Origin of the sequence: Streptomyces sp. NPDC053560, from assembly GCF_044544605.1 — a bacterium.
In the GTDB taxonomy this organism is placed as follows: domain Bacteria; phylum Actinomycetota; class Actinomycetes; order Streptomycetales; family Streptomycetaceae; genus Streptomyces.
Genome location: NZ_JBITXI010000002.1, coordinates 281,573 through 395,216, shown reverse-complemented (window position 1 = coordinate 395,216; position 113,644 = coordinate 281,573). Strand labels below are relative to the sequence as shown.

Annotated in this window: 103 protein-coding genes and 1 riboswitch (1 of these 104 only partly in view); of the genes, 77 read left to right on the top strand and 26 right to left on the bottom strand. The window is 72.4% G+C overall.

The window, feature by feature from the left end:
* The first annotated feature begins 22 nt into the window (after positions 1 to 22).
* From ACIGQF_RS05020 to ACIGQF_RS04955, 14 genes are all read left to right on the top strand, one after another.
* Positions 23 to 457, top strand: coding sequence for a DUF948 domain-containing protein (locus ACIGQF_RS05020; protein ID WP_399705647.1), 435 nt, complete (start codon positions 23 to 25; stop codon positions 455 to 457).
* A gap of 8 nt (positions 458 to 465) precedes the next feature.
* The gene (locus ACIGQF_RS05015; protein WP_399705645.1) at positions 466 to 804 is read left to right on the top strand and encodes a DUF6167 family protein; all 339 of its coding nucleotides are present in this window, start codon (positions 466 to 468) and stop codon (positions 802 to 804) included.
* The gene (gene alaS, locus ACIGQF_RS05010; protein WP_399705642.1) at positions 804 to 3,473 is read left to right on the top strand and encodes an alanine--tRNA ligase; all 2,670 of its coding nucleotides are present in this window, start codon (positions 804 to 806) and stop codon (positions 3,471 to 3,473) included. Before ACIGQF_RS05015 ends, alaS begins: the two co-directional genes overlap by 1 nt.
* 14 nt (positions 3,474 to 3,487) lie before the next feature.
* A complete protein-coding gene (gene ruvX / locus ACIGQF_RS05005) occupies positions 3,488 to 3,952 on the top strand; it encodes a Holliday junction resolvase RuvX (protein ID WP_362213712.1) in 465 nt (154 codons plus the stop codon).
* A 125-nt stretch (positions 3,953 to 4,077) separates the two neighbouring features.
* Complete coding sequence (gene mltG / locus ACIGQF_RS05000) at positions 4,078 to 5,769, top strand: endolytic transglycosylase MltG (protein WP_399705639.1); 1,692 nt, start codon at positions 4,078 to 4,080, stop codon at positions 5,767 to 5,769.
* A 56-nt stretch (positions 5,770 to 5,825) separates the two neighbouring features.
* Positions 5,826 to 6,659: a shikimate dehydrogenase gene (locus tag ACIGQF_RS04995; RefSeq protein WP_399705637.1), complete on the top strand. Its 834-nt coding sequence runs from the start codon at positions 5,826 to 5,828 to the stop codon at positions 6,657 to 6,659.
* Between the two features lie 133 nt (positions 6,660 to 6,792).
* Positions 6,793 to 7,977: a chorismate synthase gene (aroC, locus tag ACIGQF_RS04990; RefSeq protein ID WP_399705636.1), complete on the top strand. Its 1,185-nt coding sequence runs from the start codon at positions 6,793 to 6,795 to the stop codon at positions 7,975 to 7,977.
* An 8-nt stretch (positions 7,978 to 7,985) separates the two neighbouring features.
* A complete protein-coding gene (locus ACIGQF_RS04985; RefSeq protein WP_361562517.1) occupies positions 7,986 to 8,501 on the top strand; it encodes a shikimate kinase in 516 nt (171 codons plus the stop codon).
* The gene (gene aroB / locus ACIGQF_RS04980; RefSeq protein ID WP_399705634.1) at positions 8,498 to 9,589 is read left to right on the top strand and encodes a 3-dehydroquinate synthase; all 1,092 of its coding nucleotides are present in this window, start codon (positions 8,498 to 8,500) and stop codon (positions 9,587 to 9,589) included. The genes ACIGQF_RS04985 and aroB overlap by 4 nt, the downstream gene beginning before the upstream one ends.
* A gap of 109 nt (positions 9,590 to 9,698) precedes the next feature.
* A complete protein-coding gene (locus ACIGQF_RS04975; RefSeq protein WP_399705631.1) occupies positions 9,699 to 10,574 on the top strand; it encodes an AAA family ATPase in 876 nt (291 codons plus the stop codon).
* A gap of 97 nt (positions 10,575 to 10,671) precedes the next feature.
* Positions 10,672 to 11,790, top strand: coding sequence for an aminopeptidase P family protein (locus ACIGQF_RS04970; protein ID WP_399706368.1), 1,119 nt, complete (start codon positions 10,672 to 10,674; stop codon positions 11,788 to 11,790).
* A gap of 73 nt (positions 11,791 to 11,863) precedes the next feature.
* Entirely contained in the window at positions 11,864 to 12,430 is a 567-nt protein-coding gene (gene efp / locus ACIGQF_RS04965; RefSeq protein ID WP_361562219.1) for an elongation factor P, read from the top strand.
* A 2-nt stretch (positions 12,431 to 12,432) separates the two neighbouring features.
* Entirely contained in the window at positions 12,433 to 12,861 is a 429-nt protein-coding gene (nusB, locus tag ACIGQF_RS04960; RefSeq protein WP_361562220.1) for a transcription antitermination factor NusB, read from the top strand.
* 105 nt (positions 12,862 to 12,966) lie between these two features.
* The gene (locus ACIGQF_RS04955) at positions 12,967 to 14,082 is read left to right on the top strand and encodes a pyridoxal phosphate-dependent decarboxylase family protein (RefSeq protein ID WP_399705629.1); all 1,116 of its coding nucleotides are present in this window, start codon (positions 12,967 to 12,969) and stop codon (positions 14,080 to 14,082) included.
* A 284-nt stretch (positions 14,083 to 14,366) separates the two neighbouring features.
* Here ACIGQF_RS04955 and bldD read toward each other — a convergent pair whose 3' ends face one another.
* Positions 14,367 to 14,867, bottom strand: coding sequence for a transcriptional regulator BldD (gene bldD, locus ACIGQF_RS04950; protein WP_030610427.1), 501 nt, complete (start codon positions 14,865 to 14,867; stop codon positions 14,367 to 14,369).
* A gap of 222 nt (positions 14,868 to 15,089) precedes the next feature.
* On the opposite strand from bldD, the gene pyrR reads away from it, so the two are divergent.
* The 14 genes from pyrR (at position 15,090) to ACIGQF_RS04880 (ending at position 31,752) form a co-directional block, all read left to right on the top strand.
* Positions 15,090 to 15,680 carry a bifunctional pyr operon transcriptional regulator/uracil phosphoribosyltransferase PyrR gene (gene pyrR / locus ACIGQF_RS04945; RefSeq protein ID WP_399705626.1) on the top strand — a complete coding sequence of 197 codons (591 nt, stop codon included), beginning with the start codon at positions 15,090 to 15,092 and terminating at the stop codon, positions 15,678 to 15,680.
* Between the two features lie 93 nt (positions 15,681 to 15,773).
* Positions 15,774 to 16,757 (top strand): aspartate carbamoyltransferase catalytic subunit, encoded by a 984-nt coding sequence (locus tag ACIGQF_RS04940; protein WP_399705623.1) that lies wholly within the window; start codon positions 15,774 to 15,776, stop codon positions 16,755 to 16,757.
* A 2-nt stretch (positions 16,758 to 16,759) separates the two neighbouring features.
* A complete protein-coding gene (locus tag ACIGQF_RS04935) occupies positions 16,760 to 18,046 on the top strand; it encodes a dihydroorotase (RefSeq protein ID WP_361562224.1) in 1,287 nt (428 codons plus the stop codon).
* On the top strand, positions 18,043 to 18,642 hold the full coding sequence (locus ACIGQF_RS04930) for a hypothetical protein (RefSeq protein WP_399705620.1): 600 nt from the start codon (positions 18,043 to 18,045) through the stop codon (positions 18,640 to 18,642). Before ACIGQF_RS04935 ends, ACIGQF_RS04930 begins: the two co-directional genes overlap by 4 nt.
* Positions 18,639 to 19,781, top strand: a complete 1,143-nt coding sequence (gene carA, locus ACIGQF_RS04925) for a glutamine-hydrolyzing carbamoyl-phosphate synthase small subunit (protein WP_399705618.1) — start codon at positions 18,639 to 18,641, stop codon at positions 19,779 to 19,781. The genes ACIGQF_RS04930 and carA overlap by 4 nt, the downstream gene beginning before the upstream one ends.
* A complete protein-coding gene (gene carB / locus ACIGQF_RS04920) occupies positions 19,774 to 23,082 on the top strand; it encodes a carbamoyl-phosphate synthase large subunit (RefSeq protein WP_399705616.1) in 3,309 nt (1,102 codons plus the stop codon). Before carA ends, carB begins: the two co-directional genes overlap by 8 nt.
* 89 nt (positions 23,083 to 23,171) lie before the next feature.
* Positions 23,172 to 24,281 carry a quinone-dependent dihydroorotate dehydrogenase gene (locus tag ACIGQF_RS04915; protein WP_399705613.1) on the top strand — a complete coding sequence of 370 codons (1,110 nt, stop codon included), beginning with the start codon at positions 23,172 to 23,174 and terminating at the stop codon, positions 24,279 to 24,281.
* Positions 24,278 to 25,135: an orotidine-5'-phosphate decarboxylase gene (gene pyrF, locus ACIGQF_RS04910; protein ID WP_399705611.1), complete on the top strand. Its 858-nt coding sequence runs from the start codon at positions 24,278 to 24,280 to the stop codon at positions 25,133 to 25,135. The genes ACIGQF_RS04915 and pyrF overlap by 4 nt, the downstream gene beginning before the upstream one ends.
* Positions 25,136 to 25,360: 225 nt before the next feature.
* The gene (locus ACIGQF_RS04905; RefSeq protein ID WP_052868108.1) at positions 25,361 to 25,687 is read left to right on the top strand and encodes an integration host factor; all 327 of its coding nucleotides are present in this window, start codon (positions 25,361 to 25,363) and stop codon (positions 25,685 to 25,687) included.
* Positions 25,688 to 25,724: 37 nt separating this feature from the next.
* Positions 25,725 to 26,330 carry a guanylate kinase gene (gmk, locus tag ACIGQF_RS04900; protein WP_361562230.1) on the top strand — a complete coding sequence of 202 codons (606 nt, stop codon included), beginning with the start codon at positions 25,725 to 25,727 and terminating at the stop codon, positions 26,328 to 26,330.
* 69 nt (positions 26,331 to 26,399) lie between these two features.
* Complete coding sequence (gene rpoZ, locus ACIGQF_RS04895) at positions 26,400 to 26,672, top strand: DNA-directed RNA polymerase subunit omega (protein WP_030610454.1); 273 nt, start codon at positions 26,400 to 26,402, stop codon at positions 26,670 to 26,672.
* 144 nt (positions 26,673 to 26,816) lie between these two features.
* Positions 26,817 to 28,025: a bifunctional phosphopantothenoylcysteine decarboxylase/phosphopantothenate--cysteine ligase CoaBC gene (gene coaBC / locus ACIGQF_RS04890; RefSeq protein ID WP_399705607.1), complete on the top strand. Its 1,209-nt coding sequence runs from the start codon at positions 26,817 to 26,819 to the stop codon at positions 28,023 to 28,025.
* 240 nt (positions 28,026 to 28,265) lie between these two features.
* On the top strand, positions 28,266 to 29,474 hold the full coding sequence (metK, locus tag ACIGQF_RS04885) for a methionine adenosyltransferase (RefSeq protein WP_399705605.1): 1,209 nt from the start codon (positions 28,266 to 28,268) through the stop codon (positions 29,472 to 29,474).
* Positions 29,475 to 29,607: 133 nt separating this feature from the next.
* Positions 29,608 to 31,752, top strand: coding sequence for a primosomal protein N' (locus ACIGQF_RS04880; protein ID WP_399705602.1), 2,145 nt, complete (start codon positions 29,608 to 29,610; stop codon positions 31,750 to 31,752).
* A gap of 285 nt (positions 31,753 to 32,037) precedes the next feature.
* Here ACIGQF_RS04880 and ACIGQF_RS04875 read toward each other — a convergent pair whose 3' ends face one another.
* Positions 32,038 to 32,562 (bottom strand): hypothetical protein, encoded by a 525-nt coding sequence (locus ACIGQF_RS04875; RefSeq protein WP_399705600.1) that lies wholly within the window; start codon positions 32,560 to 32,562, stop codon positions 32,038 to 32,040.
* A gap of 225 nt (positions 32,563 to 32,787) precedes the next feature.
* On the opposite strand from ACIGQF_RS04875, the gene fmt reads away from it, so the two are divergent.
* From fmt to ACIGQF_RS04830, 9 genes are all read left to right on the top strand, one after another.
* Positions 32,788 to 33,720: a methionyl-tRNA formyltransferase gene (gene fmt / locus ACIGQF_RS04870; protein WP_399705598.1), complete on the top strand. Its 933-nt coding sequence runs from the start codon at positions 32,788 to 32,790 to the stop codon at positions 33,718 to 33,720.
* Positions 33,721 to 33,809: 89 nt separating this feature from the next.
* Complete coding sequence (locus tag ACIGQF_RS04865) at positions 33,810 to 34,250, top strand: nuclear transport factor 2 family protein (RefSeq protein ID WP_399705595.1); 441 nt, start codon at positions 33,810 to 33,812, stop codon at positions 34,248 to 34,250.
* Between the two features lie 43 nt (positions 34,251 to 34,293).
* A complete protein-coding gene (locus tag ACIGQF_RS04860) occupies positions 34,294 to 35,724 on the top strand; it encodes an RsmB/NOP family class I SAM-dependent RNA methyltransferase (RefSeq protein ID WP_399705592.1) in 1,431 nt (476 codons plus the stop codon).
* Positions 35,725 to 35,914: 190 nt separating this feature from the next.
* Complete coding sequence (locus tag ACIGQF_RS04855) at positions 35,915 to 36,568, top strand: TetR/AcrR family transcriptional regulator (protein WP_399705589.1); 654 nt, start codon at positions 35,915 to 35,917, stop codon at positions 36,566 to 36,568.
* A gap of 87 nt (positions 36,569 to 36,655) precedes the next feature.
* A complete protein-coding gene (locus ACIGQF_RS04850; protein ID WP_399705587.1) occupies positions 36,656 to 38,086 on the top strand; it encodes an MFS transporter in 1,431 nt (476 codons plus the stop codon).
* Positions 38,086 to 39,297 carry a M20 family metallopeptidase gene (locus ACIGQF_RS04845; RefSeq protein WP_399705585.1) on the top strand — a complete coding sequence of 404 codons (1,212 nt, stop codon included), beginning with the start codon at positions 38,086 to 38,088 and terminating at the stop codon, positions 39,295 to 39,297. The genes ACIGQF_RS04850 and ACIGQF_RS04845 overlap by 1 nt, the downstream gene beginning before the upstream one ends.
* Positions 39,298 to 39,339: 42 nt before the next feature.
* Positions 39,340 to 40,023, top strand: a complete 684-nt coding sequence (rpe, locus tag ACIGQF_RS04840; RefSeq protein ID WP_399705582.1) for a ribulose-phosphate 3-epimerase — start codon at positions 39,340 to 39,342, stop codon at positions 40,021 to 40,023.
* Positions 40,024 to 40,230: 207 nt separating this feature from the next.
* Positions 40,231 to 41,217, top strand: a complete 987-nt coding sequence (locus tag ACIGQF_RS04835; protein ID WP_361562519.1) for a sugar-binding domain-containing protein — start codon at positions 40,231 to 40,233, stop codon at positions 41,215 to 41,217.
* A gap of 92 nt (positions 41,218 to 41,309) precedes the next feature.
* Positions 41,310 to 41,825 carry a barstar family protein gene (locus ACIGQF_RS04830; RefSeq protein WP_399705578.1) on the top strand — a complete coding sequence of 172 codons (516 nt, stop codon included), beginning with the start codon at positions 41,310 to 41,312 and terminating at the stop codon, positions 41,823 to 41,825.
* Positions 41,826 to 42,041: 216 nt separating this feature from the next.
* On the opposite strand, the gene ACIGQF_RS04825 is transcribed toward ACIGQF_RS04830, so the two are convergent.
* Positions 42,042 to 43,031, bottom strand: a complete 990-nt coding sequence (locus ACIGQF_RS04825; RefSeq protein WP_399705577.1) for a hypothetical protein — start codon at positions 43,029 to 43,031, stop codon at positions 42,042 to 42,044.
* Between the two features lie 286 nt (positions 43,032 to 43,317).
* On the opposite strand from ACIGQF_RS04825, the gene ACIGQF_RS04820 reads away from it, so the two are divergent.
* The 5 genes from ACIGQF_RS04820 to ACIGQF_RS04800 all read left to right on the top strand — a co-directional run bounded on the left by ACIGQF_RS04820 (position 43,318) and on the right by ACIGQF_RS04800 (position 49,918).
* Positions 43,318 to 44,754 carry a GuaB1 family IMP dehydrogenase-related protein gene (locus tag ACIGQF_RS04820; RefSeq protein ID WP_399705574.1) on the top strand — a complete coding sequence of 479 codons (1,437 nt, stop codon included), beginning with the start codon at positions 43,318 to 43,320 and terminating at the stop codon, positions 44,752 to 44,754.
* A gap of 403 nt (positions 44,755 to 45,157) precedes the next feature.
* Entirely contained in the window at positions 45,158 to 46,639 is a 1,482-nt protein-coding gene (locus ACIGQF_RS04815) for an amino acid permease (protein ID WP_399705572.1), read from the top strand.
* Positions 46,640 to 46,649: 10 nt separating this feature from the next.
* Positions 46,650 to 47,105 carry an Lrp/AsnC family transcriptional regulator gene (locus tag ACIGQF_RS04810; RefSeq protein ID WP_399705569.1) on the top strand — a complete coding sequence of 152 codons (456 nt, stop codon included), beginning with the start codon at positions 46,650 to 46,652 and terminating at the stop codon, positions 47,103 to 47,105.
* A 207-nt stretch (positions 47,106 to 47,312) separates the two neighbouring features.
* Positions 47,313 to 48,110: a carbon-nitrogen hydrolase family protein gene (locus tag ACIGQF_RS04805; RefSeq protein ID WP_399705567.1), complete on the top strand. Its 798-nt coding sequence runs from the start codon at positions 47,313 to 47,315 to the stop codon at positions 48,108 to 48,110.
* 116 nt (positions 48,111 to 48,226) lie between these two features.
* A complete protein-coding gene (locus ACIGQF_RS04800) occupies positions 48,227 to 49,918 on the top strand; it encodes a flavin monoamine oxidase family protein (protein ID WP_399705564.1) in 1,692 nt (563 codons plus the stop codon).
* Between the two features lie 100 nt (positions 49,919 to 50,018).
* Here ACIGQF_RS04800 and ACIGQF_RS04795 read toward each other — a convergent pair whose 3' ends face one another.
* Positions 50,019 to 50,948 (bottom strand): LLM class F420-dependent oxidoreductase, encoded by a 930-nt coding sequence (locus ACIGQF_RS04795; RefSeq protein ID WP_399705562.1) that lies wholly within the window; start codon positions 50,946 to 50,948, stop codon positions 50,019 to 50,021.
* A gap of 206 nt (positions 50,949 to 51,154) precedes the next feature.
* On the opposite strand from ACIGQF_RS04795, the gene ACIGQF_RS04790 reads away from it, so the two are divergent.
* On the top strand, positions 51,155 to 51,847 hold the full coding sequence (locus tag ACIGQF_RS04790; protein WP_399705559.1) for a DUF5995 family protein: 693 nt from the start codon (positions 51,155 to 51,157) through the stop codon (positions 51,845 to 51,847).
* A gap of 332 nt (positions 51,848 to 52,179) precedes the next feature.
* Here the strand turns inward: ACIGQF_RS04790 and ACIGQF_RS04785 are convergent, their stop codons facing one another.
* The gene (locus tag ACIGQF_RS04785; RefSeq protein WP_399705557.1) at positions 52,180 to 53,589 is read right to left on the bottom strand and encodes a uracil-xanthine permease family protein; all 1,410 of its coding nucleotides are present in this window, start codon (positions 53,587 to 53,589) and stop codon (positions 52,180 to 52,182) included.
* Positions 53,590 to 53,885: 296 nt separating this feature from the next.
* Between ACIGQF_RS04785 and ACIGQF_RS04780 the strand changes: the two genes are divergently transcribed.
* The gene (locus ACIGQF_RS04780) at positions 53,886 to 54,362 is read left to right on the top strand and encodes an acyl-CoA thioesterase (RefSeq protein WP_399705556.1); all 477 of its coding nucleotides are present in this window, start codon (positions 53,886 to 53,888) and stop codon (positions 54,360 to 54,362) included.
* A gap of 104 nt (positions 54,363 to 54,466) precedes the next feature.
* Here the strand turns inward: ACIGQF_RS04780 and ACIGQF_RS04775 are convergent, their stop codons facing one another.
* Complete coding sequence (locus ACIGQF_RS04775; protein WP_399705553.1) at positions 54,467 to 55,684, bottom strand: MFS transporter; 1,218 nt, start codon at positions 55,682 to 55,684, stop codon at positions 54,467 to 54,469.
* A 74-nt stretch (positions 55,685 to 55,758) separates the two neighbouring features.
* Here ACIGQF_RS04775 and ACIGQF_RS04770 point away from each other — a divergent pair, with 74 nt between their 5' ends.
* Positions 55,759 to 57,042 (top strand): ROK family transcriptional regulator, encoded by a 1,284-nt coding sequence (locus ACIGQF_RS04770; protein WP_399705551.1) that lies wholly within the window; start codon positions 55,759 to 55,761, stop codon positions 57,040 to 57,042.
* Positions 57,043 to 57,087: 45 nt separating this feature from the next.
* On the opposite strand, the gene ACIGQF_RS04765 is transcribed toward ACIGQF_RS04770, so the two are convergent.
* Both ACIGQF_RS04765 and ACIGQF_RS04760 read right to left on the bottom strand, forming a co-directional pair.
* Positions 57,088 to 58,863 (bottom strand): ATP-binding protein, encoded by a 1,776-nt coding sequence (locus ACIGQF_RS04765; protein ID WP_399705548.1) that lies wholly within the window; start codon positions 58,861 to 58,863, stop codon positions 57,088 to 57,090.
* Positions 58,864 to 58,894: 31 nt separating this feature from the next.
* Entirely contained in the window at positions 58,895 to 59,620 is a 726-nt protein-coding gene (locus ACIGQF_RS04760) for a response regulator transcription factor (protein WP_399705546.1), read from the bottom strand.
* Between the two features lie 287 nt (positions 59,621 to 59,907).
* Between ACIGQF_RS04760 and ACIGQF_RS04755 the strand changes: the two genes are divergently transcribed.
* Entirely contained in the window at positions 59,908 to 60,720 is an 813-nt protein-coding gene (locus ACIGQF_RS04755) for a GAF and ANTAR domain-containing protein (protein ID WP_399705543.1), read from the top strand.
* A gap of 12 nt (positions 60,721 to 60,732) precedes the next feature.
* Here the strand turns inward: ACIGQF_RS04755 and ACIGQF_RS04750 are convergent, their stop codons facing one another.
* Complete coding sequence (locus ACIGQF_RS04750) at positions 60,733 to 61,545, bottom strand: SDR family oxidoreductase (RefSeq protein WP_399705540.1); 813 nt, start codon at positions 61,543 to 61,545, stop codon at positions 60,733 to 60,735.
* A gap of 199 nt (positions 61,546 to 61,744) precedes the next feature.
* A riboswitch (FMN riboswitch) is annotated at positions 61,745 to 61,875 on the top strand.
* Positions 61,876 to 62,057: 182 nt separating this feature from the next.
* On the opposite strand from ACIGQF_RS04750, the gene ribD reads away from it, so the two are divergent.
* From ribD to ACIGQF_RS04700, 10 genes are all read left to right on the top strand, one after another.
* Positions 62,058 to 63,134, top strand: coding sequence for a bifunctional diaminohydroxyphosphoribosylaminopyrimidine deaminase/5-amino-6-(5-phosphoribosylamino)uracil reductase RibD (gene ribD / locus ACIGQF_RS04745; protein ID WP_399706366.1), 1,077 nt, complete (start codon positions 62,058 to 62,060; stop codon positions 63,132 to 63,134).
* A gap of 1 nt (position 63,135) precedes the next feature.
* On the top strand, positions 63,136 to 63,780 hold the full coding sequence (locus ACIGQF_RS04740; RefSeq protein WP_399705538.1) for a riboflavin synthase: 645 nt from the start codon (positions 63,136 to 63,138) through the stop codon (positions 63,778 to 63,780).
* Complete coding sequence (locus ACIGQF_RS04735; RefSeq protein WP_399705535.1) at positions 63,777 to 64,430, top strand: nicotinamide riboside transporter PnuC; 654 nt, start codon at positions 63,777 to 63,779, stop codon at positions 64,428 to 64,430. Before ACIGQF_RS04740 ends, ACIGQF_RS04735 begins: the two co-directional genes overlap by 4 nt.
* A complete protein-coding gene (locus ACIGQF_RS04730) occupies positions 64,427 to 65,719 on the top strand; it encodes a bifunctional 3,4-dihydroxy-2-butanone-4-phosphate synthase/GTP cyclohydrolase II (RefSeq protein ID WP_399705532.1) in 1,293 nt (430 codons plus the stop codon). Before ACIGQF_RS04735 ends, ACIGQF_RS04730 begins: the two co-directional genes overlap by 4 nt.
* Before the next feature lie 70 nt (positions 65,720 to 65,789).
* The gene (ribH, locus tag ACIGQF_RS04725; RefSeq protein ID WP_361562262.1) at positions 65,790 to 66,275 is read left to right on the top strand and encodes a 6,7-dimethyl-8-ribityllumazine synthase; all 486 of its coding nucleotides are present in this window, start codon (positions 65,790 to 65,792) and stop codon (positions 66,273 to 66,275) included.
* An 84-nt stretch (positions 66,276 to 66,359) separates the two neighbouring features.
* Positions 66,360 to 66,632: a phosphoribosyl-ATP diphosphatase gene (locus ACIGQF_RS04720; protein WP_030251465.1), complete on the top strand. Its 273-nt coding sequence runs from the start codon at positions 66,360 to 66,362 to the stop codon at positions 66,630 to 66,632.
* A gap of 54 nt (positions 66,633 to 66,686) precedes the next feature.
* Positions 66,687 to 67,535, top strand: a complete 849-nt coding sequence (hisG, locus tag ACIGQF_RS04715; protein ID WP_030610537.1) for an ATP phosphoribosyltransferase — start codon at positions 66,687 to 66,689, stop codon at positions 67,533 to 67,535.
* Between the two features lie 107 nt (positions 67,536 to 67,642).
* On the top strand, positions 67,643 to 68,092 hold the full coding sequence (locus ACIGQF_RS04710) for a PH domain-containing protein (RefSeq protein WP_399705528.1): 450 nt from the start codon (positions 67,643 to 67,645) through the stop codon (positions 68,090 to 68,092).
* A 258-nt stretch (positions 68,093 to 68,350) separates the two neighbouring features.
* Positions 68,351 to 69,706, top strand: coding sequence for a hemolysin family protein (locus ACIGQF_RS04705; protein WP_399705526.1), 1,356 nt, complete (start codon positions 68,351 to 68,353; stop codon positions 69,704 to 69,706).
* Positions 69,703 to 70,824, top strand: a complete 1,122-nt coding sequence (locus ACIGQF_RS04700; RefSeq protein ID WP_399705523.1) for a hemolysin family protein — start codon at positions 69,703 to 69,705, stop codon at positions 70,822 to 70,824. Before ACIGQF_RS04705 ends, ACIGQF_RS04700 begins: the two co-directional genes overlap by 4 nt.
* Before the next feature lie 67 nt (positions 70,825 to 70,891).
* Here the strand turns inward: ACIGQF_RS04700 and ACIGQF_RS04695 are convergent, their stop codons facing one another.
* On the bottom strand, positions 70,892 to 72,778 hold the full coding sequence (locus tag ACIGQF_RS04695) for an AAA family ATPase (protein ID WP_399705520.1): 1,887 nt from the start codon (positions 72,776 to 72,778) through the stop codon (positions 70,892 to 70,894).
* Positions 72,779 to 73,239: 461 nt separating this feature from the next.
* Positions 73,240 to 73,917, bottom strand: a complete 678-nt coding sequence (locus ACIGQF_RS04690; protein WP_399705516.1) for a uridine kinase — start codon at positions 73,915 to 73,917, stop codon at positions 73,240 to 73,242.
* A 145-nt stretch (positions 73,918 to 74,062) separates the two neighbouring features.
* Between ACIGQF_RS04690 and ACIGQF_RS04685 the strand changes: the two genes are divergently transcribed.
* The 5 genes from ACIGQF_RS04685 to ACIGQF_RS04665 all read left to right on the top strand — a co-directional run bounded on the left by ACIGQF_RS04685 (position 74,063) and on the right by ACIGQF_RS04665 (position 79,795).
* Positions 74,063 to 75,442, top strand: coding sequence for a C39 family peptidase (locus ACIGQF_RS04685; protein ID WP_399705513.1), 1,380 nt, complete (start codon positions 74,063 to 74,065; stop codon positions 75,440 to 75,442).
* Between the two features lie 621 nt (positions 75,443 to 76,063).
* A complete protein-coding gene (locus tag ACIGQF_RS04680; RefSeq protein ID WP_399705510.1) occupies positions 76,064 to 76,192 on the top strand; it encodes a hypothetical protein in 129 nt (42 codons plus the stop codon).
* A gap of 461 nt (positions 76,193 to 76,653) precedes the next feature.
* Positions 76,654 to 77,748, top strand: a complete 1,095-nt coding sequence (locus tag ACIGQF_RS04675; protein ID WP_399705508.1) for a non-reducing end alpha-L-arabinofuranosidase family hydrolase — start codon at positions 76,654 to 76,656, stop codon at positions 77,746 to 77,748.
* Positions 77,749 to 77,777: 29 nt separating this feature from the next.
* Positions 77,778 to 78,686: an alpha/beta hydrolase family protein gene (locus tag ACIGQF_RS04670; protein ID WP_399705505.1), complete on the top strand. Its 909-nt coding sequence runs from the start codon at positions 77,778 to 77,780 to the stop codon at positions 78,684 to 78,686.
* 65 nt (positions 78,687 to 78,751) lie between these two features.
* Positions 78,752 to 79,795, top strand: a complete 1,044-nt coding sequence (locus tag ACIGQF_RS04665; RefSeq protein ID WP_399705502.1) for an endo-1,4-beta-xylanase — start codon at positions 78,752 to 78,754, stop codon at positions 79,793 to 79,795.
* A 530-nt stretch (positions 79,796 to 80,325) separates the two neighbouring features.
* Here the strand turns inward: ACIGQF_RS04665 and ACIGQF_RS04660 are convergent.
* Positions 80,326 to 80,541, bottom strand: a complete 216-nt coding sequence (locus ACIGQF_RS04660) for a hypothetical protein (protein WP_234426847.1) — start codon at positions 80,539 to 80,541, stop codon at positions 80,326 to 80,328.
* A gap of 271 nt (positions 80,542 to 80,812) precedes the next feature.
* Here ACIGQF_RS04660 and ACIGQF_RS04655 point away from each other — a divergent pair, with 271 nt between their 5' ends.
* On the top strand, positions 80,813 to 81,706 hold the full coding sequence (locus tag ACIGQF_RS04655) for a D-alanyl-D-alanine carboxypeptidase family protein (RefSeq protein ID WP_399705500.1): 894 nt from the start codon (positions 80,813 to 80,815) through the stop codon (positions 81,704 to 81,706).
* Positions 81,707 to 81,791: 85 nt separating this feature from the next.
* On the opposite strand, the gene ACIGQF_RS04650 is transcribed toward ACIGQF_RS04655, so the two are convergent.
* On the bottom strand, positions 81,792 to 82,961 hold the full coding sequence (locus ACIGQF_RS04650) for an adenosine deaminase (RefSeq protein ID WP_399705497.1): 1,170 nt from the start codon (positions 82,959 to 82,961) through the stop codon (positions 81,792 to 81,794).
* A gap of 144 nt (positions 82,962 to 83,105) precedes the next feature.
* Entirely contained in the window at positions 83,106 to 83,861 is a 756-nt protein-coding gene (locus ACIGQF_RS04645) for a GntR family transcriptional regulator (RefSeq protein WP_399705495.1), read from the bottom strand.
* 383 nt (positions 83,862 to 84,244) lie between these two features.
* On the opposite strand from ACIGQF_RS04645, the gene ACIGQF_RS04640 reads away from it, so the two are divergent.
* Together ACIGQF_RS04640 and ACIGQF_RS04635 are read left to right on the top strand one after the other, a co-directional pair.
* The gene (locus ACIGQF_RS04640) at positions 84,245 to 85,762 is read left to right on the top strand and encodes an MFS transporter (RefSeq protein ID WP_399705493.1); all 1,518 of its coding nucleotides are present in this window, start codon (positions 84,245 to 84,247) and stop codon (positions 85,760 to 85,762) included.
* Between the two features lie 47 nt (positions 85,763 to 85,809).
* Positions 85,810 to 87,288 carry an FGGY-family carbohydrate kinase gene (locus ACIGQF_RS04635; RefSeq protein WP_399705491.1) on the top strand — a complete coding sequence of 493 codons (1,479 nt, stop codon included), beginning with the start codon at positions 85,810 to 85,812 and terminating at the stop codon, positions 87,286 to 87,288.
* A gap of 34 nt (positions 87,289 to 87,322) precedes the next feature.
* Here ACIGQF_RS04635 and ACIGQF_RS04630 read toward each other — a convergent pair whose 3' ends face one another.
* Entirely contained in the window at positions 87,323 to 88,945 is a 1,623-nt protein-coding gene (locus ACIGQF_RS04630; protein WP_399705489.1) for a tannase/feruloyl esterase family alpha/beta hydrolase, read from the bottom strand.
* A gap of 225 nt (positions 88,946 to 89,170) precedes the next feature.
* On the opposite strand from ACIGQF_RS04630, the gene ACIGQF_RS04625 reads away from it, so the two are divergent.
* On the top strand, positions 89,171 to 89,398 hold the full coding sequence (locus ACIGQF_RS04625) for a DUF6480 family protein (protein ID WP_361562274.1): 228 nt from the start codon (positions 89,171 to 89,173) through the stop codon (positions 89,396 to 89,398).
* A gap of 36 nt (positions 89,399 to 89,434) precedes the next feature.
* On the opposite strand, the gene ACIGQF_RS04620 is transcribed toward ACIGQF_RS04625, so the two are convergent.
* A complete protein-coding gene (locus ACIGQF_RS04620) occupies positions 89,435 to 91,198 on the bottom strand; it encodes a coagulation factor 5/8 type domain-containing protein (protein WP_399705486.1) in 1,764 nt (587 codons plus the stop codon).
* A gap of 143 nt (positions 91,199 to 91,341) precedes the next feature.
* Entirely contained in the window at positions 91,342 to 91,845 is a 504-nt protein-coding gene (locus ACIGQF_RS04615; protein WP_399705483.1) for a metallophosphoesterase family protein, read from the bottom strand.
* Between the two features lie 80 nt (positions 91,846 to 91,925).
* On the opposite strand from ACIGQF_RS04615, the gene ACIGQF_RS04610 reads away from it, so the two are divergent.
* Positions 91,926 to 93,167 carry an ROK family protein gene (locus ACIGQF_RS04610; protein WP_399705481.1) on the top strand — a complete coding sequence of 414 codons (1,242 nt, stop codon included), beginning with the start codon at positions 91,926 to 91,928 and terminating at the stop codon, positions 93,165 to 93,167.
* A gap of 19 nt (positions 93,168 to 93,186) precedes the next feature.
* On the opposite strand, the gene xylA is transcribed toward ACIGQF_RS04610, so the two are convergent.
* Positions 93,187 to 94,350 carry a xylose isomerase gene (gene xylA, locus ACIGQF_RS04605; RefSeq protein WP_399705478.1) on the bottom strand — a complete coding sequence of 388 codons (1,164 nt, stop codon included), beginning with the start codon at positions 94,348 to 94,350 and terminating at the stop codon, positions 93,187 to 93,189.
* 115 nt (positions 94,351 to 94,465) lie between these two features.
* Between xylA and xylB the strand changes: the two genes are divergently transcribed.
* Positions 94,466 to 95,944: a xylulokinase gene (gene xylB / locus ACIGQF_RS04600; protein WP_399705476.1), complete on the top strand. Its 1,479-nt coding sequence runs from the start codon at positions 94,466 to 94,468 to the stop codon at positions 95,942 to 95,944.
* Between the two features lie 86 nt (positions 95,945 to 96,030).
* Here xylB and ACIGQF_RS04595 read toward each other — a convergent pair whose 3' ends face one another.
* A complete protein-coding gene (locus tag ACIGQF_RS04595; RefSeq protein WP_399705474.1) occupies positions 96,031 to 96,765 on the bottom strand; it encodes a Mut7-C RNAse domain-containing protein in 735 nt (244 codons plus the stop codon).
* A gap of 15 nt (positions 96,766 to 96,780) precedes the next feature.
* Positions 96,781 to 97,443: a TetR/AcrR family transcriptional regulator gene (locus tag ACIGQF_RS04590; RefSeq protein WP_399705472.1), complete on the bottom strand. Its 663-nt coding sequence runs from the start codon at positions 97,441 to 97,443 to the stop codon at positions 96,781 to 96,783.
* A gap of 196 nt (positions 97,444 to 97,639) precedes the next feature.
* On the opposite strand from ACIGQF_RS04590, the gene ACIGQF_RS04585 reads away from it, so the two are divergent.
* Complete coding sequence (locus tag ACIGQF_RS04585) at positions 97,640 to 99,190, top strand: long-chain fatty acid--CoA ligase (RefSeq protein ID WP_399705471.1); 1,551 nt, start codon at positions 97,640 to 97,642, stop codon at positions 99,188 to 99,190.
* Between the two features lie 6 nt (positions 99,191 to 99,196).
* Here the strand turns inward: ACIGQF_RS04585 and ACIGQF_RS04580 are convergent, their stop codons facing one another.
* A complete protein-coding gene (locus tag ACIGQF_RS04580; RefSeq protein ID WP_399705468.1) occupies positions 99,197 to 100,006 on the bottom strand; it encodes an enoyl-CoA hydratase/isomerase family protein in 810 nt (269 codons plus the stop codon).
* Positions 100,007 to 100,214: 208 nt separating this feature from the next.
* On the opposite strand from ACIGQF_RS04580, the gene ACIGQF_RS04575 reads away from it, so the two are divergent.
* From ACIGQF_RS04575 to ACIGQF_RS04560, 4 genes are all read left to right on the top strand, one after another.
* On the top strand, positions 100,215 to 100,589 hold the full coding sequence (locus ACIGQF_RS04575; RefSeq protein WP_399705466.1) for a hypothetical protein: 375 nt from the start codon (positions 100,215 to 100,217) through the stop codon (positions 100,587 to 100,589).
* Between the two features lie 89 nt (positions 100,590 to 100,678).
* Positions 100,679 to 101,176 (top strand): winged helix-turn-helix transcriptional regulator, encoded by a 498-nt coding sequence (locus ACIGQF_RS04570; RefSeq protein WP_399705463.1) that lies wholly within the window; start codon positions 100,679 to 100,681, stop codon positions 101,174 to 101,176.
* Between the two features lie 127 nt (positions 101,177 to 101,303).
* Positions 101,304 to 101,840: an SRPBCC family protein gene (locus tag ACIGQF_RS04565; protein ID WP_399705461.1), complete on the top strand. Its 537-nt coding sequence runs from the start codon at positions 101,304 to 101,306 to the stop codon at positions 101,838 to 101,840.
* The gene (locus ACIGQF_RS04560) at positions 101,840 to 102,904 is read left to right on the top strand and encodes an LLM class flavin-dependent oxidoreductase (RefSeq protein ID WP_399705460.1); all 1,065 of its coding nucleotides are present in this window, start codon (positions 101,840 to 101,842) and stop codon (positions 102,902 to 102,904) included. The genes ACIGQF_RS04565 and ACIGQF_RS04560 overlap by 1 nt, the downstream gene beginning before the upstream one ends.
* 7 nt (positions 102,905 to 102,911) lie before the next feature.
* On the opposite strand, the gene ACIGQF_RS04555 is transcribed toward ACIGQF_RS04560, so the two are convergent.
* Positions 102,912 to 103,436, bottom strand: a complete 525-nt coding sequence (locus tag ACIGQF_RS04555; RefSeq protein WP_399705458.1) for a DinB family protein — start codon at positions 103,434 to 103,436, stop codon at positions 102,912 to 102,914.
* A 148-nt stretch (positions 103,437 to 103,584) separates the two neighbouring features.
* On the opposite strand from ACIGQF_RS04555, the gene ACIGQF_RS04550 reads away from it, so the two are divergent.
* Complete coding sequence (locus ACIGQF_RS04550) at positions 103,585 to 105,042, top strand: FG-GAP and VCBS repeat-containing protein (RefSeq protein WP_399705455.1); 1,458 nt, start codon at positions 103,585 to 103,587, stop codon at positions 105,040 to 105,042.
* 129 nt (positions 105,043 to 105,171) lie between these two features.
* On the opposite strand, the gene ACIGQF_RS04545 is transcribed toward ACIGQF_RS04550, so the two are convergent.
* Together ACIGQF_RS04545 and ACIGQF_RS04540 are read right to left on the bottom strand one after the other, a co-directional pair.
* On the bottom strand, positions 105,172 to 106,629 hold the full coding sequence (locus ACIGQF_RS04545) for an amino acid permease (protein ID WP_399706365.1): 1,458 nt from the start codon (positions 106,627 to 106,629) through the stop codon (positions 105,172 to 105,174).
* Between the two features lie 184 nt (positions 106,630 to 106,813).
* On the bottom strand, positions 106,814 to 108,355 hold the full coding sequence (locus ACIGQF_RS04540; protein WP_399705454.1) for a UxaA family hydrolase: 1,542 nt from the start codon (positions 108,353 to 108,355) through the stop codon (positions 106,814 to 106,816).
* Positions 108,356 to 108,622: 267 nt separating this feature from the next.
* Here ACIGQF_RS04540 and ACIGQF_RS04535 point away from each other — a divergent pair, with 267 nt between their 5' ends.
* Entirely contained in the window at positions 108,623 to 109,543 is a 921-nt protein-coding gene (locus ACIGQF_RS04535; RefSeq protein ID WP_399705452.1) for a dihydrodipicolinate synthase family protein, read from the top strand.
* Between the two features lie 50 nt (positions 109,544 to 109,593).
* On the opposite strand, the gene ACIGQF_RS04530 is transcribed toward ACIGQF_RS04535, so the two are convergent.
* Positions 109,594 to 110,469, bottom strand: coding sequence for an MEDS domain-containing protein (locus ACIGQF_RS04530; protein ID WP_399705451.1), 876 nt, complete (start codon positions 110,467 to 110,469; stop codon positions 109,594 to 109,596).
* 335 nt (positions 110,470 to 110,804) lie between these two features.
* On the opposite strand from ACIGQF_RS04530, the gene ACIGQF_RS04525 reads away from it, so the two are divergent.
* The 3 genes from ACIGQF_RS04525 (at position 110,805) to ACIGQF_RS04515 (ending at position 112,913) form a co-directional block, all read left to right on the top strand.
* Positions 110,805 to 111,344, top strand: coding sequence for a hypothetical protein (locus ACIGQF_RS04525; RefSeq protein ID WP_399705448.1), 540 nt, complete (start codon positions 110,805 to 110,807; stop codon positions 111,342 to 111,344).
* 115 nt (positions 111,345 to 111,459) lie between these two features.
* On the top strand, positions 111,460 to 111,984 hold the full coding sequence (locus tag ACIGQF_RS04520; RefSeq protein WP_399705445.1) for a hypothetical protein: 525 nt from the start codon (positions 111,460 to 111,462) through the stop codon (positions 111,982 to 111,984).
* Between the two features lie 239 nt (positions 111,985 to 112,223).
* Positions 112,224 to 112,913: a TetR/AcrR family transcriptional regulator gene (locus tag ACIGQF_RS04515; RefSeq protein WP_399705442.1), complete on the top strand. Its 690-nt coding sequence runs from the start codon at positions 112,224 to 112,226 to the stop codon at positions 112,911 to 112,913.
* Between the two features lie 100 nt (positions 112,914 to 113,013).
* Here the strand turns inward: ACIGQF_RS04515 and ACIGQF_RS04510 are convergent, their stop codons facing one another.
* Positions 113,014 to 113,644, bottom strand: the 3' portion of a protein-coding gene (locus ACIGQF_RS04510) for an FAD-dependent oxidoreductase (protein ID WP_399705441.1). Its footprint extends 977 nt past the window's final position; the window shows 631 of its 1,608 coding nt (coding positions 978–1,608); its start codon lies off the right edge, out of view — the gene reads right to left on this strand; its stop codon occupies positions 113,014 to 113,016.

Genomic DNA, 113,644 nt, shown 5'->3' with positions numbered 1-113,644 from the left:
CCAGTCGGAAAGTGGTGTGAGCGTGTCCGGTGGAGAGGTGGCCGGGATCCTCGTGGCCGTCTTCTGGGCGATCCTCGTGTCGTTCCTCGCCCTCGTGCTGGTGAGGCTCGCGCAGACGCTGAAGGCGACGACGAAGATGGTCGACGAGGTGTCCGAGAAGGCCGTGCCGCTGCTCGCCGACGCGTCCGAGACCGTCCGCTCCGCGCACACCCAGCTCGCCCGCGTCGACGCGATCACCTCCGACGTGCAAGAGGTCACGGCCAACGCCTCCGCGCTCTCCTCGACCGTCTCCTCCGCCTTCGGCGGGCCGCTGGTCAAGGTCGCGGCGTTCGGCTACGGCGTCCGCCGTGCGATCGGCCGGAAGGGCGCGCCCGCGCCCGAGTCCCCCGTCGTCGTCAGCCGCACCCTGCCAGCCGCCCGCCGCAGCGGGCGCCGCAACCGCCGTTCCAAGGACTGATCACCGCGATGTTCCGCCGCGCATTCTGGTTCACCACCGGCGCAGCCGCCGGGGTGTGGGCCACCAACAAGGTCCACAGCAAGCTGCGCAAGCTCCAGCCCGACAGCCTCGCGGCGCAGGCAGCGGACAAGGCGGTGGAGACCGGACACCGGCTGCGCCGATTTGCATTGGACGTACGCGACGGAATGGCGGACCGTGAAGAGCAGTTGCACGAAGCGCTCGGTCTGACGGAGACCGGAGCGGCGCGCGAACTGCCGCCCGCCCGCCGGACCGACGCCCTCGCACCGCACCACCCCCCGACACGTATCACCCGGACAACCGGACCGAACCGAAACGAGGACCACTGATGGAGTCGGCTGAAATCCGCCGCCGCTGGCTGAGCTTCTTCGAGGAGCGCGGGCACACCGTCGTGCCCTCGGCGTCGCTCATCGCGGACGACCCGACGCTGCTGCTGGTCCCCGCGGGCATGGTCCCCTTCAAGCCGTACTTCCTCGGCGAGGTCAAGCCGCCGGCCCCACGCGCCACCAGCGTCCAGAAGTGCGTGCGCACGCCGGACATCGAAGAGGTCGGCAAGACCACCCGGCACGGCACGTTCTTCCAGATGTGCGGCAACTTCTCCTTCGGCGATTACTTCAAGGAAGGCGCCATCAAGTACGCCTGGGAGCTGCTGACGACTCCCGTGGCGGAGGGCGGCTACGGCCTGGAGCCCGAGAAGCTCTGGGTGACCGTGTACCTGGACGACGACGAGGCCGAGCGCATCTGGCACGAGGTCGTCGGCGTGCCCAAGGAGCGCATCCAGCGCCTGGGCAAGTCGGAGAACTACTGGTCCATGGGTGTCCCGGGTCCGTGCGGCCCGTGCTCCGAGATCAACTACGACCGCGGCCCGGAGTTCGGCATCGAGGGCGGCCCGGCCGTCAACGACGAGCGGTACGTGGAGATCTGGAACCTGGTCTTCATGCAGTACGAGCGCGGCGAGGGCACCGGCAAGGAGGACTTCGAGATCCTCGGCGAGCTGCCCAGCAAGAACATCGACACCGGCCTCGGCCTCGAACGCCTCGCGATGATCCTGCAGGGCGTGCAGAACATGTACGAGACCGACACCCTGCGCGTCGTGATCGACAAGGCCACGGACCTCACCGGCGTCGCCTACGGTGCCGGCCAGGACACCGACGTCTCGCTGCGCGTCGTCGCCGACCACATGCGCACCTCCGTCATGCTCATCGGTGACGGCGTCACGCCCGGCAACGAGGGCCGCGGCTACGTGCTGCGCCGCATCATGCGCCGCGCCATCCGCAACATGCGCATCCTCGGTGCCACCGACCCGGTCGTCGCCGACCTCGTCGACGTGGTCATCAAGACGATGGGCCAGCAGTACCCGGAGCTGCTCCAGGACCGCAAGCGCATCGAGACCGTGGCCCTCGCCGAGGAGGCCGCCTTCCTCAAGACGCTGAAGGCCGGCACGAACATCCTCGACACCGCCGTGACCGAGACCAAGGCCGCCGGCGGCAAGGTCCTCGCCGGCGACAAGGCGTTCCTGCTCCACGACACCTGGGGCTTCCCGATCGACCTCACCCTCGAAATGGCCGCCGAGCAGGGCCTTTCGGTGGACGAGGACGGGTTCCGCCGCCTGATGAAGGAGCAGCGGGAGCGCGCCAAGGCCGACGCCCAGGCCAAGAAGCACGGCCACGCCGACATGTCCGCCTACCGCGAGGTCGCCGACAAGTCCGGCTCCACCGTCTTCACCGGCTACACCGACACCGACGGCGAGTCCACGGTCGTCGGCCTGGTCGTCAACGGCGCCTCGGCTCCCGCCGCCCACGAGGGCGACGAGGTCGAGGTCGTCCTGGACCGCACCCCGTTCTACGCCGAGGGCGGCGGCCAGCTCGCCGACATGGGCCGCATCAAGACCGACACCGGCGCCGTGATCGAGGTCCGCGACGTCCAGCAGCCGGTCCCGGGCGTCACCGTCCACAAGGGCTCGGTCCAGGTCGGCGAGATCACCGTGGGCTCGCCCGCGTACGCCACCATCGACATCAAGCGCCGCCGGGCCATCGCCCGCGCCCACAGCGCCACGCACCTCACGCACCAGGCGCTGCGGGACGCTCTTGGCCCCACCGCCGCCCAGGCCGGTTCGGAGAACTCCCCGGGCCGCTTCCGGTTCGACTTCGGCTCGCCGACCGCCGTGCCCGGCACGGTCCTCACGGACGTCGAGCAGAAGATCAACGAGGTGCTCTCGCGCGAACTGGACGTCACCGCCGAGGTGATGAGCATGGACGACGCGAAGAAGCAGGGTGCCATCGCCGAGTTCGGCGAGAAGTACGGCGACCGGGTGCGCGTGGTCACCATCGGCGACTTCTCCAAGGAGCTGTGCGGCGGTACGCACGTCCACAACACCGCCCAGCTGGGCCTGGTGAAGCTGCTCGGCGAGTCCTCCATCGGTTCCGGTGTGCGCCGCGTGGAGGCCCTGGTGGGCGTGGACGCGTACAACTTCCTGGCCCGTGAGCACACGGTCGTCTCGCAGCTCACCGAGCTGGTCAAGGGCCGGCCCGAGGAGCTGCCGGAGAAGGTCTCCGGCGTGCTCGCCAAGCTCAAGGAGGCCGAGAAGCAGATCGAGCAGTTCCGCGCGGAGAAGGTCCTGCAGGCCGCCGCCGGGCTCGCCGAGGGCGCCAAGAACGTGGGCGGCGTCGCGCTTGCCTCCGGCCAGGTGCCCGACGGCACCTCCGCCGACGACCTGCGCAAGCTCGTCCTGGACGTGCGCGGCCGCATCCCGTCCGACCGTCCGGCCGTCGTGGCCCTCTTCTCGGTGGCCAACGGCCGCCCGGTGACCGTGATCGCCACCAACGAGGCGGCCCGCGAGCGCGGCATCAAGGCCGGCGAGCTGGTCCGCACGGCCGCCAAGACGCTCGGCGGCGGTGGCGGCGGCAAGCCGGACGTCGCCCAGGGCGGTGGCCAGAACGCCGCCGCCGTGCCCGAGGCCATCGAGGCCGTCGAGCGCCTCGTCGCGCAGGCCGGCTGAGGCACGTGAGCGGTATGCGACGCGGCAGGCGGATCGCCGTCGACGTCGGGGACGCCCGCATCGGGGTCGCCTCGTGCGACCCCGACGGGGTCCTCGCGACGCCGGTGGAGACCGTGCCGGGACGTGACGTCCCGGCCGCCCACCGGCGGCTGAAGGCGATCATCGAGGAGTACGAACCGCTGGAGGTCGTCGTCGGCCTGCCCCGCTCCCTGAACGGGGGAGAGGGGCCGGCCGCGGCCAAGGTGCGGGCCTTCGCCAAGGAGATGGCGAAGAACATCGCGCCGGTGCCGGTGCGGCTGGTCGACGAGCGGATGTCGACGGTCACCGCGGCCCAGGGCATGCGCGCCTCCGGTGTGAAGGCCAAGAAGGGACGTTCCGCCATCGATCAGGCGGCGGCCGTGGTCATCCTGCAGAGCGCCCTGGAAACCGAACGCACGTCCGGTCAGGTCCCTGGTGAGAGCGTCGAGGCGGACGTCTGATCGCGGTACGGTAACGTTCCGCGCGACCGGCCGCGTTCGAACAGTGGCGGGCGCAAGAAGAGGCGGTCAGTACACAAGCCGCGCTGCGACCACGGAGCGCACCGCCTCGCGGCTCTAGGGGATCGATGACTGAGTACGGCCGGGGCTACGGCTCCGAACCCTGGCATCCCGAGGACCCTCTGTACGGAGAGTCCTACGGTGACCAGGGCGCCTACGGCGGCCGGGCTTCCTACGGGAGCCAGGACCCCTACGCGGGTCAGGACGCCTACGCGGGACAGGGGCAGCAGGGCTGGGACGGCGCTCCCGGCCACCAGCAGCACCAGTACGGCCAGCAGCAGTACGACCCGTACGGCCAGGCCGGGCAGACCGGCGGCGTGCCGTACGACCCGTACGGCCACCAGTCCGACCCCTACGGCCAGTCCGCCCCCTACGGTCAGCAGCCCGATCCGTACGGCCAGGGCGACCCCTACGGTCAGCAGCCCGACCCGTACGGCGGCGCGGCGCCGGACCACTACGGCACGCCCGACGGCTACCCGGCACCGCACCCGGCCCAGTCGATGGGGCACGACCGGACGGCGGCCATGCCCGTCGTCCCCGGCGACCCGCCGGGGCAGGATGCGCCCTGGCAGGACGAGCAGGCCGGGCCCGAACCGGAGCCGGACCACGCCTTCTTCTCCGGCGGCGACGCGGACGACGGCCCCGATGAGGACCCGGCGCCACGCGAGAAGCGCCGGTCGGCACGGGACCGCCGCGACCGGGACCAGCGCCCGAAGCGCCGCGGCCGCGCGGTCGCCGCGGTCGTCGCCCTCGCGGTGATCGGCGGCGGCGGTTACCTGGCGTACGACCGCTTCGCCCCGCCGCCGGACTTCGACGGCGAGGGCAGCGGGAGCGTCCAGGTGGAGATCCCGGACGGCTCGCCCGTGCTCCAGATGGGGCTGCTCCTCAAGAAGGAGGGCGTGGTCAAGAGCGCCGACGCGTTCACCGCGGCGGTCACCGAGAACCCCAAGGCCGAGAGCGGCCTCCAGCCCGGCGCGTACACGCTGCGCAAGGGGATGTCGGCGGCGTCGGCCGTGGAGCTGATGCTCAGCCCGCAGAGCCGCAACGGCATGACGATCCCGGAGGGCATGCGGGCGGTCTCGGTCTACGAGCGGATCGACAAGAAGCTCGATCTGAAGGCCGGCACGACCAAGGGCGTCGCCGCGAGCGAGGCGAAGAACCTCGGCCTGCCGTCCTGGGCGGACGACGACCCCGACATCAAGGACCCGCTGGAGGGCTTCCTCTACCCCTCGACATACGCGGTGAGCCCGAAGGCGAAACCGGCGGACGTCCTCAAGCAGATGGTCGCGCGGGCGAAGCAGAATTACGCCCGCTACGACCTGGTGGCGAACGCGAAGAAATACGGGCTGAAATCGCCGCTGCAGCTCGTCACGGTGGCCAGCCTCACCCAGGCCGAGGGCACCAGCCACGACGACTTCCGCAAGATGGCCGAGGTCGTCTACAACCGCCTGGACCGGAGCAATCCCGAGACCTGGGGCCGGCTCGAATTCGACTCGACGTACAACTACATCAAGAACCAGAGCGAACTCGACATTCCGATCAGCGCCATCAAGAACTACGACAACCCCTACAACACGTATTACTACAAGGGGCTGCCGCCGGGGCCGATCGGCAATCCGGGCGATGACGCGCTGAAGGCGGCGGTCAACCCGACCGACGACGGCTGGTACTACTTCGTCGCCATCAACGGGAAGTCGAAGTTCGCCAAGACCTACGCCGAGCACGAGAAGCTCGTCGCGGAATTCAACAAGACGCGTTAGGCCCCTGGCGACCCGCCAGGACAGGGCCCGTGAGAGAACGGCTGAGGGCAGTACCCGTGTCAGGAACCCACCACAAGGCGGCGGTCCTCGGATCGCCCATCGCCCATTCGCTGTCCCCGGTGCTGCACCGCGCCGCGTACGACGAACTGGGGCTGGCCGGCCGGGAGTACGGCCGCTTCGAGATCGACGAGGCGGCCCTGCCCGGCTTCCTGGCGGGCCTGGACGACGCCGAGTGGGCGGGCCTGTCACTGACCATGCCGCTGAAGCGCGCGGTCATCCCGCTGCTCGACGGGATCAGCGAGACCGCCGCCTCCGTCGAGGCCGTCAACACCGTGATCTTCACCGAGGACGGCCGGCGGACCGGCGACAACACCGACATCCCCGGCATCCAGGAGGCGCTGCGCGAGCGCGGCGTGACGAGCGTCGAGAGCGCCGCGATCCTCGGCGCCGGCGCCACCGCCTCCTCGGCGCTCGCCGCGCTCGCCCGCCTCTGCACCGGCGAGGTGACCGTGTACGTCCGCAGCCGGGCGCGCGCCGACGAGATGCGCGGCTGGGGCGAGCGGCTCGGTGTCGCCGTCCGCACCGCCCCCTGGGACGACGCCGCGGCCGCCTTCGAGGCGCCCCTGGTGATCGCCACGACCCCGGCCGGCACCACGGACGCGCTGGCCGCCGCCGTGCCCCCACGGCCCGGCACCCTCTTCGACGTGCTGTACGAGCCGTGGCCCACCGCGCTGGCCGCCGCCTGGTCCGAGCGCGGCGGCGCGGTCGTCGGCGGCCTGGACCTCCTGGTCCACCAGGCCGTCCTGCAGGTCGAGCGGATGACCGGCTGCGAGCGGGCCCCGCTGGCCGCGATGCGCAAGGCCGGCGAGGCGGCGCTGGCCGCTCGCTGACCCGACCCCGGCCGGGACCGTATCCGGCCGGACCGCGGACGCGGCGGTCCGCTCCCTGGACTGGGCGCCGGCCGCCGGGCGGGTCGTGGGAGGATCAGGGGAAGAACGTACGCGCAGTACACGAGGAGCACCGTTGAGCAGGTTGCGCTGGCTGACGGCGGGGGAGTCGCACGGCCCCGCACTGGTGGCGACGCTGGAGGGCCTTCCGGCCGGCGTCCCCGTTACCACGGACATGGTGGCGGACGCCCTGGCCCGTCGCCGGCTCGGCTATGGCCGCGGTGCCCGTATGAAGTTCGAGCGCGACGAGGTGACCTTCCTCGGTGGCGTCCGGCACGGCCTCTCCCTGGGCTCGCCGGTCGCGGTCATGGTGGGCAACACCGAGTGGCCCAAGTGGGAAAAGGTCATGGCGGCCGACCCGGTCGACGAGGCGGAGCTGGCCGAGCTGGCCCGTAATGCGCCGCTGACCCGGCCCCGCCCCGGCCACGCCGACCTGGCCGGCATGCAGAAGTACGGCTTCGACGAGGCCCGCCCGATCCTGGAGCGCGCCTCGGCGCGCGAGACCGCTGCCCGCGTCGCGCTGGGCGCCGTGGCCCGCTCCTACCTCAAGGAGACGGCCGGCATCGAGATCGTCAGCCATGTCGTCGAGCTGGCCGCCGCCAAGGCCCCGTACGGCGTGTACCCCAAGCCCTCCGACGTCGAGAAGCTGGACGCCGACCCGGTGCGCTGCCTGGACCAGGACGCGTCGAAGGCGATGGTCGCGGAGATCGACCAGGCCCACAAGGACGGCGACACCCTCGGCGGCGTCGTCGAGGTCCTGGCGTACGGCGTGCCGGTCGGCCTCGGCAGCCACGTGCACTGGGACCGGCGCCTGGACGCCCGCCTGGCCGGTGCCCTGATGGGCATCCAGGCGATCAAGGGCGTCGAGGTCGGCGACGGCTTCGACCTGGCCCGCGTGCCGGGTTCCAAGGCGCACGACGAGATCCTGGCCACCGACGACGGGATCAAGCGCGCGTCGGGCCGCTCCGGCGGCACCGAGGGCGGCCTGACCACCGGCGAGCTGCTGCGCGTCCGCGCCGCGATGAAGCCGATCGCGACCGTGCCGCGCGCCCTGGCCACCGTCGACGTGACCACCGGCGAGGCGGCGCAGGCCCACCACCAGCGCTCCGACGTGTGCGCCGTGCCGGCCGCCGGCATCGTCGCCGAGGCCATGGTGGCGCTGGTCCTCGCGGACGCCGTGGCGGAGAAGTTCGGCGGCGACAGCGTCGCCGAGACCCGCCGCAACGTCCGGTCGTTCCTCGACAACCTGGCCATCCGGTGAGCGAGCCGGTGACCGGCCCGGCCGTCGTGCTCGTCGGTCCCATGGGGGTGGGCAAGACCACCACCGGGCTGGCGCTCGCCGAGCGGCTGGGCACCACCTTCCGGGACACCGACGCGGACATCGTCGCCGGGGCCGGCAAGGAGATCTCGGAGATCTTCATCGACGAGGGCGAGCCGCACTTCCGGGAGCTGGAGCGGCAGGCCGTGAGCGCCGCGGTGCGCGACCACGCCGGGGTACTGGCGCTCGGCGGCGGCGCGATCCTGGACGCGTCCACCCGCGAGCTGCTCTCCGGGCTGCCCGTGGTCTTCCTGGAGATGGGCGTCGCCGAGGCCGTGAAGCGGGTGGGCCTGGACGCGCCGCGCCCGCTGCTGGCGGTCAACCCCCGGCAGCGCTGGCGCGAGCTGATGGCCGAGCGCCGGCCGCTGTACATGGAGGTGTCCCGCGCGGTGGTGTCCACGGAGGGGCGCACCCCCGAGGACGTCGCCGAGGCCGTCCTTGACGCATTGGAGCTGAGGAAAGCATGACCGACGCACCCACTCGTATCCACATCGGCGGCTCCGCCGGTTCGGACCCGTACGACGTGCTGGTCGGCCGGCAGCTGCTGGGCGAGCTGCCCTCGCTGATCGGGAACCTGGCCAAGCGGGTCGCGGTCCTGCACCCCGAGGCGCTGGCCGCCACCGGTGAGGCGCTGCGCGAGGACCTCGCGGGCCAGGGGTACGAGGCCATCGCGATCCAGCTGCCGAACGCCGAGGAGGCCAAGACCGCCGAGGTCGCGGCGTACTGCTGGAAGGCGCTCGGGCAGACCGGCTTCACGCGCACCGACGTCGTGGTGGGCGTCGGCGGCGGTGCCACCACCGATGTCGCGGGCTTCGTCGCGGCCACCTGGCTGCGCGGGGTGCGCTGGATCGCCGTGCCGACCACCGTGCTGGGCATGGTGGACGCGGCCGTGGGCGGCAAGACGGGCATCAACACCGCTGAGGGCAAGAACCTCGTAGGCGCCTTCCACCCGCCGGCCGGCGTGCTGTGCGATCTCGCGGCGCTGGACTCGCTGCCGGTGCACGACTACGTCTCGGGCCTGGCCGAGGTCATCAAGGCGGGCTTCATCTCCGACCCGGTCATCCTGGACCTGATCGAGAGCGACCCGGAGGCCGCGAAGCGCCCCGACGGGCCGCACACCGCCGAGCTTCTCGAACGTGCCATCCGCGTCAAGGCCGACGTGGTCTCCTCCGACCTCAAGGAGTCGGGCCTGCGGGAGATCCTCAACTACGGCCACACGCTCGCGCACGCCATCGAGAAGAACGAGCGGTACAACTGGCGGCACGGCGCGGCCGTTTCGGTGGGCATGGTCTTCGCCGCCGAGCTGGGCCGGATCGCCGGGCGCCTGGACGACGCGACCGCCGACCGGCACCGTACCGTCCTCGGCGCCGTCGGCCTGCCGCTGACCTACCGCGGTGACCAGTGGCCCAAGCTGCTGGAGACGATGAAGGTGGACAAGAAGTCCCGGGGCGACCTGCTGCGCTTCATCGTGCTGGACGGGCTGGCGAAGCCGACCGTGCTGGAGGGCCCGGACCCGGCGATGCTCCTCGCGGCGCACGCCGAGATCGCCGCCTGACGCCCGCCGGGCACTTACCGCCGCCCCCGGCCGTTCTCTCCACTACGGCCGGGGGCGGTACCGTTCGATACCGTTCCACACCTCATCCCACGAGACGGAGAGCCACCGGATGCAGCACCCAGGGGGGGCTCCGCTGCCACCGCCGCATCTGCCGGGCAGTGCCGGCGCCTGGGCCGAGCACCAGGCCCGTTCCATACCCTCCGGGCCGCAGCGGCCCCCGGCGCCGACCGGTCCGCCGCCTCCGCCGCAGGGGGCTCCCACGGGTCCGCCGCCCCCGCAGCAGGGAGCGCCGGCCGGCTGGGGCGGGAACCGGCAGGCGGCGCGGCCGGAGACCACGGGCCAGGCCACGGGTCACATCCAGCTGCCCACCGGCAACCCCGTCGCGCTGCCCACGCCGCCACCCGGCACGGCCGCGCCCGACGTCGCGCACACCGCCGTCGCGGTGCTGCTCATCGGCCCCGCGGGCGCCGGCAAGACCAGCGTCGCCCGGCACTGGGCCGACATCCGCCGCGTCCCCACCGCGCACATCAGCCTGGACGACGTGCGCGAATGGGTCCGCGCGGGGTTCGCCGACCCGCAGCAGGGCTGGAACGACCACTCCGAGGCGCAGTACCGTCTCGCCCGCCGGACCTGCGGCTTCGCCGCGCGCAACTTCCTCGCCAACGGCATCTCCTGCATCCTCGACGACGCCGTCTTCCCCGACCGCCCGGTGGTCGGGCTGGGCGGCTGGAAGCGCCATGTGGGCCCGGGGCTGCTGCCCGTCGTCCTCCTGCCGGGCCTGGAGATCGTGCTCGAACGCAACGCCCAGCGCAGCGGCAACCGCCGGCTGACCGACGAAGAGGTCGCCCGCATCCACGGCCGGATGGCCGGCTGGTACAGCTCCGGTCTGCCGATCATCGACAATTCGCAGCACGACGTCGCCACCACCGCCCGGATGCTCGACGAGGTCGTGGCCCGCAGCCTGGCCAGCCCGCCGGCCTGGTGACGGGGGCCGGCCCGGTTCCCACCGGGCCGGAAACCCCTACAGACGCGCTCAAAGCGCGCGACTCCCGGCGTACTCGTACGCTCGGTACATGCCAGACATGTACGCAACCCGACGCGCCCGGTTGCGTGACCGCTATGCCGCGGCCGGCACCGGCGCGGGCGCGATCGACACCGCGGCGGCGCTCGTTTCGAGCCCCGCCAACATCCGCTACCTCACCGGCTGCGCGCCCCGCGGAGCCGCGCTGCTGCTGCACGAGGGCGACGACACGCTGCTCTGCCCCACCGCACCCACCGGCGAGCCGTCGGAGGGGCGGCCGGCCGAAAACCTCCGGGTCAGCCTGCTGCCCGCGCACACCGGCGACCCGACCGTCGCCGCCGCCGACCTCGCCGCGAAGGCCGGGGCGGAGACGCTCGCCGTGGAGGAGCACCACCTCACCGTGGCCCGGCACCGCGCACTGCGCTCCGTGGCACCCGGGCTGCGCCTGGCGGACCTGGGCTGTGCCGTGGAGGCGCAGCGGCTGGTGAAGGACCAGGAGGAGATCGCCTGCCTGCGCATCGCCGCCGAGATCACCGACCAGGCGCTCGGCGAGCTGCTGGAGTCGATCCTCGTGGGCCGCACCGAACGCCATCTCGCGCTGGAGCTGGAGCGCCGGCTCGTCGACCACGGCGCGGACGGCCCGGCCTTCGCCACTTCCGTGGCCACCGGGCCGAACTCCGGCCGCCCGGGTCATCTGCCCACCGACCGACGGGTCGAGGAGGGTGACTTTCTCACGGTGAGTCTGGGCGCCGACTACCGCGGCTACCGCTGCGAGATCGGCCGTACGTTCGTCATCGGCACCACGCCGGCGGACTGGCAGATCGAGCTGTACGACCTAGTCTTCGCAGCCCAGAGGGCAGGCAGAGAGGCGCTCGCGCCCGGCGTGGAGTGCCGCGAAGTGGACCGTGCGGCAAGGCAGGTGCTGGCCTCAGGGGGGTACGAAGAGGGGCTCGGACCATGGACCGGACACGGCGTGGGGCTCGAAATCGCCGAGGACCCTCAGCTGTCACCTGCGGCCATGGGTAAACTGGACGCTTGCGTGCCGGTCACTGTCGATCCCGGGGTTCACCTCCCGGGCCGCGGCGGTGTCCGGATCGACGACACACTCGTCGTCCGCCCCGAGGCGGACGGCGGGCCAGAGCTACTCACGATCACGACCAAGGAGCTGCTCGCCCTCTGAGCCTTGACGGGCCCGGAGCGTGCGCTGCGTCTTCCGGGTCCCCACCACCTGCAGTCCAGGAGATACCGCAACCGTGGCATCCACGAACGACCTCAAGAACGGCATGGTGCTCAAGCTCGAAGGGGGCCAGCTGTGGTCCGTTGTCGAGTTCCAGCACGTCAAGCCCGGCAAGGGCCCGGCCTTCGTCCGTACCAAGCTGAAGAACGTGCTCTCCGGCAAGGTGGTGGACAAGACCTTCAACGCCGGCGTGAAGGTCGAGACGGCCAACGTCGACAAGCGCGGGATGCAGTTCTCGTACATGGACGGCGAGTACTTCGTCTTCATGGACATGGACACCTACGACCAGCTGATGGTCGACCGCAAGGCTGTCGGTGACGCCGCGAACTACCTCATCGAGGGCTTCGAGGCCGTCGTCGCGCAGCACGACGGCGAGGTGCTCTACGTCGAGCTGCCCGCCGCGGTCGAGCTGTCCATCAAGGAGACCGAGCCGGGCGTCCAGGGCGACCGCTCCACCGGCGGCACCAAGCCCGCCACGCTGGAGACCGACCACGTCATCCAGGTCCCGCTCTTCATCACCACCGGTGAGAAGATCAAGGTCGACACCCGCTCCGGCGAGTACCTCGGTCGGGTGAACAGCTAACCGTGGCTGCCCGTAACAAGGCCCGCAAGCGCGCCTTCCAGATCCTCTTCGAGGCCGACCAGCGCGGCGCCGATGTGCAGACCGTGCTCGCGGACTGGATGCGGCACGCCCGGACCGACCCCCGGCAGCCCCCGGTCAACGAGTACACCCTTGAGCTGGTCGAGGGGTACGCGGACCACGTCGAGCGGATCGACGAGCTGATCGCGCAGTACGCGGTCGGCTGGACGCTCGACCGGATGCCGGTCGTCGACCGCAACATCCTGCGGCTCGGCGCCTACGAGCTGATCTGGGTGGACGAGACTCCGGACGCGGTCGTGATCGACGAGGCCGTGCAGCTGGCCAAGGAGTTCTCCACCGACGACTCGCCGTCCTTCGTGAACGGCATGCTCGGCCGTCTGAAGGACATGAAGCCGAGCCTGCGCCGGGGCTGACGCCCGGCATCCAGGCTCCGCACACGTCCACCGGGCCCGGCGACGGAAGAGGTTTCTTCCGCCCGGGCCTGGTGCCGTTGCGGGGCCTGCTCTACGTTCGGCCGGATGTCCGAATCCCTCGCACACCGCGCCGCCGGGGACGCTCCCGGCACCCTCCTCGCCCGCCTGGACGCGCTGCGCGCCGCCGACCTGCCCGTGCACGGCGGCCGCACCATGGCGTACGTCTACGACTCCGGGCTGCCCGGCACCGAGGAGCTGGCGGCTGCCGCGTACGCCCGTTTCGCAGGGGTCAACGACCTGGACATGACGGCCTTTCCGAGCGTCGTGGCGCTGGAGAACGACCTCGTGGGCACCGCCTCCCGGCTGCTGGGCGGGACCGCGGCCACCGCCGGCACCTTCACCAGCGGCGGTACGGAGAGCTGCCTCCTGGCCGTGCTCACGGCGCGTGAGCACGCGCGCCGGACGCGCGGGGTCGACGCGCCCGAAATGCTCCTCCCCGAGACGGCGCACGCCGCCTTCCACAAGGCGGCGGCCCTCTTCGGACTGCGCGCAGTAACCGTCCCCGCCGACCCCGCCACCCACCGGGTGCGCGCCGCGGACGTCGCCGCGGCCCTCACCGACCGCACGGCGCTCGTGGTGGTCTCCGCGCCCTCGTACGCACACGGGGTGATCGACCCGGTGGCCGAGGTCGCGGCGGCCGCTGCCGCACGCGGGGTCCTCTGCCACGTCGACGCCTGCATCGGCGGCTGGTACCTGGGCCACCTGCGGCGGGTCGGCGACGCGCCGGAGCTGCCGCCCTTCGACCTGTCCGTACCGGGCGTCAGCTCGCTCTCGGTGGACCTGCACAAGTACGGCTACACGCCCAAGGGCGCGTCGGTCCTGCTGCTGCGCGACGCGGAGCTCCGCCGGCACGGCTGGTTCGCGCACGCCTCCTGGCCGGGCTGTCCCGTCGTCAACGCCACGCTCCAGGGCACCAAGTCAGCGGGGCTGCCGGCCGCCGCCTGGGACGTGGTGCGGCACATCGGCACCGGCGGCTACACGGAGCTGGCGCGGCGGGTGCACCGGGCGACCGGCGACCTGGTGCGCGGCATCGGCGCCCTGGACGTCCTGCGGGTGCTCGGGCCGCCGGACGCCTCGCTGGTCGCGGTGGCGGCGGACGAGCCGGCGCTGGACGTCTTCGTGGTGGCCGACGAGATCCGGGAGGCGGGCTGGTACCTGTAGCCGCAGCCGGCGTACGGGGCCTCGCCCGCGACCCTCCATCTGACGGTCACGGCGGCGGTGGCGGGGGAGGAGAGCGTCGCGCAGCTGCTGGACGCGCTCGCGGCGGCGGTGGCACGGGCACGGCAGCGCGGCCCGGCGGTGGTCGGCCCGGAGCTGCTGCCCGAGGTCATCGGCCGGCTGTACCGGATGGCGGAGCGAGCGGCGGACGCGCACGAAGACGCCTCGGGGCGGGAGCATGCGGCTCCCGCCCCGAGGCGTGTCGTTTCTGCTGTGGTGCCGAAGGCTCAGATGTCCTCGTGCTGGACCGCGCGGCGCGCGTCGGCGTCCAGGACGCCCCAGCTGATCAGCTGCTCGGTGAGCACCGAGGGGGACTGGTCGTAGATGACCGCCAGCGTGCGCAGGTCGTCCTGGCGGATCGAGAGCACCTTGCCGTTGTAGTCGCCGCGCTGGCTCTGGATCGTCGCGGCGTAGCGCTGCAGCGGTCCGGCCTTCTCCTGCGGGACGTGGGCGAGGCGCTCCAGGTCCAGCACCAGCTTCGGCGGCGGCTCGGCGGCACCGCCCGGCGTCGTGCCCGGAAGCAGCTCCTGGACCGGCACGCCGTAGAAGTCCGCCAGCTCGGCCAGGCGCTGCACGGTCACGGCACGGTCGCCGCGCTCGTACGAACCCACCACCACGGCCTTCCAGCGGCCCTGGGACTTCTCCTCGACACCGTGAAGGGAGAGGCCCTGCTGGGTGCGGATGGCGCGGAGCTTGGCCCCGAGCTGTTTAGCGTATTCGCTGGACATAAAGCTCCCCAGACAGCTGTCTCGATATGCGGCTCGGCCGCGCGGCTGGTAACTCACTGTGAGGTTACGCAGCGTAATTTGGCTTCGTCAAGCCGAATGAGGCATACCGCTGACCGTCGGGGGTGCTTACGGTCGATGTTCGGGTCCCTGGTACCGTGAATGCGGTAAATCCGACGTCCTTTAAGGTCCGTCCCGTGAGGCGGAGAAGGAGGTCCGTTTCGTATGGACGCAACACCTGCGACTCCGGCGCGCCCCGTTCTGGAAGGCCCGGACATCGCGCGCATGCTGACCCGCATCGCCCACGAGATCGTGGAGCGCGCCAAGGGCGCCGAGGATGTGGTCCTGCTCGGCATTCCCACCCGCGGCGTCTTCCTCGCCCGCCGGCTCGCCGTCAAGCTCGAAGAGATCACCGGCCGCGCGGTCCCCGTCGGCTCGCTCGACATCACGATGTACCGCGACGACCTGCGCCTGGGCCCTGCCCGCACGCTCGCGCGCACCGACATCCCCGGTGACGGCATCGAGGGCCGTGTGGTCCTCCTCGTCGACGACGTGCTCTTCTCGGGCCGCACGATCCGCGCGGCCCTGGACGCCCTGAACGACATCGGGCGGCCGCGCGCCGTGCAGCTCGCCGTCCTGGTCGACCGCGGCCACCGCGAGCTGCCGATCCGCGCCGACTACGTCGGCAAGAACCTCCCCACGTCGCTGCGCGAGACGGTCAAGGTCCAGCTCGCCGAGGAGGACGGCCGGGACGCCGTGCTGCTCGGCGTCAAGCAGGACAAGCAGGCTCCGACCGCACAGGCCGCCGAGCGCTAGGCCTCCCGTACGCCCCGGGTGTGCCCGGGCGTGCGTAGCCATGCCCGCTCGACGGACATTCCCGCCTACCTGCCTCACTCACGGAGAAACCGGATGAAGCGTCACCTCATCTCGGCCGCCGATCTCTCGCGCGACGACGCCGTCCTGATCCTCGACACCGCCGAGGAGATGGCCCGGGTCGCCGACCGGCCGATCAAGAAGCTGCCCACCCTGCGCGGGCGCACCGTCGTCAACCTCTTCTTCGAGGACTCCACCCGTACACGGATCTCCTTCGAGGCCGCCGCCAAGCGCCTCTCGGCGGACGTCATCAACTTCTCCGCCAAGGGCTCGTCCGTCTCCAAGGGCGAGTCGCTGAAGGACACCGCGCTGACCCTGGAGGCGATGGGCGCCGACGCCGTCGTCATACGGCACCACGACTCCGGCGCGCCGCACCGCCTGGCCACCTCCGGCTGGATCGGCGGCTCGGTGATCAACGCCGGCGACGGCACCCATGAGCACCCCACCCAGGCCCTCCTGGACGCCTTCACCATGCGCCGCCGGCTGGCCGGCGGCGAGGGCGACCTGGCCGGCCGCCGCATCACGATCGTCGGCGACATCCTGCACAGCCGCGTCGCCCGCTCCAACGTCCACCTGCTGACGACGCTGGGCGCCGAGGTCACGCTCGTCGCGCCGCCCACCCTCGTCCCGGTGGGCGTGGAGACCTGGCCCTGCGAGGTCTCGTACGACCTGGACGCGGTGGTCGCCAAGTCCGACGCGGTCATGATGCTGCGCGTCCAGCGCGAGCGGATGAACGCCGCGTTCTTCCCGACCGAGCGGGAGTACGCCCGCCGGTACGGCCTGGACGGCGACCGGATGGCCCGGATGCCCGAGCACGCCGTCGTGATGCACCCCGGCCCGATGAACCGCGGCATGGAGATCACCGCCGAGGTCGCCGACTCGCCGCGCTGCACCGCCGTGGAGCAGGTCACCAACGGCGTCAGCATCCGGATGGCGGTCATGTACCTCCTGCTGGGCGGCAACGAGCCGGCCCTTACCTCCAGCACCACCAGCAGCACTCGCACCGAGGAGAGCAAGTAACCATGGGCAAGATCCTTATCCGCGGCGCGAAGGTCCTCGGCGGCGACGCGCAGGACGTCCTGATCGACGGCGAGACCATCGCCGAGGTGGGCGCCGGGCTGAGCGCCGAGGGCGCCGAGATCGTCGAGGCGGACGGCAAGATCCTGCTGCCGGGTCTGGTCGACCTCCACACCCACCTGCGCGAGCCGGGCCGCGAGGACTCCGAGACGGTCCTGACCGGCACGAAGGCCGCCGCGGTCGGCGGGTACACCTCCGTGTACGCCATGGCCAACACCTTCCCGGTCGCCGACACCGCCGGCGTCGTCGAGCAGGTCTGGCGGCTGGGCAAGGAGTCCGGCTACTGCGACGTGCAGCCGGTCGGCGCCGTCACGGTCGGCCTGGAGGGCAAGAAGCTCGCCGAGCTGGGCGCCATGCACGACTCCGCCGCCAACGTCCGGGTCTTCTCCGACGACGGCAAGTGCGTCGACGACGCGGTGATCATGCGCCGCGCCCTGGAGTACGTGAAGGCCTTCGACGGCGTCGTGGCCCAGCACGCCCAGGAGCCCCGCCTCACCGAGGGCGCCCAGATGAACGAGGGCATCGTCTCCGCCGAGCTGGGGCTGGGCGGCTGGCCGGCCGTCGCCGAGGAGTCGATCATCGCCCGCGATGTGCTCCTCGCCGACCACGTCGGCTCCCGCGTGCACATCTGCCACCTCTCCACCGCCGGCTCCGTCGAGATCATCCGCTGGGCCAAGTCCCGCGGCATCGACGTGACCGCCGAGGTCACCCCGCACCACCTGCTCCTCACCGACGAGCTGGTGCGCACGTACAACCCGGTCTACAAGGTCAACCCGCCGCTGCGCACCGAGCGCGACGTCATGGCGCTGCGCGAGGCGCTGGCGGACGGCACGATCGACATCGTCGCCACCGACCACGCCCCGCACCCGCACGAGGACAAGGACTGCGAGTGGGGCGCGGCGGCCATGGGCATGGTCGGCCTGGAGACCGCGCTGTCCGTGGTCCAGCACACGATGGTCGACACCGGGCTGCTCACCTGGGCGCAGGTCGCCGACCGGATGTCCGTCCGCCCCGCGGTCATCGGCCGCCTGGAGGGCCACGGCCGTCCCGTCTCGGCAGGCGAGCCCGCCAACCTCACCCTGGTCGATTCCGCTTACCGTGGAGCCGTGGACCCCGCAGGGTTCGCCTCCCGCAGCCGTAACACCCCGTACGAGGGCCGCGAGCTGCCGGGCCGTGTCACCCACACGTTCCTGCGGGGCCGGGCAACGGTCGTGGACGGGAAGCTGGCGTGACACCTCATTCAACTCTGATCCTCCTGGCCGCCGCGCAGAAGTCGGCCGAGGTCACCAACTGGCCCGCGCGGATCGGCTGGGTCGTCGGCCTGCTGCTCTTCATCGCGCTGCTGTACTGGCTGATGCGCGAGGGCTGGAAGTGGCGCGGCACGCTCCAGGGCGACCTGCCCGAGCTGCCGCAGACCCCGGAGACGCCCGGCGAGCCGCGGCTCACGATGAGCGGCCGGTACCACGGCTCCACCACCGCCGGGCAGTGGCTCGACCGGATCGTGGCCCGCGGGCTCGGCACCCGCAGCCGCGCCGAGGTCACCCTCACGGAGCAGGGCGTGGACGTCGTCCGGCCCGGGGCGCAGGACTTCTTCATCCCCGCCGCCGACCTGCTCGGCGCCCGCCTGGACAAGGGCATCGCCGGCAAGGTCCTGCCCGAGGGCGGCCTGCTGGTCCTCACCTGGCGGCTGGGCGAGAAGGAGATCGACTCCGGTTTCCGCTCCGACCGGGCCGCCGAGCACTCCGCGTGGGTGACCGCCCTCGACGAGACCATCCAGCGCAAGGACGCGCTGGCCAGCACGACCACCGAAACGGAAGGCGCACGATGACGACCTCCACCCGGGGAGCCGCGAAGGTTCCCGCCGTACTCGTCCTGGAGGACGGCCGCAGCTTCCGCGGCCGCGCCTACGGGGCCGTGGGGGAGACTTTCGGCGAGGCGGTGTTCTCCACCGGCATGACCGGCTACCAGGAGACCCTGACCGACCCCTCTTACCACCGCCAGGTGGTCGTCATGACCGCCCCGCACATCGGCAACACGGGCGTCAACGACGAGGACCCCGAGTCCAAGAAGATCTGGGTCTCCGGGTACGTCGTCCGTGACCCCGCCCGTACCCCCTCGAACTGGCGCTCCGTCCGCACCCTGGACGACGAGCTGACCGCCCAGGGCATCGTCGGCATCAGCGGCGTCGACACCCGCGCGCTCACTCGCCACCTGCGCGAGCGCGGCGCGATGCGGGTCGGCATCTTCTCCGGCGACGCGCTGCCCGACGAGGGCACGCTGCTGGAGAAGGTCCGCCGGGCCCCCGAGATGAAGGGCGCGAACCTCTCCGCCGAGGTCGCCACCCAGGAGACGTACGTCGTCCCGGCGATCGGCACGAAGAAGTTCACCGTCGCCGCCATCGACCTGGGCATCAAGGGCATGACCCCGCACCGGATGGCCGAGCGCGGCATCGAGGTGCACGTCCTGCCCGCGACCGCCACCGCCGAGGACGTCTACGGGGTCAACCCGGACGGCGTGTTCTTCTCCAACGGCCCCGGTGACCCGGCCACCGCCGAGCACCCGGTCGCCCTGATGCAGGCCGTGCTGGAGCGGAAGACCCCGCTGTTCGGCATCTGCTTCGGCAACCAGATCCTGGGCCGCGCGCTCGGCTTCGGCACCTTCAAGCTGAAGTACGGCCACCGCGGCATCAACCAGCCGGTGCAGGACCGTTCCACCGGCAAGGTCGAGGTCACCGCGCACAACCACGGCTTCGCCGTGGACGCGCCGCTCGACAAGGTCTCCGACACCCCCTACGGCCGTGCCGAGGTCTCCCACGTCTGCCTGAACGACAACGTGGTGGAGGGCCTCCAGCTGCTCGACCAGCCGGCCTTCAGCGTCCAGTACCACCCCGAAGCGGCCGCCGGTCCCCACGACGCCGCGTACCTGTTCGACCGCTTCGTATCCCTGATGGAGGGCCAGCGTGCCTAAGCGCACCGATATCCAGTCCGTCCTGGTCATCGGCTCCGGCCCGATCGTCATCGGCCAGGCCGCCGAGTTCGACTACTCCGGTACCCAGGCCTGCCGCGTGCTCAAGGCCGAGGGCCTGCGCGTCATCCTGGTGAACTCCAACCCGGCGACGATCATGACCGACCCGGAGATCGCCGACGCCACCTACGTCGAGCCGATCACCCCCGAGTTCGTCGAGAAGATCATCGCCAAGGAGCGCCCCGACGCGCTGCTGCCGACCCTCGGCGGCCAGACCGCGCTGAACACCGCGATCTCGATGCACGACCAGGGCGTCCTCGACAAGTACGGAGTCGAACTGATCGGCGCCAACGTCGAGGCGATCAACAAGGGCGAGGACCGCGACCTCTTCAAGGAGGTCGTGGAGGAGGTCCGCAAGAAGATCGGCCACGGCGAGTCCGCGCGCTCCTACATCTGCCACTCCATGGACGACGTCATGAAGGGCGTCGAGGAGCTCGGCGGCTACCCCGTCGTCGTCCGCCCCTCCTTCACCATGGGCGGCGCCGGCTCCGGCTTCGCGCACAACGAGGAGGAGCTGCGCCGCATCGCCGGCCAGGGCCTCACGCTCTCCCCGACCACCGAGGTGCTCCTGGAGGAGTCCATCCTCGGCTGGAAGGAGTACGAGCTGGAGCTGATGCGCGACAAGAACGACAACGTCGTGGTCGTCTGCTCCATCGAGAACTTCGACCCGATGGGCGTGCACACCGGCGACTCGATCACCGTCGCCCCGGCGATGACGCTGACCGACCGCGAGTACCAGATCCTGCGGGACGTCGGCATCGCGATCATCCGTGAGGTCGGCGTCGACACCGGCGGCTGCAACATCCAGTTCGCGGTCAACCCCGAGGACGGCCGGGTCATCGTCATCGAGATGAACCCGCGCGTCTCCCGGTCCTCCGCGCTCGCCTCCAAGGCCACCGGCTTCCCGATCGCCAAGATCGCGGCCCGGCTCGCCGTCGGCTACACGCTGGACGAGATCCCGAACGACATCACCGAGAAGACCCCGGCGTCCTTCGAGCCCACGCTCGACTACGTCGTGGTCAAGGTGCCCCGCTTCGCCTTCGAGAAGTTCCCGGCCGCCGACGCCACCCTCACCACCACCATGAAGTCGGTGGGCGAGGCCATGGCCATCGGCCGTAACTTCACCGAGGCGCTCCAGAAGGCGCTGCGCTCGACGGAAAAGAAGGGCAGCTCCTTCGCCTTCACCGGCGAGCCCGGTGACAAGGCCGAGCTGCTGGCCACGGCGCAGACCCCGACGGACGGCCGGATCAACACCGTCATGCAGGCCATCCGCGCCGGGGCCACCCCGCAGGAGGTCTTCGACGCCACGAAGATCGACCCGTGGTTCGTCGACCAGCTCTTCCTGATCAAGGAGATCGCCGACGAGATCGCGGCCGCCGACAAGCTCGGCCCCGAGATCCTCGCCGAGGCCAAGCGGCACGGCTTCTCCGACGCCCAGATCGCCGGGATCCGGGAGCTGCGCGAGGACGTCGTCCGCGAGGTCCGGCACGCGCTCGGCGTCCGCCCGGTCTACAAGACGGTCGACACCTGCGCCGCCGAGTTCGCCGCGAAGACGCCGTACTTCTACTCCTCCTACGACGAGGAGACCGAGGTCGCGCCGCGCGAGAAGCCCGCCGTGATCATCCTGGGCTCCGGCCCGAACCGCATCGGCCAGGGCATCGAGTTCGACTACTCCTGCGTCCACGCCTCCTTCGCGCTCAGCGACGCGGGCTACGAGACCGTGATGGTCAACTGCAACCCGGAGACCGTCTCCACGGACTACGACACCTCCGACCGCCTGTACTTCGAGCCGCTGACGCTTGAAGACGTGCTGGAGATCGTGCACGCCGAGCAGGCGGCCGGCCCGGTCGCGGGCGTCGTCGTGCAGCTCGGCGGCCAGACCCCGCTGGGCCTCGCGCAGGCCCTGAAGGACAACGGCGTGCCGATCGTCGGCACCTCGCCCGAGGCCATCGACCTCGCCGAGGAGCGCGGCGCCTTCGGCCGCGTGCTCACCGAGGCCGGGCTGCCGGCCCCGAAGTACGGCACCGCTTTCTCGTACGACGACGCCAAGAAGATCGCCGCCGAGATCGGCTACCCGGTCATGGTGCGCCCGTCCTACGTGCTCGGCGGCCGCGGCATGGAGATCGTCTACGACGAGCCGTCGCTCGGCGAGTACCTGGAGCGGCACGCGGGCCTCATCGACCAGCACCCGGTGCTGATCGACCGCTTCCTCGACGACGCCATCGAGATCGACGTCGACGCGCTCTACGACGGCCAGGAGCTCTACCTCGGCGGCGTCATGGAGCACATCGAGGAGGCCGGCATCCACTCCGGCGACTCCGCCTGCGCGCTGCCCCCGATCACCCTCGGCGGCTTCGACATCAAGCGGCTGCGCGCCTCCACCGAGGCCATCGCCAAGGGCGTCGGCGTCCGCGGACTGATCAACATCCAGTTCGCCATGGCCGGGGACATCCTCTACGTCCTGGAGGCCAACCCGCGCGCCTCCCGTACGGTGCCCTTCACCTCGAAGGCCACCGCGGTACCGCTCGCCAAGGCCGCCGCGCGCATCTCGCTCGGCGCGACCGTCGCCGAGCTGCGCGCCGAGGGCATGCTCCCGAAGACCGGCGACGGCGGCACGCTCCCCATGGACGCGCCGATCTCCGTCAAGGAGGCCGTGATGCCCTGGTCGCGCTTCCGCGACATGCAGGGCCGCGGCGTGGACACCGTCCTCGGCCCGGAGATGCGCTCCACCGGCGAGGTCATGGGCATCGACTCGGTCTTCGGCACGGCGTACGCCAAGTCGCAGGCCGGCGCGTACGGCGCACTGCCCACGAAGGGCCGTGCGTTCGTCTCCGTCGCCAACCGCGACAAGCGCGCGATGATCTTCCCGGCCCGCGAGCTGGTCCAGCACGGCTTCGAGCTGCTGGCCACCTCCGGTACGGCCGAGGTGCTCAAGCGCAACGGCATCAACGCCACCGTCGTGCGCAAGCAGTCCGAGGGCGAGGGCCCGAACGGCGAGAAGACCATCGTCCAGCTCATCCACGACGGCCAGGTCGACCTGATCGTCAACACCCCGTACGGCACCGGTGGCCGCCTGGACGGCTACGACATCCGTACGGCCGCGGTGGCCCGCTCCGTGCCCTGCCTGACCACGGTCCAGGCCCTCGCGGCCGCCGTGCAGGGCATCGAGGCGGTGTCCCGCGGCGAGGTCGGCGTGCGCTCCCTCCAGGAGCACGCCGAGCACCTGACGGCAGCCCGCGACTAAGCAGCCGGCCGAACGAGGGGGACACCGCGACCGGTGTCCCCCTCTTCATGAGCTCAAGCGGCCCACCAGGCCCTTCCGAGGACATCACCATGTACAAGTTCTTCTTCCGGCTCGTCTTCAAGCGGATGGACCCCGAGCAGGCGCATCACCTGGCCTTCGGCTGGATCCGGCTGGCCGCGCGCATTCCGGTGCTGCGGACCTTCGTGGCCGCCGCCCTCGCGCCACGCCACAAGGAGCTGCGCGTCGAGGCCCTCGGGCGCCGCATGCACGGCCCCTTCGGGCTCGCCGCCGGCTTCGACAAGAACGCCGTCGCGATCGACGGCATGACGATGCTCGGCTTCGACCACGTCGAGATCGGCACCGTCACCGCGCAGCCGCAGCCCGGCAACCCCAAGAAGCGCCTCTTCCGCCTCGTGAAGGACCGCGCGCTGATCAACCGCATGGGGTTCAACAACGAGGGCTCCGCGGCCGTGGCGGCCCGCCTGGCGGCCCGTAAGGCCGTCTTCAGGACGACGCTGGGCGTCAACATCGGCAAGACCAAGGTCGTGCCGGAGTCCGAGGCGGTCGGCGACTACGTCACCTCCACCGAGCGGCTGGCCGGCCACGCCGACTACCTCGTGGTCAACGTCTCCTCGCCGAACACCCCCGGCCTGCGCAACCTCCAGGCCGTCGACCACCTGCGCCCGCTGCTCTCCGCGGTGCGCGAGGCCGCCGACCGCACCGTCACAGGGCGCCGCGTGCCCCTGCTGGTGAAGATCGCCCCCGACCTGGCCGACGAGGACGTCGACGCGGTCGCCGACCTCGCCGTGGAGCTGGGCCTGGACGGCATCATCGCCACCAACACCACCATCGCGCGCGACGGCCTGGGCCTGAAGTCCGACCCCGCGCTCGTCCAGGAGACCGGCGGGCTCTCCGGCCGCCCGGTGAAGGAGCGCTCCCTGGAGGTGCTACGCCGCCTGTACGCCCGCGTCGGTGACCGCATCACCCTCATCGGCGTGGGCGGCATCGAGAACGCCGAGGACGCCTGGCAGCGCATCCTGGCCGGTGCCACCCTCGTGCAGGGCTACAGCGCCTTCATCTACGAGGGCCCGTTCTGGTGCCGCGCCCTTCACAAGGGCCTGGCCGCACGCCTGCGCAACAGCCCGTACGCCACGCTCGCCGAGGCCGTCGGCGCCGAGCACAAGAAGGTGACCTCATGACTTCCCAGGAGACTCAGGGGCTTGCTGAGCCCTTCGGCGCCCGGCTGCGCCGCGCCATGGACGAGCGCGGGCCGCTCTGCGTCGGCATCGACCCGCACGCCTCGCTGCTCGCCGACTGGGGCCTGAACGACGACGTGGCGGGCCTGGCCCGGTTCACCCGTACCGTCGTCGAGGCGCTCGGCGAGACCGTCGCGGTCTTCAAGCCGCAGGCCGCGTTCTTCGAGCGCTTCGGGTCCCGCGGCCTGGCCGTCCTGGAGACGGCCGTCGCCGAGGCCCGGGAGCGGGGCGCGCTGGTCCTGATGGACGCCAAGCGCGGCGACATCGGCTCCACGATGGCCGCGTACGCCGAGACCTTCCTCGGCAAGGACAGCCCGCTCTTCTCCGACGCGCTCACCGTCAGCCCGTACCTGGGCTACGGCTCCCTGAAGCCCGCCGTGGAGCTGGCCCGGGAGAACGGCTGCGGCCTCTTCGTGCTGGCGCTCACCTCCAACCCCGAGGGCCAGGAGGTGCAGCACGCGGTACGGGCCGACGGCACGACCGTGGCGGCCACCGTGCTCGCCCACCTCAAGGCCGAGAACGCCGGCGCCGAGCCGCTGGGCTCCTTCGGCGCTGTCGTGGGCGCGACGCTGGGCGATCTGTCCGCGTACGACCTCGCCGTGAACGGACCGCTCCTGGCACCCGGCATCGGGGCCCAGGGGGCGACCCCCGCCGACCTGCCGAAGGTCTTCGGGGACGCCGTGCGCAATGTGGTGCCGAGCGTCAGCCGGGGTGTTCTCCGTCACGGTCCGGACGTCGCAGGTCTGCGCGATGCGGCTGCTCGGATCGCCGAGGATGTGGCCGCAGCGGTCGGTTAATGGCAGCGACCGGCACTTCAGTCGGTACTTTGGTCCCGAAATGTCCTGGTCGGCAGAGGCTGACCAGGACTTTTCGTCTGTTCTCGCTGACTCTGGCGCCCTCGCCCGCTAGTCTCCGACGAGAGCACCGCACGTAAGCGCGTTGTTCGTTGCTCCGCAGGTGCGGGGCGACTAGGTTCCACACCGGTCCGTATCCGACAGTTCTACATCCGAGGTGACGTAGGCGTGGCTCTTCCGCCCCTTACCCCTGAACAGCGCGCAGCTGCGCTCGAGAAGGCCGCCGCGGCTCGCCGGGAGCGCGCCGAGGTCAAGAATCGGCTCAAGCACTCCGGTGCCTCCCTCCATGAGGTCATCAAGCAGGGCCAGGAGAATGACGTCATCGGCAAGATGAAGGTCTCCGCACTGCTCGAGTCCCTGCCCGGCGTCGGCAAGGTCCGCGCCAAGCAGCTCATGGAGAAGCTGGGCATCTCCGAGAGCCGGCGTGTGCGCGGTCTCGGCTCCAACCAGATCGCGGCACTCGAGCGTGAGTTCGGCAGCAGCGCAGCGAGCTAGTGCCGGGGCACTGCCCGGAAGCTGGAATAATTGCTGCATGAGTTCTGCAGTCTCCCGGGGGGCGACCCCGGCAACCCCGGACAGACAACCGCGGCTGACCGTGCTCTCCGGCCCCTCCGGGGTCGGCAAGAGCACGGTCGTCGCCCATATGCGCAAGGTCCACCCCGAGGTGTGGCTCTCGGTCTCGGCGACCACGCGTAAGCCGCGTCCGGGAGAGCGCCACGGAGTCCAGTACTTCTTCGTCGAGGACGAGGAGTTCGACAAGCTGATCGCCAATGGCGAGCTGCTGGAGTGGGCCGAATTCGCGGGCAATCGCTACGGCACCCCCCGCCAGGCGGTCCTGGACCACCTGGCGGCGGGTGAGCCGGTACTGCTGGAGATCGACCTCCAGGGCGCCCGGCTGGTCCGCGAGTCCATGCCCGAGGCGCGGCTGGTCTTCCTGGCCCCGCCGAGCTGGGAGGAGCTGGTCCGCCGGCTCACCGGCCGCGGCACGGAGTCGCCCGAGGTGATCGAGCGCCGGCTGGCGGCCGCGCGTGTCGAGCTGGCGGCGGAGAAGGAGTTCGACGAGACGCTCGTCAACACCTCCGTCGAGGACGTCTCGCGTGAGCTGCTAGCCTTGATGCTGAATAACTCCGGAGAATGATCTTCGCGCTCTTTTCAGATGCCGCGGGTTCTCCGGAAATTCCCTGATCACACCTTCGGAAGGCAGAGAGTGTCCTCTTCCATCACCACGCCCGAGGGCATCATCAACCCGCCGATTGATGAGCTTCTCGAGGCCACCGACTCGAAGTACAGCCTCGTGATCTACGCCGCGAAGCGTGCGCGCCAGATCAACGCGTACTACTCGCAGCTCGGCGAGGGCCTGCTCGAGTACGTCGGCCCCCTGGTGGACACCCACGTCCACGAGAAGCCGCTCTCCATCGCGCTGCGCGAGATCAACGCGGGTCTGCTGACCTCCGAGGCCGTGGAGGGCCCGGCCCAGTAAGGGCCCGCTCCGGCGAAAAGTTTCATGGACCAAGGGTCCGGCAGCCGCGCTGCCGGGCCCTTGGTGTGTCATGGGTACGTACACCGCCGTGTACGGGAAAGTGTTCGGCGCATGGGCGCCCTGGCTCGGGGAGCAGCGAAGACGATGGACAAGCCCAAGGTCGTCCTGGGAGTCAGCGGCGGGATCGCCGCCTACAAGGCCTGCGAGCTGCTGCGGCGGCTGAGCGAGTCCGGGCACGACGTCCGCGTGGTGCCGACGGACTCCGCGCTGCACTTCGTGGGCGAGGCCACCTGGGCCGCGCTCTCCGGGAACCCGGTCTCCACCGAGGTCTGGGAGTCGGTCCACGAGGTGCCGCACGTCCGCATCGGGCAGGGCGCCGACCTGGTCGTGGTGGCTCCCTGCACGGCCGACATGCTGGCCAAGGCCGCGCACGGCCTCGCCGACGACCTCCTGACGAACACGCTGCTCACGGCCCGCTGCCCGGTGGTCTTCGCTCCCGCCATGCACACCGAGATGTGGGAGCACCCGGCCACGCAGGAGAACGTCGCGACGCTGCGCCGCCGCGGCGCGATCGTGATCGAGCCGGCCGTGGGCCGGCTGACCGGCGTCGACACCGGCAAGGGCCGCTTCCCCGACCCGGCCGAGATCTTCGAGGTCTGCCGCCGGGTGCTGGCCCGCGGCCCCGAGGCGGTCACCACGGATCTCGCCGGCCGGCACGTCGTGATCAGCGCGGGCGGCACCCGTGAGCCGCTGGACCCCGTCCGCTACCTGGGCAACCGTTCCTCGGGGAAGCAGGGCTACGCGCTCGCCCGTACGGCCGTGGCGCGCGGTGCCCGGGTCACGCTGGTCGCCGCGGAGACCGGCCTGCCGGACCCGGCGGGCGTGGACGTCGTCCGGATCGGGACGGCCGTGCAGCTGCGTGAGGCGGTCCTGAAGGCGGCGGCCGACGCGGACGCGGTGGTCATGGCGGCGGCCGTGGCCGACTTCCGCCCGGCCCGGTATGCGCCCGGCAAGATCAAGAAGCAGGACGACGTGGAGCAGCCGCCGCTCGACCTGGTCCGCAATCCGGACATTCTCGCGGAGATCTCCGCCGACCGGGCGCGTCCCGGACAGATCGTCGTCGGCTTCGCCGCCGAGACCGACGACGTCCTGGAGAACGGCCGCAGGAAACTCGCCCGCAAGGGCTGTGACCTGCTGGTCGTCAACGAGGTCGGGGAGCACAGGACCTTCGGTTCCGCCGAGAACGAGGCGGTCGTGCTGGCCGCCGACGGTACGGAGACCCCGGTGCCCCACGGACCCAAGGAAGCGCTGGCCGACACGGTCTGGGACCTGGTCGCCGAACGAATTTCCTGATCACTCGATGAGTCCATTCCGGCCCACGCGCCACGGCAAAACCCCTTGTCGTGGCATGCCGTTGGCCGGCGCCCGGCGGCCCGCTGGCAGGGTGTCCCTGGTCACGGCGCATCCACAGAACGAGACTGCGTGCCCGAACGGGACCTCCGACCGATAAACTGGCCGTGGATCGCGCCGAGCGCAGCTCTCGGCCGGTCCGTCAATGATCAGACAGCAGCCGCTGCAACCCCAGGGAGCGATGTGTCCCGCCGCCTCTTCACCTCGGAGTCCGTCACCGAGGGCCACCCCGACAAGATCGCTGACCAGATCAGCGACACCATCCTCGACGCGCTCCTCAAGGAGGACCCCTCCTCCCGGGTCGCCGTCGAGACGCTGATCACCACCGGCCTGGTGCACGTCGCCGGCGAGGTGACCACGAAGGCCTACGCCGACATCCCCACCCTCGTGCGGAACAAGATCCTGGAGATCGGTTACGACTCCTCCAAGAAGGGCTTCGACGGCGCTTCCTGCGGTGTCTCCGTATCGATCGGCGCGCAGTCCCCGGACATCGCCCAGGGTGTCGACACCGCCTACGAGAAGCGGGTCGAGGGCGACGAGGACGAGCTGGACAAGCAGGGCGCCGGCGACCAGGGCCTGATGTTCGGGTACGCCTGCGACGAGACCCCGGAGCTGATGCCGCTCCCGATCAACCTCGCGCACCGCCTGTCCAAGCGGCTGTCCGAGGTGCGGAAGAACGGCACCATTCCCTACCTCCGTCCTGACGGCAAGACCCAGGTCACCATCGAGTACGACGGTCACAAGGCGGTCCGCCTGGACACCGTGGTCGTCTCCTCGCAGCACGCCTCGGACATCGACCTGGACTCGCTGCTCGCTCCCGACATCCGCGAGTTCGTCGTCGAGCACGTGCTGAACGAGCTGATCGAGGACGGCATCAAGCTCGACACCGAGGGCTACCGCCTCCTGGTCAACCCGACCGGCCGCTTCGAGATCGGCGGCCCGATGGGTGACGCGGGCCTCACCGGCCGCAAGATCATCATCGACACCTACGGCGGCATGTCCCGGCACGGCGGCGGCGCCTTCTCCGGCAAGGACCCGTCCAAGGTCGACCGCTCCGCCGCGTACGCCATGCGGTACGTCGCGAAGAACGTCGTGGCCGCGGGCCTGGCCCAGCGCTGCGAGGTCCAGGTCGCCTACGCGATCGGCAAGGCCGAGCCGGTCGGTCTCTTCGTGGAGACCTTCGGCACCGCCACCGTCGACGTCGAGAAGATCGAGCAGGCCATCGGCGAGGTCTTCGACCTCCGCCCGGCCGCGATCATCCGTGACCTGAACCTGCTCCGCCCGATCTATGCCGAGACCGCCGCGTACGGTCACTTCGGCCGTGAGCTGGACGCCTTCACCTGGGAGCGCACGGACCGCGTCGACGCCCTGCGCAAGGCGGCGGGCCTGTAGGCACCGCCTCCGCTGCTTTCTGCCTCCGGGCCCGTACCGCACACCTGCGGTACGGGCCCGGAGGCGTTTCGGGCCGGCGCCGTTGCCCCGCGGGCGGCGGCCACTGTCGGTGGGGTCTGCTAAGACTGGGGGTGTGAGCAGCGAGAACGGGGCGGGGGCCGGGGAGCAGGGAGAGCAGCTGGCCCTGATCAGGGAGACCGTCCGGGAGGCCAAGAAGAAGGCGCCGAAGGCCCGGCCGCGGACCTGGCGCGGCGCCGAGCTGGCCAAGGAGCGGCCGGTGGCGCGGGTCCTGGTGGACAAGGGCCCGGTCCACCTCGACAAGCTCTGGGACTACGCCGTGCCCGCCGCCATGGACGAGGAGGCGCAGCCCGGCGTCCGGGTCCGCGTCCGGTTCGGCGCGGGCACGGGCAGGGTGCGCGAGGGCCGGCGGGAGGGCGGCGGCCTCCTCGACGGGTACCTCGTCGAGCGCATCGCCGAGTCCGACTACCAGGGCCCGCTGGCGGCCCTCGCCCAGGTCGTCTCGCCCGAGCCGGTGCTGACGCCGGAGCTGCTGGCGATGTGCCGCGCGGTGGCCGACCGGTACGCCGGTTCGCTCGCCGACGTACTGCAGCTCGCCATCCCGCCGCGGCACGCCAAGCCCGAGGCGAAGCGCTTCGAGGCGCCGCCGCCCCCGCCCCCGGTACCCGCGCTGGCCAGCTGGGAGCGCTACCCCGACGGGCCCGGGTTCATCGAGGCGCTGGCGGGCGGTGGGGCGCCCCGGGCCGTGTGGACGGCGCTCCCGGGGCCGCACTGGCCGTGGGAGCTGGCCGCAGCGGCGGCGGCGACGCTGGCCTCCGGGCGCGGCGCGCTGATCGTGCTGCCCGACGGGCGGTCGGCGGCCCGGGTGGACGCCGCGCTGACCGAGCTGGTGGGCCGGGGGATGCACACCCTCCTGGTGGCGGACTCCGGGCCGGAGGAGCGGTACCGCCGCTGGCTGGCGATACGCCGCGGTGCCGTGCGGGCCGTCGTGGGCACGCGCGCCGCGATGTACGCGCCGGTGGCGGATCTCGGGCTCGTCGCGCTCTGGGACGACGGGCACACCGCCCACAGCGACGACCACGCGCCGTACCCGCACGCCCGGGACGTGCTGCTGCTGCGCGCCGTGCACGAGAAGGCGGCGTGCCTCATCGGCGACCTGGGGCGCACGGTCGAGGCCGCGCAGCTCGTGGAGAACGGCTGGGCGCGGTCCCTGGAGGCCGGGCGCGAGCAGGTGCGTGCCGCGGCGCCGCTGGTCCGCACGATCGGTGACACGGAGACCGCCCGCGACGAGGCGGCGCGCGCCGCCCGGCTGCCCTCGCTCGCCTGGCAGACGGCGCGCGCGGGGCTCGACCGCGGCCCGGTGCTGGTCCAGGTCCCGCGGCGGGGATACGTCCCCCGGCTGGCCTGCGCGCGGTGCCGCGAGCCCGCGCGCTGCCGGCACTGCGCGGGGCCGCTGGAGGCGGCGGACCAGGACACCGCGCTGAGCTGCGGCTGGTGCGGGCTCGCTGCGCCGGACTGGCACTGCGCCGAGTGCGGGAACGCGCGGCTGCGGGCCCAGGTCGTGGGGGCGCGGCGGACAGCTGAGGAGCTGGGGCGGGCGTTCCCCGGGGTACCGGTGCGGACGTCCGGCCGGGACCACGTGCTGGACAGCGTGCCCGACCGGCCGGCGATCATCGTCTCCACGCCCGGCGCGGAGCCGGTCGCGGCCGGGGGCTACGCGGCCGCGCTGCTGCTGGACGGCTGGGCCCTGCTGAACCGGCCCGATCTGCGGGCCGGGGAGGAGGCGCTGCGGCGGTGGCTGGGCGCGGGGGCGCTGGTCCGCGGGGCGGAGGAGGGCGGGACCGTCGTGGTGACCGGGGAGCCCACGCTGCGGCCCGTGCAGGCACTGGTGCGGTGGGATCCGGTGGGGCACGCGGTACGGGAGCTCGCGGAGCGGGCGGAGCTCGGGTTTCCGCCGGTGTCGCGGATGGCCTCGGTCATGGGGCGGGCGGAGGATGTCGCCGACCTGGTGCGGGGGGCGGCGTTGCCGCCGTCGGCGGAGGTGCTGGGCCCGGTTCCGGTGGCGGACCCGCCCGCGGGGCGTCCGCGGCGGGTGGGGGATCCGCCGGTGGGCGAGACGTGGGAGCGGGTGCTGGTCCGGGTGCCGCCGGGGGAGGGGGCGGCGATGGTTTTCGCCTTGAAGACGGCCTGGGCGGGGCGGATGGTGCGGCGGGAGGGGGGCGCTGTGCGGGTGCGGGTCGATCCGCTTGATCTTGGGTGACGGTGGGGGTTCCGCGGTGCGGTGCCGGGTGCCCGTACGGTGCGGTTTCGTCGGGGTGACCCCGGTGACGTTTGTCCTCAAGCGCCGGACGGGCTGGGTCGTACTGGGTGCGGTGGCGGGCCTCCGCGGGTGGGGGTTCGGACTGCTTCGCTTTACGTCCGAACCCCCACCCGCTGCGGCCCACCCCCTCCCGTTGGGGGAGTGGATTGCGGTGCGTCGTGGCGTGGGTGGGCCGGTGCCGCCCGTGCGCTTCGGCGTGCGTACGGGAAGGCGTCCGTGGCCCGGTCAGCCGTTGCGGGGGCCCGGGAAGGCGTTGGGGCGGTCCTGGGTGGGGTGGGTCGGCATGGCACGGGCCGCGGGGACGGCCGTGGGCGGCATGGCGGGGGCCACGGAGACCGGGCGGGGGGTGGCTTCGGTGGCGCGGGGGGTGGTGTCCTGGGCGTCGGCCGGGGGCTGAGGCGCGGGGCGGCGGGCGCCGTAGCGGCGGTGGACCGCCTGCTTGGTGACGCCGAGTGCCGAGCCCACCGCGTCCCACGAGAAGCCGAGCGAGCGGTCGAAGTCGACCGCGGCCGTGACGAGCGTTTCGACGCTGTCCCGCAGCTCCTGGGCGAGGCGCACCGTGGGTGCCGGGGCGCGCCCGTACACGACGAAGCCCGTGGACGGGCCGGTGCGCCGCGGGCGGTAGACGTTGCCGAGCTGTGCGGTCAGCGTACGCAGTGCGTCCACCTGCCGGCGGACCCGCTCGATGTCCCGCACCAGTAGATGGAGACTGGCGCGTGCCTGGGCGTCGTGGGTTGCGTGGTCGGCCATGAACAAGCCTCTCGAACCGGCGTTGATGCGGAAAATGAATGCGTGGACCGGCTGGGCGGCCCGGTTGGTCAATGTCGTTTGACCAACGCGACAGCGCCGGGTGGGGTCACGGTATGGGGGCGTACGAGCTCTCAGCTGGGGCGCGCGGTAACCCGTACGCCCCCGTGTCTGACGACCCATAGACTGGTGTGTCCTTCCGCAGCGCTGAGAGGTAGTACGCCACCCATGAAGCTCGTCTTCGCCGGCACCCCCGAGGTCGCCCTTCCCGCCCTGGACGCCCTGATCGCGTCGGACCGGCACGAGGTGGCGGCCGTCGTGACCCGGCCGGACGCGCCGGCCGGCCGCGGCCGCAGGCTCGTCGCGAGTCCGGTCGCGCAGCGTGCCGAGGAGGCCGGTATCGAGGTGCTCAAGCCCGCCAAGCCGCGGGACGAGGACTTCCTGGCCCGGCTGCGCGAGATCGCGCCGGACTGCTGCCCGGTCGTCGCGTACGGCGCGCTGCTCCCGAAGGCCGCGCTGGAGATTCCGGTCCACGGGTGGGTGAACCTGCACTTCTCGCTGCTGCCCGCGTGGCGTGGCGCGGCGCCCGTGCAGCACGCGGTGCTGGCGGGCGACGAGGTGACCGGTGCGTCCACCTTCCAGATCGAGGAGGGGCTGGACTCGGGGCCCGTCTACGGGGTGCTGACCGAGGAGGTGCGGGCCACGGACACCAGTGGTGATCTGCTGACGCGGCTGGCGTTCGCCGGGTCCGGGCTGCTCGCCGCGACCATGGACGGCATCGAGGACGGCTCGCTGAAGGCGGTGCCGCAGCCGGCCGAGGGGGTCACGCTGGCGCCGAAGATCGAGGTCGAGGACGCGAAGATCGACTGGTCGGCGCCCGCGCTGCGGGTGGACCGGGTGGTCCGGGGCTGTGCCCCCGCGCCGGGCGCGTGGACGCTGTTCCGGGAGGAGCGGCTGAAGGTGATGGCGGTGACGCCGCTGCCCGACCGTACCGATCTGGAGCCCGGCGAGATCGCGGCGACGAAGAAGGCCGTGTTCGTGGGCACCGGCAGCCACGCGGTGCAGTTGCAGTGGGTGCAGCCGCAGGGCAAGAAGCCGATGGCCGCGGCGGACTGGGCCCGCGGCGTGCGGATCTCGGAGGGCGAGCGGGTCGGGGGCTGACGCCCCGATTGCGTTTGCTCAAGTTTGACTAGTGGGGATGGGCGGGTATTTGGTGGGCGAGTGGTAGTCAAATTTGATTAGGAGGGGTTGTGGGGGAGTTCGTCGTGCCTGAGGCGGGGGGTTATGTGCCTTCGGGGGAAGACCTGAAGGGGGTTGAGGAGTGGTTTGCGCGGTACGACGCGTTGAGTGCCGCGGTGGACGTCGAGGGGATGGCGGACATGGCCGTCTTTCCGCTCAATCTCGTCAGTGACGACTCGGACGGGAACGGCCAAGCGGGGCAGTGGAGTCGCGGGGAGTTCGTGCGGACCATGGCAGAAGTGATGGGGGGCGACGGAGATGTGACGTTCGAGTCGACGCGTACGCCGCATTTTCTGAGTGCGGGGATCGTCGTGGTGTTCACGGACGCGGTGTTCACCGTGGACGGGCGGTCGCAGTCGGTGCGGTACGCGGACGTGCTGGTCAGGCGGGACGGGGGGTGGGCGTTCCAGACCATGATCCAGGGCGGCTGGGGCGATCGGCTGCGACGGTAGGCTGGGTGGGATTCATCCTCGTCAGCAGCGGAGCACCTTACTCGTGAGCGACCAGCCTCGTCGTCGTCCCGGCAGCAAGCCCTATCGGAGGCCGAAGAAGGACCCCGTACGCATCCTCGCGTTCGAGGCCCTGCGCGCGGTCGACGAGCGGGACGCGTACGCGAACCTCGTACTGCCGCCGTTGCTGCGGAAGGCGCGCGAGGGGGGCGACTTCGACGCGCGCGACGCGGCGCTGGCCACCGAGCTGGTCTACGGGACGCTGCGCCGGCAGGGCACGTACGACGCGATCATCGCGGCGTGCGTGGACCGGCCGCTGCGCGAGGTCGACCCGCCGGTGCTGGACGTACTGAGCCTGGGCGCGCACCAGCTGCTCGGTACGCGCATCCCCACGCACGCCGCGGTCAGCGCGAGCGTGGAGCTGGCACGGGTGGTGCTGGGGGACGGGCGCGCGAAGTTCGTCAACGCGGTGCTGCGGAAGATCGCCGCGGAGGACCTGGACGGGTGGCTGGAGCGGGTCGCGCCTCCTTACGACGACGACCCGGAGGATCATCTGGGCGTGGTGCACTCGCATCCGCGGTGGGTCGTCTCCGCGCTGTGGGACTCGCTGGGCGGCGGCCGGGCCGGCATCGAGGATCTGCTGGAGGCGGACAACGAGCGGCCCGAGGTGACGCTGGTCGCGCGGCCCGGCCGGGCCACGGCCGAAGAGCTGCTCGACGCGGTCGGCGAGGAGAACGGGCTGCCGGGGCGATGGTCGCCGTACGCGGTCCGGCTCAGCGAAGGTGGCGAGCCGGGTGCGCTGGATGCCGTACGGGAGGGCCGTGCGGGGGTGCAGGACGAAGGCAGTCAGCTGGTCGCCGTCGCGCTCGCGAACGCTCCTGTGGACGGTGCCGACGCGCGGTGGCTGGATGCCTGTGCGGGGCCCGGGGGCAAGGCGGCGCTGTTGGGGGCGCTGGCGGCGGAGCGGGGGGCCGCGCTGCTGGCCGCGGAGAAGCAGCCGCACCGCGCCCGGCTGGTCGGGCGGGCGCTGGCGGGCAATCCGGGGCCGTACGAGGTGATCGCCGCGGACGGTACGCGTCCGGTGTGGCGGCCCGGCTCCTTCGACCGGGTGCTGGTGGACGTGCCGTGCACGGGGCTGGGGGCGCTGCGCCGCCGGCCCGAGGCGCGCTGGCGCCGCCGACCCGAGGACCTGGACGGCTTCGCGCCGCTCCAGCGCGAGCTGCTGCGGCAGGCGCTGAAGGCCGTACGGGTCGGCGGGGTCGTCGGGTACGCGACCTGTTCGCCGCATCTGGCGGAGACCCGCGCGGTGGTGGACGACGTGCTGAAGGAGCGCGGCGGGGTGGCCGCCGAGCCGGTGGACGCCCGGCCGCTGATGCCCGGTGTCCCCGCGCTCGGCGACGGGCCCGACGTCCAGCTCTGGCCGCATCTGCACGGCACGGACGCGATGTATCTGGCGCTGCTGCGCCGTACGGCCTGAGGGAGTTGGGGAACGCTCTGTTCCCGAAGTGGGGGATGCGGAAGGCCTGAGTGGGAAGGTCGCTTCGGAATTAGGGAACAGAGTGTTCCCGTTGAAGTCTTGACCAGGGGCGTGGGCGGTCATACGTTGTTGCCCTGCCGGCGCGCCCTGGCCGCCGCTCCCTCTCCCTTTGCCGCTGCGGAGTGCCACCATGAGCTCGCGTCGTACCCCGAAGACCGATGCCGGCACGCCCGGCGGGGCCGACCGCCCCGTGGCCCGCGGCGGCCGTCCCAAGGACCCCGAGCTGGACGGCAGGGTCCTGGACGCCGCGGCCGAGCTGCTCGTGGAGCTGGGGTATCTGGAGCTGACGATCGAGAAGGTCGCCACCCGGGCCGGCGTCACCCGTAAGACGGTCTACCACCGCTGGGCCAACAAGTCCGCGCTCGTCGGCGAGCTGCTGATCCGGAACGCCGCGGTCGACCACATCCCCGACCTCGGGGACACCCGCAGCGAGATGCGGATGCTCTTCGCGCAGATCGTCCAGGACGTGGGCGAGAGCCGGGGCAGGCTGCTGTCGTCCCTGTGGGCGACCATCGGCGACCCGGCCGTGCTGGAGCGCTTCCGTACCGAGGTGCTGGGGCCGCGGCGGCAGTACGCGCGGGCCGCTGTCCAGCGTGGCGTGGCCCGTGGTGATCTGCCCGCGGACATCGACGTGGACCTGCTGATCGACATGTGGTCGGGAACGGTGATGTTCCGTACCGAGGTACGGGCCGATGCGCTGCTCGCCTCCCAGGCCGACGCCATGGTCGATCTTGCGCTCTCCGGGTCCGTGCCGCGGCTGCCGCGGCCCGGCGCCGATTCCTGAATCCTCCCCCCTTTCGGTACGCCTCCGGGCGTCGCTCCGGCCTGCCCTGAAGCGCGTACCGCTGTTCCCCGAACCGAGGTCTCTGTCATGAACAGAACAGTCAGACCCGCACGCCCACTCGGCCCCCGCGCCATGCTCGCCTCGATGGCCCTCGTCGAGGTCGCGAGCGGTGCCACGCAGCAGTACCTGCCGCCGATCCTCCCGGGACTGGGCGCGCAGGCCGGCTTCGGCACCGCCCAGCAGAACTGGATCATCGTGGTGCAGATGGCGAGCTGCGCCGTGCTCACCCCGGTCCTCTCCCGGCTCGGCGACGGCTTCGGCCACCGGCGGCTCCTCCGCGCCTCGATCCCCATGGTCGTGCTCGGCTCGCTCGTCATGGCGCTGTGGCCCGCGCTGCCCTTCCTGACGCTCGGCGCGGCCCTCCAGGGTGGCGTCGTGGGATTCATGCCGCTGATGATCGGCATCCTCCGCCACCAGCAGGGCGAGGCGGCCTCCCGGCGCGGCATCGGCGTCCTGGTGGGCGCGCTGCTCCTGGCCGTCGGCTGCGCGGGCATCGTCGCCGGTGCGGTCGGCGCGCGCGACGCCCGGCTCGGCCTGTGGATCGGCGTCGGCGCGGGCGTCCTGGGGCTGGCCGCCGGGTGGCTGCTGCCGGACGGCGGGGCGACGGCGCCCGCGGCCCGGCGGTTCGACGTACCCGGCTGCGTGCTGCTCACCGTCGGCCTGGTCGGCGTGGTGCTCGCGCTGGCGCAGGGCGCCACCTGGGGCTGGGCGTCGGCCGCGACCGTCGGCTGCGGGCTGGTGGGCGTGGCCGCGCTGGCCGGCTGGTGGGTGCTGGAGCTGCGCGTGGCGCAGCCGCTCGTGGACGTACGGATGTTCCGCAATCCGCGGGTGGCCGTGCTCAGCGTGGTGACCTTCTGCGTCGCGGCGGTGACCATCGGGTCGATCGCCTTCAACGCCACCTTCCTCGCTGCCGCGCCGGACGCCGTGGGCTACGGCATCGGCCTGAACGCCACCGCCATCGGCTGGGCGCTGCTCCCGATGACGCTGGCCAGCGTGGCCGCCTCGGCGCTCAGCCCGGTACTGCTGCGGCGGCTGGGGGAGCGGGTCACCGTGGCGGCGGCCGGCGTCACCGCGGCCGTCGGCTTCGGGCTGCTCGTCCTCCGGCACACCGCGCTCGCCCACTACCTGGTCGCGTCGCTGTTCATCGGCGTCGCGCTGGGCCTCTTCGAGTCCGTCACCCGCACGCTGACCGTCGAGGCGGTCGCCCCCGAGGAGACCGCCACCGCGGCCGGCGTCAACGAACTGGTGCTGTCGCTCGGCGCGGCCGTCGGTTCCGCCGTGCTCGGCGCGGCGCTCGCGGCGCACACCGGCCCCGCGGGCCGGGTCGCCGTCGGCGGCTACACCACCGGCTGGGCGCTGTGCGCCGCCGCCGGGGTCGCCGCCGCGCTCGCCGTCCTCGGGCTGCGCCGCGCCCCGGCTCCCGCCCCGTACGCCACCTCACCCGAAGGAGCGCACTGATGAAGCTCACCACCCACCACCGCACCGCACGCGACGCCGCCGAGTCCTGGCGCGAGGAGCTGCTCGGCCTCAGCCACCAGCTGCACGCCGACCCCGAACTCTCCTACGAGGAGCACCGGTCGGCCGCGGCGCTGGCCGGGCTCGCCGAACGGGCGGGTTTCACCGTCGAACGCGGCGTCGCGGGGCTGCCCACCGCCTTCACCGGGGTGCGCGGCAGCGGCGATCTGGTGATCGGGGTGTGCGCCGAGTACGACGCGCTGCCGGGCATCGGGCACGCCTGCGGGCACAACGTCAACGGCACCGCGGCGCTCGGTGCGGCCCTCGCGCTCGGCGCCGTCGCCGACGACCTGGGCATCACCGTCAAGCTGCTCGGCACCCCGGCCGAGGAGGACGGCGGCGGCAAGGTCGACATGATCGAGCACGGGCTCTTCGACGAGGTGGCCGTCGCGATGATGGTGCACGCCAACGACGCCGACACCGTCGGCAACGGCTCGCTCGCCATCAGCTCCTGGAACCTCACGTACACCGGCCGCGCCGCACACGCCTCGGCGGCGCCCTGGGACGGCCGCAACGCGCTGGACGCGCTCACCGTCGCCCAGACCGCGCTCGGCCTGCTCCGCCAGCAGCTGCCCCCGGAGAGCGTCGTGCACGGCATCGTCACCGACGGCGGGCAGGCCGCCAACGTCATACCCGCCAGGACCGCCGCACGGTACGAGGCGCGGTCGCCCACGCTGGAGCGGCTGCGCGCGCTCCAGGAGCGGGTACGCGCCTGTTTCGAGGCGGGTGCGCTGGCCACCGGCACCGAACTGCGCGTGGAGCCGCACGGGCACGACTTCGCCGACCTGCGGCAGGACGCCACCGTCGCCGAGCTGTACGCGGGGGCCGCCGAGGCCCTGGGGCGTACCGTCGGCCGCGCGCCGCAGCGCACCGGCTCCACCGACATGGGCAACGTCTCGCACCTGCTGCCCACGATCCACCCGATGATCGGCTACGACACCGGCGGAGCCCGGCAGCACACGGAGGAGTTCGCCGCCGCCGGCACCTCGGCGGGCGCGGACCGCGCGGTGCTGGACGGTGCCGTGGCCATGGCCTGGACGGGTGTCGCGCTGGCCGCCGACGCCGGGCACCGGGAGCGGCTGCTGGCCGAGGTGGGCCGACGCGCGGCCGACCGGGAGCGAGTCGCGCGGGACGGCGGCGGTCCGCGTCCTTGACCCGCTTATGGTTGTCGCCGCGGTCACGACATACTAGGTGGCATGGCCTTGATCAACCCCAGCATTCTGTCCGCCGACTTCGCCCGGCTCGCCGAGGAGGCGAAGGCCGTCGAGGGCGCGGACTGGCTCCATGTCGACGTCATGGACAACCACTTCGTGCCCAATCTGACGCTCGGCGTCCCCGTCGTGGAGTCGCTGCGGAAGGCGACCGACACCCCCCTCGACTGCCACCTGATGATCGAGGAGCCGGACCGCTGGGCCCCGCAGTACGTCGAGGCGGGGGCCGGCTCGGTCACCTTCCACGCCGAGGCCGCGGCCGCGCCGGTCCGCCTCGCGCGGGAGATCCGGGCCAAGGGCGCGCGCGCTTCGATGGCCCTGAAGCCCGCCACGCCCGTCGAGCAGTACGAGGATCTGCTCCCCGAACTCGACATGCTGCTGATCATGACGGTTGAACCGGGCTTCGGCGGGCAGGCGTTCCTCGACATCATGCTTCCGAAGATCCGCCGCACTCGCGCGCTGATCGCCAAGCACGGCCTGGAGATGTGGCTCCAGGTGGACGGCGGGGTGTCCGCGAAGACGATCGAGCGTTGCGCCGAGGCCGGTGCCGACGTCTTCGTCGCGGGTTCGGCCGTGTACGGCGCCGACGATCCGGCGAAGGCCGTCCGTGACCTGCGGGACAAGGCCGACGCCGCCACCGCGGCGGCCGGCTGGGGCTGCGCGCACTGACGCGCGGCCCGGGCCGCGCGCACGGCACGGCCCACCCGGGGCGGCGCCGCGGGGCGACGGGGGTTGACCTCGCGGCCACGCAGCGTTCATCGCGGACCGAGCGGTCACGGTCCACGCCGACCTCGGGTTTCTGGAAGGATGAGCGCAGAGTCGATCAGGTGCGCAGTAGGGGAGATTTTCGTGGTTGCCAGCCGCCCACATTCCGGGATGGGCCCCGCCGAGCTGGTGCAGGCTGCGGCCATGGCCCGCCGGTTCTATCTCGAGGGCAAATCCAAGATCCAGATCGCCGAGGAGTTCGGCGTCAGCCGCTTCAAGGTCGCGCGGGTGCTGGAGACGGCACTGGAGCGTGACCTGGTACGGATCGAGATCCGGGTCCCCGCCGAGCTGGACGCCGAGCGCTCGGACGCGCTGCGCGCCCGGTACGGCCTGCGGCATGCCGTGGTCGTGGAGTCGGCCGCCGACTCCGACGACGCGCCCGACCCGGAGAACCTCGGTGAGGTCGCCGCCGACCTGCTCGGCGAGCTGGTCACCGAGGGCGACGTGCTCGGCCTCGCCTGGGGCCGGGCGACGATCCACATGGCCTCGGCGCTGCACCGGCTGCCGCCGTGCACGGTCGTCCAGCTGACCGGTGTGTACGACGCGGGCACCGCCGACCGCGGCTCGGTGGAGGCGGTACGCCGTGCCGCCGATGTCTCCGGTGGCGAGGCGCACCCCATTTACGCGCCGATGCTGCTGCCGGATTCGGCCACAGCGGCGGCGCTGCGGGGCCAGACGGGTATCGCGCGGGCTTTCGATTACTTCGACAAGGTCACCGTCGCCTGCGTCTCCATCGGCTCCTGGGCGCCCGGCATTTCGACGGTGTACGACATGCTCTCGGAGAGCGAGCGCGAGCACTACGCCTCGCTCGGCGCCGCAGCGGAGATGTCGGCGCACCTCTTCGACGCCGAGGGCCGGCGCATCGGCCGCGACCTGGGGGAGCGCTGCATCACGGTCGAGGCCGACCGGCTGCGCCGCATCCCCGAGGTGGTCGCGATCGCCGGCGGCCACCGCAAGGCCCACGCCATCGGCGCGGTCCTGAAGTCCGGCCTGGTCACGAGCCTGGTCACGGACACCGCCGCCGCCGACCACCTCCTGCTGGAGTCCGACCCGGGGCCGCGCCCGGCCCTGGACCGCGCGGACCCGGACGGTTCCTGACCTCCTCCGGAGTGCCCGGACCCCGTACGGCGTGAGCCCGTACGGGGGCCGTTCGCCCGGCGCCGCGGCCGGGGCTGTGACAGCATCACGGCATGCCCGATACCCCCGGAGTCCCCGGCCAGGGTGCCGGCCCGCGCGACGGCGCCCGCACCGAGAAGGACGGCGTGCCCAGGTCGCTGTCCGCCGTACTCGACGGACGGACGCTGCCGGGCGTGCTGTCCTGGCCCGCCGGCCGGCCCGTGCAGGAAGCGCTGGACGCCGCGCTGGCCGCGGGCTGGCAGGGCACGGTGCTCGACCTCGAAGGCGTCACCGACAAGGCGGAGTTCATGACGCGCGCCGCGGCGGCGCTGCGCCTGCCGTCCTGGTTCGGAGCCAACTGGGACGCGCTCGCCGACTGCCTCGGAGACCTGTCCTGGTGGCCCGCCGAGCACGGCGGCCGGCTGCTGGCCGTACGGGCCTGGCAGGGGTACGCCGCCGCCGAGCCGGAGGAGTGGCGGGTGGCGGAGTCGGTCCTCGCGGACGCCGTGGCCCGCTGGCGGGACACGGACACCGGACTGGCCGTGCTGCTGACCCGCGACGCGGGCGGCCCGGCGACGGCCCGCCGCTGAGCAGCCGTAGCGGACCGCGCTACAGCGCCCGCTCGAAGCACCACGACGACGGTACGCTGCCGGGCCCGCAGCACGGCCGCGTCCGGGTCCTCCCAGGCCACTTGTTCGATCTTCATGGCGGGGATTCTGCCGAGGCCGCGTTTCGGACGCGTTGGGCCGCGGGCCCGGCGTCCGGAACGGGCCGGCCGCCTCAACGGGGCGGTCGGCCGGAACGGGTCAGTCCTCGACGTGGTCCAGCAGCACCGAGCCGCCGAAGTCCTCGTCGTCCGTGCCCCACAGCGCCCGGTCGCCGGGCAGCAGGGCGACCGCCTCGATCTTGCGGTTGTCCGCCGTCGTGTACCGGCGGACCTCCTCGGGCTTGGTGAGCTTCAGCTCGGGGCGGCCCTTGTCGGCCGTCAGCCGGCCCGCTTCGTAGACCGCGGAGCTGAAGGGGCCGGAGTTCTTGTTCGGGTCCTGGGCCGCGGACAGCACCACGGTCCCGTCCGCCGTGATCTTCATGTCGCTGATGTGCCGCACCTCGTCCTGCGCGGGCCACGGCGCGCGGAACGCGACCGGGTCGGTGACGTGCGAGAACACGTTCTTCGCGGCGGAGGCGGACGGGTTCAGGACGGCCGCCCGCACCTGCGAAGCGGTGCCGTTGCTGCCCCGAGTCGCCCAGACGGCGACGTCCTTCCCGGTGGCCCGGTCGCGGTGGACGGCGAACGCCTCGTAGTTCTGCGTGTCGTCGCCCTTGTAGTGGCCGGTGCCCGGCAGCGGGGCAGACCAGCGGACCGTCGCCGTGCCGCCGCTCACCTTCAGGCCGTAGACCGTCGGGCGGAACTTGCCGCCGTCGCCGCTGCTCAGCGTGGTGTACTCGCCCGGCCGGCCGGGCACCGTGTCCAGCGACTCCAGGTCCTTGGGCACCTCGCTCCCGGCCCACTTCAGGTCCCGTACGACGGGCGCGTGGCCGTGCTCCAGCCGTACGGCCGAGAGCCGGACCTGGCCCGCCTCCTTGTTGTCCCGCGCCACGACCGTGTCGATGCGGCCGTGCTCGGAGCCGGCGACGGCCAGCCCGCTGACGCCGCCGGTCATCCCTTCGCCGACCTTCTGCCACCCGGACTTCGCGGCGGCCGGCCGCTCCGTGCCGTCGGCGAAGGCGACGGTGGCCGCAACGGTCGCGAGGGACACGCCGGCGATGCCCGACGCGAGGAGTGTTTTTCTGATCATCACGGCACGGTACGGGAGCCCACCGCTCCGCGAGCAGCTCGTATGCACAGGGTTTACCTTCACCCGCACAATTTCGGGTGAAACCACAGTCGGCGTGAACGCCGGTCGGGTGATGACACAGAACCTGACCGAACGGCGGCCGAGGCTCGTCAATCCGGTGCCCGATCGGCGATGATGGACTAGGAGCTTGATGCCTGATCCGCTGCCGGCACAGCCGTACCCGCCACCGGACCGGTGCTGACTCCCCGCCCGCTACCGAAGCACAACCGCAGGTGAGAGAGTTAGCATGCGATTTCTGAACGATTCGAAGCCGCCGTACGACCTGACGTACGACGATGTGTTCATGGTGCCGAACCGCTCCGCGGTCGGCTCCCGGCAGGGCGTGGACCTCTCCTCGCCCGACGGCACGGGCACCACCATCCCGCTGGTCGTGGCGAACATGACCGCGATCGCCGGCCGCCGGATGGCCGAGACGGTGGCGCGCCGCGGCGGCCTCGTCGTCATCCCGCAGGACATCCCGATCGACGTCGTCACCGACGTCGTCAGCTGGGTCAAGCGGCGGCACCTGGTCTTCGACACCCCGATCGTGCTCTCGCCGATCGCGACCGTCGCCGACGCGCTGTCCCTGCTGCCCAAGCGAGCGCACGGCGCGGGCATCGTCGTCGAGGGCGGCCGCCCCGTCGGCATCGTCACCGAGCACGACCTGGCCGGCGTGGACCGCTTCACCCAGGTCGCCGAGGTCATGTCCAAGGACCCGCTGGTCCTGGACGCCGACATCGACCCCCGTGACGCGTTCAACCAGCTCGACGCCGCCAACCGCAAGCTCGCCCCCGCGGTCGGCAAGGACGGCCAGCTGGTCGGCATCCTCACCCGCAAGGGCGCGCTGCGCGCGACCCTCTACACCCCGGCCACCGACGCCGACGGCAAGCTGCGCATCGCCGCGGCCGTCGGCATCAACGGCGACGTGGCGGGCAAGGCCAAGGCGCTGCTGGCCGCGGGCGTGGACACCCTCGTGGTGGACACCGCGCACGGCCACCAGGAGTCCATGATCAGTGCGGTCCGGGCCGTCCGGGCGCTGGACCCGCAGGTCCCGATCGTGGCGGGCAACATCGTCGCCGCCGACGGCGTACGCGACCTCATCGAGGCCGGCGCCGACATCATCAAGGTCGGTGTCGGGCCGGGCGCGATGTGCACCACCCGCATGATGACCGGCGTGGGCCGCCCGCAGTTCTCCGCCGTCCTGGAGTGCGCCGCCGAGGCGAAGAAGTACGGCAAGCACGTCTGGGCGGACGGCGGCGTCCGGCACCCGCGCGACGTCGCCATGGCGCTCGCCGCCGGCGCGTCCAACGTCATGGTCGGCTCGTGGTTCGCCGGTACGTACGAGTCGCCCGGCGACCTCCAGCAGACCGCCGACGGCCGGCTCTACAAGGAGAGCTTCGGCATGGCCTCGGCCCGCGCGGTGCGCAACCGCACCAGCGAGGAGTCGGCGTACGACCGGGCCCGCAAGGGCCTCTTCGAGGAGGGCATCTCCACCTCCCGGATGTTCATCGACCCGGCCCGGCCCGGCGTCGAGGACGTGATCGACTCGATCATCGCGGGCGTGCGCTCGTCCTGCACCTACGCGGGCGCCTCGAACCTCGCGGAGTTCGCCGAGAAGGCCGTCGTCGGGGTGCAGAGCGCCGCCGGCTACGCCGAGGGCAAGCCGCTGCACAACAGCTGGTAACGGGCGCACTCGACGCCTCTCACGGGCCCGGTCCCGCGCGCACCCCGCGCGGGGCCGGGCCCGTTCGCGTCCACGCGGGGCCGTCACCGAGTGAGATCGCTCTCTTCCGAGCCCGCACGCCCGTACGGCCGCAGGCGTCTTCCTTCGATTCCACGGCCTCAACACGCCGCTGCCGCGCAACAAATGGCCGCTGTGGGGCGCGGTGCGCAAGGATCATGCGCGAATGCGCAAAGAACCCGCATTACGGCAGGTCACGCGCGGGCCTTAAGGTCAGGCAAGTTAGTTACGTGGAGTGGCGGGGACCGTCCGCTCGGCGGTTCCCGTGCGGGTTGCTTCGTGCTGCCCGCGTGCGGGCCGCCGCGGTCACCGCCGCCTGGTCGGCAGCGAAAAAGGAGCCACCCCAGTGTTGGACCACGGCGCAGCCCCTCACTCCGAGGGCAGCGACCCCCAGCCGCAGCAGCCTCCGTCCCGCCCCGGGCCGCTCGGCACCCTGATGCGGCGCAAGCCCGTCGAGAACCTGGTGGCCGATGCCGGCCACGGGGAGGGCGGCACCCTCCGCCGCTCCCTGGGCATGTGGCAGCTGACGATGATCAGCATCGGTGCCACGCTCGGCACCGGCATCTTCGTGGTGCTGGGCGAGGCGGTCCCGGACGCGGGTCCCGCCGTCATCATCTCCTTCGTGATCGCGGGCATCACCGCGCTCTTCTCGGCGCTCTCCTACGCCGAGCTGGCCGGCACCATCCCGGTCTCCGGCTCCTCGTACTCCTACGCGTACGCCACGCTCGGCGAGCTGGTCGCCTGGGTCTGCGGCTGGTGCCTGATCCTGGAGTACGGCGTCTCGGTGGCCGCGGTCGCGGTCGGCTGGGGGCAGTACCTCAACGAGCTGCTGTCCGGCACGCTCGGCTTCACCATCCCCGAGGTGATCGCCGCACCGCCCGGTGACGGCGGCATCTTCAACCTGCCGGCCCTGCTCGTCGTGCTGCTCGCGATGGTCTTCCTGCTGGGCGGCGCCAAGGAGAGCGCCCGGGCCAACGCCATCATGGTCGCCGTGAAGATCGCCGCGCTGCTGCTCTTCTGCGGCGTCGCCTTCCAGGGCATCCGGGCCGGGAACTACGCCCCCTTCATGCCGCTGGGCATGGCCGGTGTCAGCGCCGCGGGCGCCACCCTCTTCTTCTCCTACATCGGCTTCGACGCCGCCTCCACGGCCGGCGAGGAGGCCAAGAACCCGCAGCGCGACCTGCCCCGCGCCATCATGCTCTCGCTGGTCATCGTCACCGCGCTGTACTGCCTCGTCGCGGCCGTCGCCGTGGGTGCGCTGCCGTGGCAGAAGTTCTCCGGCACCGAGGCCGCGCTCGCCGGGATCATGAAGGACGTGACCGGCCAGGGCTTCTGGGCCGTGCTGCTCGCCTTCGGCGCCGTCGTCGCCATCGCGTCCGTCGTGCTGACCGTGCTCTACGGCCAGACCCGCATCCTCTTCGCGATGTCCCGCGACGGCCTGGTGCCCAAGGTCTTCTCCAAGGTCCACCCGAAGACCGGTGCGCCCCGCGCCAACACCGTGATCGTCTCGCTGTTCTGCGGCATCCTGGCCGCGGCCGTGCCGCTGGGCCAGCTGGCGGACGCCACCAGCATCGGCACGCTCTTCGCGTTCGCGCTGGTCAACGTCGCGGTCATCGTGCTCCGCAAGACCCGCCCCGACATGCCGCGGTCCTTCCGTACGCCGCTGTCGCCGCTCTTCCCCGCGATCGGCTTCGTGCTGTGCATCTGGATGATGGGCAGCCTCGACGTGGTCACCTGGGTGGTGTTCGGAGTCTGGATGGTGGCCGGTCTCGTGTTCTACTTCGCTTACGGCATGCGCCGCTCCCGATTGGCCACCGACCAGAAGTGAACAACCCCTCGTGCGACTGAACGACCTCGACGAACGCATCGTCCACGCCCTCGCGGAGGACGCCCGCCGCTCCTACGCCGACATCGGTCAGGAGGTCGGGCTCTCCGCGCCGGCCGTCAAACGCCGGGTGGACCGGCTGCGGTCCGACGGAGCGATCACCGGGTTCACCGTACGGGTGGACCCGGCGGTGCTCGGCTGGGAGACCGAGGGCTTCGTCGAGCTGTACTGCCGTCGCAACACCTCGCCCGAGGCCATTCACCGCGGCCTCGCGCGCTATCCCGAAGTGGCGTCCGCCTCCACCGTGACCGGTGAGGCGGACGCCCTCGTGCAGGTCTTCGCCGCCGACATGCGGCACTTCGAGCGGGTCCTCGAACGGATCGCGGGCGAGCCCTTCGTCGAGCGGACCAAGTCCGTCCTGGTGCTCTCGCCCCTCCTGCGGCGCTTCACCTCCGGCTCCCCGGTCTGACGCTCCCGTCCCGCGGGGGCCCGGTGTCACGGCCGGACGCGGCGGGGCGCAACGAATCGCCGGAACGGGCTCCGAAGGCGCAACAAATCGGTACGTGAAGCGCAATGGTGCAGCCTTGTACCACTTGCTCCGCGGACCGTACCGTCTTTACGTCTTCCGAAAGCCCGTACGCACCGTACGCACCGTACGCACCATCCGAGGGGTCCCATGTCTGCGCTGCGCACCGCCCTGCTCCAGAGTTCGGGACGGCCCGGCGATGTGGCGTACAACCTCAAGGCGCTGGACCGGGCCGCCGAGGACGCTGCCGCGGCCGGCGCCGGGCTCCTGGCCTGCCCCGAGCTGTACCTGACCGGCTACGCCATCGGCTCCGGCGTGCGCGAGCTCGCCGAGCCCGCCGACGGCGAGAGCGCCGACGAGATCGCCCGGATCGCCGCCGAGCACGGCATCGCCGTGGCGTACGGCTACCCGGAGCGCGACGGCGGGACGGTGTACAACTCCGTCCAGCTGATCGGCCCGGACGGCACCCGGCTCGCGAACTACCGCAAGACGCATCTCTTCGGCTGCTTCGAGCAGGAGATGTTCACCCCCGGCGACCGCACCGTCGTCCAGGCCGAGCTGTCCGGCGTCCGGATCGGCCTCATGATCTGCTACGACGTGGAGTTCCCGGAGAACGTCCGGGCCCACGCGCTGGCCGGCACCGACTTCCTGGTGGTGCCCACCGCCCAGATGCACCCGTACCAGTTCGTCGCCGAGTCGCTGATCCCGGTACGCGCCTTCGAGAGTCAGCTCTACCTCGCCTACGTCAACCGCACCGGTCCGGAAGGCGAGTTCGAGTTCGTCGGGCTCTCCACGCTGGCCGGGCCCGACGGGGTCGTACGGGCCCGCGCCGGCCGCGGCGAGGAGACCGTCCTCGGTGATGTCGACCCCGGCTTCCTCGCGGCCTCCCGCGAGGCCAACACCTACCTGAAGGACCGCCGCCCGGAGCTGTACGGCTCCCTGGGCTGAGCCCGGCCCGCCCGGCTGCCCCGCCCGCCGGCCGTCCGGCCGCGGGCTGCCCCGGCCCGGCCCTCGCCTGCCCCCTTCCTCCCGTTCCGCATGGTTTTGCAAGGAGTACCGCCCTCATGACGTCCACGGTGCCCACCGCCGTCCAGCACACCGATGCTCAGCCGCCGATCACCATGTTCGGACCGGACTTCCCCTTCGCTTACGACGACTTCCTCGCGAACCCGGCGGGGCTGGGCCAGATACCCGCGACCGAGCACGGCACCGAGGTCGCGGTCATCGGCGGCGGCCTCTCCGGCATCGTCACCGCCTACGAGCTGATGAAGATGGGCCTCAAGCCCGTCGTCTACGAGGCGGACCGGATCGGCGGCCGGCTGCGCACGGTCGGCTTCGAGGGCTGCGACTCCTCGCTCACCGCCGAAATGGGCGCCATGCGCTTCCCGCCGTCCTCCACGGCGTTGCAGCACTACATCGACCTGGTCGGGCTGGAGACGCAGCCGTTCCCGAACCCGCTCGCGCCCGACACCCCCTCCACCGTCGTCGACCTCAAGGGCGAGTCGCACTACGCCGAGACCGTCGACGACCTGCCCGACGTCTACCGTCAGGTGGCCGAGGCCTGGAACACCTGCCTGGAGGAGGGCGCCGACTTCTCCGACATGAACCAGGCCCTCCGGGAGCGCGACGTGCCGCGCATCCGGGAGATCTGGGCCAAGCTCGTCGAGAAGCTCGACAACCAGACCTTCTACGGCTTCCTCTGCGACTCCAGCGCCTTCAAGTCCTTCCGGCACCGGGAGATCTTCGGCCAGGTCGGCTTCGGCACCGGCGGCTGGGACACCGACTTCCCCAACTCCATCCTGGAGATCCTCCGCGTCGTCTACACCGAGGCCGACGACCACCACCGCGGCATCGTCGGCGGCAGCCAGCAGCTCCCGCTGCGCCTGTGGGAGCGCGAGCCCGCGAAGATCGTGCACTGGGCGCAGGGCACCTCGCTGTCCTCCCTGCACGACGGCGCGCCCCGCCCCGCCGTGACCCGGCTGCACCGCACCGCCGGCAACCGGATCACCGTCACCGACGCCTCCGGTGACATCCGCACCTTCCGGGCGGCCGTCTTCACCGCGCAGTCCTGGATGCTGTTGTCAAAGATCGAGTGCGACGACGCACTGTTCCCCATCGACCACTGGACGGCGATGGAGCGCACTCACTACATGGAGTCCTCCAAGCTGTTCGTGCCCGTCGACCGGCCGTTCTGGCTGGACAAGGACGAGGAGACGGGCCGCGACGTCATGTCGATGACGCTGACGGACCGGATGACCCGCGGCACGTACCTCCTCGACAACGGGCCCGACCGGCCGGCCGTCATCTGCCTCTCCTACACCTGGTGCGACGACAGCCTGAAGTGGCTGCCGCTGGACGCCAACGAGCGCATGGAGGTCATGCTCAAGTCGCTCTCGGAGATCTATCCGAAGGTCGACATCCGGAAGCACATCATCGGCAACCCCGTGACCGTGTCCTGGGAGAACGAGCCCTACTTCATGGGCGCGTTCAAGGCCAACCTCCCGGGCCACTACCGCTACCAGCGCCGCCTGTTCACGCACTTCATGCAGGACCTCCTTCCCGAGGACAAGCGCGGCATCTTCCTGGCCGGTGACGACATCTCCTGGACCGCCGGCTGGGCCGAGGGCGCCGTGCAGACCGCGCTGAACGCCGTGTGGGGCGTGATGCACCACCTCGGCGGCGCCACGGACGCCACCAACCCGGGCCCCGGCGATGTGTACGACGAGATCGCCCCGGTCGAGCTGCCGGAGGACTGACCACCGGCGACCACCTGAACGACCGTCGACCGGTGGGGGAGCCCCGGGCCCGGGGGCGGAGGGGACAGGGGGAGCTGCCGCCGCGCAGCTCCCCCTGCGGTCATATCCCGGCCGCGCGCGCCGCTTCGTACACCTCCGCCGCCAGGTCCTTCAGCTCCTCCGCGTCCCGGGCCCGGCCCTGGAGGTCGAGCAGGATCTCCCCGACGCCCACCTCGGCATGGGCCGCCAGGTCCTCGACGATCTGCGCGACGCTGCCCTGGAACGGGAGGCGGTCCTGGCCCTCGTACGTCTTCGCCGTGTGCTGGGTGTTCACCCGCAGGACGTTCTCGAACGGGGCCTCACGGCCGCGCTCCTCGGCCAGCTCCCGCAGCTGCCGCCATTGCTCGGCCAGCTTCTCCGCGCCCATGCCCACCGGCATCCAGCCGTCCGCGCGGTCCACCAGGCGGCGCAGCGCCCGGGGGCTGTTGGCGGGCAGCAGCACCGGGATCGGCCGGGCCGGCTTGGGTCCGACCTCCGACGGCGCGATCGTCGTCAGCTCGCCCTCGTACGCCACCGGGTCCGGGCCCCACACCGCCCGGCACACGTCCAGCAGCTCGTCCAGCACCTTGCCGCGCTGCTCGAACGGGGCCACCGCGGCCGCCGCGTACTCGTCCAGGGACCAGCCCGTGCCGAGCCCGGCGATCACCCGGCCGCCGCTCGCCGCGTCCAGCGAGGCGAGGCTCCGGGCCAGCTGGAAGGGGACGTGCAACGGGGCGATGAGCACGCTCGTGCCCAGCCGGGCCCGCTCCGTGGCCGCGGCGGCCAGCGTCAGCGTCACCAGCGGATCGGCCACCGAGCGGTACTGATCGGGCCAGGGCAGGCCCGGTATGCCGTACAGCCCCTGGCTCGCGGGCTCGGGGAAAAGCACGCGCTCGAAGACCCAGAGGCTCTCGTAACCGGTCTGCTCCGCGGCACGCGCCACGTCCGGCACGTCGCGGCCGAGGTCGTACTGACGCATCTGCGGAAGGCTCAGTCCGAGTCGGACAGTCATACCGTGCTCCTTCGGATCCGGTTCGCCGACGGGTTATGTGCGATCAACGTCCGTCATCGGCGCGGGAGTTCCGGTGCCGGGGGGCGCGATGGCGCGCAGCACCGGCGTGCACGATCGGTGGGGCCCCGGCCAAGGCTTTAGTCCGATCCGGTCATGCCTCACCGCGCCGTCCCTGCAGCCCGCCCGCCCCTGCCACGCTGATCGCCATGACGACGATGCAGCCGACAGGCGTGACGGCGGGCGTGGAGCGGATCGTGGCGCGGATGCGCGCGCTGGACGCGACGCTGCCGCCGCGCGACGGCGTCGCGGTCTTCAACCGGGTGTACCTGCAGGTCACCGAGGAGGTCGGCCGGCAGATCGGGGCGGGCGGCTTCCGGGACGCGGGCGCGGCCGCCGAGCTGGACGTACGGTTCGCGCTGCGGTACCTGAGCGCGGTGGACGCCGTGACGGCCGGGCTGCGTCCGCCGGCGTGCTGGCGCCCGCTGTTCCAGCTGCGCCGCCACCCCGGCGTCGAGCCGCTCCAGTTCGCGCTCGCCGGGATCAACGCGCACATCGGGCACGACCTGGCGCTCGCCCTGGTGGACACCTGCCGGGCGCTGGGGTGCGAACCAGCCGCGCTGGAGGCCGACTTCGACCGGGCGGGGCGGGTGCTCATCGGCCTGGAGGAACGGGTGCGGGAGCGGCTGATGCCGGGGCCCGACCTGCTGGACATCGCCGACCCGCTGACCCACCTGGCCGGTTCGTGGAGCCTGGAGGCGGCCCGGGACGGCGCGTGGACAGCGGCCCGCGCGCTGTGGAGCATGCGCGGCCTGCCGGAGGTGGCGGAGGAATTCACCCAGCGACTCGACGCGGGCGTCGGCCTGGTGGGCCAGCTGCTGCTGACGCCGTTGCGGGGATGATGCCGGGGCGCCGCCGCGGGGGTGACGCCGCTGCGGGTGACGCCGCCGCGGTGGCGCCGCACCGCTGTCACCGCTGCACCGCTGTCGCCACGCAGGGGCCGTCGCCCGGCGGACGCGCTCCGCCGGGCCGGCGTGCTTCGCCGACTGCCCGCTTGGGCAACCCCCTGGTGGGGGCCTCCGAGAGCTGCGCCTCTATGCGCGCCGCCCCGCTACGCGCGAGACGCCCCGCAAGGAACCACTGAGGCGCCGCCCCGCAAGGAACCACCGAGACACCGTCCCACAAAGGGCCACTCAGACGCCGCCCCCCAGAGGCGATTCCGGGCGCGCCGTCCCTAGTCCGTGCCCTTGGCCGTGCCGCTGTCTTCGGTCCGCTCCTCGTCGTAAGCCGACGTCCCCTCGTCCAGCAGCGGCTGCTGCGTCTTGAGGTGCGCCGGGGCCAGGGCGCGGAGGACGTGGTAACCGGAGAGGACGACGATCGTGCCGAGGGCGATGCCGCTCAGCTCGAAGTTGTCGGAGATCTTCAGGCTGACGCCGCCCACGCCGATGATGATGCCCGCGGCGACGGGGACGAGGTTGAGCGGGTTGCGCAGGTCGACCTTGTTGTGGACCCAGATCTGCGCGCCGAGCAGGCCGATCATGCCGTACAGGATGACCGTGATGCCGCCGAGCACCCCGCCCGGGATCGCGGCGACGACCGCGCCGAACTTCGGGCAGAGCCCGAAGAGGAGGGCGAAGCAGGCGGCGGCCCAGTAGGCGGCGGTGGAGTAGACGCGGGTGGCCGCCATGACGCCGATGTTCTCGGAGTACGTGGTGTTGGGCGGGCCGCCGAGCGCGGTGGAGAGCACGGACGCGGCGCCGTCGGCGGAGATCGCGGTGCCGAGCTTGTCGTCCAGCGGGTCGCCGGTCATCTCGCCGACCGCCTTGACGTGTCCGGCGTTCTCGGCGACCAGCGCGATGACGACCGGCAGCGCGACCAGGATCGCGGACCACTGGAAGCTCGGTCCGTGGAAGGACGGCAGGCCCACCCAGTCGGCCTTGCCGACGGCGGAGAAGTCCAGCCGCCAGTGGTCGGTGACCTTCCCGGCACCGTTCTGGGAGTGGATCATCCCGAAGACCAGGTCGAAGAGCCAGGAGACGAGATACCCGAAGATCAGCCCGAGGAAGATCGCGATGCGCGACCAGAAGCCGCGCAGGCAGACCACGGCCAGCCCGGTGAAGAGCATGGTCAGCAGCGCCACCCACTGGTCCTGCGGCCAGTACGTGCTCGCGGTCACGGGGGCGAGGTTGAAGCCGATGAGCATGACGACCGCGCCCGTGACGACGGGCGGCATCGCCGCGTGGATGATCCGCGCGCCGAACCGCTGCACGGCCAGCCCGATGAGGAAGAGCACCGCGCCGACCACGAGGACCGCGCCGGTCACGGTGGCGCTCGTACCGCCCTGGGCCCGGATGACGGCGGCGACGCCCACGAAGGAGAGGCTGCACCCGAGGTAGGAGGGCACCCGGCCGCGGGTCGCCAGCAGGAAGATCATCGTCGCGACGCCGGACATCATGATGGCGAGGTTCGGGTCCAGGCCCATGAGGACCGGAGCGACGAACGAGGCGCCGAACATGGCCACCACGTGCTGCGCGCCGAGGCCGGCGGTACGCGGCCAGGACAGCCGCTCGTCGGGTCTGACCACGGCTCCCGGCGCGGGTGTGCGCCCGTCTCCGTGGAGGGTCCAGCGCACGCCGAGGCCCATGGAAGCTCCCGTTCTCGTCTTCTCGTCAAGTCGTCGTGAGGCCACCGACCGGCGGTGACCGGCCAATGTTAGTGCGGGCCGGGTCCGCTTCCTCCGGTTACGGTCCGGATTGGCCGCGGATGGAATCGGTCACTCGGCCCGGGGCTGAAGCAGTCTAAGCGCATGCTTACGATGAGATGGTTCAACTTTTGAATGCATCCGAACGCCCCGGTTCCGGACGTGTCGCCATGGCCCGCCGCGCCGGTCCCGGGCGTGACCACCCCGTCCGACCGCACCGCAGCACCAGGAGTACGACCGTGAGTGACGCCGCCCCGTATACCGCCGAGACCCTTCCGTACGGCGAGCTGGTCCCCGTGACGGTCCACTTCGACGACCTCGACGCGCTCGGCATGCTCCACAACTCGCGCTTCCCGCTGCTCGTCGAGCGGGCCTGGGGCGCGTACTGGCACTCGCACGGCTTCGGGTTCACCGGCGACTGGGCGAGCGCGGGCGACATGGCCAACGTGATCAAGGAGATGCGGGTCTCCTACGAGGCGCCGATCACCCGTCCCGGCACCTTCGCCGCCCACCTGTGGGTCGAGAAGCTGGGCCGGACCAGCCTCACCTACGGCTTCCGGGTCTGCTCGGCGGACGGCGCGACCACGTACGCGCAGGGCCACCGCATCCTGGTCCGTGTCGACGCGCAGACGCTGCGCCCCGCGCCCTGGACCGACGAGGCCCGCGCGATCGCCCGCAAGCTGGCCCGCCCGGAGGCCCTGCCCGACGCGAGCTGACCCGACGCGAGCTGACCCGACGCGAGCTGAGCGCCGCGGCCGACGGGCTGCCGCGGCGTCGCGCCGGCCCGCCGCCCGTCATGACCCCTTCAACGAGTCGCCCCTCACGACCCCTTCAGGTCGAACGTGGTCGAGCTGACCGAGGCGCGGCGCTCCGGTGCGCGGAGTACGCCCGCGCCGAGCACCAGGCCCAGGGCCAGCGCCGTGATCAGGACGAACGAGCTGGTCAGCGAGGTGGCCTGGGCGATCGAGCCGATCGCGGAGGGCGCGATCAGCCCCGAGGTGTACGTGATCGTCGCGACGCCCGCGATGGCCTGGCTCGGCGCCGGGCCGCTGCGCCCCGCCGCGGCGAACGCCAGCGGGACGACCACCGCGATGCCCGTGCCGATCAGCGCGAAGCCCGCCACCGCCATGGCCGGGTGCTGTGCCGTGACGATCAGCAGGCCGCCCACGGTGGCCAGTACGCCGCTCGCGCGCACCGTGCGCACCGGGCCGAAGCGGGCCACCACGTGGTCGCCGGCCAGCCGGGCCACCGCCATCGTGCAGGTGAACGCGGTCGTCGAGACCGCCGCGAGCCCGGCCGACGTGCCCAGTACGTCCCGCAGGTACACCGCCGACCAGTCCAGGCTCGCCCCCTCGGCGAACACGGCGCAGAAGCCGATGGCGCCGATGATCAGCGCGGACTTCGGCGGCAGCGCGAACCGGGGCGGCGGATGCTCGTCCGGGGCGCTGCGCAGGTCCAGTACGCCCTGGCAGAAGACCGCGCCGAGCACGGTCAGCACGCCGGCCGCGAGGGCGAGGTGCAGGCGGGCGTCGGTCTCGGTGTGCGCGGCGACGGTGCCGGCCGCCGATCCCAGCAGCGAGCCCACGCTCCACATGCCGTGCAGCCCCGACATGATCGGCTTGTCGAGGCGCTGTTCGACCTCGACGCCCAGCGCGTTCATCGCCACGTCGGACATCCCGGCGGTGGCCCCGTAGACCAGCAGTGCGCCGCAGAGCGTGTAGAGGTTCGGGGCGACCGCCGGGAGGACGAGGGAGAGCGTCCAGAGCGCCAGGAGGCCGCGCAGCGCCGTACGGGCGCCGAAGCGGTGGCTGATCCGGCCCGCCAGCGGCATCGCGAGGGACGCGCCGATCGCGGGGAAGGCGAGCGCGAGCCCGAGCTGCCCCGCGCCGGCCCCGGTGTGTTCCTGGATCCAGGGAACGCGGGTGGCGAAGTTGCCGGTCACCGCGCCGTGCACGAGGAAGACGAGCGCCACCGACCAGCGTGCGCGGCGCAGTTGGGGAGGCGGGACTGCCGTGGGGGAACCACCGTTGGCTGGCATGGCGATGAAACTATCAGGACCCCTGCCTATTAACCGCAGAATATGTCGGGGGTTCGGTCTGGAAGGATTCCGCCATGCCTGACACCACCGCGCGACCCGGCAGTACGCCGGCCGGCACCGCCCCCCGGGCCCGGTCCCGTACGGCGTCGCCGCGCACCGCGCGGGCCATCAATGACCGCTTCGCACTCCAGCTCCTCGAAGCAGAAGGCCCCTTGACGGCACATCAGCTCAAGGAGCGGACCGGCCTGTCCCGGCCGACGGTCGCCGACCTCGTGGACCGGCTGGGCGGCGCCGGGCTGATCGAGGTCGTCGGCGAGGCGGGTGCCGACCGCCGCGGCCCCAATGCCCGGCTCTACGGCATCGTCGCCGGCCGCGCCCACCTCGCCGGGATCGACGTCCGCACGCACGGCGTCACCGTCGCCGTCGCCGACCTGCTCGGCACCGTCCGCGCGCAGGAGTCCGTGCCGGTCGCCGCGGACGCCGCGCCGGAGGAGGCGCTGGCCTGCGCGTACGCAGCGCTGGACCGGGCACTGGAGCGCGCGGGCGGGGTCCGGCCGCACACCGTCGCGGTCGGCGCGCCCGGCCTGGTGGACCCCGCCACCGGCCGGCTGACCGGCACCGGAACGCTGCCCTCCTGGCACGGCGCGCTGGTCGCGGGGCTGCGCGACCGGCTCGGCGTACCGCTGCTCCTGGAGAACGAGGTCAACCTCGCCGCCATCGCAGAACGGCGGGACGGCGCGGCCCGGGACCGGGACACCTTCGTCCTGCTGTGGCTGGGCCACGGAGTGGGTGCCGCGGTCGTGCTGGACGGCCGGCTGCGCCGCGGTGCCTCCGGAGGCACCGGTGAGATCGGCTTCCTGCCCGTGCCCGGCACGCCGGCCCTGCCCAGCGCCACCGGCTGCGACGGCGGCTTCCACTCGCTGGCCGCCTCCGGCGCGGTCGTCGAGCTGGCGGGGGAGTACGGATTCGTGCCCGCCGGGCCGGGGGCCGGGAGCGACACGGGCTCCGGCACGGACGACGAGGCGCCGGCCGCCGAGCGCGTCGTCCGCGCTGCGGTGGCCGCGGGGTCCGCGGGCGCGGACTTCCTCGACGCGCTGGCGCGCCGGATCGCGGTGGGCGTGGCCGCGGTGACCGCCCTCCTCGACCCCGGCTGCGTCGTGCTCGGCGGCGAGATCGGCCGGGCGGGCGGCGCGGCGCTCGCCACGCGGGTGGCCGCCTGCGCGGCAGGCATGTCCCCCCTGCACACCGAGGTGCGCGCGGGCACGGTCGGCGGCCGCGCCGTGCTGCGCGGCGCCGTACTGGCCGCCAAGGACGCGGCCCAGGACGACCTGTTCGCCCCGGAGGGCGCGGCGCGCTGAACCGCCCCGGCGCGCCGAAACGTGCCCGGGCGGTTCACAGCAGGTTCACGGCGGCGGGGGCCCGGACGTCTCCTGCTGCGGCCACGGGGACGGATCGGCGGCCCAGCCACTCAGGAGGCGGTCGAGGGCGGCGAGGCTCAGCGGCTTGGCCAGGTGCGCGTCGAACCCGGACCGGGCCGACCGGTCGCGGTCGGCCTGCCGGCTGAAGCCCGACACGGCGATCAGCCGCGTGCGGGCGGCCGGCAGCGCCTCCCGCAGCCGGCCGGCGAGGTCGTGGCCGTGCACGTCGGGCAGCGCCAGGTCGCTCAGTACCAGGTCGAAGGGGGCGGCGCGGGCGGCGGCCAGCCCCTCCACGCCGGTATGACACACCGTCACCCGGTCGCCGCCCCGCTCCAGCAGGGCGCGGTAGCCGGTGGCCAGGTCGGCGTTGTCCTCGATGACCAGGATGCGCAGCGGCGGGCGGCGGAGGGCCGGTTCCCTCTTGTCGGGCGGGTGTTCGGCCGGCAGCGAAGGGGCGGCCAGCGGCAGGCGGATGCGGAAGCACGCGCCGCTGCCGGGGCCGTCGCTGTGCGCCCGTACGGTGCCGCCGTGCAGTTCGGCGATGCCGCGGACGATGGGCAGGCCGAGCCCGAGCCCGCCGGTCGTGGTGTCCGAGGCCGGGACGGCGCGGACGAAGGCGTCGAAGAGGGTGTCGGCGACGGCCGGATCGAACCCGATGCCGTCGTCGCGCACGGTCAGCACCGCGTGCCCCGCCTCCGCCGCACCGGAGCCGTCCACCGTGTCCAGCTCGACCTCCACCCGGCCGTTGGGCCGGGTGTACTTGCGGCCGTTGCTGAGCAGATTGGCGGTCAGCTGCGCGAGCCGGACGCGGTCCCCCTCGACGTGCACCGGCCCGGACGGCATCACGACCAGCAGCCTGCGCCGCGTCCTGGCGTACTCGGGCAGCATGTCCTCGGCCGCGGTGGTGACCACGGAACGCAGGTCGAGCCGCTCGCGCGCCAGGTTCAGCCGGCCGGTCAGCGCCCTCGTCGCGTCCAGCAGGTCGTCGGTCATCCGCGCCATGTGCGAGATCTGCCGCTGGAGTACGGCCAGCGCCTCGCGCGGGGGCGGACCGTCCAGCGCGAGCAGCTCGCCGGCGGCCTGAAGGGCGGCCATGGGATTGCGCAGCTCGTGCGAGAGAGTGGCGATGAACCGGTCCTTGGCCTCCTGCTGCTCGCGCAGCGCAGCCCCGGCGGTGGTCAGCGCGTCGTTGGCCTGCCGCAGCCGCTGGTTCGCCTCCTGGACCTCACGGCTGCGGGCGAACAGCTCGCTCTCCACCCGGTCGGCGCGCTGCTGTTGTTCGGCGGCTGCCCGCCGCTGGCGCCGCCCGGCGCGGCGCAGACGCACGAACTCGGTGACGTCCTCGACCCGGTGGATGATGTGGGTGAGCGTGCCGGAGCCGTCCAGGACCGGGGTGTTGACCGGGGACCAGTACCGCTCCACGAAGGTGCCGCCGGGCCCGGCCGGGATGTCGTACCGCTGCATGGCCATGGTGTCGGGCCGGCGGGTGGCCAGGACGGTGCGCAGGGAGCGGGCCAGGTTCCGCACGCCGTCCGCCGCCGGGTCGGCGGGGTTGTCGGGGAAGACTTCGAAGATCGGGTGGCCGAGGAGGGACCGCCGGTCGGTGACGGTGGCGGCCAGGTACGCCCGGTTGACCTCGACGATGCGCAGCTCGGGGTCCAGGACCAGGTAGGGCGAGGGTGTCGCGTCGAACAGCGCGTGATAGTCCGGCGTCGGGGCATCGCGGCGAGCGGTGCCGTCCCGGTCGGGCCCCTGGGCCATGGCGTGTCACCTCGTGCGGAGTGCGGGTGAGTCATCCGGGCGGGTCGTCCGCCACGTCCAGCCGGTAGCCGAACCCGCGTACCGTCGTGATCCGCGGTGCCCCGACCCCGGCGGCCAGCAGCTTCCGCCGTACGCGGTAGACGTGTTCGGTGACGGTGGCCGGGTCCTGCCAGTCGGCGCCCTCCCACAGCCGCTCCAGCAGCTGGCCGGGGGAGAAGGTCTGGCCGGGGGAGGCCGAGAGGAACTCCAGCAGCGCGTACTCGCGCGGCGTGAAGGCGATCGGGCCGCCCACGCTGCGCACCTGCCGCGCCCCGGTGTCCACGACGAGGTCGCCCAGCCGGAGAACGGGCCGTCGCCCGGCCTTTCCCCTGTCCTCCCGGGGCGCGGTGCGGCGCAGTACGGCCCGCACACGGGCGGCCAGTTCACGCTGCGAGAACGGCTTGACCACGTAGTCGTCGGCGCCCAGCTCCAGGCCGAGCACCCGGTCGGTCTCCTCGCCGCGCCCGGTCACGATGATCACCGGCGGGCCGTCCTCGTCGCGCATGCCGCGCAGCAGGTCCAGGCCGTTGCCGTCGGGCAGCCCCAGGTCGAGCACCGCGAGGTCGACCGGATGGCCACGCAGTACCGCACGGGCCGACCGGACGTCGTGCGCGCTCACCACGGCGAAGCCCTCGCGTTCCAAGTAGGCCCGGGACATCGCGACCAGGTCGGGCTCGTCCTCGATCAGCGCGACCACCGGCCGGCGCGTGGCCGGCACGCTGCCCACTGCTGCGCTGGACCCGGTCGGCCCGGAAGGTGACGGCAACGGTGTTCCCGCGTGGCTCGCAGAGTTGATCCGGCGTTGATCCGGCGTGCAGGAGGCGGCCAGCCTGCCGCGCTATCACTGGAGCACCGGATCTCGAAGTGCTGTCGACCGCAGCATCTCACGTGAGGACGAGGGGCACCATGAAGCGCGTTGAACCGGGTGGAAGGGGGCTCCGACGAGATCCGGCGAGGCTGCTGCCGTCCGCCTGCCCGGACCCCGCTCACCCCCAGGATCCCGCGATGCCCGACCCCGATCCCGACCCCGGTGCCGATTCCGCCCCCGAGGAGCACGAGGGGGCACTCGCCAGGGCCCTGCTCAATCTCATCCAGGTGCGCGCCGACAGTACGGCGGGCCCGCTCTCCCGCCGCCTGGTCTCGCACTGCCTCGCCCTGCTGCCCGTCGATGCCGTGGGGGTCATACTCGTCGTCCCCGCGCCTCCGAAGGACGGGAAGCGCGCCGGTTCCCCGAGGAAAAGCGTCCAACTGACCGCCGCCTCCCACGAGGTGCTCCGCGGCGTGGAGTTGTACGAGATCGAGACCGCGGACGGGCCGTGCATGGAAGCCGTGCGCACCGGCCGCCCCCACCACGTCGCGGATTTGGCCGGCCGGCAACGCCGTTGGCGCGCACTCGCCGTGCGGGCGACGGCCGCGGGCTACCGGGCCATGTGGGCCGAACCGCTGCGCCACCGCGACGGCGCCGTCGGGGCCATCAACCTCTACTGCCGCGACGCGGGGACGCTGGACGCGCGCCACCGGCAGCGCGCCCGGAGCCTGGCCGGCGCCGCCACCACCGGACTGCTGCTCCAGCGGACGCTCACCGACTGCCACATCCGGACCGGCCAGCTCCAGCAGGCCCTGTCGTCCCGCGTCCCGATCGAGCAGGCCAAGGGCATCCTCGCCGGCCGGTTCGGCCTCTCCCCGGAGGGCGCCTTCGAAGTGCTCCGCACCTACGCCCGGGCACACCAGATGCGCCTGCGCGACCTCGCCACCGCCGTCATCGACGACCCCACGGGGCCCTGGCCGCCCCCGGAACCGGGCCGGCCGGAGAGCTGACCCGCCGGGCGCTCAGCCGCCCGCTGCGTCGTCGGTCCCCACCGCGCGCAACCCCGGTACGCGCCCGCCGCGTTCGGCCAGGAAGTCCGCGTAGCGGATCTTGCCGACCGCATGGTCGGGGGCGAGGTTGCCGCCCGCCCGCAGCGCCCGGTACGTCGCCCCGGGCAGCAGCACCGGCACCATGAGGCGGCGCCGCCCGCCCGCGCGCAGCGTGAGACCGACCAGCTCACGCGCGTCGAGCACCTCGGGGCCGCCCATCTCCGGTACCTGCCCGGCCGGCTCCCCGTACGCCAGCTCCACCAGCCGCGCGCCCACCTCGCGGACATCGACGGGCTGGACCCGTACGGCCGCCGGGGCCGGCAGCACCGGCGACCGTGCGCCGGCCTTCACCAGCCGCAGCACGAGATCGTGGAACTGCGTCGTGCGCAGCACCGTCCACGGCACGTCCGACTCCGCCAGCAGCCGTTCCACCTCGCGCTTGGTGCGGTAGTAGCGCAACGGCACCCGGTCCACGCCGACGATGGAGATGTACACCAGATGCCGTACGCCCGCCGTCCGCGCCGCGTCCACCAACTGTCCTGCCGCGTCCAGGTCACCCCCGGCCGGCGTCGACGCGCAGTGCACGATCACCTCGGCGCCGGCCGTCGCGTCCGCGAGCCCGACACCGTTGCGCAGATCGACGGCGTACGAGCGCAGCCTGGGGTTTTCCGTCCGAGTGTGCGGCCGGCGGCTGAGCACCCGCACGGTGTGTCCATCGGCCAGCAGCCGGTCCACCACGACCCGTCCCAGGGTCCCCGTCCCGCCGGTCACCAGAAACGTCGTCATCGCCCGCTCCTCCCGGAGACTGTCCTGTCGTGCGACCGCGCCGGGCGCAGTCTGCCACCGTAAGAACTCCCCGGGAACGCGCGGAGAACTCCCGGGGCCGGTGCGTACATGCCCCGCCACCCAGTGTGAGCCAGCCCACAAGCGTGCGCCCGCATGGCCGACGATCAGACGTGGCAGACTGGAGGGGTACTGACATACGCAGCGCACTCCGGGGTCGGTGAAAGTCCGAACCGGCGGTTACAGTCCGCGACCCGTCCGCAGCCAGCGGCCGGTTGAGCAGGTGAAATTCCTGCACCGACGGTTAAAGTCCGGATGGGAGGCAGTGCGCGGCGGGCGAGCAACACCGGTACACCGCCGCCGGCGGTCCCGTCCACGACGGTCGGGATCACCCCTCAGGCCTCGGTGACCGTGCTGTTCCGTACCGCTTCTGTCGCTCGCGACAGCCCCGGAGTCCGTGCCCGAAGAGGCAGGAGGACCCGGTGGCCGCCACAGCCCCCGCTGAGACCACGGCAATGCGCCGGGCCATCGCGCTCGCCTCGCGCGGCCTCGGGCACACCAGCCCCAACCCCGTCGTCGGCTGCGTCATCCTCGACGCGCACGGTGCCGTCGCCGGTGAGGGCTGGCACCAGCAGGCGGGCGGCCCGCACGCCGAGATCCACGCCCTGCGTGCCGCCGGCGAGCGTGCCCGCGGCGGTACGGCGCTGGTCACCCTGGAGCCCTGCAACCACACGGGCCGCACCGGTCCCTGCGCCCAGGCCCTCGTCGACGCCGGGGTCGCCCGGGTCGTCTACGCCGTACCGGACCCCAATCCCGCCGCGACCGGCGGCGCCACCACCCTGCGGGCGGCCGGCGTCGACGTGGAGGGCGGGCTGCTGGTCGACGAGGCCGCCGCCGGGAACGAGGCCTGGCTGACCTCCGTACTGCGCGGCCGCCCCTTCGTGTTGTGGAAGTACGCCGCCACCCTCGACGGCCGGATCGCCGCCGCCGACGGCACCAGCCGGTGGATCACCTCCCCGCAGTCCCGCGCCGACGTGCACCGGCTGCGCGCCCTGGCCGACGCGGTGATCGTCGGCTCCGGCACCGCCCGCGCCGACGACCCGCAGCTCGGCGCCCGGCTGCCGGACAGCGAGGTCACCCAGCCGCTGCGGGTGGTCGTCGACTCCTCCGCCACGGCCGTGAAGCCCGGTGCCCGGGTCCTGGACGGCACGGCCCCGACGCTGATCGCGGTCGCCGCGGACGCCGACACCGCCCACCTCGAAGAACTCGCGCCCCTCGTCCGGCTGCCGCGCGCGGCCGACGGCCGGGGCCTGGACGTGCCGGCCCTGCTCGGCGCGCTCCACGACCGCGGCGTGCGGTCCGTCCTCCTGGAGGGCGGCCCCACCCTCGCCGGGTCCTTCCTCGCCGCCCGCGTCGTCGACAAGGTCGTCGGCTATCTCGCCCCCGCGCTGCTCGGCGCGGGCCCGGCCGCGCTGGGCGACGCCGGAATCTCCACCATCGACCGGGCGTTGCGCCTCGACGTGACCGATACCGAACGGCTCGGTCCCGACCTGCGCATCACCGCCACCCCCGCCCTCCACGAGGAGAACTGAAGTGTTCACCGGAATCGTCGAAGAACTGGGTGAGGTCGTCGCCGTCGAGACGCTGACGGACGCTCCCCCAGCTACCGCTGGGGGGACCCCCAGTCGCTACGCTCGCTTCCGGCTGCGCGGCCCCGTCGTCACGGAGGACGCCAAGCACGGCGATTCCATCGCCGTCAACGGCGTGTGTCTGACCGTCGTGGAGACCGCGGACGGCGAGTTCACCGCCGATGTGATGGCCGAGACGCTGAAGCGGTCCAGCCTGGGCGCGCTGGAGAAGGGCTCCCGAGTCAACCTGGAGCGCCCGATGGCGCTCGGCGGGCGGCTCGGCGGCCACCTCGTCCAGGGGCACGTCGACGGCACGGGCACCATCGCGGAGCGCACCCCCGGGGAGCACTGGGAGATCGTGAAGGTCGCCCTGCCGGACGGGCTGGCCCGGTACGTCGTCGAGAAGGGCTCCATCACCGTCGACGGGGTCTCGCTCACCGTCGTCGAGGCCGGGGACGACTACTTCACCATCAGCCTCATCCCCACCACCCTGGACCTCACCACCCTCGGCATCAAGCAGGTCGGCGACCCGGTGAACCTGGAGGTCGACGTCCTCGCCAAGTACGTCGAGCGGCTGCTCGGCAAGGACGCTTCGGGAGACCCGCGATGACCGCCCTGACCTGGCTGAACGGTGAGGCGTTCGCCGCCTTCGGCCAGCACGTCATCTGGTCCGACATGATCGGCAACACCGTCGGCCTGCTCGCCCTGGCCCTCGGCTGGCGGCGCTCCATATGGACCTGGCCCGCGCAGTTCCTCTCCGGCGTCATCCTCGTCGCCGCGTACGCCTCAGCGCAGCTCAGCGGTGGGGTGGGCAAGCAGCTGCTGGTCATCGCCGTCGCCCTGTGGGGCTGGCGGCAGTGGCAGCGCGGCCGGCAGCAGGCCCAGGACGGGACGATCGCCGTCCGCTTCGCCACCTGGCGCGAGCGCTCCACGCTCCTCGCGGGCACCGCCGTCGGTACCCTCGCCGTCGGCTTCCTCTTCACCCAAGTCCCCCAGCTGTCCTGGAACCCCTGGCCGGACGCCTACATCTTCGTCGGCACGCTCGCCGCGATGGTGGCCCAGGCCCGCGGCCTCGTGGAGTTCTGGTTCGCCTGGCTGCTGGTCGACGTGGTCGGCGTCCCGCTGGCCTTCAGCAGCGGCCTGGCCTTCTCGGGCCTGGTCTACGTCGTCTACCTCGGTCTCGTCCTGTGGGGCCTGCGCGACTGGTGGCTGCGCTCCCGCACGAGCCCGCAGCCCGTCCTGGAAGGAGCGGCGGCATGACCGCACAGCAGAACTGGTACGAAGGCCCCGACGCGACCGACCTCACCCTCGACCCCGTCGAGCGCGCCATCGCCGACATCGCGGCCGGCCGCCCCGTCGTGGTCGTCGACGACGAGAACCGCGAGAACGAGGGTGACCTCGTCCTCGCAGCGGAGAAGGCCACCCCCGAGATCGTCGCCTTCATGATGAGCGAGTGCCGCGGCCTGATCTGCGCGCCCATGGAGGGCTCGGAGCTGGACCGGCTGGAGCTCCCGCAGATGGTCCAGCACAACACCGAATCCATGCAGACGGCCTTCACCGTCTCCGTGGACGCCACCGGCGAGCACGGCGTCACCACCGGCATCTCCGCCGCCGACCGCGCCATGACGCTGCGCCTGCTGGCCTCCGGCGAGTCCGAGCCCGGCGACTTCGTGCGCCCCGGCCACATCTTCCCGCTGCGCGCCAAGCCCGGCGGCGTCCTGGTACGCAACGGCCACACCGAGGCCGGCGTCGACCTCGCGCGGCTCGCCGGGCTGCGGCCCGCCGCCGCGATCGTGGAGATTGCGGGCGAGGACGGCACCATGCTGCGGCTGCCCGAGCTGATCCCCTTCGCCCGCAAGCACGGCCTCGCGATCATCTCCATCGAGGACCTGATCGCGTACCGCCGCAGCGCCGAGCCCACCGTCCGCCGCGAGGCCACCACACGGCTTCCCACCGCCTTCGGCGACTTCACCGCGCACGGCTACCGCTCCACCGTGGACGGCGTCGAGCATGTCGCGCTGGTCGCGGGCGACCTCGACGACGGCGAGGACGTGCTGGTCCGGATCCACTCCGAGTGCCTGACCGGCGACATCTTCCACTCGCTGCGCTGCGACTGCGGCCCGCAGCTCCAGGAGTCGCTGCGCCGGATCAGCGAGGCGGGCCGCGGCGTGGTGATCTACCTGCGCGGCCACGAGGGACGCGGCATCGGACTGCTGTCCAAGCTGCGCGCCTACGAGCTGCAGGAGCGCGGCCGGGACACCCTGGACGCCAATCTGGAGCTGGGCCTGCCCGCCGACGCCCGGGACTACGCCGCGGGCGCCCAGATCCTCACCGACCTGGGCGTGCGCTCGCTGCGCCTGATGACCAACAACCCCGAGAAGACCGCGGCCCTGGTCGAGTACGGCCTGCACATCACCGGCCGGGAGCCGATGCCGGTCCAGGCCGGCGAGCACAACCTGCGGTACCTGCGCACCAAGCGGGACCGGATGGGGCACGACCTGCCGTGGCTGGACCCGGCGGACCGGGCCTCGGCCTGCAACAGCCAGTAAGACCCGCACAGAGTCGGCAAGACACGCACATCCCACTTCCCTATTACGCACCACCAGTACGAGGAGCAACGTGAGCGGCAAGGGCGCACCCGAACTGTCCGTGAAGAACTGTGGCGACCTGCGGGTGGCCGTGATCGCGGCCCAGTGGCACACCCAGGTCATGGACGGTCTGGTCAACGGCGCGCTGCGCGCCCTGGCCGAGCTCGGCATCGACGAGCCCACCCTGCTCCGCGTGCCCGGCAGCTTCGAGCTGCCCGTGGTCGCCAAGGTGCTCGCGGGCCGCGGGTACGACGCGGTGGTCGCGCTCGGCGTGGTCATCCGCGGCGGCACCCCGCACTTCGAGTACGTCTGCCAGGGCGTCACCCAGGGCCTGACCCAGGTCTCCATCGACACCGGTGTGCCCATCGGCTTCGGCGTGCTGACCTGCGACGACGAGCAGCAGGCGCTGGACCGTGCGGGCCTTGAGGGCTCGAACGAGGACAAGGGCCACGAGGCGGTCACCGCGGCCGTCGCCACCGCCGCCACGCTCCGTTCAGTATCCGAACCCTGGCGCTGAGCCGGCCGGCCCCTCTCCCGCCACCGCCCTTCAGCGGAGGCGCTGCGCGCCACAGTGACATCGACCGCTAGGGTGGGTATCACCATGTCCAAGAAGACTTTCGAGGAGCTCTTCGCCGAGCTCCAGCAGAAGGCCGCCACCGGCGACCCCGCCACTTCCCGCACCGCCGAGCTGGTCCAGTCCGGCGTCCATGCGATCGGCAAGAAGGTCGTCGAAGAGGCCGCCGAGGTGTGGATGGCCGCGGAGTACGAATCGCACGACGCCGCCGCCGAGGAGATCTCCCAGCTCCTCTACCACCTTCAGGTGATGATGGTCGCCAAGGGCATCAGCCTCGACGACGTCTACGCCCACCTCTGATTCACCGCACTTCTCCACTCACCTTTTCTCCCTCCCGCAAAGGAAATCTCTCTCATGCTGCGCATCGCCGTCCCCAACAAGGGTTCACTGTCCGAGCCTGCGTCGGCGATGCTCCATGAGGCCGGCTACCGCCAGCGCAAGGACCGCAGGGAGCTGGTCCTGGTCGACGCCGAGAACGAGGTCGAGTTCTTCTTCCTGCGCCCGCGCGACATCGCGGTCTACGTCGGTTCCGGCAAGCTCGACATCGGCATCACCGGCCGTGACCTGCTGCTGGACTCCGGCGCCAAGGCCGAGGAGATCATGCAGCTCGGCTTCGCCGGCTCGACGTTCCGGTACGCCACCACGCCCGGCACCGCCAAGGACGTCAGCGAGTTCGGCGGCATGACCGTCGCGACCTCCTTCTCCGGGCTGGTCACGCAGCACCTCGCCGACAACGGCGTGGACGCCTCCGTCGTGCACCTCGACGGCGCGGTGGAGACCGCCATCCAGCTGGGCGTCGCCGAGATCATCGCCGATGTCGTGGAGACCGGCACCACCCTGCGCAACGCGGGCCTGGAGATCATCGGCGAGCCGATCCTGAAGTCCGAGGCCGTCGTCATCCGCGGCAAGGGCGCGCCCGTCGACGACCCGAAGGTGCAGCAGTTCCTCCGCCGCATGCAGGGCGTCCTGGTGGCCCGCCGCTACGTGATGATGGACTACGACATCCGCGTCGAGCACGTCGAGAAGGCCGTGGCCCTCACCCCGGGCCTGGAGTCCCCGACCGTCTCCCCGCTGCACCACGAAGGCTGGGTCGCGGTCCGCTCGATGGTCCCCTCCAAGGACGCCCAACGCATCATGGACGAGCTGTACGCCCTCGGCGCCCGCGCGATCCTCACCACCGGCATCCACGCCTGCCGCCTCTAGAGCCTGCTCCCGGGCTCCTCCGACCGCCCCCGCACGGCCGGGCCGCACGCACCGCCTCGCGGCCGGCGTACGGCCCGCGCCGCCACCCCGCCACGGAAGACGACGACGTGTCCGCGCCTCTGCCCGACCTCCCGGTGACCTTCCGGCCCGCCCGCACCCGTGCCGTCCTGTACGTCGTCGGCATCGCCCAGCTGGTGGCCCTCACGATCATCGCGTTCCTGCTGCCGGCCCTCAGCGGCGGCGAGCGGATCAGCTTCGTGTTCACCGGACTGATCGTGCTGGGCGTCCTGCTGCTGCTCGCCCGGCCCAAGGTCGTGGCCACCGAGCGCGGCATCACCGTCGTCAACCTCACGACCAGGCGCACGCTGGCCTGGGCGGAGGTCCTGCGGGTGAATCTGCGGGTCGGGGACGCCTGGGTCCATCTCGACCTCGCCGACGGCACGAGCCTGCCGGCGATGGGCATCCAGCCCGGCATCGCCAAGCAGCAGGCCGTGCAGGACGCCCGTACGCTGCGCACTCTCGTCGAGACGCACGGCAGCGGCGACCACGCCGGCTGACCGGTTTCCCCCGCCGTACCGATCAGGGCGGACCGAATCTGCGGCATACCGCACGCCCGTCCGCTCTCCCCTTGCCACGCCCGGCCTGTTTACTCTGTAGCCCGGGGCCGTGCCGCGGCCCCGCCCCCTCGCGGGGACCCTGCGACCCGAGGAGTGACTCCTTCCAGCAATGGACGGATCGTCCTGTAGTACCTGCGCCGCCCCTCCCGGACAGCGCCCGCGCACCGCGGCTGTCCTGAGCACCACGGAGGCGGCGGCATGACAGTTCCGCTGCTGTTGCTCGCCGCGGCCTTCGTGCTGATCCTGGCCAACGGCTTCTTCGTGGCCGCCGAGTTCGGCCTCGTCACCGTCGAGAAGGCGGCCGCCGAACGGGCTGCCGACGCCGGTGACCGCCGCGCCCGTACGGTCGTCACCGCGCTGCGCGAGCTCTCCTTCCAGCTCTCCGGCACCCAGCTGGGCATCACCATCACCTCCCTGGTGGTCGGCATGCTCGCCGAGCCCGCCCTCGCCGACCTGCTCGGCGGGCCGCTCGCGGCGACCGGGCTGCCCGCCGGCGCGGTGCCCGGCATCGCCGTCGTCATCGGCATGCTGCTGGCCTCCGCCGTCCAGATGGTCATCGGCGAGCTGGTCCCGAAGAACTGGGCGGTCTCCAAGCCGCTCACGGTCGCGCGCTTCGTCGCCGGGCCGCAGAACGCCTTCTCGCGCTTCTTCCGCCCGGTCATCGCGCTGCTCAACACCGTGGCCAACCGCCTCGTGCGGGCCATGGGCGTGGAGCCCACCGACGAGCTGGCCTCGGCCCGTACCCCCGGCGAACTGGTGTCGCTGGCCCGGCACTCCGCGCAGGCCGGCGCCATCGAGCAGGACACCGCCGACCTGTTCGTCCGGACCCTCTCGCTCGGGGAGCTGAGCGCGGAGAACGTGATGACCCCGCGGGTGCGGGTCTCCGCGCTCCAGTCCTCCGCGACCGCCGAGGACGTCCTGAACCTCACCCGCGCCACCGGCCTGTCCCGCTTCCCCGTCTACCACACCCGGATCGACGAGGTCGTCGGCATGGTCCACCTCAAGGACGCGCTCGCCGTGCCCGCCGAGGAGCGCCTGCGCACCCCCGTCGGCCGGATAACGGTCGCGCCGCTGCTGGTGCCGGAGAGCCTGCCGGTGCAGCCGCTGCTGGAGCGGCTGCGCAGCGAACAGCCGATCGCCGTGGTCGTCGACGAGTACGGCGGCACGGCCGGCGTGGTGACCCTGGAGGACATCATCGAGGAGCTGGTCGGAGAGGTCCGCGACGAGCACGACCACGCGGACCTGCCGGAACTGGTGCTCGCGCCCGCCGAGGACGGCCATCCCGCCTGGGACGCCGACGGCGGCTGCCGCGTCGACACCCTCCGCAGGATCGGGCTGGCCGCTCCGGACGGCCCGTACGAGACCGTGGCCGGTCTGGTCGCCCACACCCTCGGCCGGATCCCCGCCTCCGGGGACATCGCCGAGCTGGACGGCTGGCGGCTGCGGGTGCGGCTGGTCGCGCACCACCGCGCCGACCGGGTGCGCCTGATACGTACGGGGCCGGCGCCGACCGCCGTCGCCGCGCAGGCCGGCGAGCGGGCAGGTGTCCGATGAGCGCACTGCAGCTGTTCGCCGCCGCCCTCCTCGTCCTCGCCAACGGCTTCTTCGTCGGCGCGGAGTTCGCACTGGTCTCCGTACGCCGCAGCCAGATCGAGCCGCTCGCCTCCGAAGGCTCCAAGCGGGCCAGGCGGGTGCTGTACGGCCTGGAGAACCTGCCGCAGATGATGGCCGCCGCGCAGTTCGGCATCACCGTCTGCTCGCTCACACTGGGCGCGGTCGCCGAGCCCACCGTGGCCCGGCTGCTGGAGCCGCTCTTCCACGCCGTGCACCTCCCCGAGGCGCTGATCCACCCGCTGGGCTACGCCATAGCCCTCGCCCTGGTGGTCTTCCTCCACCTGGTGATCGGCGAGATGGTGCCGAAGAACCTCGCGATGGCCGCGCCCGAGAAGACCGCCCTCTGGTTCAGCCCGGGCCTGGTCGTCTTCGCCCGGATGTGCCGCCCGGTCACCGCCCTGCTGGGCGCGTGCGCCCGCGGCATCCTGCGGCTCTTCCGCGTGGAGCCCAAGGACGAGGTCGAGGCGGTCTTCACCACCGAGCAGCTCACCCACCTCGTGGCCGACGCGGGGCAGGCCGGGCTGCTGGACCCGGGGGAGCAGGAACGCCTCTCCGACGCGCTGGAGTTGGGCCGCCGCCCGGTCACCGAGGTACTGATCGACCGCGCGGCCCTGGTCACCGTCGCCCCGTCCGTCACCCCCCGGCAGGTCGAGGAGCTGACCGTGAAGACGGGCTTCTCCCGCTTCCCGGTGTGCGCGCCGGGCGGCGCCTACATGGGCTATCTGCACGTCAAGGACGTACTGGACCTGGAGGAGCGGGACCGTGCGGTGCCGCAGCACATCTGGCACCCGATGACCACGCTGCGCGCCGAATTCCCGCTGGACGACGCGCTGACGGCGATGCGCCGGGCCGCCTCGCACCTCGCGGCGGTCTCCGACGGCGCGGGCCGGGTGCTCGGCCTGGTCGCCCTGGAGGACGTGCTGGAGAAGCTGGTCGGTGAGGTCCGCGACCCCGCCCACCGCGATACGGCTGAGCCCGCCCGCATCGCCGGGCCGCGCGGCGCCGGCGACCTGCGGACCGAAGAGGTGCAGCCGGGGGAGCGGGCGATGGCGGGCTGACGGCTCGCATCGGACGACGGGCGGGCGTGGCTGTCACAGCCGCGCCCGCCCCGCGTTCAGGCCCCGGTCACGCTCCCGGGTCCGGCGCAGGCCCGCGCCCCGACAGCACCTCGCCGTACGCCTGCATCAGATCCGGCAGCCGCAGCGTCGAGAGGTCCTCGCGGGACGGCGTGCCCGACCACGTCGACAGCCGCAGGTCCCGGTACGCGCAGCTCTTCTCGTACAGCGTGCGCAGGAAGCGGCCGTTGCCCAGCTCGTCGATCCAGCCCTGGTCCACGACGTGTCCGGCGATGCTGCGCAGCTCGTCCAGCGACTCCTCGTCCCAGCGGTCGCCGTTGTCGGCCGCCAGCACCTCGCCGATGGCGGTCAGCTCCAGCGGCCGGTAGCTGGGGAAGTCCACCCGGGTGGTGAACCGCGAGGAGAGCCCGGGGTTCGCGGCCAGCAGCCGGTCCATGCCCTCCGGATACCCGGCGAGGATCACCACCAGCCGGTCTCGGTTGTCCTCCGCGCGCTTCAGCAGCACCTGGAGCGCTTCGTCGCCGTACGCGTCGCCCTTGGTGTAACCGGAGTTGGAGAGGGAGTACGCCTCGTCGACGAAGAGCACACCGCCCAGCGCCGAATCGATCAGTTCGTTCGCCTTCACCGCCGTCTGGCCGAGGAACTCGCCCACCAGATCGGCGCGTTGGGCCTCCACGAGATGGTCGCCGCCGAGCAGCCCCAGCGCGTAGAAGACCCGCCCGAGTATCCGTGCCACGGTCGTCTTGCCGGTCCCGGACGGGCCCGAGAAGACGAAGTGCCGCTTGGGCGGCTGGACGGGCAGCCCCTGCCCGGCCCGCAGCCGCGCCATCCGCAGCTGCGCCGACAGCGCCCGCACCTGCCGCTTCACCGGCTCCAGGCCCACCATCCGCTCCAGCTCCTGGAGCGCCTGCTCCAGCAGGACGGGATCGGCGGGACCGGCCGGCAACTGATCGGCGGTGCGCTGCTCCGGTACGCCCTTGACGCGGGCCGGGCCCGGGGCGCCGGCGGCCGGCGTGCCGAGGAGGTCACTGTCGTCCGGCCCGTCCGGATCGGCCGTTGCCAGCAGCTCCCGGCCGTCCACCGGGTCCAGCGGCGCCAGCGGGTCGAGGTCCGCGCCGTTCTCCTGGCCGAGCCCGGCCGGGACGGTGGCCAGGTCGGCGCCCTCCTCCAGCCCGTCGCACTCGGCGATGGCCGCGAGCCGGGCCGCGGTGTCCATGAAGGCCGGATCCACGCGGTGGACGGCGCGATACAGGGGGAGCGCCGCGGCGCTGCGGCCCGTGCCCTCGTGCGCCCGCGCCAGCCAGTACCGCAGCTCCTTGCGCTGCGGCTGCTCGCTGCGGCACCGCATCAGCGCGGCCGACAGCAGTGGTTCGGCCTGGCCGTACATCTCCAGCCGGACCCGCGCCATGCCCCCGAACAGCCCCGACTCGATGCCCAGCAGCGGGTCGTCGATCAGCGGCTCGGTGTGCCGTACGAGCTGCTCCCAGTCCTTGACCAGATACGCGCGGCAGGCGTGCAGGAACCGCACCTGCGGATCGGTGTCGACCGGCGGGCAGCCGGCCAGCGCCTGGTCCAGCTCGGCGACGTGCCGGCCGTCCAGCCAGTGCGAGGCGTGCGCGAGGAGCAGGTCGCGGCCGGTCTCCAGCACCGGCTGCACCCACCAGCCCAGCCAGTACCAGGAGTTCAGGGTGCGGCGGTGGCGGGCGCGCTGCTCGCCGAAGCGGTCGCGGTGCCGGTACATGCGCAGCAGTGCCGTGGTGGTGTCCGCGCGCAGCGCGTGCAGTCCGAGCCAGGCGTCCGCCATCGAGGGGTCGATGCGTACCGCGGCCCGGAACTCCTCCTCGGCCTGCGCGTACGCGCCCATGGTGTACGCGTCCACCGCGCGCAGCCAGGCGAGTTCGGCCGGGGCCGCCGTGCCCTGCGCGCCACAATCCATCCTGTCCCCCACAAAAGATCCCCCGCGCCCGCCAGGTGGCTACCCGGCAGCGGCGTGATCGAAGCAGCGTGCTGTGGACGGGATCTGCACGCCGTCGCGCGCCCGTCGGTTCGTGTCCTCGGGTGGCACGAACTGGCATCGTACCTGCGGTGCGGACGCCTGCCGAAGAGGGCGCAGCGGGGAAGCTGGGACTCGGCGGCGCGAAGGGGCCGGTGACCGAGGGTGAGGGAGAAGCGGCGCGAAGCGCGTGATTCGGGGGATGAGGACAGAACGAAGCCCCCGATCACGGGGGAACAACCGGGGGCTTCGCGTCTGTGGGCGGTCCGTCAGAACCGCACATTGAGAACGTAAGTCCTGTACGGCCCCCAGGTCAAGCCGAGTTGGGGCACTCGGCGGGAGCCTGTCGGCCCTCCTCGGTACACCGGCCCCCGCCCGTCACGGAGTGTGAAGGAATGGGGGAGTCAACGCGCGTCCACCGGCCCCGCAAGCCACTCGTACCCCACCTGCCCCTGTGTCACCAACAGGTCGGCGTGGGGGCGGGAAGGATCGACCGCGAAGTGCGCGCGCTCCGCCGGAATCCAGCCATCCCAAAACCCGGTGAGCTCCGGCCCGTCCCGCCGCCGCCCCCGTGACCAGGCGGTCTCGTCGGGCAGCTCCATCCACAGCAGGCACGCCAGGTGCGGCCGGAGCGCGCGGCGGCCGGCGCCGACGCCTTCCAGGAGCACCACCGGGGCGGGCGCCAGCGTGCGCTCCCGCGCGAAGCGGCGGTGCACCCAGTCGTACACCCCGTACCGCGCGGTCCGCCCCGCGGAGAACGGCTCGATCACCTGTTCCCGCAGCCGCTCATCCCAGCCGAAGAGCTCGTCGTGCGTCGCGAGGTCGTCGAGGTGGATGACGGGAGCCGCCGCCGTGACCTGCCCTGCTTCCGCCGCTGCCCCGGCCGAGGCCGATTCCCCGGCCGCTACCGCTTCCCCCGCCGCTGCCGCTCCGAGCGTCGCCGCCAGCCGTCCCGCGAACGTGCTCTTGCCCGACCCCGCGTGCCCGTCCACGGCCACCAGCCGCACCGGACCGCACGAAGGGGGCAGGGCGCGCAGACGCGCGGCGAGGGCGGCGAGGGAGAGATCGGCGGCACCTTCCATCGGACCAGCGTACGACACTGGTCCACACCAATATTTCGTCGCGCGACGCGCGTCGAACCGCTGGCCGAACCGCGACGGTGCGGTGATAGTTGAGCCACGACTGCCGTGACGCTCATCCCGCACCCGACTGGGGGACCTGACGCCCATGACCAGATACGCTCCCCGCCGCACCGTGCTGGCCGCCGCCCTCGCCGTCGCCGCCGGCGCCGCGACCCCCCTGCCCGCCTTCGCCGCCGGCCGCTCCGGAACGCCCGACCCGCACGGCGCCGCGCACCCCGCCGCCGGCCCCCTCGTGGACTACCACGGCTGGACCGGAGTGGCCGACTGGCTCGCAGGCTCGGGGCAGGGCACCCGCATCGAGCCCGGCGCCCGGCCCGGCGTGCAGATCGCGGTCCCGATCGGCACCATCGACTACCGCGACCCGCACCTGAACAAGACCTCGACGTGGGAGTACGCCACCTGGACCTCCCCGGCCCACAAGCTCAGGGTCCCCGCCACCGAGATCATCGCGTCCTGGAACGCGCACACCCCCGCCGGCACCTGGATCGCCGTCGAGGTGCGCGGCATGTACTCGGACAAGTCCCGCACCCCGTGGTACGTCATGGGCCGCTGGGCCGCGGGCGACCAGGACATCCGCCGTACGTCCGTGGACGACCAGACCGACGACAAGAGCACGGTCTACACCGACACCCTCTCGGTGGACTCCCCGGCGAGCGGCCTCCGCATCGTCTCGTACGAACTGCGCGTCACGCTCTACCGCAAGCCCGGTACGGACCTCACGCCCACGGTGTGGCGGGTGGGCGCCATGGGGTCCGACATCCCCGACCGCTACACCGTCCCCGCCTCAAAGCCGGGCATCGCGCGAGGCCGGGAGCTCGCGGTCCCGCGCTACTCCCAGGAAATCCACAAGGGCCAGTACCCCGAGTACGACAACGGGGGAGAGGCGTGGTGCAGCCCGACCTCGTCCCAGATGATCATCGAATCCTGGGGCCGCCGCCCCAGCCCCGACGACCTGGCATGGGTCAACCCGTCCTACGCCGACCCCCAGGTCTGCCACGCCGCCCGCTACACCTTCGACTACCAGTACGAAGGCTGCGGCAACTGGCCCTTCAACGCCGCCTACGCCGCGACGTACGACAACCTCCAGGGCGTGGTGACGCGCCTGCACTCCCTCACCGACATCGAGAAGCTCATCCACGTCGGCATCCCCGTCATCACCTCCCAGTCCTTCATCGCCTCGGAACTGGACGGCGCGGGTTACGGCACGTCGGGCCACCTGATGACGGTCATCGGCTTCACGCAGTCCGGCGACATCATCGCCAACGACCCCGCCTCCCCCTCCAACGTCGCCGTCCGCCATATCTACAAGCGCCGCCAGTGGGAGGTTATTTGGCTCCGCACCAAGCGCAAGGACGCGAGCGGCGCCGTGAAGTCCGGCACCGGCGGCGTCTGCTACCTCTACTTCCCGGCCAGGCCCACCCCCACCCAGACCCGCGCGCTGCGGGAACTGGGGATCTGCCCGTGACTGACGCGGGAACCAAATCGTCGTGACCTTGGCCGACCGGTGAGGTACTGGGGCGTGTTGCGCGCTTGCGGCGGCTCATCGGTTGGCTGGGCGAGCCGTGTTTTTTGTCGTGTCTGTGAGGAACGGTCAGATTCGCGGGTCTAGTGGCAGATGATTGATCGCTCGCATGTTCCAGCCCGCGGCATCTGGCCGCCGGGCTCGGAGGGCTGCTGACGGTCACTCTGTTACCTGAGCTGGCACCTGCCCCCGCGTGGGCAGCACCCAAGCCAACGGCGAGTGCGGCCGTTCCGAGCGCTGACGACTCTGACGAGAAGCAGGCCACCACCGAGGACGCCGCGCTGGAGCAGGCCAAGCGCACCGGACACAGTGTGGAAGTCACCTCGCTGCGAGGTGAGGCGTCGGACGTCTTCGCGACTGCCGAGGGGAAGCTTGAGGCGCGTCAGTATCTGCGGCCGGTGCGCACCCGTGCAGGCGGGCAGTGGAAGGACATCGACACCGAACTGCCCAAGGGTGATGGCGGGCACGTCGCTCCGAAGGTCTCCACCGTGGGACTGGAGATCTCCGTCGGAGGGGACGGGCCACGGAGCGCGAGGCCGGGCTGCGTGCCCCCAGGACCTGCGCGTGGTCGGCTTCGGCGACACGCTGGTCGCGGTCTGGGCCGATCCGCCGCTGACGACGGTGCGGCAGCCGTCGTGCGAAATGGCGGCGGCCGCCATCGAGTTGGCCCTCGCGTGCGGCCGCGGGGAGTGAGTTCCGCAGCTCGGCCTGGAGAGCGCCTTGGAACTGGTGGTCCGCCGGAGCGCGGCCCCGCCGCAGAGCGGGCGGTCCCGCCGGCGAATGGAGCGCGAGGGTGTCCGTGCGTCCCAGGTGCGCCCTGTTGCCCTCTCGGTCGCCCGTTCATCACAGGTGTCGAAACTTTCGCGAAGCGGGGATGGAAACTTTTGCGGGCAGAGCATTGACCGGGCACCGTCAAGCGCCTCATCATTCCTACGTCCGGAGGTCCGGCTGTTGTTCGGTATATCGGCCGTGCGTCGGACGAGACCAGTCTGAGCTGTACAGGCGGCCGAATCCGCCCGCTCCACCGCATGCGCTCCACCCCCCATTTCCTGATCCGGTGAGGCTCCCCCGACTCAGCAGCCACGGTCCTCGTGCGGCCGGGCGCACCAGATGTCGTGAGGCGAGTCCATCGGTCGAGTCACGAGGAGTTGCCCATGCTCTTACCGCATCGTCTCCGCCCCCGCCCCTGTCGCCGCCGCGCCTATGTGGCCCTGCTCATCGCCCTGTTCACGGCGTTCTTCGCCGTGCCCGCCGAGGGAGCGACGCCGGCGGGCACCCTCCAGCAGGGCCTGCCGAGCAGCTTTCGGTGGTCTTCCACGGGGCCGCTGATCTCGCCGCAGCCGGACGGCAGCAACTCGGTCGCCGTCAAGGACCCGTCGGTGGTCCAGGACAAGAACGGCAGATGGCACGTCTTCATGACCACCGCTGCGCGCGGCTCCGGTGACTGGAGCCTGGCCCAGACCAGCTTCTCCGACTGGTCCCAGGCCGCCGGCGCGAAGCAGACCCACCTGGAGACAGCCTCCGCCATCGGCCCCGGCTACCGCGCTGCCCCGCACGCCTTCTACTTCGCCCCCAAGGACGAGTGGTACCTCGTCTACCAGACCGGGCTGCCGTCGTACTCCACCACCAAGAACATCAACGACCCGACCAGCTGGTCGGCGCCGAAGAACTTGATGAACAGCATGCCCGACGTCGTCCGGCAGAACATCGGCAACGGCAACTGGCTCGACTTCTACGTGATCTGCGACGACGCGAAGTGCTACCTGTTCTCCGCGGACGACAACGGACACGTGTACCGGTCCGAGACCACCGTCGCCAACTTCCCCAACGGCTTCGGCAACACCAAGATCGTGCTCCAGGACTCCCGCTTCGCGCTGTTCGAAGGAGGCGCGGTCTACCGCGTCAAGGGCACCGACACCTACCTGCTGATGTGGGAGGCCATCGGTTCCGACGGCAACCGCTACTACCGCTCCTACACCGCCAAGGGCCTGACCGGCACGTGGCAGCCCCTCGCCGCCACCGAAGCCAACCCCTTCGCCCGCTCCACCAATGTCACCTTCCCGGGCGGGGCCTGGACGAAGGACATCAGCCACGGCGAGCTGATCCGCGCCGGCAACGACCAGACCATGACCATCGACCCCTGCCACCTCCGGCTTCTCTACCAGGGCAGGGACCCCAACTCCGGCGGTGAGTACTCGCAGTTGCCCTACCGGCTCGGCCTGGCCACACAAACCGGCTCCGCCTGCTGAGACCCCCTCACCCCCACGAGGAGTCACGCATGTCGTTAAGACGACGCACCTTCCTCGGCCTGTCCGCGGCCGCGACAGTCGGCCTGAGCACCCCTCTGCTCGGCTCCGGATTGCACCGTGCCTACGGCGCCGGCCCGGCGGCGCCCGCCCGGGAGTTCGCCGTCGGAGTGCGCCAGTTCAACTGGAGCCGAGGTGCCCGCTCACTGTTCACCAAGGTCTTCTACCCCACCCCCGGCACTCCCGGCGGCGCCCCCGTTCCCAACGCCCCGCTCGCCGACGGTGTGTTCCCCGTCGCCGAGTGGAGCCACGGCATGGGCGGCAACTCCGACTCCTACGCCTCGCAGACCCATGCGATAGCCTCCGCCGGCTTCATCTGCCCCGCCCCCTCGTTCTCCGACAACACCAACCTCGGCTCCGTCTACGGAGGCGAATGGTCGAAGGACGTCTCCGAGGTCATCACCCGGACCCTGGCGCTCAACGACGCCACGGGCGGTCCCTTCGCCGGACGCATCGACACAGCGGCCGGCGTCGGCGTCTCCGGGCACTCCATGGGCGGCATGACCACCCACGGCCTGGTGACCGCATGGCCCGACGACCGCATCGTCGCCGCCGTCCCGGTCGCCTGCGTGGACATGGGCGACCCCGCGGCCTCAGTCCGTGCAGGCGTGCTGTTCATCCACGGCGACCAGGACCCGACCTGCGACTACGCCCTGGCCCGACGGGCGTACGCGGAACTGCCCGCGCCCAAGGCGTTCCTCACCCACGTCGGCGCGGACCACGCCGCGTACCTGAACCCGGGGTTCCCCGCCTTCGACCGGACCCAGAACACCCTCGTGGACTGGTTCCGCTGGCGCCTGTACGACGACACCGCCGCCCGCGACCGGCTACCCGCCGACGCCACCGGCGACGGAACCCGCTGGGAATCCGCTCTGGCCTGACGGCCGGCGGCCGTACGAGGACATGCCCTGCACGGACACCCACCCCCACCAGAGAGGGACCCGCTATGACCGACAGATCTTCCAGAAGGCGCGCCCCGCGACGCGCCTCACGACGCACCCGGTCGACGATCACCGCCGCAGCGACCGGCGCCCTGGCGGCAACGGCAGTCCTGGCGTTCTCGCCCACCGCTCAGGCCGCCGATACCCTCGGCGGTGCGGCCGCCCAGAGCGGCCGGTACTTCGGCGCCGCGGTCGCCCCCCGCCTCGGCGAGACGGACTATGAATCCACGCTCAACCGGGAGTTCTCCAGCGTCGTCGCCGAGAACGCGATGAAGTGGGATGCCACCGAGCCCAGCCCGGGTCAGTTCAACTTCAGCGGTGGCGACGAACTCGTCGCCTATGCCAAGCAGCGCGGCAAGTTCGTACGCGGCCACGCCCTGGTCTGGCATGCCCAGCAGCCCGGCTGGGTCCAGGGACTGACCGGCGACGCCCTGCGCCAGGCGATGCGCAACCACATCACCAAGGTCGCCGGCCACTACGCGGGCAAGATCGACTCCTGGGACGTGGTCAACGAGGCGTTCGAATGGGACGGCAGCCGCCGCCAGTCCAACCTCCAGCAGCAGCTCGGCAACGGCTGGATCGAGGACGCCTTCCGCACCGCGAAAGCAGCCGACCCCAAGGCCAAGCTCTGCTACAACGACTACGGCACTGACGGCATCAACGCCAAGAGCGACGCCATCTACCGGATGGTCAAGGACTTCCGCGCCCGTGGCGTACCGCTCGACTGCGTCGGCTTCCAGAGCCACCTCTCCTCGAACTCCGACCTCAGCACCTACCGGCAGAACCTCCAACGCTTCGCCGACCTCGGCGTGCACGTGCAGATCACCGAACTCGACGTCGGGGGGTCCGGCTCGGCACAGGCCAATGTGTACCGGCAGGTCACTCAGGCATGCGTGGCCATCGCCCGGTGCAATGGCATCACCGTGTGGGGCGTCACCGACAAGTACTCCTGGCGCGCCCAGGAAACCCCGCTGCCCTTCAACAGCAACTACCAGAAGAAGGAGGCGTACGGTGCGGTCCTCGCGGCGCTGAACAGCGCCGCGAGCTGAAGCCGGCGGAGGCCCGGCGGCCGTCCTGCCGGGTCTCCGCACCTGCAGGCGTGACCTGCATGCGTGCACAGCGTCGGGCGGAGCGGAGGTTCTGGTCCGGCATGTGCACGTCGCCATCCGGCTCCCACACCGCGTGCCGGGCGAAGGGCGGGTCGCGCAGCAGCCCGTGGCCGAGCAGGACCACGGCGGCCTCCGGCCAGGGACTGGGCACGTTCGAGTTTCGGCCAGTAGGCGGCGATGGCGTCGCCCGCCATGTCGTAGGAGGTCCGCAGCTTTCGCAGGTTGCCGGAGGGCGGTCACCGATGCGGTGACCGGTGCCTCGCCGCCGGGGGGCTCCGCCATGCAACCGCAGTGCAGCGCACCGGACCGTCGGGCATCGCGGGGAGCCGTCCGAAAGAACGGAACCTGTAGCCGGGGCGTTCGCCCACCTTACGGCCGTGCAGGTCAGCGGTGGTGGCGCGGTGGCGGGTGCAGGGAGGCGTAGGGCCGTACGGGGTGTCCGTGCGGCCCTACGTGCGGGCGGTCCGGGGTCAGTCGGTGATCTTGGTCAGGCGGAAGGGGCCTGCGGCGCCGGGGCCGTACATGGCCGGCAGGTCCTGGCCCCGGGGGACGACGACGAGGGGTTCGTCGCGGTACTCCTTGAGGAATTTCTCCAGGGGCTGCCAGATGAGCTCCTGGTAGCCGGACTCGGTTCGCTGGCGTTCGAAGGACAGGGTGAGCGCAGAGTCCATGACGGTGACGCTCACGCAGTTCACCTCGAGCCATGCACCCCCGATCCAGGCTTCAAGCCGCACGTAGGACATGGCGTAACCCTGCCTTGTCCGGCGGGCCGCTCGCAATCGGCCACGACCACCTCCGTCAACCTCCGTCACATCCGTTCTCCCGTGTCACCGGTTGACCGACTGGTGTGCGAAGGGTGAGGCGGACGGGGGAGCGCATCCATTGCTGCGATTCGTGCGTCTCAAGAGTGAGCGGCACTCTCATGTGACCGCACGGCAGGGTAATGGAGTACTCGACTTGAACATTGGCATCAATGGCACGCGTCGTGCGTCCGCGGTCCTGGTGACCGCGGGAGCGGTGCTGGCCGCCGGGGCGTTCGCCGCCCCGGCGCAGGCCGCCACGCCCAAGGCGCCCACGATCACCGCCAAGGGCGGGTTCGTGATGAACAACGGCACGGGGAAGAGCCTCTTCACCAAGGCCGCCGACTCCCGGCTTTCCACCGGGTCCACCACCAAGATCATGACCGCCCGGGTGGTGCTCGCGCAGGCGAACCTGAACCTGGATTCGAAGGTCACGATCCAGAAGGCGTACAGCGACTACATCGTCGACAACAACTGGGCCTCCTCGGCCAAGCTGATCGTCGGCGACAAGGTCACCGTTCGCCAGCTGCTGTACGGGCTGATGCTGCCGTCCGGCTGCGACGCCGCCTATGCCCTGGCCGACAAGTTCGGCACGGGATCCACGCGGTCCGCGCGTGTGAAGTCCTTCATCGGCAAGATGAACACCACGGCCAAGAGCCTCGGGCTGAAGAACACCCACTTCGACTCGTTCGACGGCATCGGGAAGGGTGCGAACTACTCGACGCCGCGTGACCTGACGAAGCTGGCCAGCAGTGCGATGAAGTACTCCACGTTCCGTACGGTCGTGAAGACGAAGTCCACGAAGCAGAAGGTCACGACGAAGAGCGGCGGCTACCGCTACATGTCGTGGAGCAACACCAACAACCTGCTCAGCAGTTACTCGGGCACCATCGGCGTCAAGACCGGTTCGGGCCCTGAGGCCAAGTACTGCCTGGTCTTCGCCGCCACCCGCAGCGGCAAGACCGTCATCGGCACCGTCCTCGCGTCCACCTCGGTGGCCAACCGCACCGCCGACGCGAAGAAGCTGATGGATTACGGGTTCAAGAAGTAGCCGCGGGAACGCGGTGGCAGTACGCGGGGCCGGGTCGGACGGGAGTATTTCCCGGCCGGCCCGGCCTCGTGCGTGAGCGGCCCGGTCAGGCCGCCGCCGCGCCGCGCACCGGGACGTGGCCCAGGGCGCGGGAGCGCAGATGGGCGTAGCCGGGGCGGATGACCTCGTTGATGAGGGCGGTACGCTCGTCGAAGGGCAGGAAGGCCGCCTTCGCCGCGTTGACCGTGAACTCCTCCAGCTCCGCCGGGCCGTAGCCGAAAGCGGTGGCCAGGTGCTGGAACTCCTGGGTCATGGTGGTGCCGCTCACCAGACGGTTGTCGGTGTTGAGGCAGACGCGGAAGCCGAGCCGGCGGAGCAGGTCGATCGGGTGGCCGGGGTAGCTCGCCGCGGCGCCGGTCTGCAGGTTGGAGGTGGGGCAGACCTCCAGGGCTATCCGCATGTCGCGTACGTAGGAGGCGAGCCGGCCGAGGCGTACCGAACCGTCGGCGGCGATCTCGATGTCGTCGGTGATGCGGACGCCATGGCCGATGCGGTGGGCGCCGCAGCGCAGCACCGCCTCCTGGATGGACTCCATGCCGACGGCTTCACCGGCGTGCACGGTCACCCGGGCGCCCTCGCTGCGGAGGTGGTCGAAGGCAGCGGCGTGCCGGCTCGCCGGGTTGCCGATCTCGCCGCCCGCGATGTCGAAGCCGGCCACGCCGCTGTCGCGGTGGGCGACGGCGAGTTCGGCGATCTCCAGCGCGCGGTCGGCGTGCCGCATGGCGCACAGCAGCGTGCCGACGCGGATCCGGCGGCCGTCGGCGGCGGCCCGGCGCTCGCCCTCGCGGAAGCCGGCGTTCACCGCGTCGACGACCTCGTCCAGGGTGAGCCCCGCGGCGAGGTGCTGTTCGGGGGCGAAGCGCACCTCGGCGTAGACCACGCCGTCGGCGGCCAGGTCCTCGGCGCACTCGGCGGCGATGCGGAACAGCGCGGGGGCGGTCTGCATCACGGCGCAGGTGTGCGCGAAGGTCTCCAGGTAGCGCTCCAGCGAGCCGGAGTCGGCGGCGTCGCGGAACCACTCGCCCAGCGCGGCGGGGTCGGTGGTGGGCAGCGCGTCGTAGCCGGCCTCCTGGGCCAGTTCCACGACGGTGCGCGGGCGCAGGCCGCCGTCGAGGTGGTCGTGGAGCAGCACCTTGGGGGCCCGGCGGACGAGGTCCTCGGCGAGGGGGTGCGTGGGGGAGTGCGGAGCGTCAGTGTACTTGTCAGACAGCGTCATGGGGCCGGAGTATGACACGGCGCTCCGGGTGCGGGCGACCGCGTCTCATCGACGAGCCGACGATCACGTCTCGTCGGTGACTGCGCGACCGCGTCTCATCGACGACCGGTCGGCACCGCACCCGGGACGCCGGGAAGGGCCCTGTCAGCGCGCCTGCCACACGGGAAGCGCCGGTGCCCCCGCGGGCAGCATGTGCTTGGCCGCGAGCAGCGGGGTGCGGTCCAGCCGTACGACCTGGGTGACCAGGACGGCGGGGGAGTCCGCCGGGCGGCCGAGCTGTTCGCCGCGCTGGCGGCCGAGCGTGGTCGCCACGATGCTGCTGCTGCCCGTCAGCGGCAGCTCGCGGCCGGCCTCCAGGAGTATCCCCAGCATGGACGAGGTGGCCGAGGCAGGCCCGTCGAACGCGGCCGCCGCGTCCGGCAGCAGCTCATCCAGCGTCTCGTCGCGGGCCGCCCACTCCTGGGTCAGGCAGGCCGGCAGCCCGCCGACCTCGATCAGGCTCTCCCAGAAGCGCACCCGGCTGGTGCCCGGCAGCAGCAGGTGCTGGGTGGAGAAGTCGGTCGGCTCCTCGTGGGCGCGGGCCAGCGCCGAGGTCCGCACCTGCCGGCCCTCGCTGACCAGCTGCTCCACCGGCTTGAGGTGCTCGAAGCCGCGCGGCGGCAGGTGCGGGCTGACCGTACGGCCCACCCCGCGCCGTACGGTGATCGCGCCGTCCTCCTGCAGCAGGATCAGCGCCTCGCGCAGTGCGGGGCGGCTGACGCCCAGCTCGGCGGCGAGCCGCGGCTCGGTCGGCAGGGTGGAGCCCGGCGGGTAGGTGCCGTCCCGGATGGCCTCGATCAGGCGCTCGTACAGCACGACGACCGGCCGCCGTTGAGGCGGTGCGGGCTGTCTGCCGGCCATGTTCATCTCCCTGGGGCCGCGGTCCGACGTCGCCCCCGCGAGGGGGGCCGGCCGCGCGCTCGCGGCAGCGCGCGGCCCCCAGTTTCGCATCGCGGGAACGGGGCGTACGCAGCCCGAAGGGAGGGTCGGTGGGGTCCGGGTGCGCTGTCGGTGATCTTCAGGTGAACTCTTGACACCCTCCGGGGCGCGGGGTAGACCAGAGCGCACGACGCGTTCCTGTCTGACAAGTGATGCCGAACGAGCGTCGCCGATGCCACGTGACGCGCACGAGCGTCGCTGACGCCCTCCGTGCGGGACGGGCGCCCGGTGCAGCGGGCCGTGACCCGGCCGCGACCGTGCGACGCGTCCGCCCGCCGCCTCTCCCCTCAGCCCCAGGAGCCGTCATGCCCTTCCGGAGCCGCGAGCGCGTGGCCACCGCGCCGCCCGCCACCCCGCGCTTCCTGCTGCCATCGCTGGTGCTGGCCGTACTCGGGTACCAGATCAACGCGACGATGCTCAGCCCGGCGCTGCCCGACGTCGCCCGCCGGCTGGACACCAGCAGCAGCCTGGTCGGCCTGTCGCAGACGCTGTTCTTCCTGCTCGCCGCCGTCGGGCAGGTCACGATGGCGCGGCTCAGCGACTACCGCGGCCGCAAGCCGATCATGCTGCTGTGCGGCGCGCTGCTCATCCTCGGCAACCTCGCCTGCGCCCTGGCGCCCGACATCTCCGTCTACCTCGCCGGGCGCGTCCTTCAGGGTGTGTCGGCCGCGATGTTCTCGCTCTCCTTCCTGACCCTCAACGACCTGCTCCCGCCCGCCGCCTTCGGCCGCGCCGCCGGCATCATCAGCGCCGTCAACGGCGGCTTCGCGGGGGTGGACGCCATCGTCGGCGGCCGGCTCGCCGACACGGTGGGCTTCCGCGCGATCTTCCTCGGCGGCCTGCTGCTGTCGGTCGTGGGCACGGCGGCCGTGGCCCGGTACGTACCGGCCGTGGCGCCGAAGGCGGAGGGGGCCATGGACTGGCTGGGCGCGGCGCTGCTCGCGCTGGGACTGTCCGGCGTGCTCGTCGGCCTGGCGCAGGGCGCCGGCTGGGGCTGGACCTCGGCGGCCACGCTCGGCTGCGTACTCGGCGGCCTGGCCGCGCTGACCGCCTTCGTCCTGGTCCAGCGGACCCGCTCGGCCGGCGGCGGCACGGACCCCGGTACGGCAGCCGGCCCGGCCACCGGTGCGGCCGCCCGCACCACCACCGCCGTCATCGACATCCGGCTGCTCGCTTCGCGCCGGGCCTGGCCGCTGCTGCTGACGGTGACTCTCACCCTCGCCGGTGCGTTCGGCGCCCTCGCCCTGACGATCCCGCTCTTCACGCAGGACCCGCAGGCCGGTTACGGTCTCTCCGCGACCCGCTCGGCACTGCTGTACGCGACGCCCGCCGCGGCGATCGGCGTGATCGGCGCCCCGCTCGCGGGCTACTTCGGGCCGCGCGTCGGCTGGCGCCGCGTCGCGCTCGTCGGCTCGGCCGGGTCGCTGCTGGCCTTCGCCGTCGCCGTGCCCTTCAGGGAGCAGCCCTGGGCGCTCTTCGCCGCGCTCGCCGTACTGGGCCTGACGTACAACGGCCTCAGCATCACCGCGCTCAACGGCTTCGCGGTCGTCTCCGCGCCCAAGGACCAGCAGGGCGCGCTCACCGGACTGACCGGCGCCTGCTTCGGCATCGGCGCCTCCCTCGGCACCGCCCTCGCCTCCGGGCTGATCACCGCGGCGAGCACCGGCGGGGCGACCGGCTCCGCCGCGTACACCGGCGCGTTCGAGGCCGCCCTCGCCCTGCTGGCCCTCGCCATGGTGACGGCCCTCGCGATCAAGGCGGTCCCGGCGGACGCGGGAGAAGGGGCCCGCGACGCGGAGCGCGTGCCCGCCGTCCACCTCTGACGGCCCCGGGCCCGGCCGGCGCCCGCGGACTCTGCGAACGTGTGCGCATGGTTCCTCACGCAGTGATCGGTGTCGACATCGGCACCTCCAGCAGCAAGGGCGTCCTGGTCGGGCCGGACGGCACACTGCTCCGCTCGGCAGTCCGCGAGCACGCCGTCGACCGGCCGGCCCCGGGACACGTCGAGATGGACGCCGCCGTCTGGTGGGAGGAGTTCGGCTCGCTCGTCCGCGAACTGACCGCGGACGGCGGGCCCGAGGTCGGCGCCGTCGGCGTCAGTGGCATGGGCCCGTGCGTCCTGCTCACCGACGCCGACGACGTGCCGCTGCGGCCCGCGATCCTCTACGGCGTCGACACCCGCGCCACCGAGCAGATCACCCGGCTGGAAGACCGGTTGGGCGCCGAGGAGATCCGGGCCCGCTGCGGCTCGGGGCTCAGCAGCCAGGCCGCCGGGGCGAAGATCGCCTGGGTCGCGGACGAGGAACCGGCGGTGTTCGCCCGCGCCCGCCGCCTCTACATGCCCAGCTCCTGGCTGGTCCGCAAGCTCACCGGCGCCTACGTCCTGGACCACCACTCCGCGAGCCAGGCCACCCCGCTCTACGACACCGTCGCCCGCGACTGGTACGCGCCGTGGACGGAGCTGATCTGCCCGGACCTGGAACTCCCGCCGCTGCGCTGGTCCGGCGAGGCCGCCGGCACCGTCACCGCGGAGGCCGCCCGGCTGACCGGCCTGCCGGCCGGCATCCCCGTCATCACCGGCACGGTCGACGCCTGGGCCGAGGCCCTGAGCGTCGGCGCGCACTCCGTCGGCGACCTGATGCTGATGTACGGCACCACGATGTTCCTCGTCCACACCGTGCCGGGCCTGCTCACCGCGCCCGCCCTGTGGAGCACCGTCGGCGCGCTGCCCGGCACCCGCACCCTCGCCGGCGGCATGGCCACCTCCGGCGCGGTCACCGCCTGGCTGCGCGACCTGACCGGCGCGCCCGACTACGCCGATCTGCTGCGGGAGGCCGAGGCGTCCGGCACCGGGGCGAACGGCCTGCTGATGCTGCCGTACTTCGCGGGCGAACGGACCCCGGTCATGGACCCGCAGGCCCGCGGCGTCATCGCGGGCCTCACCCTCTCCCACACCCGCGGCGACCTCTACCGCGCGGCGCTGGAGGCCACCGCGTTCGGCGTCCGGCACAACATCGAGGCCATCGAGGCGGTCGGCGGCGACATCCGGCGGGTCGTCGCGGTGGGCGGCGGCACCCGGGGCGGGCTCTGGACGCAGATCGTCTCCGACGTCACCGGCCGCGCGCAGGAGGTGCGCACCACCTCCATCGGCGCGAGCTACGGCGGCGCCCTGCTCGCCGCCCAGCTCCTCGGCGACGTCACGGCCGACGACTGGAACCCGGTACGGGAGACGGTCGTACCCGACCCGGCGGCCGCCGCCGAGTACGCCGAGCTGTACGGGCTGTACCGCGACCTCTATCCGGCGACGGCGGACGTGGTCCACGCCCTCGCCGCCCGCCGGAGCCGCTGACCGGAGCACCGGCGACGGCTCCCGGCCGCCGGGGTCAGCGGACGCACCGGAAGCTGTCCGCGCGGCCGGGGGCGCCGCCGGTGTACCGCGGCCAGCCGGGGTAGGCGCAGAGCGGACGCGTACGGCCGTGCCCGGCAGGGGAGTTGTCGGCGACCACCGGGTGCACGGGTGCGGTGCCGCGCTCCACCCAGGTGTCGAGGGCGCCGAGCGAGTCCCAGCCCGCGGCGAAGGCGGCGTCGACGTTGGCGTGGTTGGCGCCGGGCACCAGGTAGAAGCGCGCGAACGCGTCCGCCGCCCCCTTTCCCATGACCTTCCGCATCCGCTCGGCGTACTCCACGGTCGAGCGGTGGCTGACCAGTTCGTCGGCGGTGCCGTGCAGGAGCAGCAGCCGCCCGCCGGCCGCCGCGAAGGGCCGCAGGTCCGGATCGTTGACGTCCTGGAGGGCCGACAGCGCGCTGATGCGGTCCCGCCAGGGGCCCGGCCGGCGTGGGTCGACCGACAGCGCGCCGGCCGCCGGGTCGCGGGTGACGAAGTGCTTCACCCACTGGTCCCAGAAGCGCACGCCGTATCCGCTGGTCGTCGGCATCGGGTCGGCCGGTGCCGTGGTGCCCATGCCCAGCCGCGGGGTCGTCATGTCGGCCCCGGAGAGGAAGGGGAAGCCCGGGTAGCTCCGTTCGCCGCTCGCGATGCGGTAGGGCCAGGTGAAGCGCGAGGAGAGCGTGCGCACGGCGCGGATCTGCGGGTCCGAGAGGCAGGTGTCGCCGCGGTCGGCGCCGCCCCGGCAGCGCAGCACGCGCGGGTCGAACCGGCAGCCCGCCTCGTCCGAGATCACGCCGTCGCGGAGTCCGTCGTCGCCGTCGCAGGCCGCCAGCACCCGGTCGTACAGCAGGCGTTGCTCCGTCTGGTTCAGGAACGCGCCGGGGCGCGCGAGGACCTGTGCCTCGTATCCGAAGAACAGGTCCAGGCTCGCCGCGTTCCAGGCCGGGTAGGCGGAGATCACGCCGTCGAAGTCGCGCGGCCACCGCTGCGCGACGGCCAGCGCCTCGCGCCCGCCGGTCGAGCCGCCGGCGAAGTAGGCGTGCCGGGGCGGCCCGTCGCCGTACCGCTTCCCGATGACGTACAGCGCCGCGTCGCGGGTCTTCTTGAGCGCATCGCCCGCGAAGTTGCGCAGCGCCTCGTCGTTGCGGGCGAACGAGCCGTCGAGGGAGGGGTCGGCGGCCTGCGAGCGGTGGCCGGAGTCGCTCGCGAAGGTGGCGTATCCGCGCGCCAGCGGGGTGGGGCCGCCGGCCGGGCCGAACGGCACGTTGCCCGCGACGTCCGGCACGGCGCCGTCGTAGCCCCCGCCGCCGAACATCACCGCCTTGTGGTTCCAGCCGGCCGGCAGGCTGATCCGTACGGTGATGTCCGGCGCCGCCCGGTCCACCGGGCGCACGGCCAGTTCCACGCGGCAGTACGCGCCGAGGGCCGGGGTGCCGGGCACCTCCTGGGCGGCCGTCACCTCGCCGCCCCTGGTGGGCAGTCCGATGGCGGCGGCCGGGACGGCGGTGCCCCGGAGGCCCGCGCAGTCCGCGGGGGCCGCGCCGTGCGCCGGGGGCGCCGGCAGGGTGCCGAGCAGCAGGAGCAGCCCTGCCGCCGTCCAGGGAAGAACGTGTCGCATGCGCACCTCCGGGAACCCGCCCTACATCACCGCACCGGATCCTGCGCGCGGTCCCGCTCCGCGGCTATGTGAACGGGCCCCACGGCGGCGCGCCGGATCCTGTGGGCACCGGGGGTTCCGCCACCCGGCGGGGCGCCGCGCTGAGCACGCGCCGGTACCCCGGCGCCACGGCGGCACCGTGGTAGATGTTGCGTGCCCCGCGCCGTGAACAGGAGAGGCGTTCGTATGACCGAGCAGAATCCGGACCCGGACCCGCGGCGCACGCCGGGGCTGGAGCCCGGCGGTGGCGTGCCGCCGGGCGAGACCCCGCCCGCCGAGGGCAGCACGCCCTGGGCGGGCCCGCAGGAGACGTACAACCCGGCCAAGGGCTGGGGCAAGGGGCCGCTGATCGCGATCGGCATCGTGGTCGTGCTCTGCGCGGTCTTCTTCCTCGCCTACGCGATCATGCTGTGAGCCTGCCGGGGGCGGTGGGGGGCGCCCCCGGGCGCCTCAGGGGTAGGAGACCACCTTCGACGGCACGGTGTCCGTGCCCGAGGTGGCGGCACCGGTGTCGTTGATGACGTGCTCGAACTGGCCGTGGCCGCTGAGCGAGACCACGAGCAGGTCGTGGAACCTCACCCCGGACGTGCGGGGCGCCGCGAAGCCGTGGTCCTGGCGGATCGTCGGGTCCACGTTGTAGTAGCAGTAGCTGCCCAGGCCCCAGCCCTCGTGCGTGGTGACCGAGTCGGCGACCTTGTACGCGGCGAAGCCCTTGACGCTGCCGTTCTGGATGGCTGCCTGGTTCGGCGCGTCGTACGCCTTCTCGTTCTGGAAGAAGATGGTGCGGCCGCGTTCGCCGCGCCACTCCACGTCGTACTTGTTGAAGTGCTCGACGAACAGGCCGGTCGCGAGGACGTCGGCGCCGTTGACGCGGACGCCGTAGTCGGCGCGGTTGGTCTCCCAGCCGACGCCGTCGCCGTGGTCGGCGCGCCAGACCCAGGTGTGGTCGACGATCGTGTGCCGGCTGTTGATCACCATGCTGACGGTGGCCTTGCCCGCGCCCGCGCCGCCGATCCGGATGAAGACGTCCTGGACGGTGGTCGGGTTGGCGGAGTGGTCGGCGGACGCGCCGGTGGGGCCGACCTCCAGGAGGGTGGCGGAGTTGGTGGTGCCCGCGTCGATCAGGAAGCCGGCCAGCCGTACGCCGTCGACGTCGGCGACCTTCACGGCCGTCGCGCCGTTGTCCGGGATGATCGTCGCGTAACCGAGGCCGAGCACCACGGTGTTGGCGCGCTTGACCTCGATGGCCCGGTCGACGTGGTAGATGCCGGGCGTGAAGAGCAGGTGGAGGCCCTGGTCGAGGGCCGTGTTCAGGGTGGCGGCGGTGACGCCGGGCTTGGCGACGTAGAACTGGTCCAGCGGCAGGGAGGTGCCGCGCGGGGTCCCGTTGCCCCAGGTGGTGCCGCGGGCGTTCGTGCGCTTCTCGGGGAGGAAGACCCGGTACGCGCTGCCGTCCAGGTAGAGGAAGGGCTTCTCGCGGGAGATGGGAGTGGTGTTCAAAGTGGTGTACGGCGGCTCGGGGAAGCTCTGCGCCGGGGCGCCCTCGACGCCGGAGAAGACCATGTTCCACACCGCGTTGGTCCAGCCGCCCACCGAGCTGTCGCGGGTGTACCACTGCTGCTGCGAGTACGGGCCCACCGTGCCGTCGATGCGGCTGTCGGCGATGTAGCCGCCGCTGGCCCAGCCGTAGCCGTCGGGTGCGAGGTTCAGCCCGCCGCGGATGTGCATCCGCCGGAACGGCGCTGCCTGCGCGACCGCCCAGCGGTTGGTGCCGTTGACCGGGGTGAGGGCGAGGTTCTCAGCGGATCGCCAGAAGTTCTGCGTGGCGTTGCCGTTGAACCAGCCCGCGTCCACGGTGACATCGCCGTTGATGGACGTGTCGTCGGGGGAGAGGCCGAGCCCCGCGATGGAGGTGTAGAAGCCGAGCTGGGCGTTGAGGCCGTGGTACGTACCGGGCTTGAACAGCAGCGCGTATCTGGTGCTGCCGAACTGGGCTCTCTCCTGCTGCCGGAAGATCTCGTCCAGCTTGCCCTGGATGTTCGGGGTGCCGGGGTCGAAGACGATGACGTTCGGGCCGAGGTCGCCGCCGCCGGGGAGTGCGGCGGGCCTGCCGGGCGCGGCGGGGGCCGCGGCGGCGGGGGTGGCGAGGGCCGGGAGGCCGGCCGCGGGGACGGCTGCTGCCATGGCGGCCAGGACGGTGCGGCGTGCGGGCATGGCGTCTCTCCTTGTTCAGGAAATGAACGGTGGGGATTTCCTGGGAGCGCTCTCTTGCCCGACGCATGTTCATCGCATGGCGACATACCGTCAAGAGGTACGGACCAAATGGACTGTACTTTTCGTTGGTTGGAGGCGGAGTTTCAGCGGCGCGGCGGCAGCCGGTGCAGCTCCACGTCGCTCAGCTCGCCGTCCGCTGCCGTCAGGGTGAGGTACGTGCAGTACGGCTGGCGGCGGCGGTCCGTCGGGGAGCCGGGGTTGAGCAGCCGCAGGCCGCCCGGTGCGACGGTGTCCCAGGGGATGTGGCTGTGGCCGAAGACCAGCACGTCCAGGTCCGGGAAGCGCTCGGCGCAGCGACGCTCGCGGCTCTGCGCGGCGCCCGTTTCATGCACGACACCGAAGCGCAGCCCGCCCAGTTCGGCGCGTGCCACCTCCGGCAGCCGCGCCCGCAGCTCCGGCCCGTCGTTGTTGCCGTACACGCCGATGACCCGGCGGGCCCGCGCCTCCAGCAGATCCAGCGTGGCGGTGTCCACCCAGTCGCCGGCGTGCAGCACGGCGTCCGCGCGCGCGATCTCCGCGAGGAGCGGGTCCGGCAGGACCTTGGCGCGCTTGGGCAGATGGGTGTCGGCGGTCAGCAGCAGACGCACCGGGCGGCCTCCCTGGCGTACGGGCTCGCCACGGTACACGTGGTCCGCTCCGCTGCCCGGTCGCATAGGCTCACCGGGCGATGAAGAACACTCAGGTGCCGCCGGCGGCGAAGGCGGACAGGTCCACCGTGCGGCGGCACAACCTCAGCCTGGTGCTGCGGGTGGTGCACGACGAGGGCGAGGTCACCCGCGCGGCGGTGGCGGCGCGCGTGGGACTGACGCGCGCGGCGGTGTCCTCGCTGGTCGAGCAGCTCATGGCCGGCGGTTTCCTGGTCGAGTCGGGCAAGACCTTCAGCGGCCAGGCGGGGCGCCCCGGCACCGTGCTGAAGGTCGCGGGCACCGGCCCTGCCGGGCTCGGCGTCGAGATCAACATCGACTACGTCTCGGTGTGCGTGGTGGACCTCGCGGGCACCGACCGGGTCCGGCTGACCACCCACCTCGACAACCGGGGCGCGGCCCCCGAAGAGGTCATCGACCGGGCCGCCCGGATCGCCGCGCGCACCCTGGAGTCCGCGGGGGAGCAGGAGCTGCGCCCGGCCGGGGTGCGGCTCGCGGTACCGGGCCTGGTCTCCGGCGGCACGGTGCGCCAGGCGCCCAACCTCGGCTGGAACGGGGTGGCGGCCGAGGGGATGTTCGCACAGGCCCTGGCCCGGCTGCGGCCCGGCGCCCGCCCGCTGCCGGTCGGCTCGGACAACGAGGCGAACAGCGCGGCCCTCGCCGAGCTGTGGTTCGGCGGCCTGGACCGGGTGCGCAGCTTCCTGTACCTGACGGGCGAGACCGGCGTCGGCGGCGCGCTCGTACTGGACGGCGAACTGCTGCGCGGGGCGCACGGCTTCGCGGGCGAGATCGGGCATGTGGTGGTGGACCCGGACGGGCCCGAGTGCCGCTGCGGGGCGCGCGGCTGCCTGGAGCAGTACGCGGGCCAGGCGGCGCTGCTGCGCAACGCGGGGCTGGAGCCGGGCGCGGCCGGGGCACCGGCCGTGAGCGAGCTGGAGCGGCGGGCCCGGCAGGGCGACCCGCGTGCGGTGGCGGCGATCGAGGAGGCCGGGCGGCGGCTCGGGCTGGTGCTCTCGGGCGCGGTGAACCTCTTCGACCCGGACGCCGTGGTGCTCGGCGGCAGCTACCGGCTGCTCATGCCGTGGCTGGCGCCCGCCACCCACGCCGAGCTGGCCCGGCGGGTGGTGTCGGGCCTGTGGAGCGCGGACGGCGGGCGGCTGCGCGCCTCGTCCTCCTCGGGGGACGCCGCGCGGGGCGCCGCGGCGCAGGTCGTACGGGAGGTCCTGGCGGACCCGGTGGCGTACGCGGAGGGGCAGCCGGACTAGCCCCTCCGCGTACGCTTCGTCAGCGGACCGCGAGCAGGTGCTCCATGGCGAGCTGGTCGAGGCGTTCGAAAGCCATCGAGCGGCCCGCTGCCGCCGCTACGTCGAACTCCTCGTACGCGGTGCGGTCGGCGCGCAGCGCGGCGAGGCCGTCGGCCGCCGTGGGCTGCGCGAGCTGGTCCAGGCGGGAGTCGCGCAGCGCCTGCTGGACCTCGGGGTCGGCGCGGAAGGCGGCGGCGCGCTCGCGCAGGATCAGGTAGTTGCGCATGCAGTTCTTCGCGGACTCCCACACGCCGTCGTACCCGTCGGTGCGCACCGGCTTGAAGTCGAAGTGGCGCGGGCCGGCGTAACCGGCGGTCTCCAGCAGGTCCACCAGCCAGAACGCCTGCCGCAGGTCGCCGGCGCCGAAGCGCAGGTCCTGGTCGTACTTGATGCCGTTCTGGCCGTTCAGGTCGAGGTGGAAGAGCTTGCCCGCCCACAGGGCCTGCGCGATGCCGTGCGGGAAGTTCAGCCCGGCCATCTGCTCGTGGCCGACCTCCGGGTTCACGCCGAACAGCTCGGGCTTCTCCAGCCGCTCGATGAAGGCCAGCGCGTGGCCGACGGTGGGCAGCAGGATGTCGCCGCGCGGCTCGTTGGGCTTCGGCTCGATGGCGAAGCGCAGCCCGTAGCCCTGCTCGGTGACGTACTCCGCGAGCAGGTCGAAGGCCTCCTTCATGCGGTCCAGCGCGTCGCGCACGTCCTTCGCGCCGCCGGACTCCGCGCCTTCCCTGCCGCCCCATGCCACGTACGTCTCGGCGCCCAGCTCGGCCGCGAGGTCGATGTTGCGCATGGTCTTGCGGAGCGCGAAGCGGCGTACGTCGCGGTCGTTGGCGGTGAAGCCGCCGTCCTTGAAGACCGGGTGGGTGAACAGGTTCGTGGTCGCCATCGGGACCTTCAGGCCGGTGGCGTCCAGCGCCGCGCGGAACCGCTTGACGATCGCGTCGCGCTCGGCGTCCGCCGACCCGAAGGGGATCAGGTCGTCGTCGTGGAAGGTGACGCCGTACGCACCCAGCTCCGACAGTCGTTCGACGGACTCCACCGGGTCCAGGGCCGGGCGGGTGGCCACACCGAAGGGGTCGGTGCCGGTCCAGCCGACGGTCCACAGGCCGAACGTGAACCGGTCCTCGGGGGTGGGGGTGTAGCTCATGGGACACCTCTCTTGCGTCGCACCTATTAGTAAAGGCAGAAAACAAATTAGTATGCGTCGCAGTCGCGGGGAAGCCCCACGGCGGACCGACCGGAAAATCCGTCAAGGAGGAAGCGTGCGCGGACAGCAGCGCGTGGTCATCGGCGTGGACAGCTCGACGCAGGCCACCAAGGCCGTCGTCGTCGACATCGATACCGGCCGCATGCAGGGACAGGGGCGCGCCCCGCACACCGTCACCGGCGCCGACGGCGCACGGGAGAGCGACCCGGAGGCATGGTGGAGCGCGCTCGGCGAGGCCGTCGCGGCCGGGCTGAAGGACGCGGGCGCCGATCCCTCCGCCGTCGCGGGCATCGCCGTCGCGGGGCAGCAGCACGGCCTCGTCGTGCTGGACGCGGCCGGCCGGCCCGTACGCCCGGCCCTGCTGTGGAACGACACCCGATCGGCGCCGCAGGCCGCCGCCCTCACCGACGCGCTCGGCGGCCCGGCCGGCTGGCTCGCCCGGACGGGGTCGGAACCGGTGGCCTCCATGACCGCCACCAAATGGCAGTGGCTGCGGGAACACGAACCGGCCGCCGCCGACGCCGCTGCCGCCGTCCGGCTGCCGCACGACTTCCTCACCGAACGCCTCTCCGGCGCGGCCGTGACCGACCCCGGTGACGCCTCGGGCACCCTCTGGTACGCCACCACGACCGGCGCCTACGACCCGGACCTCCTCGACCTCGTCGGCATGGACGCGAAGCTGCTGCCCGAGGTCGCGCCGACCGGAGCGGCGCGTGTCGGGACGCTGACCCCGGCCGCAGCCGACGCGCTCGGGCTGCCCCCCGGAACCGTCGTGGCGGCGGGCACCGGGGACAACATGGCCGCCGCCGTCGGCCTCGGCCTGGGCGGCGCCGGCCTGCTCGACCACCCCGTGGTCAGCCTCGGCACCTCCGGCACCGTCTTCGCCGCCAGTCGCACCCGGCCCGCTGCCCCCGGCATCGCGGGCTTCGCCGCTGCCGACGGCGGCCACCTCCCGCTCGGCTGCACCCTGAACTGCACGCTCGCCGTCGACAAGGTCGCGGCCCTGCTCGGGCTGGACCGTGCTGACGCCGAGCCGGGCGGGACGGCGGTCCTCCTGCCGTATCTCGACGGCGAGCGCACCCCCGACCTGCCGCACGCCTCCGGGCTGCTCACCGGCGTCCGCCACGACACCACCCCGCGGCAGCTGCTCGGCGCGGCGTACGAAGGCGCCGCGTTCACCGTGCTGCGCGCGCTGGACGAACTGCTGCGCGCCTGCGGCCTGGACCCCGCGGCGCCCGAGGTGCGGGACCGCCCGCTGCGGCTGACCGGCGGCGGCGCGCAGGGCCGGTTCTGGCGGGACACCGTACGGCGGCTCTCCGGCCGCCCGCTCGTCGTGCCGCACCACACCGAACTGGTCGCGCTCGGCGCGGCGGCGCTGGCCGCCGGCGCGGTGACCGGGGAGGATCCGGTGGCCCTCGCGACCGGCTGGGGCGCGGGGGAGGGCGAAGCGCTGCCGCCGCTGCCGCGCGACCGGGCGGCCTGGGACCGCATCGAGGAGGTGCTGGACCGGGCGGCGCCTACGCTGCTGCGCTGAGCCGGGTGGGGACGCGGGCCCGGATGCGGGCGGGCTCGGGTGTGGACGGGGTCCGGGTCCGAACGGGGCCCGGTGCGGGCAGCCCGTCAGGCCACCGCGTCCCCGAACTCCCGTACCGCCTCGTCCACGATGGCCTCCAGCTTCGCGTGGTGCGCCCCGCGCCAGTACACCCGGTCGCAGGCGGTGCACTGCGCGAACACGTCGTACGTGCGCCGCGTGCCGTGCTCCAGCCGCTCGCGCACCGTCTCCTTGTCCGCGTCCTTCAGCTCGCCGTTGCACGCCGTGCAGCGCGTCCACGGGGCCAGCCGGGGCGTGAACCGGCCCAGTACGTCCCGGAGTTGCTCGTCCGGCCGGTCGCTGTAGACGAACGCGCCCGCCCAGAGCTCCCGGCGGCGCAGCAGGCCGCGGTCCCGGGAGAGCAGTACGCGGCGCTGGGCCGCCGAGCGGGTGGCCAGCTCGGGATCGCCGATGTCCTCGCTCTCGTACGCCGCGTCCACGCCCAGCAGCCGCAACCGGCGCGCGAGCGTGCCGAGATGGACGTCGAGGAGGAAGCGGAGCGGCGCGCCGGGCACGCTCTGCGGCCGGCGGACCGCGAGCACCTCGACGCTCTCCCGCTCCCGCGGCACGTACGAGACCGGTCGCTCGCGGCCGTCGACGAGCACCGCGCCGACCTCCGTGAGCGGCACCCCGAGCGATTCGACGATGTGGCCGAGCGTGGACGACCCGTCGGTGACGAAGGCCGTGGTGCCTTTACGCCGGGCGGGCGCGGCGAGTCCGTGCAGCTCAGAGGCGAAGTTGATGGTGATCTCCGGACCGTTCACCCCCACAGCATGCCATCATTGCGCGGCGCCGGACCGGGGATTTTCCGCCGTGCCGACGACGCGCGCGTACTGGGCCTCCAGCCCCTCCAGCAGGGCTTCGAGTCCGGTCTCGAAGGCGCCCTCGTCGACCGACCGCTGGTGCTGGGCCAGCAGGTGGGCCTGGTCGAGGTGCGGGTAGGTGCCCGCGTACAGCTCCGCGTCGGTGGGGAAGCCGGCGGCGAACGAGCCGAGCGCCGAGCCGGTGATGAAGTACCGCATCGAGGCGCCGATGTGCGTGGCGTGCGCGCGGGGCCAGCCGGCCGCGACCAGGCCGCCGAAGACGGCGTCGGCCAGCCGCAGGGAGTGCGGGCGGTGCGCGGCGCGGCGGGTGAGGGCCGGGACGAGGTTCGGGTGGCCGGCGAGGGCCGCGCGGTAGGAGCGGGCCCAGTCGCGCAGCGCCGTGCGCCAGTCCAGGCGGCCGAACATCGACAGGTCGACCTGGCCGACGACCTGGTCCACGAGCGCGTCGACCAGTGTGTCCATGGTCCGGAAGTGGTTGTAGAGGGACGGGCCGGTCACGCCGAGGACGGCCGCGAGCCGCCGGGTCGAGAGGGCCTGGAGCCCTTCCTCGTCCACGATCCGCAGGGCCGCACCGGTGATCCGGTCGCGGCTGAGCAGTGGCTGGCGCGGGCGGGCCACGGTGCACCTCCTCGGCTGTGCGGCAGGCGGGGCCGACCGGGGGTGGACCCTACACGGTGCGTGCCCGGACGGTCGCGGAGCACCCCTTTTCAGCGGCGTTACGGCGGAGTAGGGTGCAAAAAACTTGCACCGCTAGTTTACGGGTAGCGGGCGCGTCGTACACAGCGTCGTACACGGCGAACAGGAGCATCCGCACATGACCACCCTGTCCCTGGCCACGATCCTCGCCGAGGCCGCCCGCCGCCGCCCCGACCACCTCGCGCTCGTCGAGGGCGAGCGGCGGCTGACCTTCGCGGAGCTGTGGCGGCAGGCCAGGACCCAGGCCGCGGCGCTCGGCGCGCTCGGCGTGCGGCCCGGCGACAAAGTCGCCCTGATGGCGCCGAACACCGCCGAATTCCCGCGCGCCTACTACGCGATCCTCGCGGCGGGCGCGGTCGTGGTCCCCGTTCACCTGCTGCTCTCGCCGGGCGAGGTGGCGCACGTGCTGCGCGACAGCGGCGCGAAGCTGCTGCTCTGCCACGCGGGCCGGGCGGCGACCGGCGGCGAGGCCGCGGCGGCCACGGGCACGCGGATGGTCACGATCGGGCCCGAGACCCGGGTGCCGGGTGCCGAGGGCCGGCTGGAGGATTTGGCGGAGACCGTGGAGCCGCTGCCCACGTACGCCACCCGTGAGGCCGAGGACCCGGCCGTGGTCTTCTACACCAGCGGTACCACCGGCGTCCCCAAGGGTGCCGTCCTCACCCACCTCAGCCTGGTCATGAACGCCACCACCAACGCGTTCGACTCCCACGAGGTGCAGCCGGACGACATCACCCTCGGGGCCCTGCCGCTGTACCACACGTTCGGACAGACGGCGAGCATGAACTCCTCCTGGCGCCGCGGCGCCACGCTCGTCCTCCAGCCGCGCTTCGACGCCGTGGCGGCTCTGGAACTGATGGTGCGGGAGGGCGTCAACACCTTCCAGGGCGTGCCGACCATGTACGTACGGCTCCTGGAGGCCGCGGGCGGGGCGGCCGAACTGCCCCGGCTGCGGCGGTGCGTCTCGGGCGGCGCCTCGCTCCCGGTGCCGGTGCTGGAGAAGTTCACCGAGGTCTTCGACACCGAGGTGTACGAGGGGTACGGGCTCTCCGAGACCTCGCCGACCGCGGCCGTCAACCAGCCGGTCTTCGGCACCCGCGCGGGCAGCGTGGGCCACGCGATCTGGGGCGTGGACGTGGAGATCGCCGCGCCCGAACCGGCCGACCGCATCGAGCTGCTGCCCGCCGGCGAGGCGGGCGAGGTCGTCGTGCGCGGCCACAACGTCTTCGCGGGCTACCTGGGCCGCCCGGAGGAGACCGCGGCTGCCCTGGTCGACGGGTGGTTCCGCACCGGGGACCTCGGCACGAAGGACGCCGACGGGTTCCTCCGCATCGTCGACCGCAAGAAGGACCTGATCATCCGCGGCGGGTTCAACGTCTACCCGCGCGAGGTGGAGGAGGAACTGCTGCGCCACCCGGGCATCGCGGAGGCCGCGGTGATCGGCCTGCCGCACCCCACTCACGGCGAGGAGGTCTGTGCCGTCCTCATCCGCGACAGGCACGCGGACCCGGCGCCCACCGCCGAGGAGATCATCGACTGGTCCAGGGAGCGGCTGGCCAAGTACAAGTACCCGCGCCGCGTCGAGTTCGTCGACGCCTACCCGCTCGGCCCGAGCCACAAGGTCCTCAAGCGCGAGCTGCGGGCCCGGTTCACGGAGGGGGCCGAGTAGCGGCCGTCAGTGGTGGGCGCCGAAGTCCGGCGCGCGGCGCTCGCGGAAGGCCGCGACGCCCTCGACCGGGTCCGGTCCGGTGAGGTCCAGGGCCGCCGCGAGCCACTCCTGGTCCAGATAGTCGCGCAGCGAGGGGGAGTTGCCGGCCGCGGTCAGCATCCGCTTGGTGAGCATCAGCGCGTCCGGCGCCCCGGCGGCCAGCCGTACCGCCAGCTCCAGTGCCTCCTTGAGCGCGCTGCCGTCCGGCACCACCCGGTTGACCAGCCCCATCGCCTCCGCCCCGGCGGCAGGCAGCCGTTCGCCCAGCATCGTCAGCTCCGCTGCGCGCCGCGTGCCGACCGCCTGGGCCAGGAACCACGCGCAGCCGCCGTCCGGTACCAGCCCGCGCTCCACGAACGGCGAGGCGAAGAAGGCGCTTTCACCGGCCACGGTCATGTCGCAGGCCAGCGCGTACGACCAGCCGATGCCGACCGCCGCGCCCTCCACCGCCGCGAGCACCGGCTTCGGCAGCCGGTGCAGCCGGTCCACCGTGCCCTGCAGCAGCCCCAGCCGCTTGGCCGGTCCCGCGACGCCGCGGCCCGGCATCCGGGGCGCCTTGAGGTCGGCGCCCGCGCAGAAGTGCCCGCCGGTGCCGGTGAGGACGACGGCCCGTACCGCGTCGTCCTCGGCCTCCCGCACCGCGTCCTCCAGGCCGCGGATCGCGCCGTTGCCCAGCGCGTTGCGGCGGGCCGGGCCGTCCAGTGCGATCTGCAGCACGCCCGGCGCGGGCGTGGTGGTGCGTATCCGGGTCTCGGGCGTCCCGCTCACGTCGCTCACTCGGCTCCTCCGGCTCGTCGGCGCGACACCACGCTAGGCCGCGCTGATCAGCGGCGTCCACCCTTGCGACAGGGAAAGATGTACTGGGCAGATACCGATCGGTATGCGTGGGTGGCCGTGTCCGGCCGCGCTTCCGGCGCCCGTGCCGTGACAATGGCCCGAGCCGCGGACGGCGGCGGACGGCGACGGACAGCGAGGTGGCGGGGACATGCGCGTGGGGTTGCTACGAGCGGTGGGCGCGGCGACGGCGCTGTACGGCGTGGCCGTGACGGCCGTGCCCGATCTGCTCGCCCGCCCTTCGGGGCTGGCGGACGCGGACGGCCGGGTGGCGGAGCCGACCCGGATCTCGCTGCGTCCGCTCGCCTGGCGGGACGCGGCGAGCGGTGCCGCGCTGGCCCTGGCTCCCGAGGGGCCCGCGCTGCGGACGGCCGCGCTGGTCCGGATCGCCGCCGACTTCGGGGACGCGGTCCTGCTCGGCGCCACGCTCCCGGACCCGGCCACGCGGCGGAAGGCCGTCGCCGTCTCCGTGGGCTGGGGCGCCCTCTCCGTCGTCGGCCTCCTCGCACGCGGCAAGCGGACGTAGCGGCTCCGGCCTGCTGGGTGACGTAGCGGCTCCGGCCTGCTGGGTCTCGTCAAAGGACCTGGCGCCGGGCCTTCCGTATCCTGGCGGCCATGAGGCGCACTTCCTTTGCCCACTGGCCCTGCTCGATCGCCCGCACGATGGACCTGCTGGGCGACTGGTGGACGCCGCTGGTGCTGCGCGAGGCGTTCTACGGCATCCATCGGTTCGACGCGCTCCAGGAGGCGCTGGGCATCGCCCGCAACACCCTGACGGACCGGCTGCGCCGGCTGGTGGACGAGGGGCTGCTGGAGAAGCGGCCGTACCAGACCGAGCCGGTGCGGTACGACTACGTCCTCACCGAGAAGGGCCGCGACTTCTTCACCGTCCTGCTGGCCATGAACCGCTGGGGCGACCGCTGGCTGGCCGGCGAGCAGGGACCGCCGGTCGTCTTCCGCCACGATCCGTGCGGGCACGAGAGCCACGCCGAAGTGGTCTGCGCCGACTGCGGCGAGCCGATGACGGCGGAGAACACCCACGCCCGGATGGGCCCGGGCTATCCGGCGAAGCTGGCCGAACGCCCGGACGTACGGGAGCGGTTCGCGCGCTGAGACCCGCCGCGGGACGAGCGCCGCCGCCCGGCCGCGCTCACCGTCGCCGACCCTTGACAGGTGAGTTCATCTACGCAACTTTGGTGGTCAGAACGTTTTCTCAAGGATCCGAGGAGGCCGGACGGGCATGGAGTGGACGGGTGCACGGTACGCGGACGGGCCGACGGTGGAGGCGGACACCTGGATCGGGGCGCCGCCGGAGCGGGTCTGGGACCTGGTGTCCGACATCGAGCTGATGCCCGAACTGAGCGGCGAACTGCAGGCGGCGCAGTGGCTGGACGGCGTGACCGGCCCGGCCCTCGGCGCCCGCTTCACCGGCAGCAGCGCGCACGAGGCGCTGGGCGAGTGGCGGACCACCTCCCACGTCGTGGAGTGCGTTCCGCCGCGGGCCTTCGCCTGGGCCGTGGAGGACCCCGAACACCCCTCCGCCACCTGGCGGTTCACCCTCACTCCCGAGGACGGCGGCACCCGGCTGCGGCAGTGGGTCCGGCTGGGGCCCGGCCGGTCCGGCCTCTCGCAGGCCATCGAGCGGATGCCGGAGAAGGAGCAGAAGATCGTCCACGTCCGGCTGCGGGAGTTCGAGCGGAACATCACCGCCACCCTCGGCGCGCTCAAGGAACGGGCCGAGGGCGCGGGCGCCGCATCCGGCACGGTGGGCGCCTGATGCGTACGGCGACGACGATCGAGGCGTCCGGCGCGCCCTGGCCCGAGCTGGTGGACTACGTCACCGAGGCCGAGAAGCTGGGCCTGGACATCTGCTGGGTGGCCGAGGCCTGGGGCGCCGAGGCGCCGTCCGCGCTGGGGTACCTCGCCGCGCGCACCCACCGCATCCTGCTCGGCTCCGGCGTCATCCAGCTCGCCACCCGTACGCCGGTGGCCGTCGCACGCGCCGCGATCACCCTCTCGCAGCTCTCAGAGGGCCGGTTCCTGCTCGGCCTCGGGCCGTCCGGGCCGCAGGTGATCGAGGGGCTGCACGGTGTGCCGTTCGCCCGGCCGCTGACCCGGATGCGGGAGACCGTCGAGATCGTGCGGCAGGCGGTGTCCGGCGAGAAGATCGACTACTCGGGGCGGGAGTTCACGATCCCGCTGCCGGGCGGCGAGGGCCGGCCGATGCGCCTGTCGATGCGCGCCGAGCACGACATCCCCGTCTACCTGGCCACCCTCTCACCGAAGACGCTCCGTCTGACCGGCGAGATCGCCGACGGCTGGCTGGGTACGTCCTTCGTGCCCGAGGGCGCTGAGGCGGCCTACTTCGACCACCTGGACGCGGGGCTGTCCGCCGCCGGCCGGACGCGTGCGCAACTCGACGTGTGCCAGGGCGCCGAGGTGGCGTTCGCCGAGGACGAGGACGCGCTGCGCGCCATGGTGGCCGGCCGGAAGAAGGAACTGGCCTTCAGCCTGGGCGGCATGGGCTCGGCGCGTACCAACTTCTACAACGCCGCCTACAGCCGCCAGGGCTGGGCCGAGGTCGCCGCCGCCGTACGGGAACGCTGGCAGGCCGGCGACCGGGAGGGCGCGGCCGGGCTGGTCACCGACGAGATGGTGCTCGGCACCACGCTCATCGGCACCGAGGAGCGGGTCCGCGACCGGCTGCGCGTCTGGCAGGCCGCGGGCGTCGACACCGTACGCCTCTACCCCGCGGGCGACACCACGGCCGCCCGCCTTGCCACCCTGGGCCGCGCCGTGGACCTGGTACGCCAGGTCACGGCGGAACGAGAAGCGGCTTAGCGCGCTTTCAGGCGCCCACCGTGCCGTCGATGGCCTCGCGGAGGAAATCGGCGTGGCCGTTGTGGCGGGCGTATTCAAGGGTGACGTGGAGCATGACGAGGCGGAGCGAGACGTCCTCGCCCCAGCGGGCGGCGTGGGCGGTGATGTCGAGCGAAGGGGCCGCCGCCTCGATGCGGCGGGCGTGTGCGACCTCCGTCCGCCACGCGGCGAACGCCTCCTCGCGGGAGGCGGTGCGCGCGTCGTACGCGACCTGGTAGTCCCCCTCGTCCGACCAGACGAGGGGAATGTCCTCCGCGTCGATCACCCGGCGGAACCAGGTGCGCTCGACCTCTGCCATGTGCCGTACCAGGCCGAGCAGGGTGAGCGTGGACGGCGGAGCGGAGCGGTGGCGCAGCTCCTCGTCGGTCAGGCCTTCGCACTTCATCGCGAGCGTGGCGCGGTGGTGGTCGAGGAAGGCGCGCAGCGTCTCCCGTTCCCCGCCGCGCACCGGAGGTCCGATCCGTTCGACACTGCCGGCGCTTTCGGCGGTCACCGGTGCTCCCTTCCCCCGTGCCGCGTCCGTGCCGCGGCCTCGGCCGGAGGTTACCGCGTGGCCATCGGAACCTCTCCCTTCCCGTACAACCCTTCGGGCTCGCCGGAGGTCATCTCGGAGTTCGTATGGATGAACTGGAGAGACACACATGCCCCAGCCCCCTCACAAGCGCTCCCGGCGTCCCGTCGCCCTGGGCGCCACCGTTGTCGCTGCCGCCCTGGCCGGCGGACTGCTCATCGCCCTGCCCGGGAGCGCGAGTGCCGCCCCGTCCGGCCTCGCCGACGACTTCAACGGTGACGGTTACCGCGATCTGGCGACCGCCGCCCCGGGCGCGGTCGCGAACGGGAAGGCCAAGGCGGGTGCCGTGGTCGTCAACTACGGCTCGTCGAGCGGGATCAGTGCCGCGCGCCACAAGACCACGACACAGAGCTCCTCCGGCGTGCCGGGCGCCTCGGAGACCTCCGACCGCTTCGGCACCGAACTCGCGCACGGTGACCTCAACAACGACGGCTACGGCGATCTCGTCGTGGGCACACCGCAGGAGGATGTCGGCGGCGATGCCGACGGCGGTTCGGTCACGATCCTGTGGGGCGGCGCCTCCGGCCTGTCGGGCGGCACGACGGTCGGCGACCCGAACGCCTCGGGCCACGACCGGTTCGGCCAGTCCCTCGCGGTCGGCGACTTCACCGGTGACGGGAAGGCCGATCTGGCGGTCGGTTCCACCGGCAAGGACGTGTGGATCTTCAAGGGCGGCTTCACCAAGTCCGGCGGCGCGGCCGGGAAGCTGCGCTTCGACGCGCAGATCGAGTCCGGCGGGTACCCCAACGGCGCCGTACAGCTGGCCGCCGGGGACTTCGACGACGACGGGGCCGACGACGTGGTGGTGGGGTCCGCCGCGGGCAACTTCGTCTACCGGGGCACCTCGAACGGACCCACGCTGCAGACCGAGGCGGGCCCGGGCTACGCGGGCGCGCTCACCGTGGCCGACTTCGACCGCGACGGGCACGACGACCTCGTCGTCGGCACCGACTTCCTCGACATCTTCGACCGGACGGCCGAGGGCGGCTACGTCACCGTGTTCTACGGTGGCGCGGCGGGCGTCGACACCAAGCGCAGCGCCGTCTTCAGCCAGGCGACCGAGGGCGTGCCGGGAGCGGACGAGTCCAACGACTCGTTCGGCGGCACACTCGCCGCGGGCGATGTCAACGGTGACGGCTACCCGGACCTGGCCGTCGGCGCGGTCTTCGAGTCCATCGGCACCGCCTCCCACACCGGCAACGTCTGGGTGCTGCGCGGTGGCGCCTCCGGTCTGACGGGGGCCGGTGCCCAGTCCTTCCACCAGGGCACCCCGGGTGTCCCGGGCGCCAACGAGTCCTCGGACATGTTCGGCGACGCCATCCACCTCGCCGACCACAACAAGGACGGCCGCGCCGACCTGTCGGTGGGCGCGGGCGGCGAGAACAGCGACGACGGCGCCGTGTGGGTCCTGCGCGGCTCCACCGGAGGCATCACGGCCACCGGCGCGGTGAGCTTCGGTGCGTCGTCCGTCGGCATCGGGAAGTCGGGGGAGGACCCCATGTTCGGGGACGTCATGTCGGGCTCCTGAGGGCCCGGACGGGCCGTCGGAACGCGGACGGACAGACGGAGGGGCGGCACCGGAAGATTCCGGGGCCGCCCCTTCCCTGTGCCGGCTCATGGCCGGCGACGTCGCCCGCCGCACACCACGGCCACGTCGTCAGTCCGCTTCGGACCGCACCGCCGGGGTTTCCTGCTCCTTGCCCAGCAGGCTGTGGCGCCGCCCGTAGCCGAAGTACAGCGCGAGGCCGGCCGCGAGCCAGACCAGGAAGCCGATCCAGGTGAACACCTGGAGGTTGAGCATCAGGTACAGGCAGCACAGGAGCGAGACCAGCGGGATGACCGGCACCCAGGGCGTACGGAAGGCCCGGGGCAGGTCGGGCGCGGTCCGGCGGAGGATCAGCACGCTCGCGGAGACCGCGCCGAAGGCGAAGAGCGTGCCGATGTTGACCATCTCGGCGAGCAGGTCGAACTTCAGGAACGCGGCGAGGCACGCCATGAGGACGCCCAGCACCCAGAGGTTGATCTTCGGCGTGCCGTGCTTGGGGTCCACCTTGCACAGTGCCTTCGGCAGCAGCCCGTCGCGGGCCATCGCGAAGACGACCCGGCTCTGGGAGCGGAAGCAGATCAGGCTCACGGCGGTCAGGCCGACCACCGCGCCCACGCTGATGACGGTGGCGAAGCCCGGGTGCCCCTTCGCCGTGAAGGCGTCGGCGAGCGGTGCCTGCACCGACAGCTCGGAGTAGTGCTGCATGCCGGTGACGACCAGGCACACCGCGACGTAGAGCACGGTGACGATGACCAGCGAGGCGATGATGCCGATCGGCAGGTCGCGCTGCGGCTTGCGGGTCTCCTCTGCGGTGGTGGCGACCATGTCGAAGCCGATGTACGCGAAGAAGACCAGCGCCGCGGCGCTGAGGATGCCGGAGACGCCGAACGCGGTCGGGGTGATGCCGGTGAGCACCTGCAGCAGCGGGGCCTGCAGCCCGGAGACCTTGCCGGTCGGCTGGGCGTCGGGGATGAAGGGGTGGTAGTTGGCGGTGTCGATGAGGAACGCACCCGCGATGATCACCAGCAGCACGATGGCCAGCTTGACCGCGACGAGCACGTTCGTGACGCCCTTGGACAGCTTGCCACCCGCGATGAGCACGCCGGTGAGTACGAGGATGAGGAGGGCGGCCGGCAGGTTCATCACGGAGCCGTCGCCGCCGCTCACGGCGGCCGGCAGGTGCAGGCCGATGCCGTGCAGCATCGAGTTCAGATAGCCGGACCAGCCGACCGCGACCACCGAAGTGGCCAGCATCAGCTCCAGGCTCAGGGCCCAGCCGATGATCCAGGCGGGCAGCTCGCCGAGCGAGGTGTAGGAGTAGGAGTACGCGGACCCGGCGACCGGCACCGAGGACGCGAATTCCGCGTAGCACAACGCCGCGCAGCCGCAGACCGCTGCGGCGACGACGAAGGAGAGCGCGACGGCCGGGCCCGCCATGTCACGGGCCACCGTGCCGGTCAGTACGAAAATTCCCGTGCCGAGAATGACACCTACCCCGAGGACGGTGAGGTCCACCGCGGAAAGGTCACGGCGCAGGCGCTGTTCGCCTTCTCCGCGAGCCTCCTTCATTGCGCGTTCGAGGGGCTTCTTTCGTAGCAGACTCACGGTTTTTATCCGAACTCTCAGGGTGACCCGGGAACAGAGGGTGGCGTCCCCGACCGGGGGAGTGTCGGACAACCGCGCAGATCACCGCAACGCGACGCCCCGGTGTCTCACATAGTGATACATCTCGTCCGTGGCGGTATGTGCCCGGTCACATCACCGTACCGATGTGCCACGGCACGAATTCTTCCTCTCCGTATTCCATGGCTTCGCTCTTCGTCGGCTCGCCCGAGGCGACCGCGAGGACCCGTTCGAAAATCGCCCGCCCCGTTTCCTCGACGGTGCTGACGCCGTCAATGATGCCGCCGGCATTGATGTCCATGTCCTCGGTCATGTGCGCGTACAGCGGGGTATTCGTGGCGAGTTTCAGGCTCGGTACGGGAGCACAGCCGAAGGCCGAGCCGCGCCCCGTGGTGAAGCAGACGACCTGGGCGCCGCCGGCCACGATGCCGGTCACCGAGACCGGGTCGTAGCCCGGGGTGTCCATGAAGACGAAGCCCTTGGCGGTGACCGGCGCCGCGTACTCGACGACGTCGGCGAGCGCGGTGGTGCCGCCCTTGGCGACGGCGCCGAGCGATTTCTCCAGGATGGTGGTGAGGCCGCCCGCCTTGTTGCCGGGGGAGGGGTTGTTGTCCATCGAGCCGCCGTTCCTCGCGGTGTACTCGCGCCACCACGCGATCCGCTCCAGCAGCTTCTCGCCGACCTCCCGGGTGACCGCGCGGCGCACGAGCAGCTGCTCCGTGCCGTAGATCTCCGGGGTCTCCCCGACGACTCCGGTGCCGCCGTGCCGGACCAGCCGGTCCACGGCGTCGCCGAGCGCCGGATTGGCGGTGATGCCGGAGTAGGAGTCGGAGCCTCCGCAGTTCGTCCCGAGGATCAGCTCGCTCGCCGGCACGGTCGTCCGGCGGGCCCGGTCGGCGGCCGGCAGCATGTCGGTCAGCCGCTCGATGCCGGCCGCCACGGTCTTCCGCGTCCCGCCCAGCTCCTGGATCGTGCTCGCGGAGACCGGTAGGTCGGAGCGGAGCGGCAGCCCGTCGGTCAGCGCCTTGATCTGGTTGTCCTCGCAGCCCAGCCCGAGGAGCAGAAAGCCGGCGAAATTGGGGTGGGTGAGGTAGCCGCGCATCACACGCCGCAGCACCTCGATGCCCTCCCCGTCCGCCGCCAGCCCGCAGCCCTGCCCGTGGGTGAGGGCGACGACGCCGTCGATGTGGCCGTAGTCGTCGAGGACGCCGGAGTGGCGGAGCCGCGCGGCGATCTGCTTGGCGGCGGTGGCCGAGCAGTTGACGCTGGTGAGGATCCCCAGGTAGTTGCGGGTGCCGACCGAGCCGTCGGCGCGTACGTACCCCTGGAAGGTGGCCCGCTCGGCCGCCGGCAGCAGCTCCGTGGGCCGGGCGTCCACGGAGAACTCGTAGGCGCGCTCGAACTCCCGGTACTCCAGGTTGTGCAGATGGACGTGGTCGCCCGGCGCGATGTCCGCCGCCGCGAAGCCGATGATCTGCCCGTACCGCAGCACCGGCGAGCCCCGGCCGACGGCGCGCAGCGCGATCTTGTGGCCGCGGGGGATGTCGGCCCGGAGCGGTACGGCGAGGCCGTCCGCGTCGACCGTGGTGCCCGCCGGCAGGTCGGCGACCGCGATCGCGACGTCGTCCTGGGGCCGGAGGCGGAGGGCGCGGGCGGTGGCGGGCAGGACCATGAGCACCTCGATACGTGGACGGAGCGGGGGACCGGACAGTCGAGTGTTCGAGATATCGGCCAGCGGTTGATATCCGGAGCACGCTAGGACCGGCGGCGAGGGGTGTCAACGATGCCTCCCCGCCCGCTCCGTCGGCGCTCGCGGCCTGACGCGCCCTCAGGGGTGCCCCCTCTCCCCCTCATTGACGCCGCTCAGAGGGCGGCTTTACGCTCCCGCTCAACAGGTCGGACAGCGTTCGAAATGTCGAACGCGAGCAGAGAGGCTCCCATGCTGACGACGCCCCTGAGCGGTGTGATCCCGGTCGTCCCGACGGTCTTCGACGACGACGAGGAGCTGGACCTCGCGGGGCTGGCCCGGGTCGTCGACTACCTCATCGACGGCGGCGCCGACGCGCTGTGCATCCTCGCCAACTACTCCGAGCAGTTCTCGCTGACGGACGAGGAGCGCGACCGGGTGTGCCGCACGGTCCTCGAACACACCGCGGGCCGCGTCCCGACGGTCGTGACGACCAGCCACTACAGCGCCCGCGTCGCCGCCCGCCGCAGCAAGGACGCGCAGGCCATGGGCGCCGACATGATCATGCTGATGCCGCCGTTCTTCGGCGCCACCATGGCGGTCCCCGAGGCGGCGCTGACCGACTACTTCACCACCGTGGCCGCCGCCACCGACCTGCCGCTCATGGTCCAGGACGCCCCCATGTCCACCACCCCGCTCCCCGTCGGCGTCCTCGTCCACCTGATCAAGGAGGTGCCGCAGCTGCGGTACGCCAAGATCGAGACGCCCGGCGCCGCCGACAAGCTCCGCACCCTCATCGCCGCCGTCGGCGACCAACTGGAGGGTCCGTTCGACGGCGAGGAGGCGGTGACCCTCATACCGGACCTGGACGCCGGCGCGGTCGGCACCATGTCCAGCTCGACGGTCCCCGACCGGCTCGGCCGGATCGTGCGCCGCTACCACGCGGGCGACCGGGAGGGCGCGGTCGAGGACTGGGAGGCGCTGCTGCCGCTGATCCACTTCGAGAACCGCCAGTGCGGGCTGCGCGCGCAGAAGATCCTGCTCGCCGAGGGCGGCGTCATCGGCTCCGACCGCACCCGCGCCCCCTTCGGTCCGGTCCCGCCCGAGACCCGGGAGAGCCTCCTCGAACTGGCCCGCCGCCACGACCCGTTGGTGCTGCGCTGGGCCCGCTGAACGCCCGCCGTCTCCCCGGTCCGCCGCCGGCCGGCGGGGGAGGCGGCGGCTCAGGAGTCGCGGTCCTCGATCAGGACGACGTGCCTCAGGTAGTGGCTGCCGAGCCGGACGAGCAGGGTGGCCTGATGGCGGTCCAGCCGTACCTCGATCCGTTTGTGCCGGGCGTCGGTGGCCAGGTTCAGCAGATCGGAGGCGCAGCCCACGCTGAGGAAGTACAGCCGGGAGAGATCCACCACCAGACGGCCTTCGGGCGGCCCGCCCGTGAACGCCTCGCGCAGCGAGGCCAGCCAGTCCGCCCGGGTCGCCAGGTCGGCGTCGCCGATCAGCCGGACGCGCCCGGCCGTGTGCAGCGCCCGCAGCATGCCGGACGCTTCCAGCAGGTCGTGCGGGTGGGCCGCGCGCACGCCGTCGAGCACCGCCGGCTCGAAGGCGTCGGTGTCGTACGCGCAGACCTCGCTGTACGGGCGGGCTGTGAACAGGTGCGCCGCGTTCGCCTCGCGCGCCAGCACCTCCTCCAGGTCCGCGCCGAGGTCGGCGATCCAGTGCATGTCGCTGAAGGTGCGCAGACCGGAGTAGCGATGTGCCAGCGCCCGCTCCGTCTCCTCCCGGATGCGCTGCCACTGGCGGGCGGCGGTGAAGCGGGGCGCGGGGTGGAGCAGCCTGCGCATGCTGGAGAACTCCAACTGTCCCCGTGCGCACACGAGGTCCAGCGAGGGGCCGTTCTCCTCCAGGCGCGTACGGGCTTCATCGGGCCCGGTCTGCGGCGCTGGACAGACGATCACCCGCTCGCCGCGCTCCAGGCCCCGCCACACGTAGGCGGCCACCAGATCCCATGCCGGCCGTGCCGCGTACCGGCAGAACGCGTGGTCCCCGGAGCGCATCCGCTGTACGGGCAACGTGCCGTGGCGTCGCTGCTCCCCGGCCATCACCCGTCGCCTTCCGTCGCGCCGCCGTCCGGAGCGCACCCATCCCACTGCCGCAGCGAACATAGGCGAACCGGTCCGTGCCGCGGCGGCCCTGGTCAGCAACTGCACGGGTGTGCAGCGCAACCGACCGGCTGAGCCCGCATCGGACCGGTCCGATGCCGAATACCCACCGAAGCTGTCGTACACCTGCCTGTGGGGCCTCTGGGAGGCGGAACGGTCCGCTCGGCGGCCGAAGGGTCCGCCGGACAGCCGAACGATCCGCTGGACAGCCGAACCGTCCGCGTCCTGTGGCCGATCCGGTGGCGGCGGGCAGCGGGGAAAGGGACCATCGGTGGGTGACGGATTCGCGACCGCTGCTCCTGCTCGACGTCGACGGCCCGCTCAACCCCTGGCTGGCGCCGGAGACGCGCCGCGCCACCGGTTACGCCACGCACCGGATGCGGCCGCCGGGCTGGGAGCCGCCGCGCGATCCGCTGCTCGTACGGCTCAACCCCACGCACGGCCCGGCCCTCCTCGCCCTCGGCTGCGAACTGGTGTGGGCCACCACCTGGAAGGACGCGGCCAACACCTGGATCGGGCCGGTCCTCGGCCTGCCCCCGCTGCCCTACCTCGACTGGCCCGACGGACACCACGCGGACTCCTCCGGCGTGCACTGGAAGACCCGGCACCTGGTGCGCAGCGTGGCGGGCCGCCCCTTCATCTGGGTGGACGACGAGATCGGCCGGCCGGACCGGCGCTGGGTGGCCCACCACCACACCGGACCCGCGCTGCTGTACCGCGTCGACGCGGCAGTGGGCCTGCTGCCCGAGGACTTCGACGCACTCGCCGCCTGGGCCGCGCGTCCGGTGCCCGGGCGGGCACCCGACGAGGGCTGACCGCGGTCCGCCGGGCGCGGGCCCATTGACCGGCGGGGCGCCGCCCCATACGTTCGTCCCTCCCCCCTCTGCCCCGCGCCGCTCCCGAGTGGCGCGCCGCCCGAAGGAGGCCCAGGTGTCCGTCACCATCTGTTCCCTGCTGTGGGACGCGAACCGGCACGGCGCCGGCACCCAGCGGATCTCGTACGGCAGCGACGGCTATCACCTCGTCCGGTTCCCGTACGGCGAGTCGGACGAGAGCTACGACCCGTGGCGCATGCACGACCCGGCCAACGGCGCCGGTTCCGCCTCGGCCTTCCCCGACGCCCGCTCCGGACTGATCTGGCCCAGCCACGAGGGCTGGGGCGTGCTCTCCGCGATGGTCTTCTGGGCCGCCGACTCCCGCCCGAACGAGTACCGCGCCCGCTTCGTCCGCGACCCGCTGAACACCGGCAGCGGCTACGACTCCACCGCCACCACCGACACCTGGAAGACCGGCGGCGGCCAGTACAAGACCTACATGTGGCAGATCTTCGTCCACCCCGGCACGCCCCTCGGCCTGAAGATCTCCGCCCGGGGCAGCGGCGACACGAAGGTGCCGGTCCCGCTCACCCACGCCCAGTTCAAGTTGGCCGTACATACGGACGTCAAACGGCCCTGAAGGCGGACTGACCTGGCCTGATGGCGTGTTTCGGACGGTTGCGCAAGCGCCGACGCGAAAGTCCGGTCCCCGTCGGGCCGGCGTGGGCACGGGCGCATCGCAGCGAGCGGGAGCAAAGCTACTCGGCGAACACCCACGACAGCCTGGCCCCTCAAGCCCCTGGCCCGCGGTGCACTCGCCGTTCGGTCCCGCCGCGGCCGGGTGCGTTCACGTGTGCAAGTGGTCGATATCCTGGCGTGATGGCTGAGACAACCGGCGGTGAGCCGCAGATCGACGGACGCTCCACCCGCTGGGACGAGCACAAGGCGCAGCGCCAGATGGAGTTGGTGGATGCGGCGGTCGCGCTCATCGAGGAGGAGGGCGCGCCGTTCCGGGTGCAGCGCCTGGCGGAGCGCGTGGGGCTGTCGCGGTCGGTGCTGTACCGGCACTTCAAGGACCGTGCGGGCCTGGACGAGCTGATCCGGCGGCGCGTGGTGCAGTCGTTCATGCGGCGCATGGAGCCCACGCTCAGCTTCGAAGGCACCATCGAGGAGTCCGTGCAGCGGGTGGTGGGCGCACACCTCGACTGGGTGGCCGAGCACCCGCGCCTGTACGCCTACATGGGGGTCGGCGAGCACGCGATGGGTGACGGTTCGTTGGTGGCGGACACCAAGACGGCCATCGCGCTGATGCTGAGCGAGCGGTTCGGGGACGTACTGAAGGCGCTCGGGGTGCAGGACGCGCCGATCCGGTCCGTCGCGGTCGGAATCGTGGGGTTCGTGGACACCGCCGTCAACCAGTGGGTGCGCGATCCTCAACGCGAGGTGTCCGAGGATGAGTTGCGAGCGATGCTGTGCCGCTCGGTGTGGGCGGTGCTGGACGCGACGCTGCGGGATCTGGGCGTCGAGCTGTCCCCGCAGCAGAAGGTGTCGGATGTGGAAGGCGCTTGATGTGTGCGGCCTGAGGGGGACGAGCCGTCGACTCTGAGCACCCGGCGCCGGGGTGCCCGCTCGCCCCGGCAGCCGGTCGCTCGGGCCATGGGGCCCTACGTCAACCGCACGCCGCCACGGCGCCGTTCGCCGCGCGGCGCAGGGACTCCGTGTCCGTGAGCTTCACCCGCGGGCGGCCCGCCGCCTCGCCCGCCGCTCGCTCCGCGCGGTCGATCGCGCGCCAGACGTCCAGGCCCAGCGCATCCACTGCCACGCCAACGCTTGCGGCCGGCCGGTTGAGGCGGCCGCCGGCGAAGTCGTCGAGGAGGGACTCGACCGTCTCGTGGGCGCACGTCTTGTTGGTGCCGATGAAGCCGGTCGGACCGCGCTTGATCCAGCCGGCGACGTAGACACCGGGCTCGACCCGGCCGTTCTCGTGCGGGACGGTCGCGCCGGCCTCGTCGAAGGGCAGGCCGGGGACGGGGCGGGCCCGGTAGCCGACCGAGCGGAGGACCAGGCCGGTCTCCAGGGACTCCGTGTCGCCCGTGGGCCGAGCGCGGACCGTGCCGTTCTCCTCGGCGTGGAGCGTCGTGGGCGTGATCTCCAGGGCGTCGACCGAGCCTTCGCCCGTGAGGCGGACCGGGCTGGTCAGGAAGCGCAGCACGATGCGGCGCCGGCCTTCCACCGGTTCGCGGGCCGCCAGGCCGGACAGCAGGCGGGTCTTCTCGGTGGCGTCCGGGTCCAGGTCCTCG

Bases quoted from the DNA above. Each gene is read 5' to 3' on its own strand.
- ACIGQF_RS05015 (WP_399705645.1), top strand. From the start codon at position 466: ATGTTCCGCCGCGCATTCTGGTTCACCACCGGCGCAGCCGCCGGGGTG.
- alaS (WP_399705642.1), top strand. From the start codon at position 804: ATGGAGTCGGCTGAAATCCGCCGCCGCTGGCTGAGCTTCTTCGAGGAG.
- ruvX (WP_362213712.1), top strand. From the start codon at position 3,488: ATGCGACGCGGCAGGCGGATCGCCGTCGACGTCGGGGACGCCCGCATC.
- mltG (WP_399705639.1), top strand. From the start codon at position 4,078: ATGACTGAGTACGGCCGGGGCTACGGCTCCGAACCCTGGCATCCCGAG.
- aroB (WP_399705634.1), top strand. From the start codon at position 8,498: ATGACCGACGCACCCACTCGTATCCACATCGGCGGCTCCGCCGGTTCG.
- ACIGQF_RS04975 (WP_399705631.1), top strand. From the start codon at position 9,699: ATGCAGCACCCAGGGGGGGCTCCGCTGCCACCGCCGCATCTGCCGGGC.
- ACIGQF_RS04970 (WP_399706368.1), top strand. From the start codon at position 10,672: ATGTACGCAACCCGACGCGCCCGGTTGCGTGACCGCTATGCCGCGGCC.
- ACIGQF_RS04955 (WP_399705629.1), top strand. From the start codon at position 12,967: ATGTCCGAATCCCTCGCACACCGCGCCGCCGGGGACGCTCCCGGCACC.
- bldD (WP_030610427.1), bottom strand. From the start codon at position 14,867: ATGTCCAGCGAATACGCTAAACAGCTCGGGGCCAAGCTCCGCGCCATC.
- pyrR (WP_399705626.1), top strand. From the start codon at position 15,090: ATGGACGCAACACCTGCGACTCCGGCGCGCCCCGTTCTGGAAGGCCCG.
- ACIGQF_RS04940 (WP_399705623.1), top strand. From the start codon at position 15,774: ATGAAGCGTCACCTCATCTCGGCCGCCGATCTCTCGCGCGACGACGCC.
- ACIGQF_RS04935 (WP_361562224.1), top strand. From the start codon at position 16,760: ATGGGCAAGATCCTTATCCGCGGCGCGAAGGTCCTCGGCGGCGACGCG.
- carA (WP_399705618.1), top strand. From the start codon at position 18,639: ATGACGACCTCCACCCGGGGAGCCGCGAAGGTTCCCGCCGTACTCGTC.
- ACIGQF_RS04915 (WP_399705613.1), top strand. From the start codon at position 23,172: ATGTACAAGTTCTTCTTCCGGCTCGTCTTCAAGCGGATGGACCCCGAG.
- pyrF (WP_399705611.1), top strand. From the start codon at position 24,278: ATGACTTCCCAGGAGACTCAGGGGCTTGCTGAGCCCTTCGGCGCCCGG.
- gmk (WP_361562230.1), top strand. From the start codon at position 25,725: ATGAGTTCTGCAGTCTCCCGGGGGGCGACCCCGGCAACCCCGGACAGA.
- coaBC (WP_399705607.1), top strand. From the start codon at position 26,817: ATGGACAAGCCCAAGGTCGTCCTGGGAGTCAGCGGCGGGATCGCCGCC.
- ACIGQF_RS04875 (WP_399705600.1), bottom strand. From the start codon at position 32,562: ATGGCCGACCACGCAACCCACGACGCCCAGGCACGCGCCAGTCTCCAT.
- fmt (WP_399705598.1), top strand. From the start codon at position 32,788: ATGAAGCTCGTCTTCGCCGGCACCCCCGAGGTCGCCCTTCCCGCCCTG.
- ACIGQF_RS04855 (WP_399705589.1), top strand. From the start codon at position 35,915: ATGAGCTCGCGTCGTACCCCGAAGACCGATGCCGGCACGCCCGGCGGG.
- ACIGQF_RS04850 (WP_399705587.1), top strand. From the start codon at position 36,656: ATGAACAGAACAGTCAGACCCGCACGCCCACTCGGCCCCCGCGCCATG.
- ACIGQF_RS04845 (WP_399705585.1), top strand. From the start codon at position 38,086: ATGAAGCTCACCACCCACCACCGCACCGCACGCGACGCCGCCGAGTCC.
- rpe (WP_399705582.1), top strand. From the start codon at position 39,340: ATGGCCTTGATCAACCCCAGCATTCTGTCCGCCGACTTCGCCCGGCTC.
- ACIGQF_RS04835 (WP_361562519.1), top strand. From the start codon at position 40,231: ATGGGCCCCGCCGAGCTGGTGCAGGCTGCGGCCATGGCCCGCCGGTTC.
- ACIGQF_RS04830 (WP_399705578.1), top strand. From the start codon at position 41,310: ATGCCCGATACCCCCGGAGTCCCCGGCCAGGGTGCCGGCCCGCGCGAC.
- ACIGQF_RS04825 (WP_399705577.1), bottom strand. From the start codon at position 43,031: ATGATCAGAAAAACACTCCTCGCGTCGGGCATCGCCGGCGTGTCCCTC.
- ACIGQF_RS04820 (WP_399705574.1), top strand. From the start codon at position 43,318: ATGCGATTTCTGAACGATTCGAAGCCGCCGTACGACCTGACGTACGAC.
- ACIGQF_RS04805 (WP_399705567.1), top strand. From the start codon at position 47,313: ATGTCTGCGCTGCGCACCGCCCTGCTCCAGAGTTCGGGACGGCCCGGC.
- ACIGQF_RS04800 (WP_399705564.1), top strand. From the start codon at position 48,227: ATGACGTCCACGGTGCCCACCGCCGTCCAGCACACCGATGCTCAGCCG.
- ACIGQF_RS04795 (WP_399705562.1), bottom strand. From the start codon at position 50,948: ATGACTGTCCGACTCGGACTGAGCCTTCCGCAGATGCGTCAGTACGAC.
- ACIGQF_RS04790 (WP_399705559.1), top strand. From the start codon at position 51,155: ATGACGACGATGCAGCCGACAGGCGTGACGGCGGGCGTGGAGCGGATC.
- ACIGQF_RS04785 (WP_399705557.1), bottom strand. From the start codon at position 53,589: ATGGGCCTCGGCGTGCGCTGGACCCTCCACGGAGACGGGCGCACACCC.
- ACIGQF_RS04775 (WP_399705553.1), bottom strand. From the start codon at position 55,684: ATGCCAGCCAACGGTGGTTCCCCCACGGCAGTCCCGCCTCCCCAACTG.
- ACIGQF_RS04770 (WP_399705551.1), top strand. From the start codon at position 55,759: ATGCCTGACACCACCGCGCGACCCGGCAGTACGCCGGCCGGCACCGCC.
- ACIGQF_RS04765 (WP_399705548.1), bottom strand. From the start codon at position 58,863: ATGGCCCAGGGGCCCGACCGGGACGGCACCGCTCGCCGCGATGCCCCG.
- ACIGQF_RS04755 (WP_399705543.1), top strand. From the start codon at position 59,908: ATGCCCGACCCCGATCCCGACCCCGGTGCCGATTCCGCCCCCGAGGAG.
- ACIGQF_RS04750 (WP_399705540.1), bottom strand. From the start codon at position 61,545: ATGACGACGTTTCTGGTGACCGGCGGGACGGGGACCCTGGGACGGGTC.
- ribD (WP_399706366.1), top strand. From the start codon at position 62,058: ATGCGCCGGGCCATCGCGCTCGCCTCGCGCGGCCTCGGGCACACCAGC.
- ACIGQF_RS04735 (WP_399705535.1), top strand. From the start codon at position 63,777: ATGACCGCCCTGACCTGGCTGAACGGTGAGGCGTTCGCCGCCTTCGGC.
- ACIGQF_RS04730 (WP_399705532.1), top strand. From the start codon at position 64,427: ATGACCGCACAGCAGAACTGGTACGAAGGCCCCGACGCGACCGACCTC.
- ACIGQF_RS04720 (WP_030251465.1), top strand. From the start codon at position 66,360: ATGTCCAAGAAGACTTTCGAGGAGCTCTTCGCCGAGCTCCAGCAGAAG.
- hisG (WP_030610537.1), top strand. From the start codon at position 66,687: ATGCTGCGCATCGCCGTCCCCAACAAGGGTTCACTGTCCGAGCCTGCG.
- ACIGQF_RS04705 (WP_399705526.1), top strand. From the start codon at position 68,351: ATGACAGTTCCGCTGCTGTTGCTCGCCGCGGCCTTCGTGCTGATCCTG.
- ACIGQF_RS04700 (WP_399705523.1), top strand. From the start codon at position 69,703: ATGAGCGCACTGCAGCTGTTCGCCGCCGCCCTCCTCGTCCTCGCCAAC.
- ACIGQF_RS04695 (WP_399705520.1), bottom strand. From the start codon at position 72,778: ATGGATTGTGGCGCGCAGGGCACGGCGGCCCCGGCCGAACTCGCCTGG.
- ACIGQF_RS04690 (WP_399705516.1), bottom strand. From the start codon at position 73,917: ATGGAAGGTGCCGCCGATCTCTCCCTCGCCGCCCTCGCCGCGCGTCTG.
- ACIGQF_RS04685 (WP_399705513.1), top strand. From the start codon at position 74,063: ATGACCAGATACGCTCCCCGCCGCACCGTGCTGGCCGCCGCCCTCGCC.
- ACIGQF_RS04675 (WP_399705508.1), top strand. From the start codon at position 76,654: ATGCTCTTACCGCATCGTCTCCGCCCCCGCCCCTGTCGCCGCCGCGCC.
- ACIGQF_RS04670 (WP_399705505.1), top strand. From the start codon at position 77,778: ATGTCGTTAAGACGACGCACCTTCCTCGGCCTGTCCGCGGCCGCGACA.
- ACIGQF_RS04665 (WP_399705502.1), top strand. From the start codon at position 78,752: ATGACCGACAGATCTTCCAGAAGGCGCGCCCCGCGACGCGCCTCACGA.
- ACIGQF_RS04650 (WP_399705497.1), bottom strand. From the start codon at position 82,961: ATGACGCTGTCTGACAAGTACACTGACGCTCCGCACTCCCCCACGCAC.
- ACIGQF_RS04645 (WP_399705495.1), bottom strand. From the start codon at position 83,861: ATGGCCGGCAGACAGCCCGCACCGCCTCAACGGCGGCCGGTCGTCGTG.
- ACIGQF_RS04640 (WP_399705493.1), top strand. From the start codon at position 84,245: ATGCCCTTCCGGAGCCGCGAGCGCGTGGCCACCGCGCCGCCCGCCACC.
- ACIGQF_RS04635 (WP_399705491.1), top strand. From the start codon at position 85,810: ATGGTTCCTCACGCAGTGATCGGTGTCGACATCGGCACCTCCAGCAGC.
- ACIGQF_RS04630 (WP_399705489.1), bottom strand. From the start codon at position 88,945: ATGCGACACGTTCTTCCCTGGACGGCGGCAGGGCTGCTCCTGCTGCTC.
- ACIGQF_RS04625 (WP_361562274.1), top strand. From the start codon at position 89,171: ATGACCGAGCAGAATCCGGACCCGGACCCGCGGCGCACGCCGGGGCTG.
- ACIGQF_RS04620 (WP_399705486.1), bottom strand. From the start codon at position 91,198: ATGCCCGCACGCCGCACCGTCCTGGCCGCCATGGCAGCAGCCGTCCCC.
- ACIGQF_RS04610 (WP_399705481.1), top strand. From the start codon at position 91,926: ATGAAGAACACTCAGGTGCCGCCGGCGGCGAAGGCGGACAGGTCCACC.
- xylA (WP_399705478.1), bottom strand. From the start codon at position 94,350: ATGAGCTACACCCCCACCCCCGAGGACCGGTTCACGTTCGGCCTGTGG.
- ACIGQF_RS04585 (WP_399705471.1), top strand. From the start codon at position 97,640: ATGACCACCCTGTCCCTGGCCACGATCCTCGCCGAGGCCGCCCGCCGC.
- ACIGQF_RS04575 (WP_399705466.1), top strand. From the start codon at position 100,215: ATGCGCGTGGGGTTGCTACGAGCGGTGGGCGCGGCGACGGCGCTGTAC.
- ACIGQF_RS04570 (WP_399705463.1), top strand. From the start codon at position 100,679: ATGAGGCGCACTTCCTTTGCCCACTGGCCCTGCTCGATCGCCCGCACG.
- ACIGQF_RS04565 (WP_399705461.1), top strand. From the start codon at position 101,304: ATGGAGTGGACGGGTGCACGGTACGCGGACGGGCCGACGGTGGAGGCG.
- ACIGQF_RS04560 (WP_399705460.1), top strand. From the start codon at position 101,840: ATGCGTACGGCGACGACGATCGAGGCGTCCGGCGCGCCCTGGCCCGAG.
- ACIGQF_RS04550 (WP_399705455.1), top strand. From the start codon at position 103,585: ATGCCCCAGCCCCCTCACAAGCGCTCCCGGCGTCCCGTCGCCCTGGGC.
- ACIGQF_RS04545 (WP_399706365.1), bottom strand. From the start codon at position 106,629: ATGAAGGAGGCTCGCGGAGAAGGCGAACAGCGCCTGCGCCGTGACCTT.
- ACIGQF_RS04540 (WP_399705454.1), bottom strand. From the start codon at position 108,355: ATGGTCCTGCCCGCCACCGCCCGCGCCCTCCGCCTCCGGCCCCAGGAC.
- ACIGQF_RS04535 (WP_399705452.1), top strand. From the start codon at position 108,623: ATGCTGACGACGCCCCTGAGCGGTGTGATCCCGGTCGTCCCGACGGTC.
- ACIGQF_RS04530 (WP_399705451.1), bottom strand. From the start codon at position 110,469: ATGGCCGGGGAGCAGCGACGCCACGGCACGTTGCCCGTACAGCGGATG.
- ACIGQF_RS04515 (WP_399705442.1), top strand. From the start codon at position 112,224: ATGGCTGAGACAACCGGCGGTGAGCCGCAGATCGACGGACGCTCCACC.